Raw genomic sequence first — 106715 nt, forward strand, 5'->3', positions numbered from 1 at the left:
CGGCCAGATCCGGAAGAGACAACGCCACCGACACCACCCCCCGATGACGTCGTCTCACCAATCCAGCCCTACGTCAACGGCATTGCGCTTAGGGGGTGTCGTCGTAGACCCGGCGGTGCCACCAGGCGAGGGGGCGGCCTCTCCAGTCGGTCCACCGGTCGGCGGGCGGGTCCGGTTCGGGGAGGGTGCGCCGGCGGAACTCCGTGTCCAGGCCGTGCAGGACGCGGCCCAGCGCGGTGCGCGCGACGGGCGGCAGGGTGTGGTGGAGATCGGCGAGTTCGTCCCGGACGACGGCGACGTCGTCGCGCGCGCATCCGGGGCAGGCAGGGCACGCGGAGGGGGCCAGAAGCAGGGGGCTGCCGGGGCGGCCCAGGAAGGCCCGGTAGCGCGTCAGCAGGTCGGCGACCTCGTCGCCCCGGCCGGGCCCGGCCCAGTGGACCGCCGCTGCGGCGGCGGCCGGGAGCCGGTCCACGGAGGGCAGTTGCCATGCCCAGGCGGGCGGCCGCCGGTCCTCGTACGTTCCTCGTTCGGCGCGCAGCGCGCCGGGCCGTCTACGCGGCATCGCCCTTTCGGCGGGTGATCGTCATACCGGCCACCCTCGCACATCGGGGCGGCCGCGTCAGGCGGATTTACGACGGCGCCACCGGCGCGGCGGCTCCGCGTCCGGTGGTGCGCCGCGTCGGGCCGTACCGACCGGTGCTGTGGCCGGAAAGGTTTGCCGGGTCGCGCCGTCCGGTGCGGTGCATCGCAAGGCGGAGGGCCGCAGCCCGTACCGGACGTACTTGCGCGGTCCGACAACGCGGCGAGGTGCCGTGCCGGGGGGCGCGACCCGGTGAACCCTGCCGGCCACAGCACTAGCGCCGCGTCAGGCAACGTTCGCCCCGTCGCGACGCCCGGCACGCACCCGACGCCGCTCCTTGACGGGCAAACGTTGCCTGACGCGGCACTAGGTCAGGTCGAACTCCCCGCCCCGCGCGTTCATGACGAACTTGCGCCACTCGTCCGGCGCGAAGATCAGCGAGGGGCTCTCGGGGCGGTCGCTGTTGCGCATCGCGATGAACCCCTCGACGAAGGCGATCTGGACGTCGCCCGCTCCCCGGCTGCTCGACTGCCAGTCCGCCCCGCTGAGATCGAGGTCCGGCTTGCCCCAGCCGGCCAGAGGCTGCGAGATCATGCTTTCGGCCACGTGCGTGCTCCTCCCGGTACGTCGTCCGGGGGCCAGAGTAACCATCGCAGCGGGTGCCGCACAGGCCACGGTGAGTCACCCGTGGCCGGTCCGGCACCAGCCGCGCACCCGCCGGGAAGAGCAGTTCCGTTCAGGAAGCCGGGGCGTGCGCCCCCACCAGCCACATCGCGAAGAACTGCGCGCCGCCGCCGTACGCATGGCCCAGGGCCCGGCGGGCGCCCGGAACCTGGTGTTCACCGGCCTGTCCGCGGACCTGGAGGGCCGCTTCCGCGAAGCGGATCATGCCTGAGGCGCCGATCGGGTTGGTGGACAGCACCCCGCCCGAGGGGTTGACCGGGAGGTCGCCGTCGAGTTCGGTGACCCCGGCCTCGGTGAGCTTCCAGCCCTCGCCCTCGTCGGCGAAGCCCAAGTTCTCCAGCCACATCGGCTCGTACCAGGAGAACGGCACGTACATCTCGACGGCGTCGATCTCGCGGCGCGGATCGGTGATCCCGGCCTGCCGGTAGACATCGGCCGCGCAGTCCTTGCCCGCCTGCGGGGAGACGAAGTCCTTGCCCGCGAAGAGCGTCGGCTCGCTGCGCATCGCCCCGCCGTGCACCCAGGCCGGCGGCCGTGGCGAACGGGCCGCGCCCGCCCGGTCGGTGAGGATCATCGCGCAGGCCCCGTCCGAGGAGGGGCAGGTCTCGGAGTACCGGATCGGGTCCCACAGCATCGGCGAGGCCTGGACCTTCTCCAGGGTGATGTCGTGCTCGTGCAGGTGCGCGTACGGGTTCTTCAGCGCGTTGCGGCGGTCCTTGTACGCCACGAGCGAGCCGACCGCGTCGGGAGCGCCCGTACGCCGCATGTACGCGCGCACGTGCGGGGCGAAGAACCCGCCGGCGCCCGCCAGCAGCGGCTGCTGGAAGGGGACGGGCAGCGACAGCCCCCACATGGCGTTGGACTCGGACTGCTTCTCGAACGCGAGGGTCAGGACGGTCCGGTGGACCCGCGCCGCGACCAGGTTGGAGGCGACGAGGGCGGTGGATCCGCCGACCGAACCGGCGGTGTGGACGCGGAGCATGGGCTTGCCGACCGCGCCGAGGGCGTCCGCCAGGTACAGCTCCGGCATCATCACGCCCTCGAAGAAGTCGGGGGCCTTGCCGATGACGACCGCGTCGATGTCCGCCCAGGTCAGCTCGGCGTCGGCGAGGGCGCGCGCCGCGGCCTCGCGGACCAGTCCGGCGATGGAGACGTCGTGCCGGGCGGCGACGTGCTTGGTCTGGCCGATCCCGACGATCGCGACCGGCTCCTTGCCCGACGTGCTCATGCGGGGTCCCCTTCCAGGACGGCGACCAGGTTCTGCTGGAGGCAGGGGCCGGAGGTGGCGTGCGCGACGGCCCGGTCGGACTCGCCGCGGTGGATCCGGGCGGCCGCCTCGCCGATCCGGATCAGGCCGGCGGCCATGACCGGATTGGCGGCGAGGGCCCCGCCGGAGGGGTTGACGGCCACGTCCTCGCCGAGCCCGAGGGCCTTCTTGAGCACGACCTCCTGGGAGGAGAACGGCGCGTGCAGTTCCGCCGTGTCCACCGGGCGTTCGAAGACCCCGGCGTGCTCGGCGGCGATCCGGGTGGACGGGGAGTCGGTGAGGTCGCGCAGGCCCAGGCTGTGGGCCTCGATGCGGTGGTCGATGCCGGTGATCCAGGCGGGCCTCTCGCAGAGCCGCCGCGCGGTGTCGCCCGCAGCGAGGATGACGGCGGCAGCGCCGTCGCCGATGGGCGGGCAGTCGCCCGTACGCAGCGGCCGGACCTGGTAGTCGCCCTGCGGGACGCTGCCGCCGAGCTGGGCGTGCGGGTTGGCGGCCGCCGAAGCCCTGCTGCGGGCTCCGACGGCGGCGAGGGCGCCCTCGTCGGTCTCGCCCGCGTCGATCAGGGCCTGGGCCTGGAGGGCGGCCAGGGCCACCGAGTCGGGCCAGAGCGGAGCGAGGTAGTAGGGGTCGAGCTGCCGGCTCAGGACGTCCCGTACGGATCCCGGCGAGGACTTCCCGTACGCGTACACCAGCGCGGTGTCGGCCTCGCCGGTCTGGATCTTGACCCAGGCCTCGTAGAGGGCCCAGGCGCCGTCCATCTCGACGTGCGACTCGGAGATCGGCGGCCAGGCGCCGACCCCGTCGAGGGTCATGGTGAAGGAGAAGGCGCGGCCGGCGAGGTAGTCGCTGGATCCGGAGCAGGTGAAGCCGATCTCGCCGGCCTTCAGACCGGTCTGGGCCAGCACCTGGTGCAGGACGGGCATGACCATCTCGACTTCGCTGAGTTCGTCGGTGCTGCGCCGGTGGTCGCTCTGCGCGAAGGCGACGACGGCGACGTCGCGTGCGTACCTGCTCGTCGCGGGCATCAGATGAGCTCCTTGTACGCGTCGTAGTCCGCGTCCGGCTCGCCGGTGGGGCGGTAGTGGTCGGGGTGGCGGCCGCCTTCGGTCCAGACGGGTTCGACGCGCAGCCCCATGCGGACCTGGTCGTACGGGATGCCGCCGATCCGGCCGTGGAGGGCGAGGCCGGCGCCGTCGAGGGCGATGTGGGCGTAGACGTAGGGGACTTCGATGTCGAGGTTCTTGGCCTTGATGTTGACGATGCAGTACGTGGTGACCGTGCCGGCCGGGCCGACCTCGACTTGGTCGGTGGTGGCGACTCCGCAGGTGGGGCAGGCGCCGCGCGGCGGCACGTACACCTTGCGGCAGGACGGGCAGCGCTCGCCGACGGTCCGCCGGTCGGCGAGGGCGTTGATGTAGGCGGTCTGGGCGCGGCCGGGGCTGTACGTGTAGTCGAGGCGGGCCTTGGCGACGATGCCGGTGACGGCGTCGGCGAACTGTCCGTCGTGCGGGGCGGCTTGCGTGGAGGCGCTGCCGTCATGGGGCTCGAAGCAGGCGATGTCGGTGATGGCGCCGCTGCGTTCCTCGGCCCAGCGGATCCGGACCCGCATGCCGGTGCGGACGGCCTCGGGCCCGGGGGCGTCGAGGGCGTGCAGGATCGCGGTGTCCGCGCCGTCGAGGCGGACCAGGACCCAGGCGAAGGGCGTGCCGAGGGGCTGGTGGGGGCGCGGGGCGCCGTTCCAGGCCCAGGTGGTGACGGTGCCGGTGGCGCCGACCTCGACGAGCTCGCGGATCTCCTCGGCGGTGACGGGGTCGTACTCGACGGGCGGGACCATCACCGTGCCGCCGGTGGTCCTGACGCCGAGGACGACGCGCTCACGCAGCCCGGTGAGGAAGGCGCTCTGGACGGGCCCGAGGGACCGGGTGAAGGGGAACTCGACGACGAGGGGCGCGCGGAGCACCTCGGGTGGGGACGCGGCTGCTGTCATGAGAGGCCTCCGATGTTCGAAAACGGTCAACAACACGTGCAAGTCCGGACGCGGGACCGGGACGACGCCCGACCGGCGGAATCCGGCCCCGCCGGCGTTTGAGGCGCGGGGGTCCGGGGGCCGAGCCCCCCCGGCAGCGGCGCCGCACCGGCAACGACCCGCACGGCCAGGCACGGCCAAGCCCCCGGCTACTCCCGCCTGTACACCGCCGGCCTCTTCTCCGCGAAGGCCCGAGCACCCTCCTTGGCGTCGGCCGTGTCGAAGATCGGCCACCCCCGCACCAGTTCGGAGGCCAGCCCTTCCCGCTCGGTCATTTCGGCCGTCTCGTAGACGGAGGCCTTGACGGCCTCGACGGCGAGCGGCCCGCACGCGTTGACCTGCTCGGCGATCTCCAGGGCTCTGGCCAGCGCGGTCCCCTCGGGGACGACCGACCCGACCAGGCCGATCCGGGCGGCCTCCTCTGCGGAGTAGGGGCGGCCTGTCAGCAGCATCTCCAGGGCGTGCGTGCGCGGGATCTGCCGGGGCAGCCGTACCGTCGAGCCGCCGATCGGGAACAGGCCCCGCTTGACCTCGAAGAGCCCGAAAGTGGAGCCCGCGGCTGCGACCCGGATGTCAGTGCCCTGCAGGATCTCGGTCCCGCCTGCCACGCAGTAGCCCTCCACCGCCGCGATCACCGGCTTGCGCGGCCGGTGGTGGCGGAGCATCGCCTTCCAGTGCAGGTCGGGGTCGGCCTTCAGACGGTCCCGGTACCGGTCGCCCGCCATCCCTTTCCCGGCCAGCGCCTTGAGGTCCATCCCGGCACAGAAGTCCCCGCCCGCGCCGGTCAGGACCACCGAGCGGATCGTGTCGTCGGCGTCCGCCTCCAGCCAGCCGTCGTACAGCCCCACCAACAGCGGCAGCGAGAGCGCATTCTTCGCCTCGGGCCTGTTCATGGTGAGCACCAGCGTGGCGCCGTGGCGCTCCACGGTCAGGTGTTCCGTCCCACCCATTGCCGTCCTCCCGTCTCAAGACCTAGAACAGGTTGCAGGAGGGCCGGGTGCAGTTCAATAGTTTTCTGACACACAGTCAGATTTCTTGGGCGGCGCCCTTCCCACTGGGGCTGAGCGGCGCTCTAATGACCGCCGCGGGCAGCACAGCCATGGGCCCGGCAACGGGCAACCTCGGGGGTGAGGAGGAACGGTGGAGTACAACCTTGCCGACCTGTTCGAGTCGGTCGTCGACGTGGTCCCGGACCGCGAGGCCCTTGTGTACGTGGACCACCCCGGGACCGGCGCCGAGCGCCGCCTCACGTACGCGGAGCTGGACGCCGCGGCGAACCGCATCGCGCACCACCTGCTGGACAGCGGCTTGACGGCCGGCGAGCACCTGGGACTGCACCTCTACAACGGCATCGAGTACCTGCAGACCGTCCTGGCCTGCCTGAAGGCCCGCCTCGTACCGGTGAACGTCAACTACCGGTACGTGGAGGAGGAGCTGGTCTACCTCTACAACGACGCCGACCTCGCCGCGCTCGTCTTCGAGGGCGAGTTCACGGAGCGGGTGGCCGCCGCCCTCCCGCAGACGACGAAGCTGCGCCACCTGATCCGCGTCGGGCCAGTCCCCGAAGGCGCTCCGGAGCCCTCCATCGCCCCCGTCGCGTACGCGGACGCCGAGGCGGCCGGCTCGCCCGCGCGCGGCTTCGCGCCCCGCTCCCCCGACGACCTGTTCATCATCTACACGGGCGGCACCACCGGCATGCCCAAGGGCGTCATGTGGCGCGCGGAGGATCTGTTCTTCGCGGGGCTCTTCGGCGGCGAGCCCTCGGGCGAACCGGTGAAGCGGCCCGAGGAGCTCGCCGAACGGGTCGCGTCGAAGGGCGCCGGGCTCACCTTCTTCCCCGCTCCCCCGCTGATGCACGGCACCTCGACGCTGACCTCGTTCATCGCCTTCAACTACGGCCAGCGGGTGGTCATCCACCGCAAGTACGCGCCGGAGGAGGTGCTCCGTACGATCGAGAAGGAGAAGGTGTCGAGCGTCTCTCTGGTCGGCGACGCGATGCTCCGGCCGCTCATCGATGCACTGAAGGGCCCGCTCAAGGGGACCGACCTGTCCACGCTGTTCAGCGTCTCCTCGTCCGGGGCGATCATGTCGGAGACGGTACGGGCGGAGTTCCAGCGGCTGGTGCCGAACGTGATGCTGCTGAACAACTTCGGGTCCTCGGAGTCCGGGTCCAACGGCCGGGCGGCCGACGACTCGAGCCCCGAGAAGGGCTTCCGCCTCGTCGTCAACGACCGTACGCAGGTGGTGGACCCGGTGACGCACGAGCCGGTGCCGGTGGGCGAACCCGGGCGACTCGCCCAGCGCGGCCACGTCCCGCTCGGCTACTACAACGACACGGCGAAAACCGCCGAGACCTTCTTCCGGAAGGGCTCCGAGCGGTGGGTGCTGCTCGGGGACATGGCGACGGTGGACGAGGAGGGCATCGTCACGGTCCTCGGGCGCGGCTCGCAGTGCATCAACACGGGCGGCGAGAAGGTCTACCCGGAGGAGGTCGAGCAGGCGCTGAAGTCCCATCCGGACGTGTACGACGCCCTGGTCGCCGGGGTGCCGGACGCGAAGTGGGGCAATCACGTGGCGGCGGTGGTCCAGGTCCGGCCGGGCGCCCCGGAGCCGAGCCTGGAGGAGATCCAGAGCCACTGCCGGACCCGGCTCGCGGGGTACAAGATCCCGCGCCAGCTGGTCGTCACGCCCGCCGTACAGCGCTCGCCGAGCGGCAAGGCCGACTACCGCTGGGCGAAGTCGGTGGCGACGGAGGCGGACGCCGGCACGGGCACGGACGCGGCGCACTGATCCTGCCGGGCGCCGCAGCGGCAGGCGGGGCCGACAGGCCTCGCAGGCCGCGCGCGCAGGTCCCGGCTACAGCTGGGTGCGCAGTTCGGCCGCCAGGCTGCGGGTCCAGGACGCGAGCTCGTCGCGGTCCGTGCCCTGGCCCAGTACGTCGGCCTGCTCGTCGGAGAGCCGCACCGGGCCGGGGTGTTCCAGCAGGAGGGCCACCTCGGCCAGCAGTCCGACCAGGCGGCGGGCGCCGGCGGCGCCGAGCCGTACCGATACCGCGGGGTCGATGACAGACATCGCCGCCGCCTCCCTTCACGCCTCGGGCGGGGCATCTCCTTCGACCGTACGCCGGAGGCCGGGCGGCCGCCTGCCGCCCCAGGCCGTCCGGCCGCCCGTCCGTCCGGGCCCGGTGCTCAGGCCCCTTCGGCCAGGAAGCGCTCCACCCGGGCCGCGAACCACTGCGGGTCGTCCAGCCACGGGAAGTGCGCGCCGCCCGCCTGGACGTCGACGGCGCCGTGCGGGAAGAGCCCCGCGAGTTCGGCGGCAAGGGCGGGGGTGGGGTTGCTGTCCAGTTCCCCGGCCAGCACCAGCACCTCGCCGGCGACACGGCGGAGCCCGGCCCGGGTGGCGGGCGGGTCGAAGGCGCCGGGGCCCGCGAAGGCGGTGGCCGCCGCCGCGTTCTTCTCACGGTCGCTCGCGTCGAGGTGGGCGCGCACCTCGTCGTCCCAGCGCCCGTACGCGAGGGGCATCGCCCGGCGCCAGTCCTCGGGGGCGGGGGTCCCACCGGCCGCCATGATCCCCAGGATCCGCTCGTAGGCGGCGATGGCCGTGTCGTAGGGCTCGCTGCCCGACCGCACCCGGACCACCTCCAGGCACTGCTCCGGGGTCGAGCCGAGGTCGACGGCCCAGCAGGTCGGGGTGACCAGGACCAGGCGACGCACCCGCTCGGGGTGGGCGGCCGCATACAGCTGCGCGAGGTTGCCGGCGGCCGAGTGGGCCAGCACGTCCATGCGCTCCAGGCCGAGGTGGACCCGGAGCGCCTCGACGTCGGCGACCTGGTGGTCGACCCGGTACGTGGACTCGTCCGCCGGTATCGCCGAGTCGCCCGTGCCCCGCAGGTCGAGGAGGATCAGCCGACGGCCGGCGGTCAGCCCGCCGAGGTCGCCCAGGTAGGCGGAGGCCCGCATGGCGCCGCCAGGGAGACAGACGAGCGGCTCGCCCTCGCCCCGGACGTGGTAGGCGAGCTCGGTTCCGTCATAGCTGTTGAAGATCGACATGGGCCCATCCCATCATGCGATCACTCGTTCGAGTCATTGATTTAGTCGCCGGGCTGGGGCAATCTACCGAATGATCGGTCGGTTGGCTCGGCTCTCGATGGGGTGACGGCATGACGGCGTATGCGGATGTCCACGACGACAGTGAGCGACTGAGCAGCGACGAGCTCGCCGCGCTCCAGCTGAAGCGGCTGCGCACCACGCTGAGCCGTGCCTACGAGCGGGTGCCCCACTACCGGCAGGCCTTCGACAAGGCCGGCGTGCACCCCGACGACTGCCGCTCCCTCGCCGACCTCTCCCTCTTCCCCTTCACCACCAAGGCCGACCTGCGCGACCAGTACCCCTTCGGCATGTTCGCCGTGCCCCGCTCCGAGGTGCGCCGCGTCCACGCCTCCAGCGGCACCACCGGCCGCCCCACCGTCGTCGGGTACACCGACGGAGACCTCTCCACCTGGGCGGACGTCGTGGCCCGGTCCATCCGGGCGGCGGGCGGCAGACCGGGCCAGATCGTGCACATCGCGTACGGGTACGGCCTGTTCACCGGCGGCCTCGGCGCGCACTACGGCGCGGAGCGGCTCGGCTGTACGGTCGTCCCGGCGTCCGGCGGGATGACCGACCGCCAGGTCCGGCTGATCCAGGACTTCCGGCCGGAGGTGATCATGGTGACGCCCTCGTACATGCTCACACTGCTGGACGAGATGGAGCGCCAGGGGATCGACCCGCGCAGCACCTCGCTCCGTACGGGCATCTTCGGCGCGGAGCCGTGGACCGAGGAGATACGCCGGGAGATCGAGCAGCGGCTCGACATCGACGCGGTGGACATATACGGCCTGTCCGAGGTGATCGGCCCGGGTGTGGCGCAGGAGTGCGTGGAGACCAAGGACGGCCTGCACATCTGGGAGGACCACTTCTATCCGGAGGTCGTCGACCCGTTCACCGGCGAGGTGCTGCCGGAGGGCGAATCCGGGGAGCTGGTGTTCACCTCCCTCACCAAGGAAGCCATGCCGGTCATCCGCTACCGGACCCGCGACCTGACCCGGCTGCTGCCCGGCACGGCGCGGCCGGCCTTCCGGCGGATGGAGAAGATCACGGGCCGCAGCGACGACATGATCATCCTGCGCGGGGTGAACCTCTACCCGACGCAGATCGAGGAGATCCTGCTGCGCACGCCCGGCCTGGCCCCGCACTTCCAGCTGCGGCTGACCCGGGAGGGCCGGATGGACTCCCTGACCGTACGGGTGGAGGCGCGCCGGGAGGCGGATGCCGGTCAGCGGGAGTCCGCGGCCGCCGCCGTGGTCCGGGCGGTCAAGGAGGGCATCGGGGTCTCCGTGGGCGTCGAGGTGGTCGACCCCGAGACCCTGGAGCGCTCGGTGGGCAAGATCAAGCGGCTGGTGGACCTGCGAGAAGCTCGGTAACCGCCCGCAGACCCGCCTCGGGACGGCCGAGGCGGGCCACGAGCTCCTCGACGAAGGCCTCCACGTGTGGCGGCCTGAGGCCGGGGCGGGTGGCGCAGTACCAGGTGCGGGTCAGGGGCCGGGCTCCGATCCGGACCAGCGCCAGGCCGTGGGAGGCCACGTACGGGGCGGCCACCCAGTTCGGCAGGACCGCGATGCCCTGGCCACCGGCCGCCATCTCGATCACCAGGTCGGTGACCAGGGGCATGGTGGTGATCCGGGCGGGCCGGGCCCCGGGGGGAAGCGGCAGCGGGAACGACGGGATCCGGCTCTGGTCGTAGACGTCGTAGAGGACCAGGTCGACACCGGTGAAGTCGGCGGCAGTCACGTGCTTGCGGGGCGCCCAGGGGTGACCGGCCGGCACGACGGCCACCATCTCGTCCTCGAACAGCGGGATCAGCTCCACCCGGTCCATCTGCACGTCCGGCTTCGTGACCAGCGCGACGTCGACGAGATCGGCGAGCAGCGCAGGAATGGGAGCGTCGTCGGCAACCGCCTCGATCCGCACCTCGGCACGGGGCTCGCGTTCGCGGAACGCGCGCAGCACCGGAGGCAGCCACTGGAAGGTGGTGCTGCATTGCGCGGCGAAGCGGACCCGACGCTCCCGGCCGTCGCGCATCTCCTGCAGATCGCGGGTGGCCGACTCCAGTTCGCCGAGGATCCGGTGCGCTGCGACGAGCATCCTGCGGCCGGCCGCATTCGGCACGAGGCGGCGACCCTGCCGGTCGAACAGCTGCATGCCCAGCCGGTCCTCCAGGCGCGTCAGCCGCTGACTGAGGGCGGGCTGGCTCACGAAGAGCCGTTCGGCGGCCGCGGTCAGCGATCCGGCATCGGCGGTGGCGGCCAGAAGTTCCAGGTCACGCAGGTCCACATCCATAACGCTGGATTATCACATGCTTCAAATTCCGTCGTGGTGTTATGAGTTCGGGGCCCATACGTTTCTGGTGTCGCTCGACGAACGACACAACCGGCCGGACCGACCGCCGGCCGGCCGAACCGACTGAGCCCGAAAGGCACAACCATGTCCGACGCCAGCACCCGCACCCGCACCGCCCTGATCACCGGCTCTTCCAGCGGCATCGGCCTGGACATCGCCCGCGCCTTCCTGGCCGACGGCGCCAACGTCGTCCTCAACGGCCGGGACGCCGACCGGCTCGCCAAGGCAGCGGCCTCGCTCGGCCACCCGGAGCGCACCGCCTGGGTCGCGGGCACCATCGCCGACCGCGCCACCGGCGAGGCCCTCGTCCGTACCGCGCTCGACCGGTTCGGCAGTGTCGACGTCCTCGTGAACAACGCCGGCACCTTCGCGCCGAAGCCCTTCACCGAGGTCACCGAGGAGGAGCTGGACGGCTTCCTGACCCACAACCTCAAGGGCACGTACATCACCACCCAGTCCTTCGTCCGCGCCGCGCGCGAGCAGGGGCGCGGCGGCAGCGTCGTCAACATCGGCACCGTCCTCGTGGACCACGGACTGGCCGGCTTCCCGGCCTCCGCACCGGTCGTCAGCAAGGCCGGTGTGCACGGGCTGACCACGAGCCTCGCCGCCGAACTCGCGGCCGACGGCATCCGGGTCAACCTCGTGTCGCCCGGCATCATCCGCACGCCGCTGCATGCGGGCTCCGACGTGGACTCCTTCGGAGGCCTCGCGCTGCTGAACCGCGTCGGCGAGGTCTCCGAGATCTCGCAGGCGGTCCTCTACCTCGCGGACGCCGAGTTCGTGACGGGCCATGCCCTGCGCGTGGACGGCGGCCACGTCACCGGCCGCTCCTGACCCTGCCCGCCCCAGCCCCCGCTCCACCCCGGCCCCACGCACCGGTTTCCCCGAAGGACCCGTCATGCCGTACGTCAATGTGAAGATCACCCGTGAAGGCGCCACCGCCGCCCAGAAGGCCGAGATCATCGCCGGTGTCACCGACCTCCTGGTCCGGGTCCTCGACAAGGACCCCGCTACCACCTTCGTCCTCATCGACGAGGTCGCCCTGGAGGACTGGGGTGCAGGGGGCGTCCCGACCGAGGAGTACCGTCGCCGCACCAAGGGCTGAGCGCATCCCGCAAGCTGCCGCGCGGGCACGCGAAACCACCCCTTCGGGCCTACTTCGGGGGAGCCTCCGAGAGCCGGCGGGTCCGTCCGGGTAGTTGATGAGGCGTGACCTCGATCTTCCGACAGCTCCACGACCGGCTCCAGGCCTCCCCGGCCGGGCTGGCGTGGAGCCGGGGGCGGGAGATGGAGCTGATGCACCGGGCCATGGGCTTCGCCGCCCTCGGCTTCCTGACCCTGGTGCCGCTGCTGGTGGTCGTCGCGGCCGCCGCCCCCGGCAGCGGCTCCGGCTTCGGCCGCTGGCTCGGCCAGGCCCTCGGGGTCACCGAGTCCTCGCGGGCCCGGGTGGAGATGCTGTTCGGCGCGGCCGACCTGGCGCTCGAGCGGACCACGGCCTTCGGGCTCGCGGCCCTCGCCGTCTTCGGCCTGACCTTCGGCTCGGCCGTGCAGACCGGGTACGAGAAGGCCTGGGACCTGCCCACCGCCCGCTGGCACACCATGTGGCGGCACGTCGTATGGCTCGCCCTGCTGGTCTGCTACCTCGGGCTGCTCGTCGAGATCCCCGCGCCGTCGAACGACGCGCCCGGCACGATCCTCGGCACCACCGGCGACCTCATCGGCACCTGCGCGTTCTTCTGGGGCTCCCAGCGGCTGCTGCTCGGCGGCCGGGTCCGCTGGCGCGCCCTGCTGCCCGGCGCGGTGGCAACCAGCCTGGGCCTGCTCGGCCTGCGGGTCTTCTCCCAGCTGGTGTTCTCCCCGCTGATCGCGTCGAACGCCGTCACCTACGGCCCCTTCGGCACCCTGCTGGTCGTCCAGTCCTGGCTGGTCGGCGTCGGCTTCGTCGTCTACGGCGGCGCCCTGGTCGGCCGCATGGTCCACGAACACCTCACCCTCCGCCGCCTCCAGGACACCGGGCTGCTGCCCGAGTGACGCCCGCCCGGGTCTACCGACCCTGCCGGCCCTCCTGCCCGAACCGGTCCCGGAGTTCACGCTTGAGGATCTTGCCGCTGGCGTTGCGCGGGAGGGCGTCCACGAACAGCACCCGCTTCGGGGCCTTGAAGCCGGCCAGCTTCTCCCGGGCGTACGCCAGCAGCTCCGCCTCCGTCACCTCACCGCGCGGCACCACGACCGCCGTGACGGCCTCGATCCACCGCTCGTCGGGCAGGCCCACCACCGCCGCCTCGGCCACCCCCGGATGGGTGTACAGCGCGTCCTCGACCTGCCGGGAGGCCACCAGCACGCCGCCCGAGTTGATGACGTCCTTCACCCGGTCGACGACCGTGAAGTAGCCCTGCGCATCGCGCACTGCGAGGTCCCCGGAGCGGAACCAGCCGTCCCGGAAGGCCTTCTTCGTCGCCTCCGGGTCGTTCCAGTAGCCCAGGCAGAGCTGCGGCGACCGGTACACCACCTCGCCCGCCGTGCCGTCCGGGACGTCCGCGCCGTCCTCGTCGACGACCTTCGCCTCGACGTGGCGGACCGGCCGGCCGCAGGAGTCCATCCGTCCCTCGTGCTCGTCCGGTCCGAGGACGGTGGCCAGCGGCCCGATCTCGCTCTGCCCGAAGCAGTTGTAGAAGCCGAGCCCGGGCAGCCGAGCCCGCAGCCGCTCCAGGACGGGCACCGGCATGATCGAGGCCCCGTAGTACGCCTTGCGCAGCGCGCCCAGCTCCCGCCGCCCGAACTCGGGGTGGCCCGCGAGCCCGATCCACACCGTGGGCGGCGCGAAGAGGCTGTCGGCCCGCCCCGCCTCCACCAGGTCGAAGATCGCCTCCGCGACCGGCGCGTCCAGGATCGTGTTCTGCGCGCCCACCGCCAGGTACGGCAGCAGGAAGACGTGCATCTGCGCCGAGTGGTAGAGCGGCAGCGAGTGCACCGGCCGGTCCCCCTCGGCCAGGTCCAGCGCCTCGATCGCGCTCTCGTACTCGTGGACCAGCGCCTTGTGCGTCATCATCGCGCCCTTGGGCAGCGCCGTGGTCCCCGAGGTGTAGAGCAGCTGCACCACGGCGTCCGGGTCGCGGTCCGCCGCGAAGGGCTGCGGACCGGCGAGCTCCGCCAGAAAGGAGCCGGACGCGTCGCGCAGCGCCCGTACGGCATGGCCCCCGGGGATCCGCGCGGCGAGGTCCGGGTCGGCGAGGACCAGCGCGCTCGTGCAGTCGTCCAGGATGTGAGCGAGGTCCTCGCCGGTGAGGTTCTGGTTGACCGGGACGTGGGTGAGCCCGGCCCGGGCGCAGGCGAGGAAGGCGAGCAGGTAGGCGTCGGAGTTGTGGGCGAACGTCGCGACCCGGTCGCCGGCGGCCAGCCCGTACCGCTCCCGCAGGACGGCGGCGCCGGTGGAGACGGCGGCGTCGAGCTCCGCGTACGTCCAGGTCCGATCGCGGTAGCGGACGGCCACCCGGTCGGGGACCCGCAGCGCGCTGTCGCGCACCAGCCCGTCGACCGTGTTCTGCCGCACCGGCTCCCCGGCCTGCCCTGCCTGCACCGTCTGCGCTGCCGTCATGGCGCGATCCTCGTCTCCGCCGACGGTCAAGGTCAAGGACCGGCACAACCGGGATACCAAACGGGATGTTGACAGATCATCAGGCCGCCTGCATGAGTGTGGGGGCACGCAAGCACCGCCTGTTCCACGGGCAACCTCGCCCATCCGCAGGCTACTTGGGAGGCATGTTGCGCTTTCTTGATGGATACTGCCGCACCCGCCCGCTGCTCCGGCGCGCCGCGCTCACCGGCGCCGCCCTGCTCGCCGTCACGGCCGCGGTGCCGCAGGCCTCTGCCGCGACGGGCGCCACCGAGCGCGGGCCGTCCGGCAGCGGCCTGTCCGCCGTCATCCGGTACACCGAGAACGGCATCCCGCACATCCTGGCCCAGGACTACGCGCACCTCGGCTTCGGCACCGGCTGGGCCCAGGCCGCCGACCAGGTCTGCGTGCTCGCCGACGGGTTCGTGACCGTGGCCGGCGAACGCTCACGCTGGTTCGGCGCCGACGCGGCGCCCGACGGCTCGCTCTCCTCCGCGGCCAGGAACCTCTCCAGCGACCTGTACTTCAAGGGGGTGCGGGAGTCCGGCACCGTCGAGAAGCTCCTCGCCACGCCCGCCCCGGCCGGCCCCACCCGGGACCTCAAGGAGCTGATGCGCGGTTGGGCCGCCGGGTACAACGCCTGGCTCGCCCAGAACAAGATCACCGACCCGGCGTGCAAGGGCGCCGCATGGGTGCGCCCGGTCACCGTCCTCGACGTGGCCTCCCGGGGCTTCGCCGTCTCCGTGCTCGGCGGCCAGGGGCGCGCCGTCGACGACATCGCCGCGGCGCAGCCGCCGGGCCGGGCGGCGTCCGGCGCCGCTGCCGCCCGTACGGAGCCTGCGGCCGGGGCCGACCCGGCGGCAGCCGCCGAGGCCGCGCGGGCCTTCTTCGACACGGGCCGCTACGACATGGGCTCCAACGCGGTGGCCTTCAGCGGCTCCACCACCGCGAGCGGCCGCGGCCTGCTGCTCGGGAACCCGCACTACCCCTGGCAGGGCGGCCGCCGGTTCTGGCAGTCGCAGCAGACCATACCCGGCGAACTGAACGTCTTCGGCGGCTCCCTGCTGGGCACCGCCGTGGTCAACATCGGCTTCAACGAGAAGGTGGCCTGGAGCCACACCGTCGCGACCGGCACCCCCGTCAACCTGCACCAGTTCACCCTGGACCCGGCCGACCCGACCGCCTACCTGGTCGACGGCAAGCCGGAGAAGATGACGCAGCGGACGGTCAGCGTCCAGGTGGCGGGCGCCGATCCCGTCACCCGCACCCAGTGGTGGACCCGCTACGGACCCGTGGTCACCGGCCTCGGCCCGGGCCTGCCGCTGCCCTGGACGGCCGGCACGGCGTACGCGCTGAACGACCCGAACGCCGCGAACCTGCGCGGCTCCGACACCGCCCTCGCCATGGGCAAGGCCCGCACGGTCTCCGGCATCCAGGACGCGCTGAAGCGCACACAGGGCCTGCCCTGGGTCAACACGGTCGCCGCGGACTCGGCCGGCGGCACGCTGTTCACCCAGTCCCAGGTGCTCCCCCGGATCACCGACGAGCTCGCCGCCCGCTGCTCCACCCCGCTCGGCAGGGCCACGTACCCGGTGTCCGGGCTCGCGGTCCTCGACGGCGCGCGCGGCGACTGCGCGCTCGGCTCGGACCCGGACGCGGTGCAGCCGGGAGTGTTCGGCGCGGGGAAGGCGCCGACGCTGCGCGACGCCCCGTACGCCGAGAACTCCAACGACAGCGCCTGGCTGGCCAATGCCGACCGGCCGCTGACCGGGTACGAGCGGATCTGGGGCAGCCTCGGCACCCCGCGTTCGCTGCGGACCCGGGGCGCGGTGGAGGACGTCTCCGCGATGGCCGCCAAGGGCGGGCTGACCGTGGCGGACCTGCAGAAGCAGCAGTTCGCGAACCGGGTGCCGGCCGGCGACCTGGCGGCGGCCGACGCGGCGAAGGCCTGCGCCGCCCTGCCCGGCGGCGCGGCCACCGCGAGCGACGGCCGGCCGGTGGACGTCTCGGCGGCCTGCGCGGTGCTGGCGGGCTGGGACCGTACGGCCGACACCGGCAGCCGTGGCGCGCTGCTCTTCGACCGGTTCTGGCGCAAGCTGACGGCGGGCACGGCGGCCAAGGACCTGTGGCTGGTGCCGTTCTCCGCGGCCGACCCCGTACGCACCCCTCGTACGCTCGACCAGGCGGCGCCCGGGATCGGACGGGCGCTCGCGGACACGGTCGCGGAGCTGCGGGCATCCGGCATCGCGCTGGACGCGCCGCTCGGCGAGCACCAGTTCGTGGTGCGCGGCGGGCAGAAGCTGCCGGTGCCGGGCGGCACCGAGGCGCTGGGCGTGTGGAACAAGATCGAGGCGCCGTGGAACGCGGCCGCCGGGGGCTACCCGGAGGTCGTGCACGGCTCCAGCCACATCCAGGCGGTCGGCTGGGACGGCGGCCGTTGCCCGGTGGCGCGCACGCTGCTGACGTACGGCCAGTCGTCGAACCCGAACTCGCCGTACTACGCCGACCAGACCCGGCTGTTCTCCCAGGAGCGGTGGGTGACCTCGCGGTTCTGCGAACGGGACATCCTCACCTCCCCGCAGCTGAAGGTGGTCTGGCCGCGCGAGCGCCGCTGATCCCGGTCCAGCCTGGGCGGGGCCGGATCGTTCCGGCCCCGCCCAGGGCTCAGGGGCTGACGGCGAGGAACAGGTACGCGGCCAGCAGCACGAGATGCACGCCGCCCTGGAGCAGCGTGGCCCGGCCCGGCGCAATGGTGAGGGCGCTGACCACGACGGTCAGGGCGAGCAGCACCATGTGGATCGGCCCGAGGCCCAGCAGCAGCGGGCCGGACAGCCAGATGGTGGCCAGCGCGATGGCCGGGATGGTCAGGCCGATGCTGGCGATGGCGGAGCCGTAGCCCAGGTTGAGGCTGGTCTGGACGCGGTCGCGGCGGGCGGCGCGGACGGCGGCGAGGGTCTCGGGGGCCAGTACCAGCAGGGCGATGATCACACCGACGACGGCGTTGGGCAGGCCCGCTTTGGCGACGCCCGTCTCGATGGTGGGCGAGACGGCCTTGGCATCGCCGACCACGGCGACGAGCGCGACCAGCAGCAGGCCGAGGCTGACCAGCGCGGCGCGGGAGCCGGGCGGCTCCGCGTGCTCCCCGTCGCCGTCGCCGTCGCCGGAGCCGTCGGGCTTCTTCGCACCGGCCTCGGTGGCGACGGGCAGGAAGTAGTCCCGGTGACGGACCGTCTGGACGGCGATGAACAGCCCGTACAGGGCGAGCGAGGCGAAGGCGGCGAAGGCCAGTTGCGCGGTGGAGAACTCCGGCCCCGGCTTGCTGGTGGTGAACGTCGGCAGGACGAGGCTGAGGGTGGCCAGGGTCGCCACGGTGGCCAGCGCCGCGCCGGAACCCTCGGCGTTGAAGACGGCGACCCGGTTGTGCAGGGCGCCGACGAGCAGGGACAGGCCGACGATGCCGTTGCAGGTGATCATGACGGCGGCGAAGACGGTGTCCCGGGCGAGCGAGGCGGTCTTGTCGCCGCCGTCGGCCATCAGGGTGACGATGAGGGCCACTTCGATGACGGTGACGGCGACGGCCAGGACGAGCGAGCCGAAGGGTTCGCCCACCCGGAGGGCGACGACCTCGGCATGGTGGACGGCCGCCAGCACTGCGCCCCCGAGGCACAGGGCGATCAGGGCCACGGCGAATCCCGGCAGGTCCCGCCCCCAGCTGAATACCAGCGCGAGGAGTGAGACGAGCGGGACCACGACGGTCCAGTCGGTGAAAGGGGACTTGTGTGCTGCCGTACTCATGCCCCCAACCTGCCACGACCGGCATGTTCAGGGCGAATAGGACTGGCCGTGTCATTTCGGTTCCCGTAGGTGGGTGCGGCGGCCGCGGACCCCGTCCCCGGGACCCGCGGCCGCCGCAACCCCGGGCCGGCTACCAGAAGATGACGGCGTAGCCGTCGCCGCCGTCGGTCCCCGGGGAACCGTTCTGGCCCGTGACCGCACCGCCGGCTCCGCCGCGGCCGCCGTTGCCGCCGATGACGGTCCCGGCCGGCGTGGCGACGATGCCGTCGACGGCGCCGCCGCCGGTGTCGTCCTGGGCGTTCAGGCCGGGCCGGGTCAGACCGCCGGTGCGGCAGCTGCTGCCGGTGCCTCCGGCGCCGGGCGTGCCGGGCGCGCCGTCGGTGGCCCCACCGCCACCGCCGCCACCGCCGCCGCCACCGCCGGTGGCCGTGGCGATGATGTCGCCCTGGGACGAGGTCAGGGTGGTGGCCGTACCCGCGGCGCCCACCGTCCCGGCGCTGCCGGGTGCGCCGGCCGAGCCTGCCGCGCCCCCGCCGCCGTGGACGCCCCCGTCGCCGAGCACCACCGTGTAGCTCTTCGACGACTTCACCGGAATGGTGCACCAGACGAAGCCGCCACCACCGCCACCGCCACCGGGGCCGCCGGCACTGTCGTTCGGTGTGCTGCCGCCGCCACCGCCGCCACCGCCGCCACCGCCGGCCCCCCAGGCCTGGATGAACACGGAGGTGACGCCCTTCGGCGCCACGAAGCTGCCGTCCGCGGTGAACTCCTGCAGTCCGTGCACGGTCTTCGTCGCCGGCTTCGACTCGTCGTCCCCGGGCTCCGATCCGTTCTCGTGCCGGCCGTCCTCGTGCCGGCCGTCCTCGTGCCGGCCGTCCTCGTGCCGGCCGTCGTCGCCCCGGCCGTCCTCGTGCCGGCCGTCGTCTCCCCCGAACGGGTCGCCGGATTCCGGCGGCGGCTCCGGCTGGTTCATGGCCGAGGCGATCGCACGGGCGGTGTGGTCGCCGTCCGCTTGGGCCAGCGGGGACATGACGAGCAGCTGGCCGGTGACGGCCGCCGCCGTGAGGGCCGCGACGGCCAGGGCCCGGCGCCGGGAGCGGCGGAAGGTGGTACTCGCGTTCATGACGTCCTTACCTCCCCCGGGCCGCGCACGGCCGGGAGGAGTGGAGTGAGGTGGCTGTGGATGGACCTCGTTGGCCCGCCGCCGTCCATCTCACCGACGCTCTTGCCCGCCCCTTCACAGGCACGGCCGCCCGTTACTCCGGCCGGCCCGCAAGGTTGCTCTGGTCAGGCGACCGCGGTCACACTGCCCGGTCGCGGCCCTCCCAGTACGGATCGCGCAGCCTCCGCTTGTACAGCTTGCCGTTCGGGTCGCGCGGCATCGTCTCGATGAAGTCGACCGACTTGGGCCGCTTGAAGCCGGCCAGCTGCCGCTCGCAGTGGTGCAGGATCTCCGCGGCGAGGGCGTCCCCGGCCACGAAGCCCTCGGCCGGTTCGATGACCGCCTTCACCTCCTCGCCCCAGTCGGCGTGCGGGATCCCGAAGGCGGCGGCGTCGGCGACCGCCGGATGGGTGAGCAGGGCCGACTCGATCTCGGCCGGATAGATGTTCACACCGCCCGAGATGATCATGTCGATCTTGCGGTCGCGCAGGAAGAGGTATCCCTCCTCGTCCATCAGCCCGAGGTCGCCCACCGTGAAGAAGTCGCCGATGCGGTTCTTCTTCGTCTTGCCCTCGTCCTTGTGGTAGCTGAACCCGCCGGTGTTCATCTTGAGGTAGACGGTGCCGAGTTCGCCGGGCGGCAGCCGGTTGCCGTCGTCGTCGAAGATGGCGAGCTCGCTGATCGGCCAGGCCTTGCCGACCGTTCCGGGCTTCTTCAGCCAGTCCTCGGCGGTGGCGAACGCGCCGCCGCCCTCGCTGGCCGCGTAGTACTCCTCCACGCACGTGCCCCACCAGTCGATCATCGCCCGCTTGACGTGGTCCGGGCAGGGCGCGGCCCCGTGGATCGCGTGCCGCATCGAGGAGACGTCGTACGCGTCCTTCGTCTCCTGCGGGAGGGCGAGCAGCCGGTGGAACTGCGTCGGGACCATGTGGGTGTGCGTGCAGGCGTGGCCGTCGATGAGCCGCAGCATCTCCTGCGGGGTCCAGCGGTCCATCAGGACCAGCGGGTGCCCGATGTGCAGGGCGGCGCCCGCGAATTGGAGGACGGCGGTGTGGTAGAGCGGCGAGCACACCAGGTGCACGTTGCCGTCGAACGGGCGGATGCCGAAGATCCCGAGGAAGCCGCCGAGGTACGTCTCCTCCGGGAGCTTGCCGGGCAGCGGGCGGCGGATGCCGCGCGGGCGCCCGGTGGTGCCGGAGGTGTAGTTCATGACCCAGCCGAGGGTCCGCCCGTCGGGCGGTGTTGCGGGCTGTCCGCCGCGGAGCTGGGCGTAAGGGCGGAAGCCGGCGACCGCTCCGACCGCGTAGCGGTGGCTCGCGGGCAGGCCCGCCTCGTCGGCCGCGGCGGTGGCGGCGTCGGCGAAGCGCTCGTGGGCGATGAGGACCTTGGCGCCGGAGTCGGAGACGATCCAGGCGATCTCGGGGCCGACGAGGTGGTGGTTGACCGGGACGAGGTAGAACCCGGCCTGGGAGGCGGCGAGGTAGGCGGTGATGAACTCGACGCCGTTGGGGAGGACGACGGCGAACACGTCGCCCTTCTCCAGACCGGCGGCGCGCAGTCCGTGGACGAGACGGTTCACGTCGGCGTGCAGCCGGCCGGCGCTCCACTCCTCTCCCTCGGGGGTGACGAGTACGGTGCGCTCGGGGTCGGCGGCCGCCTGGGCCCAGAATCCTCCCCCGGACTTCGTCCCGGGGGACCCCCATGGGGGCTGCTGGTCACTCATGCTGATCACGCCTCTCAGGCCCGGCCGGCGATGCGGTTGATGCGGTCGATGGCGCACTCGAAGCCGCTGGTGAGCTCGTCGAAGACGGCCTGGACGCTGCGTTCGGAGTTCATCCGGCCGACGATCTGGCCGACGGGCGTACCGAGCAGCGGCTGGACCTCGTACTTCTGGATCCGGGAGACGGCCTCGGCGACCAGCAGCCCCTGCAGGGGCATCGGGAGCGCGCCGGGGCCGTCCGGGTCGTCCCAGGCGTCGGTCCACTCGGTGCGTAGCTGGCGGGCGGGCTTGCCGGTGAGGGCGCGGGAGCGGACGGTGTCGCCGGATCCGGCGGCCAGGAGCTTCTCGGTCAGCGCGCGGGAGTGCAGGTCCGCCTCGGTGGTGGTGAGCCAGAGGGAGCCGAGCCAGGCGCCCTGGGCGCCGAGGGCCAGGCCGGCGGCGATCTGCTCGCCGCTGCCGATGCCGCCGGCGGCGAGGACGGGGAGCGGGGCGACGGCCTCGGTGATCTCGGGGACCAGGACCATCGTGGCGATGTCGCCGGTGTGGCCGCCGGCCTCGTAGCCCTGGGCGACGACGATGTCGATGCCCGCTTCGGCGTGGCGGCGGGCGTGCTTGGCGCTGCCGGCGAGGGCGGCGACGAGGACGCCGTGGTCGTGGGCGCGCGCGATGACGTCGGCGGGCGGGGAACCGAGGGCGTTCGCCAGGAGTTTGATGGGGTAGTCGAAGGCGACATCGAGCTGGCCCCGCGCGACCTGCTCCATCCAGCCGGTGATCCGCCAGCCGGAGGCTTCGCCCTCGGCAAGCTCGGGGACGTGGTGCTTGGCGAGGGTGTCGCGCACGAACTCGCGGTGGCCGGCCGGGATCATCGCCTCGATATCGGCCTCGCTGATGCCGTCGACGGCCTTCTTGGCGGGCATGACGACGTCGAGGCCGTAGGGCTTGCCGTCGGTGTGCTCCTGCATCCAGTCGAGGTCGCGTTTGAGGTCGTCGGGGGCGGTGTAGCGGACGGCGCCGAGGACGCCGAATCCACCCGCGCGGGTGATGGCCGCGGCGACCGCCGGGAAGGGCGTGAAGCCGAAGATGGCGTGCTCGACTCCCAGTTTCTTGCTCAGCTCCGTCTCCATGGGCGGCAGCATGCCGCAGCTCGGCGGCCGAGGGAAGAGGTTTTCTGATGCATCGTCAGATTCTTTACGGGCCGGTCGGTGCGGGGCCCGCCGTGCCGGCGGGCAGATACTTCGAGAAGCCGATTCGGCGAACAGGAGGCCGCTGATGGAGGAGCACACGGGGGACGAGGAGGCGTGCCGCCGAGGCCCGGGCGGGCCGGAAGCGCCGGGCTCGGGCACGGTGGGGGGCGGGGTGAGCCGGCGGCGGCTCGGGGCTCGGCTGTTGGCGCTCGGCGGGGTGCTCGTCCTGCATGCCGCGCTGCCCGGGGCCGCGGGGGCCTCGGGCAACCCGGCCGAGCGGCGCGCACTCCAGGGGCTGCGCCTGCGGTACGGCTCCGCACGCCAGGCGGGACTCGTCGAGAAGCACCTGGAGGCGGCGGCCGACGAGGCCCGGCGGTTCCTCGGCCCCTCCCCCGAACACCCTTACTACGCCGGGGCCGTGGTGCTCGCCGGCCGGGGCCGCACGATCGCCCTGCACCGCGCGATGGGCGAGGCGGTCCGGTACGCGGACTACGACGGCCGCACCGACCGGGTCCGGGAGTTCCCGGCGGCGCAGCGCATCCCGATGGCCGAGGACACCGTCTTCGACCTGGCGTCGCTGACCAAGCTGTTCACCTCGCTCCTGGCCGTGCAGCAGATGGAGCGCGGGCACCTGGAGCTGGAGGCTCCGGTGGACCGGTACCTGCCCGAGTTCACCGGCGGCGGCAAAGAGCTGATCACGGTCCGCCAGTTGCTCACGCACACCTCGGGGCTGCGCTCCTGGGCGCCGTTCTACCAGCAGTCCACGCGCGAGGGGCAGCTGAGGATGCTGTGGGCCGTGCGCCCGCAGGAGGCCCCCGGGACGGTGTACCGGTACTCGGACCTGAACCTCATAGCGCTACAGCTGCTCCTGGAACGGATCACTGGTCACACTCTGGATCTCCTGCTCCAGGACGAGATCACCGCTCCGCTCGGGATGCACCGCACTCGTTACAACCCACCGCTCTCCTGGCGCCGGGTCACCGCCGCCACGGAGGTGCAACGGCCGCCCTGGTCGGGCCTGGACCGCGGGCTGGTCTGGGGCGAGGTCCACGACGAGAACGCCTACGCCCTCGGCGGCGTCGCCGGCCACGCCGGCGTCTTCGGCACCGCCTGGGACCTGGCCGTCCTCGCCCGCACCCTCCTCGACGGCGGCGTCTACGCCGGCAAGCGCATCCTGCGCCCCGCCTCCGTGGAACTGCTCTTCACCGACTTCAACACCACCTTCCCCGGCGACGACCACGGCCTCGGCTTCGAGCTCTACCAGCACTGGTACATGGGGGCCATGGCCACCCCGCACTCCGCCGGGCACACCGGCTTCACCGGCACCTCCCTGGTCCTGGACCCCTCCACCGACTCCTTCCTGATCCTGCTGGGCAACTCCGTCCACCCCGTACGCACCTGGCGGGCCGGCAGCGCGCCGCGGGTCGCGGTCGGCAACCGCTTCGCCCGCGCCGTCCCGGTCCGTACGAAGCACGGCGGCCCCGCCTGGTACTCCGGGATGGAGACCGGCGGGTCCGGCACGCTCACCCTGCCCCCGCTGACCCCGGCCACGGCCGCCGCCCGGCTGCGCTGCGCCGTGTGGTGGGACACCGTGCCCGGCGAGGGCGCCCTCCACCTGGAGGCCTCGGCCGACGGGGAGACCTGGGAGCCGCTGCCGTTCTGTACGCTGCGGTCCACGGGCGGCGCCCCCGAGCAGTGGCCGCAGGGCAGCGCCGGCGGCTGGTCCGGCCGCATCTGGCACCGCCTGGAGGCCCCGCTCTCCGCATGGGCGGGGCGCCCGGTGCACCTGCGCTTCCGCCACACCGCGACCGGCCGCTACGTCGGCCGCGGGGTGTACGTGGACGTCGTCCGCGTGGCGGAACCGGCCCGCCTCCTCTTCGCGGAGGACCGCCCCGCGGACGCCTCCCGCATCGAGGCCGCCGGCTGGACCCGCTCGACGGACTAAGCGTGGACTAAGCGGCCTCGGGGCAGTGGGGTGCGTTTTCGCGTCGTCCGGTGCGGTGCATCGCAAGGCGGAGCGGCACGCCTGTACTGGACGTACCAGGGTGCTGCGACAACGCGGCGAGGCGCCGTGCCGGGCGGCGCGGGGACGTGCCCCACTTCCCCGAGACCGCTCAGTGCCGCGTCAGGCCTGGCGGACCAGGCAGAAGGGGTGGCCCGCCGGGTCCGCGTAGACGCGCCAGCCGTCGGGGCCGGCATCGGCGCGGGCGTCCAGCAGAGTCGCACCGCAGGCCAGCACCTGCTCCTGCGCCCGGTCCAGGTCCGGCACGCCGAAGTCAAGGTGGAACTGCTGGGGGTGGGCGGGGTCCGGCCAGCGCGGCGGACGGTGGTCCGCCACCCGCTGGAAGGCGAGCACGAGACCCGACGGGGCGTGCAGGGTCGCCCATTCCTCGTCGACCGACCACCGCGGGTCCGGCTGGTTGACGGCTCCACCCAGTACCGCCCGGTAGAACTCGGCAAGCCGCAGCGGATCGGGGCAGTCCAACACCACACACTGGAGTTCGGCGATCACGGCTCGATCCTAGAACCGCGCACCTCCCTGCGACCGTCGACGAAGGGGACCGGCGGCATAAAAGCCGTACCCCGTGCCGTTGACGTTCGTTGAGTTTCGTTGACTGTTCAACCCCGCACGCACCTCGACAGCGAAAGCAGGTACAGGCAATGGCGACCACCGACATCGACTGGGACCACCCGAAGGACCCCAAGCCGGGCACCTGGCAGCTCGACCACGTCAAGCAGTACGTCGCATCGAACGGGGCCGAGGGCCACGACTGGAACGGCACCCAGACCCTGCTGCTCACCACCGTGGGGCGGGTCTCAGGCAACGCCGTGCGCACCCCGCTCATCTACGGCGAGGCCGACGGCCGCTACCTCATCGTCGCCTCCAAGGGCGGCGACGATGAGCACCCGCTCTGGTACAAGAACCTGACGGCTCACCCCGAGGTCCGCATCCAGGTCGGCCCGAAGATCCTCCAGGGCACGGCCCGCACCGCGACGCCCGGGGAGCACACCGCGTACTGGCCCGTGATGGTGAAGCACTGGCCCGCGTACGACGAGTACCAGACCAAGACCGACCGCGAGATCCCGATCGTCGTCATCGAGCCGGTCGGCCCCACCGCGTAACGGCGGTCAGTGCCCCAGCACCGCCATCGCCGCATTGTGGCCGGGGACCCCGCTGACGCCGCCTCCGCGCACGGCGCCCGCGCCGCACAGCAGGACGTTGGCGTACGGGGTCCCCACCCCCCAGCGGCCTGCCGCGCCCTGATCTTCCGCGTACGGCCAGGACAGGTCCCGGTGGAAGATGTGCCCGCCGGGCAGCCGCAGTTCGCGCTCCAGGTCGAGCGGGGTCTTGGCCTCGATGCACGGCCGCCCGTCCGCGTCGAACGCCAGGCAGTCGGTGATCGGCTCGGCCAGGTGCGCGTCCAGCTGCGCGAGCGTGCCGGTCAGCAGCACCTCCCGCGCCCCCTGATTGTCCTTCTCGAACAGCCGGGCCGGGGTGTGCAGGCCGAACAGGGTCAGCGTCTGGTACCCCTGCTCCACGAGCTCCGGCCCGAGGATCGAGGGGTCGGTCAGCGAGTGGCAGTAGATCTCCGAGGGCGGTACGGACGGCAGTTCCCCGGTGGCCGCCTCGGCGTAGGCCCGGGCCAGCTCCGCGTACCCCTCGGCGATGTGGAAGGTGCCGCCGAAGGCCTCCCGCGGGTCCACCGAGGTGTCCCGCAGCTGCGGCAGCCGCCGCAGCAGCATGTTGACCTTGAGCTGCGCGCCCTCGACCGGGGGCGCCGGATCCGCCTCCCCCAGAAGCTCGCCCAAGGCCCGCGGAGAGGCGTTGACCAGCACCGTTCGTGCGACGACCCGTCCCTCGCCGGTCGCCGTACGGAACGTCACCTCGGCCGGCGCCCGCCCGTCCGTCTCGATCCGGAGCACCTCGTGCCCGGTGGCGATCTCGGCCCCGGCCGCCCGGGCCGCCGCCGCCAGGGCGTCGGTGAGCGCGCCCATCCCGCCGACCGGAACGTCCCAGTCCCCCGTCCCGCCGCCGATGACGTGGTACAGGAAGCAGCGGTTCTGCGCGAGCGAGGCGTCGTGCGCGTCCGCGAAGGTGCCGATCAGGGCGTCCGTGAGTACCACTCCCCGGACCAGGTCGTCGGCGAAGTGCTCCTCGACGGCCCGCCCGAGCGGCTCCTCGAACAGCATCCGCCAGGCCGCCTCGTCGTCGATCCGGGCCCGCAGCTCCGCGCGTGTGGGCAGCGGCTCGGTCAGCGTCGGGAACACCCTCTCGGCGAGCCGCCCGGTCCTCCCGTAGAAGGCGCGCCAGCTCTCGTACTCGCGCTCCGAGCCGGTCAGCCGCGCGAACGACTCCCGGGTGCGGGACTCTCCGCCGCCGACGAGCAGCCCGCCGGGCCGGCCGTCGCGCTCGACGGGGGTGTACGAGGAGACCGTGCGCTTGCGGACGGCGAAGTTCAGCCCCAGGTCGCGCACGATCTTCGCCGGGAGCAGGGACACGAGGTACGAGTACCGCGAGAGCCGGGCGTCGACACCGACGAAGGGGCGGGTGGAGATCGCGGCGCCGCCGGTGTTCCCGAGCCGCTCCAGGACCAGCACCGAACGGCCCGCCCGGGCCAGGTACGCGGCGGCGACCAGTCCGTTGTGCCCGCCGCCCACGATCACGTCGTCGTATACATCGTGCCCGAAGCTCGTCATGGCTCTTGGTAACACACCTGGCCGAGCCGCTCCAGACAGTGCGCCTCGTCGGCGTGGGCCGCCACCGTGTCCGGATGGTCGTCGCCGAGGGAGCGCTCGCGGATGCCGGAGAGCTCCCGGTACACCGGCAGGGCCTCGTCCCAGCGGCCCAGCCGGCCGAGCCCGACGGCGAGTTCGCGGCGGCTGACGAGGGTGTCCGGGTGCTCGGAGCCGAGCGCCTTGGCCCGGGCCGCGGCGACCTGCCGGGCCTGGGCCACCGCCTCCTCCCAGCGATCCAGCCGGCCCAGGTTGACGCCGAGGACGTGCCGGGCGCGGAGCGTCTCGGGGTCCGCGGCCCCGTACGCCCGGGTGCGGTCGCGGACCAGGCCCCGGAACAGGTCCAGGGCCTGGTCGGCGTGCCCGGTCCGGCCGAGCGCGATGCCGACCTCGTAGCGGGCGGCGAGGGTGTCGGGATGGTCCCGGCCCAGCACCCGTTCCCGTACGGCGGCGACGTGGCGGAACCCGTCCAGGGCCTCCTGCCAGCGCTCGAGGCGGCCCAGCGCGTACGCGACCTCGTACCGGGTCAGCAGCGTGTCCGCGTGCTCGGCGCCCAGCACGGCCGCCCGGTCGGCGGCGACCTCGGCGGAGGTGCGGTGGGCGTCCGCGAACCGGCCCAGCGCCCCGAGGGTGCAGGCGAGGTTGTGGCGGCAGCGCAGCGTGTCGGGATGGAGCGGGCCGGTGCTGCGTTCCCGGGCGACGAGCACCGCACGGTAGACGTCGTGGGCCTCGCGGTGGCGTCCGAGCCGGCCCAGTTCGTACGCCGCCTCCTGGCGCGCCGCGAGGGTGTCGGTGTGGTCGGCGCCGAGCACCCGGGTGCGCCCCTCGGCGACGGCTTCGTACGCGGCCAGGGCCTCCTCGGGCCGGCCCGCGCGGCTGAGGGCGAAGGCGCGGGTGTGGCCGGCGGCGAGCGCGTCGGGGCCGGCCCCGTCCAGGCCGGTCCCGTCGGAGCCGAAGGCGTACGGGACCCCGTACGGCGCGGTGAGCCGCGGGTCCTCGGCGGCGGCGGGGCGCAGGATCCGGTGCTCGCCGCTGGGGCGGCCGGCGGTCCAGGAGCCGGTGAGCACGGCCCAGGCGCCGCTCGCGGGGCGGGCGTCGATTCCCGCCTTGCGGCCGGCGGTCATGCCGTCGGCCCAGGCGGGCAGGGGCGCTTGGGCGCCGGGCAGACCGCCGGGGCCGACGCGGTCCTCGACGAGCCGCCGGTGCAGGTGGCGGGCGTCGCCGGGGCGGTCCTCGGGGCGCTTGGCCAGCAGGTCCAGGACCACCTGCTCGAAGTACTCGGGCAGCTCGGGGCGGTGCTCGCGCAGCGGTACGGGCGCGCTGTCGCGGTGGCCGACCAGCACCGACCAGGAGTCGCCGAGGTCGAAGGGCGGGGCGCCGGTGGCGATCTCGTACAGGACGCAGCCGAGGGAGTACAGGTCGCTGCGGTGGTCGACCTCGCCGCCCGCGATCTGCTCGGGCGACATGTAGTGCGGGGTGCCCATGGCCATGGCGCCGCCGGTGAGTTTGGCGGTGAAGCCGATGTCGTGGGCCAGGCGGGCGATGCCGAAGTCGCAGATCTTCACCGTGCCGTCGGTGAGCCGCATGATGTTGGCCGGTTTCAGATCGCGGTGGACGACGCCCTGGTCGTGGGTGTAGCCGAGGGCGGCGGCCAGCTGCTCCGCGATGTCGACGACCACGTCCACGGGGAGCGGGCGCGTCTCGTTGTCCTCCAGGAGCTGGCTCAGGTTGCGGCCGTCGAGGAGTTCCATGACGAGGTAGAGCGGGCCGCCCGCGGCGCTGTCGTCGCCGAAGTCGTGGACGACGGTGACGCCGCGGTGCTGGAGGGAGGCGGCGACGCGCGCCTCGCGGCGGAAGCGTTCGCGCAGGACCTGGGTGAAGTGGTTGTCCTGCTCGGGCCCGAGCGGCTTGAGGCATTTCACTGCGACCTGCCGGCCGAGCGACTCGTCCCGGGCGCGCCACACCTCGCCCATGCCGCCGCGCCCGATCAGATCGAGCGACCGGTAACGGCCCTGGATCAGTCTGGACTCCGCCATGTCTTAAAGCCGCCCCCGTTGTCGTGCTCCGTCTACGCCCTCCCCGGCCGGTCCAGTATGGCCGCTGATGTACGCAGTGTGTACGCCGAGGGGCGGCTGCCGGGGCCCATGCGGCGCATCGCTTTCAAGATGTGACCTGGCGGCAGCTGCCACCGCAGACCTGCGGGAATGCTGCGCAGCAGGGTACCGGTGAGGCGCAGGCGACGGGTGATGACGGGCGCCGGTGGCGCCGCCCGCCCGTACAGCCGGTGCGCGTAGCCGGGAAGGGAACCGTAGGCCAGTTCCGCGACCGGGCGCCACAGCAGGTTTCGGCCAGGGACGAGGGGGGAAGGGACGGGCGGGCTGCGCAGGAAGGCGTCCACGGCTCGGGCGTCGGGGCCGGCGGCGAGCTCGGGGCGGACCTTCTCGAAGTACGCGGCGAGGGCTGCCGTGTCGGCCGGGACGTGGGCCGGGTCGAGGCCGACGAGGCGGGCGTTGACGCGGTTCTCGTCGACGTAGCGGTCGGCCTGGGCGGGGGTGAGGGGGACGCCGGAGCGGCGCAGGATGTGCAGGAAACTGTCGATCTGCCCGCAGTGCACCCAGAGCAGCAGCTCGGGGTCGTCGACGGGGAACCGCTCGCCGGTGGCGGGGTCGGTGGCGGACAGGCTCCGGTGGATCCGGCGGACGCGGGCGCCGGCGCGTTCGGCGGCCTCGGTGGTGCCGTAGGTGACGGTGCCGACGAAGTCGGCGGTGCGGATCAGCCGGCCCCAGGCGTCGGAGCGGAAGTCGCTGTTCTCCACGACCCCGCGGACGGCGCGCGGGTGCAGGGCCTGGAGGTAGAGCGCGCGGATTCCGGCGATCCACATGACCGGATCGCCGTGGCACTGCCAGGTGACGGACGCGGGCCCGTAGAGCCCCGGGTCGGCCTCGGGCGGGGTCGGTGCGCTCCCTCGCTCGGGCGGGGTCGGTACGCTCCCCCGGGTCGCGGCCATTCCCGTACCTCCCGTACGTCCTGTGTCGCCCGTAACTCCCGTACGCCTCCCGTGCCCCGCGTGCCGGGGCGGCGCTCGGCCACCCCTCCGCTCCAGCCTAGCCGCGGCGGACCGGAGCAGGGGCACAACAGGTCAGGCGGCCGGATTGCCGGGCTGGTCGTGCGTCGAGCAGTGGATGCCGCCACCGCCGGACGCGATGGTGTCGATCTTCACGGGCACGATCTCCCGCCCGGGGAAGTGCTCCTGGAGGATCCCCCTCGCCCGGTCGTCGGCCTTGGCATCCCCGAACCGGGGCATGAAGACGGCCCCGTTGGCCACGTAGAAGTTCGCGTAGGTGGACACGAACGCGTCGCCGCGGCCGGTGATCCTGTCGAGGTCCGGCTGGGGCAGGTCGACGACCTCGAGGCGCTTGCCGCGCGCGTCGGTCGCGTCCTTGAACACCGTCCTCGCCTGGTCGGCCGCGCGCGACCACACGTCGGGCGAGGTACCGGGGAACGCCTGGTCCAGGAGGACGACGCCCGGGGCGGTGAACCGGACGAGGCTGTCGACGTGTGCGTCCGTGATGTCCTGGCCGCGCACGCCGGCGAGCCAGATCACCTTCTTGATGCCGAGGGTGCTCTTGAGCTCGGCCTCGACCTGGTCGCGGCTCTTGCCGGGATTGCGGTTCTCGTTGACCACCGAGCTCTCGGTGACCAGCAGGGTTCCCTGGCCGTCGGTCTCGAAGGAGCCGCCCTCGGCGACCAGCGGAGCCTGTACGCGCCCGATTCCGTCCTCGGCGAGCAGGGCGCGGCCGACCTGGGCGTCGTTGCGGTGCTCCTGCTTGTTGCCCCAGCCGCTGAAGTTGAAGTCGACGCCGAGCAGCCTGCCGGGCTCCTCGACGAACACCGGCACGGTGTCCCGCGCCCAGAGGTCGTCCACCGGGACCGGGATCACCTCGACCTGCGAGCCGCACGCCTTCTGCGCCGCCGCCTGCTGGTCGGGCCGGGCGAGCAGCACGACGGGTTCGTACGCGGCGACCGCGCGGGCCACGCGCGCGATGTCCTCCCGCACCGCGGGCAGCTGCTCGTACCAGACCCGCTCCAGTGCGGGCCAGGACATGAACGTCCGGGTGTGGCTCTCCCACTCGGCGCCGAACCTGCGCTTCTCCGCCGCGCCGGGGGCGGGCGGGGTGCCGGCTCCGGGATCGGCCGGCTCGGCAGGAGCGCAGGCGGCGGCTCCGGCTCCGAGGGCGAGTGCTCCGCCGATACCGGCGAAGGCGCGCAGGGCGGCACGGCGGGACAGGGAGGAAGGGGGCACAGAAGGCTCCTGCGGTGACATGGCCCCAACTGTCACACTGACTGGATATTCAGTCAATTCGTCGGACCGGGGCGTACGGGGGGCAATGGGTACCCAGGTAGGGTGTCGGCTTGTGGCGGATCGTCGAACAGCAATCTTGGAAGGAGCCGCGCGGGTGATCGCCCGTCGCGGCGTGCGCGGCCTGCGCGTGGAGGAACTCGCCGCGGAGGCGGGCGTGTCCACGGCGTTGATCTACTACCACTTCAAGGACCGCGCCGGGATCCTGCGCGCGACCCTGGAGTTCATCAACGACCGCGCGGGACGGTACACCACGGAGCGGGAGCCCGACGCGCCCCCGCTCGACGCCCAGGGCGAGCTGGAGGAGACCCTCCTCCTCGAGTTCCAGGACAGCCCCGAGGTACGGGAGAACAGCACGGCCTGGGGAGAGCTCCGGGCGAGTGCGGTCTTCGACCCCGACCTGCGCGAGGACCTGGCCCGTGCCACGCTCGTATGGGTGCAGGAAGTGGGCGAGCTGCTGGGCCGCGTCCGGCCCATGGCGGGCGCCGCGGCGCTCGCCGGAGCCGCCGAGCGGCTGACGGCCCTCGTGGAGGGCCTGAGTTCGCGCTGGCTCAGCGGCAGCCTGCCACTGGCACACGCGCGCGAGCTGATGACCACGGCCATCGCGGCCGAGCTCCGGCACCTGGCACAGCCGGACCGGTAGCGGCACCAGGGCCCCCTCCAGCTCACCCACCCCGCCGCAGAGGCCGGCCGCTCGTCCGGCCTCTGCGACGGGCGGGTTTCTCGCACTCTGCATCTTGACTGAATTTTCAGTCAGTGTCAGTGGTAGTAGATCAGCGAGGTGGACACCCCCGCCTCGGCGGCGAGCTCTCCGACGCGAAGTCCGCGCACGCCGCGACGCGCGATCACTCGCGTGGCGGCCCTGAGTATTTCCGTTCGACGGTCTGACACGAGGGGTCACTCTAGCCGCGGAGCCGGTCACCTGGGGCTATTTCCTGACCAGATCACCAGGCGCGCTTTCCGTGCGTCGGCGCCGCGATTCTGCCTGGTCAGAGGCAGATCACAGCAGTACCGGTGATCAGTACGACAGCGTGTCCACGCCTCACCGGACGCGCCGTCGGCCGATTCGGCAACTCATCGACCAGAACCATTGACTGAATTTTCAGTACGGAGGAGGATGCGGGGCACGCAGCCCCACCTCCCCTTCCTCCATGCTGACTGAATATTCACACAGGAGTGATCATGACGGATTTCCGGATGCCGGCCGAGTGGACCGAGCTCGAGGGCTGCCTGATGGCCTGGCCAACGCGGCAGGAGCTGTGGGGTGACGTCTTCGACGAGGTGAAGTGGGAGTACGCACAGGTCGCGAGCGCGATCGCGCAGTTCGAGCCGGTGACCATGGTGGCGCTGCCCGGAAACGGAGCCGAGACCCGCGAGCGGTGCGGGGAGGGCGTCACGGTGGTGGAACTGCCGCTGGACGACTCCTGGTTCCGGGACTCCGGCCCGATCTTCGTGCTCGGCCCCGACGGACAGCGCGCGGGGGTGGACTTCCGCTTCAACGCCTGGGGCGGCAAGCACCACCCGTACGACACCGACGACAAGATCTCGGCCGCCCTGCTGGAGCACCTCGGCGTGCAGCGCATCGCATCCCGGATGATTCTCGAAGGCGGCGCGATCACCGTCGACGGCGAGGGCACGCTGATCACCACGGAGCAGTGCCTCCTGCACCCCAACCGCAACCCGGGGATGAGCAAGGAGGAGATCGAGGCGGAGCTGATCGCCCGCCTCGGCGTCACCAAGGTGATCTGGCTGCCGTACGGCGGTCTGCTGGACACCGAGACGGACGGGCACGTGGACGGGGACTGCGCGTTCGTCGCCCCCGGCAAGGTGGTCGTCCAGCTGCCGAGCGACCCGGAGCACCCCGACCACGAGCGGATGCGGGTGAACCGCGCCGTCCTGGAGGACGCCACCGACGCCGCCGGGCGCCGCCTGGAGATCATCGACCTCCCGCAGAGCGCCTTCGTCGAGGTGGCCGGCCGGGAGACCGAGGTCGGCTACCTGAACTTCTACGTCGCCAACGGCGGGGTCGTCGTCCCGGTGGCGGACGTCCCCGAGGACGAGGGGGCGCTCGCCGTCATCGCCTCCGCGCTGCCCGGCCGCAAGGTCGTCGGCGTCCGCTCCCGCGTGATCGCGTACGGCGGTGGCGGCGTCCACTGCATCACCCAGCAGGTCCCGTCCCCGGTGTCCGTCGCCACCTCCCGCTGAGCATGGAAGAGAGAGCCCCGATGCCGAGATCCCTTCCCTGGTCCGGAACCCGCAGGTCCGCGCTCCGGCGGGCCCCGCACCGGCCGTCCGCGCTCCGGCGGTACGCACTGCCGGCCGCCGCCCTGGCCGCGGTGTCCCTGGTCGCCGCCTGTTCCGGCCCGCCCAAGGACCGGCCCGGACCGCCCGCTCCACCCGGCCCGCCTCGGGCGCCGCCGATCCGGCCCTCGTACGGGAAGCCCTCGCCGCGGAGGTGCCCGTGGACCACTTCCCGACCCGCGCCGTCCCCCGCGGCTGACCGTCAGTCCTGGACGATGGTCCAGGGGCGCATCAGGTCGTCGTCTTCGTGCTCGAGAAGGTGGCAGTGGTGGACGTAGGTCGCCGGGAACTCGGTTCCGCTGTCCGGAATCGACGCGATCGTTTCCGTCGGCGGGCTGAATTCCCGGCAGATGATTCTGGTCACCGTCTCCGGATAGGACTTGACCGTGTCCTTTTCGGAGAGCGCTTCGTCAGGGTCCGGCGGAATCGCCGGGCCGGTGAAGTACTTCTCCAGCACCGGAATGTCCTCCGGTTTGCGGCCACCGTCGATCCACTTCTCGTAATCCGCCTGGTAGGCGGCTGCGTCGATCGGCTGCCTGTTCAACACCTGGAAGTTGACGAGGTGGACATGCATCGGGTGGGCGTCGTGGTTGGGATTGATGTACTCCCAGATCTCGGTCGAGCCCGCCTTGATGAAGTCCTGCGACGGCTCCATGAACGGCACCGCGTTGAACGTCATGGTGCTGAAGAGCTTGTGCTGGTACACGACCCATTGCCGCCGACGGGTGTCCGGCTTCGGCACGATGGGTTCGGCCGTGGGCAGCTTGAGGTCCTTGGGCGGAGTACTCCTGTCCGGGCCTCCGGACAGTCGCTTGGTGACCCGGAACTGCATGATTTCCGAGATCTGCGGCCCTTGGCCCGGCATGCCGGGGTAGTGGACCGGCGCGTGGTAGTTCGTCATCGTAATGTTCGCGCCCATGGGCATCTGGCTGAAATCGACGATCAGGTCGTATCGCTCGGCCGGCCCGATCAGGAAGTTCAGCATCTGCAACGGAGCACGGAAGCCGCCGTCGGTGCCGATCAGCCAGAACGGCAGGTTGGGCTGAAGCAGTGCGTCCGTGGGAGTGTCGAACCTCAGCCGCCAGAAACGCTCGTTCGAAGCGTTGAGAATGCGCAGCCGGTAGCGTCGCGGCTCGACGGCCAGGAAGGGGTACGCCTTTCCGTTGACGACCGGGGTGTCCTCGCCCTCCTGCAGGGTCATGGTGTAGGCGAGCGAGCCGTCCGGGTTGAAGGTCCGGTCCTGCAGGATGAGGGGGACCTCGAATTCGCCGTGCGGCAGCCCGAGCTGCTCATCCTCCGGGTCACGGATGACGTAGAGACCGGCCAGGCCCGCATACACGTTGAGGCTGGTCATCCCCATGCCGTGATCGTGATACCAGAGCAGGGACGAACGCTCGTGGTTGGTGTAGGCGCAGATCGCCTCGTTGGGTTTGGCCCGGCTCGGGTCCAGGGTGGTGTAGGACTCGGCGTGGATGCCGTCCGGGCTGAACGAATGCAGCGGCATGCCGTCGGACTGCGGCGCTGTGAAACCGCCGTGCTGGTGTACGACGTTCCAGACGTTGACGTTCGAGGGGAAAGGCAGCATGGGCTCGTAGGGCGGCGGAGGGATCGGGGTGAGCTCGGGGTCCCCGGTGCGAATGCTGTCGATCACGGATTGGAACAGGTGGGTGGTCGGCAGGTGGTTGCGGTACTTGACGACGGTCGGGTGGTCCTTGTTGACGCTGATGGTCGGCCCGAGATAGCCCATGCCGATCGCCTTGCGGGGACTGTGCGGGTTCTTGGCCCAGTAACCCCACACCGTTGCCGGCCCGAGATCCCGGTGGAATTGCCAGGAGCCCTGCCGCATCGTGTACTCGTAGTAGTCGGCGCCCGGATAGACGGAAGGATCCGGGATGGCTGTCACCGGCGTGGGCAGCGCGTCGACGTACTTCGTCAGCGGAGGGGTCTTCGGCACCGCGGTGTCCGCAGACCCTGATCCGTGACCGTGACCGTGACCGTCCGATGCATGCGCCGGCGTTCCCAGAACACCCTGCGGAAGCATGGCCGCACCCCCCATGGCGCCGGCCATGAGGAAGTTCCTTCGCCCAACCATCGTCTCCACCTTTTCCCTCGCCTCGCGTAACGCTCAAGGGATACAAGGCCGGTTCGGAACATAGCCGCAGCACGCCGGTCCGGTCCGGGAATGCCACTCATTGAGCGGCAATTCGACAGACATCAGAATTGGAATCCAATTATTCGGAATTGGAACCTGATGATTATCGCCGGTTGCGCCGCGTCTCAGCGGCGGACGCGGGGCATGCCCAGGCCGATCCAGGAGATGATCTCGCGCTGGATCTCGTTGTTGCCGCCGCCGAAGGTGAAGATCACGGCGCTGCGGTAGCCGCGTTCGAGCTCGCCGTGCAGGACCGCGCCCGCGGAGCCGTCCTTGAGGGAGCCGGCCGCGCCGACGACCTCCATCAGCCAGGCGTACGCGTCCCTGCGGGCCTCGGAGCCGTACACCTTGACGGCGGAGGCGTCCTGCGGGGTCAGGGTGCCGTCCTGGACGGCGTTGACCATCTGCCAGTTGAGCAGTTTCATCGCGTCGAGCCGGGCGTGGGTGCGAGCCAGGCGGCCCCGGACCCAGGAGAGGTCGATGACGCGGCGGCCGTCGGCGAGCTTGGTCCCGGCGGCCCAGCGCTGTACGTCGTGCAGGGCACGGATGGCCATGGTGCCGTGGGCGGCCAGCGTGACGCGCTCGTGGTTGAGCTGGTTGGTGATCAGGCGCCAGCCCTTGTTCTCCTGCCCGACGCGGCGGTTCGCGGGGACCTGGATGTTCTCGTAGTAGCTGGCGGTGGTGTCGTGCGAGGCAAGGGTGTTGATCAGGGTGCAGGAGTAGCCGGGGTCGGAGGTCGGCACGAGGAGCATGGTGATGCCCTTGTGCGCGGGGGCGTCCGGGTCGGTGCGGACGGCGAGCCAGACCCAGTCGGCGGTGTCGCCGTTGGTGGTCCAGATCTTCTGGCCGTTGACCACGTACGTGCCGGTCTCCTCGTCGCCCTCACGGACGGCCTTGCACTTGAGCGCGGCGAGGTCGGTGCCGGCATCCGGCTCGCTGTAGCCGATGGCGAAGTCGATCTCCCCGGCCAGGATCTTCGGCAGGAAGGACGCCTTCTGCTCGTCGGTGCCGAACTGCATGATGGTCGGCCCGACGGTGTTGAGCGCCATCAGCGGCAGCGGTACGACGGCCTGCGCGGCCTCGTCGAAGAAGATGAACTGGTCCATCGGGGACATCCCGCGGCCGCCGTACTCCTTGGGCCAGCCGACCCCGAGCCAGCCGTCGGCGCCGAGCCGGCGGATGGTCTCCCGATAGAAGCGCTTCTGCGCGGCGGGGTCCTCGTAGCGGGCGTAGACGTCCTCCGGCACCAGCTCGGCGAAGTAGGCGCGCAGTTCGGTGCGCAACTGCTGCTGCTCAGGCGTGTATTCGAGGTGCACGGCCCCTCCGGGTGTCTCGCGGTCCAGCCGGTCGCTGTGGTGGCGGCGCACAGAGTAGAACGTGTTCCAAGAAGGGGGAAGGACTCGCGGGCCGCCGATTCCGCCGACCGCCGACAGGGCGCCGGGCTGTGGCCGACAATGGGCGTGCGTGGTACGGGAGTTCACAGAACCGGGGGGACACATGGACAAGGCCTGGGAGCAGGAGTTCGCCGGCCGGGACCGGATGCCGGAGCGCCGGGACCGGATGCCCGCGGACCAGCCTCCCACCGACCGCGTGCGCGCGGACCGGCTCCCCGCCGCCCGGTCGGAGCACTCCGGGGGCGTGACCCAGATCCACGAGCCGGGAGCGCTGCCCGTCGACCCCGGGGTCCCCGCCCGCGAGGGGTGCTGGGAGCTGCTGCCGAGCGATGTACGCACCAAGACGCTCGAGAAGGCGGGCCGGTCCCTGGTGTGGTGGGCCAGGCTCTACGACGACGGCGCCCCGTTCGCGGTGGTGTTCGGAGACCGGGGGCTGTGCCGCGTCCAGCCGGTGTACCGCAACGGCCGCGCGGAGGAGCACCGGGGCGAGCGGGTCCGGGTGGAGCCCGGGTCACTGCTGAGCCGCTCCTTCGACGCGCGGCCGGCGCAGGCGGGCGGCGGCTCGGCCGCGCCCGGCCGGCCCGGCGCACCGGTGGAGCGGCTGGTCCTGGACCCGCCGGAGGCCCAGGGGGTGCTCGGGCACTTCCCCCTCGACGTGCAGGACTTCCTGCAGCGCCCCTTCCTGGCCGGCCGGCGGACCGTCACTGCCGAGTGGTACTACGAGGAGACCGTCGAGCCCACGCACACCGGCCTGTTCGTCCTCCTGTGCCTCTCCACCGACCGCCACGTCACCGCGATCGAGGCCCGCCGCACCCTGGACCGGGGCGCGACACCGGACCGGGCCCGGTGGCACTCCCTCACGTGCCACCAGGCCCGGCTCACCCCCCGCTGACCCTCGCGGGCCCGATCAGGGAAGGAAGACCACCGAGCGCAGCTTGAGGCGCGCCGAGCCGTAGCCGGTGAACGGGCGCAGGTCGAAGTGGGCGCCCGTGCAGTCGGCCTCGGTGAAAACCCGCGCGTAGGCGTCGGTCCGGTTGCGCGGGGAGAAGGCCGGCTCGGAGGAGTCCGGGTCGGCGACCTCGGGGATGACGACGCACGTGCGGTCCTCCGGGTCGGAGAACCGCTCCTGCCGCGGCTGCCCGTCCAGGCCGACGTACGAGTACTCGAACTCGCCCGTGGCGGCACTGGCCGAGCCGGGGACGGCGAGGAGGAGGGTGAGGGCGCTGGCGGCGGCGACCACGGCAGTACGGAGGCGCATGGGGGCTTCCCTTTCGGATGGCGGTGCGGAGGACGTCACTGAAGGCGACGGTGATCACGCTAGGGGGCTCCGAGCATGATCAAACGGTTCTTCCGCTTCACCGAAAAGGGTGGTTTCCCGCCCTATTGTCCAGGGCATTTACCCCCTTTGCGCGCCCACGTTCGGCTCACCACACCGTCAGTTCAGCGCCGTGATCATCGCCGCGGCCGTCGCCGCCATCGCCGTACGGGCCGCCGTCAGGTACGGGCGCGGGTCCGCCGGGGTCAGGTGCGTGCGGATGGCCTCGGTCATGGCCAGGTTCAGCGCGGTGCCGATGTTGACCTTGCGGATGCCGCCCGCCACCGCCGCCGCGAGCTCCCCGTCCGGCAGGCCCGAGGAGCCGTGCAGCACCAGCGGCACGTCCACGGTCTTCGCCAGCCGGGCGAGCAGCGCGTGGTCCAGCGCGGCGGTGCGGCTGGTCATCGCGTGGCTGCTGCCGACCGCCACGGCCAGCGCATCGACACCGGAGTCGGCGACGAACCGCCGGGCCTCGTCCGGGTCGGTACGGGCACCGGGCGCGTGCGGGTCGAGCGGGGCGGCGCCGTTCTTCCCGCCGACCTCCCCCAGCTCGGCCTCGACCCACAGCCCGTTGGCGTGCGCCCAGTCGGCCGCGGAGCGGGTGGCCTCCAGGTTCTCCGCATACGGGAGCTGCGCGGCGTCGTACATCACCGAGCTGAACCCGGCGTCCACGGCCTGCCGGAGCAGGTCGGCGCTCTTGACGTGGTCCAGGTGCAGGCCGACCGGGATCCCGGCGGCCTCCGCGCAGGCGGTGGCGGCGCGCGAGATGGGCAGCAGCCGGCCGGCGCGGAACTTCACGGCGTTCTCGCTCAGTTGCAGGATGACCGGCAGGCCCGCCTGCTCCGCCCCGGCGACGACGGCCTCGGCGTGCTCCAGGGTGATGATGTTGAACGCGGCGACGGCGCGGCCGGCGGCGGCCGCCTCGAGGACGAGCGTCCCGGCGGAGACGAGGCTCATCGGACCGCCTCCTCACCGGCGGTGAGGATCACCGAGCGGGTCAGGTTCCGCGGCTGGTCCGGATCCAGGTCCTGGTGGGCCGCGACGGCGATCGCCAGCCGGTGGACCCGTACCAGCTCGGCGAGCGGATCGAGCCGCCCGGCCACCCACTGGCCGCCGGTCGCCCGCACCTGCTCGGCGAGCCCGTCGGGTGCCTCGCCGAGCGACCAGGTGAGGGTGCCGGGCCCGGTGACGCTGATCGGCCCGTGCCGGTACTCCATCGCCGGATACGACTCGGACCAGGACAGGGAGGCCTCGCGCATCTTCAGCGCGGCCTCGTGGGCGAGGCCCACGCTCCAGCCGCGGCCGAGGAAGGTGAACTGCCCGCGAGTGGCCGCCTGTTCGGGCAGCGGCTCGGCGAGCGCCGTACGCGCGTCGGCGACGGCTGCGGCGGTGTGCCGGCCGGCGTGGGCGCGCAGCAGGGTCAGGGCGGTGGTCGCGAAGCGGGTCTGCACGACGGACTGCTCGTCGGCGAAGTCGAGGACGACGAGCTCGTCGGCGAGGGTCATCACCGGCGTCGCCGGGTCCCCGATGACGGCGGTCGTACGCACACCGGCGTCCCGCAGCCCGGCCAGCAGATCGAGCACCTCGGTGGTGGTGCCGGACCGGGTCAGCGCCACGACCCGGTCGTAGCGCCGGTGCAGGGGGAACTCCGAGGCGGGGAAGGCGTCGGTCTCCCCCTGGCCGACCTCCTCGCGCAGGGCGGCGGCCGCCTGGGCCATGTAGTACGAGGTCCCGCACCCGACGATCGCGGTACGCTCCCCCGGCTGCGGCAGCAACGCCCGCTGGGACGGGGCCAGTTCGGCGGCCCGCTCCCAGCACTCGGGCTGGGTGCCCAACTCGTACGCGACGTGGCTCATGGCGGCTCCCTGGCGTGGTGGGTGCAGTTTCCTGCAAGGTAGCGGCCCATTTCACGCAACTTCAAGCACCTTAGGGGTTGATCTCCTGAGTTAATGTCGACACGTAGGCCGATGGAGCACACTCGAGGGGGTCGAACGCCGTGGGGTCCATGACCCGCAAGGAGCGCTGGCAGACGCTGCTGGATCTGCTGGTGGAGCGGGGCGAGCTGGAGGTCGAGCCGGCGGCGGAGGCCCTCGGCGTGTCCGCCGCGACCATCCGCCGCGACCTCGACCAGCTGGCCGAGCAGCAGCTGCTGGTCCGCACGCGCGGCGGAGCGGTGGTCCACGGCGTCTCGTACGAACTCCCCCTGCGCTACCGGACGTCCCGCCGCGCCGCGGAGAAGCAGCGCATCAGCCAGGCGGTGGCGGAGCTGATCACGCCGGGCGAGGTGATCGGCCTGACCGGCGGCACGACGACCACGGAGGTGGCCCGCGCCCTGGCCGGCCGCCCGGACCTGGCGTCGGGCTCGCCGGCGCTGACGGTGGTGACCAACGCGCTGAACATCGCGGGCGAGCTCGTCATCAGGCCGCAGTTCAAGATCGTGCTGACGGGCGGGGTCGCCCGCCCCCAGTCGTACGAGCTGACCGGCCCGCTGGCGCAGCAGGTCCTGGGCCAGCTCACGATGGACACGGCGGTCGTCGGTGTGGACGCCTTCGACCCGGCCGACGGCGCGGCGACCCGCCACGAGGACGAGGCCGCGATGAACCGCCTGCTGTGCGAACGGGCCCGCCGGGTGGTCATCGCGGCGGACTCCAGCAAACTCGCGGTCCGCGCCTTCGCCCGCATCTGCCCGACCCGCTCGGTGGACATCCTCGTAACGGACGTGTCCCTCCCGGACGCGGTGGCGGCGGAGTTCGAAGAGGCGGGTGTGGAGGTACGGCGGGTGTAAGGCCCCCTGTGAGGGGCGGCCGACCGGCCTGCGAAGATCGTGGACGCCGTGTTGCAGCGGCGCGCGCGAGCGGGGGTACGCCGGCAGGCGCGCCGCCCCCTTGGCATCCGCCACGTCGACGGAGAGCGTAGCGATCACTCCGTGTCGGGTGCACAGAGGGGGAGGTGAGTGGCCTGTCCGTGGTGGACGTGAGGGGCGGGAAGGCCGTTGGCGAGGGCGCGGCCGGACCGGTGATACGCCCGCGCGGGTTGGTGGACCTACGGGGGCAAGGCGGAGGACCGGTCCTGATGTCGTACCCGGCCGGCGCTGTGGTGGTGGTGTCCGGACTCCCCGGCAGCGGCAAGAGCACCCTGCTCCGCCGCTGGTCGTGCGTGGCGCCCGTTGTCGACCCCCGAGCCTCCCACGTCGCCTGCGAGGCAGTGATGCCCGCGTGGCTGCCGTACGCGGTGTACCGCCCGTGGGCTCGGCTCAGGCACTTCTGGCGGCTGCGCAGCGAAGTCCTCTCGGAGGGACCGCTCCTGGCCCACGACTGCGGCAGCCGGACCTGGATGCGGCGGTGGCTCTCCTGGACGGCGCGGCGCCGCGGCGGTGAGCTGCACGTCGTCCTGCTGGACGTCGGAGCGGCCGAGGCCCTGGCCGGGCAGGAGGCGCGGGCCCGGCGGGCCCCTCGCCGCGTGTTCGCGCGACATCGGCAGCGATTGGACCGACTGTTCGAAGCGCTCTGCCTGCACGGCTCGGCAGCGGTGCCCGAGGCGGTCTCGGTGGTACTGCTCGACCGGATTTCACGGGAACGCATGGCAGCGGTGCAGTTCAGCGCCGCCGATGGGCCTCGTGCCCCTCGCCACCGCCGCGCCACTCGACCGGATCGGAATCCGTGAGGGCTACCGCGCGAACCGTTCCCGCAGGGCCGCCAGGCCCCGTCGCGTACGTGCCGTCGCCGAAGACCTGCTCGACCTGGGCGACGGCGTCGGCGGACTCCGCCTCGTACGTGCCCTGCCCCCGTACCCACTCCCGACGCCGATCGGCTCGGACCCCGCCACCTGCTCCGCTCAGTGCGGCGGCAGGCGGCCCGCCTCGTGGCCCAGGGCTGCCAGGACCGGGGCGATCAGGGGGTGGGATTCCGCGCCGCGGCGGGTTGCCGCGAAGACCCTGCGGGTGGGCGCCGGGCCCGCCACCGGGCGGACCTGGACCTCCTTGAGGTCCATGCCGCGCAGCGCCGAGCGCGGGACGAGGGCCACTCCCGCCCCGGCTCCCACCAGTGCCGTCACGGCGCGGAAGTCGTCCGACGAGTGCACGAACCGGGGCTGGAAGCCCGCCAGTTCGCAGGCCAGCAGGGTCACGTCGTGGCACGGGTTCCCCGGATACTGCCCCACCCAGTCCGCGTCGGACAGGTCCGCCAGCGACACCTCGGGGAAGTCGGCCAGGGGGTGCCCCGAGGGGAGCACCGCGTCGAAGGGCTCCGCGTACAGCGGGAGTACCGAGAGGCGGCCGTCATCGGCGCCCGGGGCGCCGCGGTACTCGACCGCCAGCGCGAGGTCGGCTTCGCCGTCCAGCAGCAGCGGCAGGCTCTGGTCGCCTTCCGCATCCCGGACGCGGAGGCGGATGCCCGGGTGCTCGCGGGCCAGGCGGGCGATGGCCGGGGCGAGCACCTCGGCGATGCCGGTGGCGAAGGCCGCCACCGTGACCTCACCCGCGGCGCCTCCCGCGTAGGCGGCGAGCTCGGCTTCGGCACGCTCCAGCTGGGCGAGGACCTCGTGGGCGTGCCCGAGCAGGATGTCGCCGGCCGCCGTCAGCCGTACCCCCCGGCCGCTGCGGGTCAGCAGCACGTGCCCGGTCTCCTGCTCCAGCGCCGCGAGCTGCTGGGAGACGGCGGACGGGGTGAGGTACAGGGCTGCGGCCGCGGCGGTCACCGTACGGTGGTCCGCCACGGCCCGCAGAATTCGCAGCCGGCGGGGGTCGATCACCCCACCATTCTCGCAGGTGACGCAGGCCGCCAAGGCCGCCGATCGCGCCGCCCGGGCCACCCGGCCGGTCCGGCCGGTCTGACCCGTCAGGCCACCCGACGGGTCAGACCCGTCAGGCCCCCGCCGCCAGCGCCGAGCGGGCGTCGATGAAGGCCGCGATCGCGCGTTCCACGTCGGCCGTGGAGTGGGCCGCCGAGAGCTGGACGCGGATTCGGGCCGCGCCCATCGGGACCACCGGGTAGGAGAACCCGATCACGTACACGCCGCGCTCCAGCAGCAGCTCCGCCATCCTGGCGGCCTCCGCCGCGTCGCCGATCATCACCGGGGCGATGGCGTGGTCGCCGGGGAGGATCTCGAAGCCGGCCTCGGTCATCTTCGTACGGAAGAGCGAGGTGTTGGCCGCGAGGCGCTCGCGCAGGTCGCCGGCCGACTCCAGCAGGTCCAGGACCTTCAGGGAGGCGGCCGCGATGACCGGGGCGAGGGAGTTGGAGAACAGGTACGGGCGCGAGCGCTGGCGCAGCAGCTCGACGATCTCGGCGCGGGCCGCGACGTAGCCGCCGGACGCGCCGCCCAGGGCCTTGCCGAGGGTGCCGGTGATGATGTCGATGCGGTCCATGACCCCGTGCAGCTCCGGCGTGCCGCGGCCGCCGGGGCCGACGAAGCCGACGGCGTGCGAGTCGTCGACCATGACCATGGCGTCGTAGCGCTCGGCCAGGTCGCAGATCTCGGCGAGCGGCGCGACGTAGCCGTCCATGGAGAAGACGCCGTCCGTGACGATCAGCTTGCGGCGGGCGCCGCCCTCGGTGGCCTCCTTCAGGCGGGCCTCGAGCTCGGTCATGTCGCGGTTGGCGTACCGGAAGCGGCGGGCCTTGGACAGGCGGATGCCGTCGATGATCGAGGCGTGGTTGAGGGCGTCGGAGATCACCGCGTCCTCGGCGCCGAGCAGGGTCTCGAAGACGCCGCCGTTGGCGTCGAAGCACGAGGAGTAGAGGATCGTGTCCTCCTGGCCGAGGAACGAGGACAGCCGCGCCTCGAGCTCCTTGTGCACCTCCTGCGTACCGCAGATGAAGCGGACCGAGGCCATGCCGTAGCCCCAGCGGTCCAGCGCGTCCTTGGCGGCGGCGACGACCTCGGGGTGGTCGGCCAGGCCCAGGTAGTTGTTGGCGCAGAAGTTGAGGACCTCACCGGGCGCGCCGCCCGCGGTGACCGCCACGGCCGCGTTCTGCGGGGTGCCGATGACGCGCTCGGGCTTGTGCAGGCCCGCGGCGCGGATCTCGTCGAGGGTGGTGCGGAGGTCTTCGCGTACGGACTCGAACATGGGCTTCGGCTTCTCCTTGAGCGGCGGACGAAGGGGGCCGGGCCCCGCGGAGGGGGGAGGGTGGGCGGGGCCCGGCCGGAGGGAGATGGTTCGGTGGGACGGAGGCGGGGAGGAACGGAGGGCCGTTGCGCCCTCCGGTCCGGGGGCCGGAAGGGCCCTTACGCCGTCCAGTCCAGGATGATCTTGCCACTGCGGGCGGTGGCCGCCTCGTCGAACGCGGCCTCGAAGTCACGGTGCGAGTAGCGGCCGGTGATGACCGGGCTGAGGTCCAGGCCGCCCTCCAGCAGCACCGTCATCGCGTACCAGGTCTCGAACATCTCGCGGCCGTAGATGCCCTTGATCGTGATCATCGAGGTGACGACCTTCGCCCAGTCCACCGGGAACTCCTGCGCGGGCAGGCCCAGCATGGCGATCCGGCCGCCGTGCGTCATGTTGTCGATCATGTCGCGCATGGCCTCGGCGCGGCCGGACATCTCCAGGCCGATGTCGAAGCCCTCGCGCAGGCCCAGTCGCGCCTGCGCGTCGGCGATCGTCGCCTTCGAGACGTCGAGCGCGAGCGTGGCGCCGGCCTTGCGGGCGATCTCGAGGCGCTCGGGGCTGACGTCGGTGATGACGACGTTGCGCGCACCGGCGTGCTTGGCCACGGCCGCCGCCATGATCCCGATCGGGCCCGCGCCGGTGATCAGCACGTCCTCGCCGACCAGCGGGAACGACAGCGCCGTGTGAACGGCGTTGCCGAACGGGTCGAAGATCGCCGCCACGTCCAGGTCCACGGGGGTCCGGTGCACCCACACGTTCTGTGCGGGCAGGACGACGTACTCGGCGAAGGCGCCGTCCCGCCCGACGCCGAGGCCGACCGTGCTGCGGCACAGGTGGCGGCGCCCGGCCAGGCAGTTGCGGCACTTGCCGCACACCAGGTGGCCCTCGCCGCTGACGAGTGCGCCGGTCTCGATGTCCTGGACGTCAGTGCCGACGGCGGCGACCTCGCCCACGAACTCGTGGCCGAGCACGAGCGGCGTCTTGACCGCGCCCTGCGCCCAGCCGTCCCAGGAGCGGATGTGCAGGTCCGTACCGCAGATGCCGGTGCGCAGCACCTTGATCAGCACGTCGCCGGGGCCGTACTCGGGCTCGGGTACGTCCATGAGCCACAGTCCGGGCTCGGCCTTGTGCTTGACGAGTGCCTTCATCGGGGTGGCTCCAGGCATGCGGAGGGAACGTTGCAACCACAGGGTCGGGTGCGACGTATCGACAGGGACCAATCTGCCGAGCGCGGAGGTGATCAGTCCATCGAGGATTTCTTAAGCGGGTCGACAGCCCAGCTTCACGCCTATGCTCCTCACGTGATGGGCTGTGGCCTGGGCAGGGGCCTGCGGCCGGGGCAGGGAATGGGGAGGTGAGGGGCGTGCCGAGTCTGCGCAGCAGAGCGCTGTCGGTCGCGCTGATCGCGGCGGGTCGGCGAAGACGGTTTGCGAGTGCCGAGGCGGTACGCGCGCGGGTGGCCGAGTCGGCCCGCCGGCCGGCGTCGCACCTGCCGCCGCGCTCGCTGGGCCGGGTCGCCGAGGTCTCCCGTACCTTCGTCGGCGCCTGGCCGGTGTACGACGCCTCGCCGCGCGGGGTCGAGCCCGCGGCCCAGGTGCTGTACGTGCACGGCGGCGGGTACATCAACGAACTCGTCCGGCCGCACTGGTCGATGATCCGGAGCCTGGTCACCGAGGCGCAGGCGCGCGTCGTCGTACCCGCGTACATACTGGCCCCGCGCGGGACCGCGGACCGGACGGTTCCGGTGGCCGCGGACCTGCTCAGCGGTTTGATCGCGAGCGGCGGAGCGGGCGGCACCGTGCTCATCGGGGACGCGGCGGGAGCCGGGATGGCGCTGGCCGCCGCCCAGCGGCTGCGCGACCGTACGGGGGCGCAGCCGTCGCGGATCGTACTGATCTCGCCATGGCTGGACCTGACCATGAGCCACCCGGACCAGGCGGCCATCGAGCCCGCCGACCCGGTGCAGGCGCGGCCGGGGCTGCTGGAGGCCGGCCGGCTGTACGCGGGCACCCTGGCCACCGACGATCCGCGGGTGAGCCCCCTGCACGGCTCGTTCGCGGGGCTGGCGCCGCTGACGGTGTTCACCGGCACCCGGGACGTGCTGACCACCGACAGCCGGGAGCTGCTGCGCCGGGCGCGTGCGGACGGCGTGGAGGTTGAGTTCCACGAGGAGCCGGGGCTGCCGCACGGGTACCCGCTGCTGCCGGTGCCGGAGGGGCGGGCGGCCCGTGACCGGATCGTCGAGCTGATCAGGTCGGCCGCCGACGAGTGACGGCCGGCCGGGCCGGCGGGCGGGCCGGCGTGGGGACCGCCCTGTGGGCTGCCGGGTGGGCCGTCACGCCGTGCAGGTCATCAGCGAGCTGATCGGCCAGGCACGGTAGGCGGTCCAGTACGCCTCGTCGCGGGCGCCGTCGGCGGGCGGGGTCCGGTTGGGCTGCCAGCCGACCGTGGAGAAGCCCGCCTCGACGGCGGCCTCGGCGAAGTCGGCGTGCGCCCATTCGCGGAACTCGAAGTCGGCCGGGGGCTGGGTCAGGAACTGCGCCTTCAGCAGCGGCGCGTCGCCTTCGTGGACGCGGTCGACGATCCGCACCCCGTACGGCGACCAGTCGACGTTCGGGTACGCGCCGGCGTTGGGCACGATGGCCAGCAGGCGGCCGCCGTCGCGCAGGTTGGCCCGGATGGACCGGAACATGGCGTGCAGGGCGGACCGGTCGGCGGCGTAGTTGAACAGGTACACGGCGGTGGCCAGGTCGAAGGGGCCCATCTGCGGCAGCTTGGCGGCGTCGGCCACCAGGTACTCGATCGACGCGGCTTCGACGGGCGCTGCTTCCGTGGACGCGGCTTGCGTCGATGCCGTGTCGGCGGCGGCCGGCTCGGTGTCGGCGGCCGCCGCCGTGGCTGCCACCGCACCCGCCCCACGAACCGGAAGTACTGCGCCCACCGCACCTTCCAACGCGCCCACGCCGTCCGCGCCGATCACCCCGTGCGCGCGGGCCAGCCGGATCATCTCCTCCGAGATGTCCACGCCGACGGCCCGGCGGGCCCCGCCGCGGGCCAGCAGCCGCGTGTTGTAGCCGTATCCGCAGGCCAGGTCGAGGGTGTCGAGCCCGCGCACCCCGCCGAGCGCGTCGAGCGCCCCGAGCAGGGTGTGGGTGTCGGCCGCCGAGAAGGCCGCCGTGGTCTTCGACTCCACGAACCGCTCGCCGATGCTGTCGTACTGGAACCGCATGCTCTGCCTTCCGTGGAGGGGTGGGACGCGTGCGTATCGTGCCCCGGAGCGCGGCCGGCGAGGGCGTGTGCGGCGGCCCGTCCCCCGGACGGGGGAGGCGTTCGGGTCAGTGCGTACGGCGTACGGGGTGTCCGGCGACCGCCGGGAGCAGTTCCCGGGCGCAGTCGCGCAGCCAGGCGTGGGCCGGGTCGGCGTCGTGGCGCGGGTGCCAGGCGATGCCGAACGGCAGGGTCGGCAGGTCGAGCGGGATGTCGAAGGCCTCCAGCCCCAGCTCGGCGGCGAGCGGCACGGCCTGTGAGGCGATCAGGCCGACGAGGTCGCTCTCGCGCAGGATGAACAGGGAGGCGGGGTAGGAGCCGACGCTGCCCACCACCCGCCGGGACAGGCCCTGTTCGGCGAGGGCCGCGTCCACCGGGCCCTCCAGCCGGCCGCGCCGGGACACGATGAGGTGCTGGACGGCGGCGAACCGGCGCGGGGTGATCCGGCCCCGCAGCAGCGGGTGGCCGGCCCGGGCGACGCCCATCATGTGCTCGTCGAAGAGGTGCTCGACGCGCACTTCGGGGGACCGGCTGTCCACGACGCCGAGTTCGAGGTCGGCGATGCCCTCGCGCAGGGCCGGGACGTCCACGTGGCTCTCGGACAGGAAGCGCAGCCGGACGCCGGGCGCCTCCTCGGCCACCCGGGAGAAGAGCGTGGCCCCGAAGGTGGCGGCGAAGGCGTCGTGGGCCAGCACGGTGAAGGTGCGGGTGAGGGTGGGGAGGTCGACCTGCCCACCCGCCAGGAAGAGGGCCCGGGCCCGTTCCACGACGGCCCGGACCTCGCCGTGGACGGCGAGGGCGTGCGGGGTCGGGACCATGGTCCGCCCGGCGCGTACCAGTACGGGGTCGCCGAGGGCCTTGCGGATCCGGCCGAGGGTGCGGCTCATGGCGGGCTCGGAGAGGTGCAGGCGGGCGGCCGCGCGGGACACGCTCGACTCCTCCAGGAGGACGTCCAGGGCGACGAGGAGATTGAGGTCCAGGCCGGATTGCGTCACACGCATTCATCCCTTGCAGAACTTGCACTGGAAAGCAGGTCACGCCAACTCTACGGTGAGGCACAGGGGATGACGCCGACCGCGCTCCCCCTCCCCCACACCACTTCACCGTCACCGACTCCGAGGAGGAGCCGTGCTCCGCCATGCCCGCGAACGGGATGCCACACATCCCGCCGCCGATCCGTCCGCCCCGGCGCCCGCCGCCCTCACCCGGCCCGCGCTGCTCGTCCTGTGTGCGTGCGTACTGGTCGCGCAAGCCATGGTCGCCGCCGTCAACCTGCTGATCCCGCAGCTCGCCGCGTCCGTCCTGCACCCGACACCCGGCCAGCTGGTCTGGGCGGTCGACGCCTACGTCATCGTCTTCGCCGCGCTGCTGATCCCGGCGGGCGCCCTCGGCGACCGGTACGGCCGCAAGGGCACGCTGCTCGCCGGACTCGCGCTGTTCGCCGCGGGCGGGGCGGTCAGCGCGCTCGCCGCGGCCCCGGCGGTGCTCATCGCCGGGCGCGGGCTGTGCGGGGCCGGCGCGGCCCTGATCATGCCCGCCACCATGTCCGTCCTGATCCACCTGAGCCCGCCCGAGCGCCGCGGCCAGGCGCTGGCCACCTGGACGCTGGCCGCCGGACTCGGGGGCCTGGCGGGCAACGTCGGGGGCGGCCTGGCCGGGGAGTACCTGACCTGGCGGGCGCTGTTCTGGGCGGTCGTCCCGCTGGGCGCGCTGCTCGCGCTCGCCGTCGCCCGTACGGTCCCGCGCACCCCGGCCCGCTCCGATGCCTCCGTCGACCCGTTCGGCGCGCTGCTGCTGGCCGGGGCGCTCCTCGCGGTCGTCTACGGGATCATCGAGGGGCCCTCGTACGGCTGGACCTCGGCGGCGGTGCTGATCGCCTTCGGCACCGGCGCCGCACTGCTCGCCGCCTTCACCGGCCACGCGCTGCGCGCCGCGCAGCCGCTGCTGGACCCGCGGATCTTCGCCTCGCGCAAGCTGCGCGCCGGAGCGCTCGGCATCGGCGCCGCGTTCTTCGGGCTGTTCTCCCTCTTCTTCGTCAACGCCCAGTACCTCCAGTACGCGAAGGGCTTCTCGCCCGCCCGGACGGGCCTGGCGATCATCCCGCTCACCGTCGGCATGGCGGTCGTGCCGAAGCTGGGCGCGCGGCTCGCGGAGCGGACCGGGCCGCGGCTGCCGGTCGGTATCGGGCTGGGCCTGATCGGGGCCGGGCTGCTGCTGGTCTCCACCGCCGACGCGGACACCCCGTACGCCCTGTACGCCTGCCACCTGCTGGTGCTGTCGGTCGGGACGGGCCTGTGCGCGCCGTCGCTGACCCTGACGGTGGTCGCGGAGCTGCCCGCGCACCAGGCCGGGCTGGGCTCCGGGCTGAACACCGCGGCCCGGGAGATCGGCGCGGCGCTGGGGGTGGCGGTGGTCGGCACGGTGCTGGCCTCCCGGTTCCACGGCGATCCGCAGGATCCGGCGCAGATCGGCGCCTTCACGGACGCGATGGGGGTCGCGCTGCGCACGGTGGCCGCCGTGCTGCTGCTGGCGGCGCTCGCGGTGGTGGCCGGCTACCGGGACGGCAGGGGCACCCGCCGGGGCGCGGGGCGCGGGCGCCGGGATGCAGCGTCCGGCGTCGGGGGCGCATGCTGACTGTGTGACGGCGAGAGCGGACAGCGGCCCCGCCACCGACGCCACGGCCCGCGTGCTCGCACGGGCCTGCGTCGATGCGGTGCAGGCCGTCGGCGGGTTTGCGGGCGGTGTCTACCTGCGCTCCGGCGCCGAGGGAACGCTGCTGCTCGCCGTGCTCACGGGCCTGCCCGGAAAGCTGTTCCGCCCGTGGTGGCGGCTGCACGTGAACCGCCCGTACCCGGTCGCCGAGGCCTACCGCTCCGGCCAGTCGGTGCACCTGCCCGACGCGGATACGGCCATGCAGCGCTTCCCGCAGATGATGGCCGGGCTGCCGTTCCCCTTCGGCTCGTTCTACGAGCCGATCATGGCCGGGGCCGAGCGGTTCGGGGTGCTGTTCGTCCTGCGCCCCGCGACCCCCGGCTCCTCGGTCGACGCCGCCGACCGGGAGCGGTTGCGCTCCGCCGCGGACGGGCTGGCCGACGGGCTGGCCGCGCTCACCGGGACCGGGGAACCGGTGCTCTGGAAGGGCGATCCGGTGTGCGTACCGCCCTCGGACACGGCGCAGGGCGCGCGCGAGGCGGTGGAGCGGCTCACGCTGTCGGTGCTCTCCGTGGACCGCGCGGGCAGGATCCGCTACGTCAACCACGCCGCCGCACGCCTGCTGGCCCTGGGTGCGCCGGAGCTGCGCGGGCGGGTGGTGTGGGAGGCGGTGCCCTGGCTCGGGCAGCCCGCGTACGAGGACCATTTCCGCGGGGTGTTCATGTCCGGCGAGCCGGTGCGCTTCCCGGCCCGGCGCGGCCGGCAGTCGGACGGGGACTGGGTGACGGTGGACCTGTACCCGGGCCCGGACGGGGTGACCGTGACGATCGGCGCGGCCGATCCGCCCGTCTACGCCCCCGGGTCGGTGGTCCGGCCGGGCGCGGGGCTGGGTTCACCGGCCGACCGGGCCTCGGCGCTGTACCGGCCGGTGGCCCTGGCGATCGCGCTGACGGAGGCGGTCACGGCCCGCCAGGTGTCGGCGGTGGTCACCCAGGAGCTGCTGCCCGCCTTCGGCGGCCGCCAGCTGGCGATCTACCTGCTCAACGAGCGGCATCTGCACCTGGCGTGGGAGACGGGCTTCCCGCAGGGCTTCCTCGACCGGTTCGACGGGGTGGCGCTCGACGTCCGGCTGCCGGGCGTGGAGACGCTGACCACGGGCCGGCCGATGTTCTTCGAGTCGATGGAGCACCTGGCCGCCGCCTATCCGGGAATCCCGCTGGACGCCCACACAGGGGCCCGCGCGTTCCTGCCGCTGATCGCCTCGGGCCGGCCGGTGGGCTCGTGCATCCTCGGTTTCGACACGCCGCGCGGGTTCAGCCCGGAGGAGCGCACGGTGCTGACCGCGCTGGCCGGGCTGATCGCTCAGGCGCTGGAGCGGGCGCAGCGCTACGACTCCGAGGCGGCGCTGGCCCGCGGACTGCAGGCGGCGCTGCTGCCGCACCGGCTGCCGGTGGGTGGGCACGTGGAGACGGTGGCCCGGTATCTGCCCGGCACCCAGGGCATGGACGTCGGCGGCGACTGGTACGACGTGATCGAGACGAACGAGGGCGTGCTGGCCCTGGTCATCGGGGACGTCCAGGGCCACGGGGTGGCGGCCGCCGCGACCATGGGCCAGCTGCGCAGCGCCGTACGGGCCTTCACGCTCGGCGGCAGTCCGCCGGAGCAGGTGATGGCGGGCACCAACCGGCTGCTGATCGACCTGGACCCCGGCCAGTTCGCCAGCTGCTGCTACGTCCTGCTCGATCCGGCGTCGGGCCGGGCGCAGGCCGTCCGGGCCGGGCACCCGCAGCCGCTGCTGCGCCACGCGGACGGGCGGGCGGAGGTGCTGGACCTGCCGGGCGGGGTGGTGCTCGGCATCGACATGGACGCCGCGTACCCGGTGACGGAGCTGCGGCTGGCGCGGGGCTCAGTGCTCGCCCTGTACACGGACGGGCTGGTCGAGGTGGTGGGGGAGGACATCGACCTCGGCGTGGAGCGGCTGCGGGCGGCGCTGGCGGCGGCCCGGCCGTCGCCGCTGACGGAGACGGCCGACCGGCTGGTGGGCGAGGCGGGGAACTCCGCGGACCGGCCGGACGACATCGCCCTGCTGCTGGCCTTGCGCAAGGACGCCGGGCCTGCCGCGAGCGACTGACCCGAAAGGCGTTGCGGGAGCTCTGCCGGCAGCGTTGCGGGGTGCCCACTCCTTGGGCAGATGGTGTCGCCGCGGGCACATGTCGGCAAAGCGGAAGAAAATTTGCCCGCACTCCGCTGCGGTTCCCGCACCCGGACTCTGTGCAGCGTTTACGCGGTCTTAACACTGCCGTAGGGCCGCCGCAGCTCGGCGGGACGATGGAATCCGCAGGGGAACTGCTATTGACCTGCGGATCTCGCAGGGATTCGATGTCGGCCCGGGAGCCACTGAACCACTCTGCTCACCACCGCCTCGGAGGCGATACCGCTCCCGCACCTCAGCTCACCGCACCTGCCGATCGGAACCCCGCACTGATGTCTGAAACGATCAGCGCCCCTCAGGCCCTCGCGCCCGCCACCGGGCCCGTCCCCCAGAAGCTCAAGCGTTCCATCGGCGTCGTCGGGGGCACACTGCTGACGCTCTCGTGCGTGACGCCCGCTTCGACCCTGTTCGTCGTCGTGCCCGACCTGTTCGCCAGCCTCGGCACGTGGACGGCCCTCACGATCGCCATCGGCTCGCTGCTCTGCATCGGCGTCGCGTTCTGCTATTCCGAGCTCGGCACCCTGATCCCCAGCGCCGGCGGCGAGTACGCGATGGTGTCGACCCTCGCGGGCCGGCTGGCCGGGTGGCTGGTGTTCGTACTCTCCCTGCTGGTCGTGATGATCGTGCCGCCCGTGATCGCCATGGGTACGGCCGACTACCTCGCGCCGATCGTGCACATACCGGCTCCGGTCGCGGGCGGCGGCGTGATGCTGCTCGCCACCCTCGCCGGCCTTCTCGACCTGCGGGCCAACGCCTGGATCACCGGCATCTTCCTGGTGCTCGAGGTCATAGCCGCCGCGCTGGTCGCCGTACTGGGCTTCGCGCACAGCGAGCGGGGCACCGGTGCACTGGTGCACGGCACGGTCGCGGCCGAGGGCGGCGGTACGTCCACGGTGACCGCGATGATGGTCGTCTCCGGGCTCGCCATCGCCCTGTTCATCACCCAGGGCTTCTCGACCGCCGTCTACCTCTCCGAGGAGCTCGAGAACCCGCGGCGCAACGTCGCCCGGACCGTGCTCGCCACCCTCGCCATCTCGACGGCCGTCATCCTGATCCCGGTCATCGCCATCACCGTGGGCGCGCCCGACCTCTCCGCGCTGGCCGAGGGCGACCTCGGCGGCATGGTGACCGCCTGGTCCAACTCGGCCGTCGGCACCTTCGTCAGCCTCTGCGTCGCCCTCGCCATCATCAACGCGGGCATCGTCATGGTGATCCAGAACTCCCGCGTGCTGTTCGCCTCCGCCCGCGACAAGGCCTGGCCCGAGCCGGTCAACCACGCACTGTCCAAGCTCGGCCGCTTCGGCTCCCCGTGGGTGGCCACGCTCCTCGTCGGCGTCCCGGGCGCGGCGCTGTGCTTCGTCAACCTCGACACCCTGTACGGGGTCACCGGCGTCTCGGTGACCGGCATGTACCTGCTGGTCGCGGTGGCCGCGTTGTTCTCCCGGCGCGGAGCGCACCGCGAGGTGGCCGCCTGGCGGATGCCGCTGTGGCCGGCGGTGCCGATCGTGCTGATCGCCGTACTCGCGTACATCCTGACCCAGCAGGAGACCCAGTACCTGCTGTGGACCGGCGGGATCACCGCCGTGGCCACGCTGTACTGGGCGCTGTACCTGCGGCCGCGGCAGGACAGCCGCTGGCTGGTCAGCATCCCGGAGGACGGCGAGCCCGCCGCGGTCTGACCCACCTCGGCGGGGCCGGCGGGATCAGTTCCCGTCGGCCCCGCCGATGCTGTCGACGGCGGGCCGGCCCAGGGTGATGGCCGTGTTCACCAGGCCGACGTGGCTGAACGCCTGCGGGAAGTTGCCGAGTTGGCAGCCGGACACCGGGTCGTACTCCTCCGCGAGCAGCCCCACGTCGTTGCGTACGGCCAGCAGCCGCTCGAACAGCTCCCGCGCCTCCTTCTCCCGCCCGGTCATGTGCAGCGCGTCGGCCAGCCAGAACGAGCAGGCCAGGAAGGCCCCTTCGTCGCCGGGCAGCCCGTCCACCGACGGGCCCTCGGTGCTGTAGCGGCGGACCAGGCCGCTGCTGCCGAGCTCCGCCCGGACCGCGTCGACCGTGCCGATCACGCGCGGGTCGTCGGGCGGCAGGAACCCGACCCGCGGGATGAGCAGGGTGGCCGCGTCCAGCTCGCGGGAGCCGTAGTACTGCGTGAAGGTGCCCCGTACGGGGTCGAAGCCGTTCTCGATCACATCCTGGTGCACCTGGTCCCGCATGGTCCGCCACCGCTGCACGTCGCCGAGCAGCGAGGAGTCGCTCTCCATGGTGCGCACGGCCCGGTCCGCGGCGACCCACGCCATCACCTTGGAGTGCACGAAGTGCCGGCGCGGCCCCCGCACCTCCCACAGGCCCTCGTCCGGCCGGCGCCAGTTGCGCTCCAGGAAGTCGAGCAGCGCGAGCTGGATCCGCCAGGCGTGCCGCTCCGCGGGCAGTCCGCTCGACCTGGCCAGGTACAGGGAGTCGAGGACCTCCCCGTACACGTCGAGCTGGAGCTGGTCCACGGCCGCGTTGCCGACGCGGACCGGGGAGGAGGCGGCGTAGCCGCGCAGCCACGGCAGGTCGAATTCGGGGATCCGCCGCTCGCCGCCGATCCCGTACATGATCTGGAGGTCGGCGGGGTCGCCGGCGACCGCGCGCAGCAGCCATTCGCGCCAGGCGTGGGCCTCGTCCAGGAAGCCGGTCTCCAGGAGGGAGCCGAGGGTCAGTGTGGCGTCGCGCAGCCAGCAGTAGCGGTAGTCCCAGTTGCGGACACCGCCGAGCTCCTCGGGGAGGGAGGTCGTGGCGGCGGCCGCGATGCCGCCGGTCGGCGCATAGGTGAGGGCCTTGAGGGTGATCAGGGAGCGGGTCACGGCCTCCCGGTAGGGGCCCTCGTAAGTGCACTGCTCGCTCCACTCGTGCCAGTCGGCGAGGCCCTGCTCCAGCGCCTCGTACGGATCGCAGGGCTCGGGGCGCGGCTCGTGCGAGGGGTGCCAGGTGAGGACGAAGGCGACCCGCTCGCCGGCGGTGAGGGTGAACTCGGAGCGGGTGCTGTTGGCCTCGCCCCAGGTGTGCACGGACGGCTCGCTGCGGAACCACGCGGAGTCGGGCCCGGCGACGGCGACCCGGTCGCCGTCGGCGCGCCGGACCCAGGGGACGACGTGCCCGTAGTCGAAGCGCAGGCGCAGCACGCTGAGTACGGCGACCTCGCCGGAGAGACCCTCGACGACCCGGATCACGTCGGGTGCGCTGTCGCGCTGTGGCATGAAGTCGATGACCTTGAACGAGCCGCCGTCCGGGGTGTCCCAGTAGGACTCCAGGACCAGCGAGCCGTCGACGTAGGCGCGGCGGGTGCACTGCGCGCCGTCGGCCGCCCCGGCCGGGGCGATGCGCCAGTGGCCGTTCTCCTTGTCGCCGAGGAGCGCCGCGAAGCAGGCGGGCGAGTCGAAGCGCGGCAGGCACAGCCAGTCGATGGACCCGTCGCGGCCGACGAGCCCGCTGGTCATGAGGTCGCCGATGAGTGCGTAGTCTTCGATGGGTTGTGTCATTTGTGCGCTGTTCCCCCGAATGCCCGGGTCCAATCAGCGTAGGGCCCGGGCACCCTCGGGCGCGCGAGTACTAGCGCCGCGTCTGGCAGCGTTTGCCGGTCAAGGAGCGGCGTCCGGTGCGTGCTCTCGGCGTGCCGGCCGCAAGCGCTCGTACTGGACGTACGTGAGCTTTCGGCCGGTGCGGCGAGAGTGCGTGCCGGGCGTCGCGACGGGGCGAACGCTGCCTGACGCGGCACTAGTTGCGTACGAGGAGCAGTGCGCCCGCGATGATCACGCCGAGGGCGACGGCGAGGGCGCCGTGGGCCAGGCGGTGGCTGCGCAGGACGGGCAGGAAGCGGTCGGCGGCGTACCGGCCGGGGCCGGTGAGGGCGAGGGCGGCGGCGCCCACGGTCAGGAGGAGCTCGTACTCGATGCCCTTCGGGGCGAAGAACGACCCGGCGCCGTGGACGGCGATCGCGTTGATCATGGTGCCGACGACGGCGGCTCCGGCGAGCGGGGTGAGCAGCCCGAGGACGAGGCCGAGGCCGCCCAGGGTCTCGGTCAGGCCGGCGAGCACGGCCATGGCGTCGCCCGACGGGTATCCGCTGGCGGTGAAGAACTGGCCGGTGCCGCTGATGCCGCCGCCGTCGAACCAGCCGAAGAGCTTCTGGGTGCCGTGGCCGGCCATGGTGAGGCCGAGGACCACGCGCAGGAGGAGCAGGCCGGCGTCGTGGGCAGGGGTGGAGAGGGCGAGCGGGACGGCCGGGACGGCAGCGGCCTGCGGCTTCGTCGCGGTGACGGAGGGGCTGGTCATGGGGGGGGATCCTTCCGGTCGGGCGGTCCGGGGCGGGGACGGAGTAGTTCAAATTCGAACCGCCAGCCCCTGACCCTAACCATTGATTCAAATTGGAACAACCCGTGTACCCTGGGCCCATGGCTGAAACGAGATGGCTGGACGAGCGCGAGATGCGCGCCTGGAGCGGCTTCCTGGCCGCATCCGCCCTGGTGAACCGCCGTCTCGACCAGCAGCTCAAGGACGATTCCGGGCTCTCGCACCCGCAGTACGAGATACTCGTGCGGCTCGCCGCGGCTCCGGACCGCGAGCTGCGGATGACGGAACTGGCCAATGGCCTGATCAATTCGAAGAGCGGGCTGACCTACCAGGTCACCCAGCTGGAGAAGGCGGGCCTGGTCCGCCGCCGCAGCTGCCCTTCCGACGTGCGCGGGGTCTTCGCCGTCCTCACGGACGCCGGCAGCGCCCGCCTGGAGGCCGCCGCGCCCGGTCATGTGGCCACCGTCCGGGAGGCACTGATCGACGTCCTCACCCCCGAGCAGCTCGAGGTGCTCGCGGACGGGCTGGGCGAGGTCAGCCGCCGACTGCGCGAGCACGGCGGATAACACGGCGGATCACACGGCAGACATCACGGCGGACGAGCGATATCGGTCCCCGACGGGGTATAGGGGTGACATGGACGGAACGGTCTGGCTGACGGTCGCCGCGGTCGTCGCCCTCGGGCTGGCGATCGCGGCCGGTGTGCTGCTCGTACGCGTCTTCGCGGCGCGGCGCCTGCTGCTCGACGCCGGGATCCCGCTGCGCGACAAGGCGCTCTTCTGGGTCGCGGTGATCTACACCGTCTCGCCCGTGGACCTGATCCCGGACCCGGTGTACCTCGACGACATCGGCGTGCTGCTGCTGGCGCTGCGCACCCTGCACGCGGCGGCGGGCGCGGTGCGGCCCGGCGCGGTGGAGGCCTCGAGGCCCGCTGCGGCGAAGGAGCCGGACCCCGCGTAGCGGCAGGGTGCCTCGGCCCCAACACCCCCTGGACCGGGGACTGTCAGTGGCCTCCGGCACCATGGTCGGTATGCCTCGTGAAGACCTTGACGCCCTGTTCTCCTCGCCCGCCGCCCTGTTGGAGGCCGGAGCCGCCCGCATACGGGAGTGGCCCGGCCCCGAGGCCGGCGGCGGGGCCGGCCGTGAGGTCTTCACCCAGGCCGAGGCCGTGTTCGGGTACGCGGAGGTGTCGCGGGCGGAGTTCGGCTCCTGGCTGCACTTCGCAGCGAAGGTGCTGGGGCACGACGCGTACGCGGAGCAGGTCGCCGCGGCCGAGCCCGGCATGCCGTGGCGGACCGTATGGGCCTGGTGGCGGCCCGTCGGGGCCTTCCGGGCCGAGCCGAACCTCAGCGGGGACGCCTCGGCCGGTGTCTTCGACGGGCCGGACGGCCGGAGCCTGCTGAAGGTCTGGTCGCTGTGGACCGAGGAGCGCTGGTTCGATCTGGGCACGGGCGAGCCGTGCCCGGCGCCCGACGCCGAGGAGTTCACCCGGCGCTCGGCGGAGCCCGAGGAGGAGCCGTTCCTCTTCGCCCCGGACGAGGAGGCCTGGGCCCTGCACTGCCCCGGCACCTGGGAGGACCCCACGCCCCTCGGCGGGGGCCGATTCCTGCTCACCGAGGCCCGCGGGATCGTGGTGGTGGAGCGCAACGAGGTGGTGGCGGCGACCGGTTGGCCCACCGGCGGCGCCGACACCTCCTCGTGGGACGAAGGTGCGGGCAATCCGTGGTTCGCAGGCCCGGAGCCGGGCGAGACTCCGCTGGACGCGGCCCGCGTGGAGGCGGTGTTCGGCGCCGATTGGACGGTCCGCGTACCGGAGGCGCGGCTGCCCGCGGAGCTGACCCACCTCCCGACCCGGAAGCTGATCAGCACAGTGGGCCTGCCGCGCCACTGGGCGGCGGGCGTGACCTCGTTCGAGCTCGCCTGGACCGAGGAGGGACCCGGGGAGCCTGAGTCCGAAGTCGACTTCGGAGGGCTCATGCACCTGGGGACGTTCGAGCTGGGCTACGCCGACGAGGGCTACGTGCTCCTCCACCCGGAGACGGGCGCGGTGTCGCTGGTCCGCGAGGACCAGGGGCCGTTCCCCTTCGCCCGGGACACGGAGACGTTCGTACGCCTCCTGGAGGCGGTGCGCCGGTTCATGGGGGCGTGCTGGGACCCGTATCCGGAGGAAAACGGCTACGGCTCCTTCCTCTGCGAGGTGGGGAAGCTCGAGCCGGACGTCCTGGAGTCCGACGACCCCGAAGAGCCCGGCGCCGCGGTCTGGGAGCACGTCTTCGCGGCCATCACGGAACTGAGCGTCTACGGCTACTGACCGCGGCGCGGCCGGCGGCCCGGACCCGGCTCAGCGGACGCCGCGCGGGCGGTACTGGATGCTGATGCGCGGGCCGACGGCGCGGCTGGACTTCGGCACCGCGTGTTCCATGGTCCGCTGGCAGGAGCCGCCCATCACGACGAGGTCGCCGTGCCCCAGGGGCAGGCGCAGTTGGGTGGGGCCGCCGTCGCGGGGGCGGAGGACGAGATCGCGGGGGTCGCCGACCGAGACGATCGCGACCATGGTGTCCTCGGTGGCGGACCGGCCGATGCGGTCCCCGTGCCAGGCGACGCTGTCCCGGCCGTCGCGGTAGAGGCAGAGCCCGGCGGTGGCGAAGGGTTCCCCGAGCTCGGCGGCATAGTGCCGGGTCAGCGTGGAGCGGGCCTCGGTGAGCGCCGGGTGCGGCAGGGGCTCCCCCTCGTCGTAGAAGGCGAGCAGGCGGGGTACGTCGACCTCGCGCTCGTACATCTGGCGGCGCTCGGCCCGCCACGGCACGTCCTCGGCCAGCCGCTCGAACAGCGTGTCGGCGCCGGAGAGCCAGCCGGGCAGATGGTCCACCCAGGCGCCGGAGCCGAGCGGGGTGCGGCGCAGGTCCGAGAGCGGGCCGAGATGGATCTCGTCGCCCTGGTCGAAGAGGGAGCCCTGGAGGCCGGGGATCGTACGCACGGATCTATCGTAACGCTTCACTCGAACATACGCTCGATTCAATGGTCGCACGACCCACCGTCCGCGCCCGCTCCCCCCGCGAGCGGCCCGTCAAGATATCGCTAGAGAGCCGTTAAGGAGCCGTCAAGACCGGTCGCGGCCGCGAGCCCGGGCGCCCGTCGGCAGCGGTGATCACGACCTCGCGTCTGCGCAGGTGGGAGCCGGGTTCGGGCCGGATCACGCCTCTCCAGCCAACCGGAGCAGCCTGCCGCGCGACAGCGTCGAGGGCCCGTCAGCATCGGAACGCGCGCGTGTACGAATGACCGGGTTCCGTACGCTTGCCCAGCCGTCGCACCGATGGCCGGTCCAAGCTGTACGAAGGAGCACCCGCGATGGCCACCCCCGCCCGGCCGAGCCGCCTTCGGGCATGGCTCCTGGAAGGCCTGACCGACCAGACGAAGCACAGGTCGGGCCATCGGCCGGAGGAGGAGCCGGGCGAGGGCGGAACCTCGACCGGGCAGCGGCCGCACATCTACTTCGAGTGGACCGAGGGCAACCCGATGGCCAACTTCCTCCGTTTCTTCCTCTTCGGCCAGGGCGAGGTCGCCCCCGTCACCCGCGAGGTCATCCGCGCGGCCGAACCCGACCGCAACCGCCGCCCCCACGTCCACGCCGGCTGACGTCGGCCCTCGAAGCCGAGCAGCAGCATCAGGAACCCGTCATGGTTCGCGGCTTCCGCATCAGGAACCCGTCAGCGGACCTACCCGGCCCCGCCCGACCGGCGCTTGTATGGGCGGCGGCAGCAGACCGGATGAGGGGTGGGGCGCAGTGCGGCACAGAGTCGTGGTCGGTGTGAGCGGGAGCTCCGGCAGCCTGACGGCCCTGCACCGGGCCGCCGGCGAGGCCCGGGGACGGGGTGCGGAGCTGTGGGTGGTCCTGGCCTGGCAGGGTCCGGGCGGCGACGTCGGCAGCCGCGGCCCGGCCGGCGCCGCGCTGACGGCCGCCGCCCGGTCCGCGGCCGTGGAGCGGTTGCGGCTGGCCCTCGACACCGCGTTCGGCGCGGGCGGCCCGGGGGTGACCCTCGAGGGCCACGCCGTACGGGCCACGGCCGGGGCGGCCCTCGTGGACGCGGTGGACGGCCCCGGGGACCTGCTCGTGGTGGGTACGGGAGCGCGCGGCCCGATACGCCGCCTGCTGCGGCCCTCGGTGGCCCGCTACTGCCTGGCGCACGCGCCCTGCCCCGTACTGACCGTGCCGCCGTCCCCGCTCCAGGCAGAACTCGACGCCGTCCACCGGCGCAACGTGTGGCGGCTGCCGCTGGACGCGCGCGAGCTCGCCGAATGAGCGATCCGGCCGGTCGGGTCGGTCGCTACCCCGGCCAGGGTGCGAGCCCCCACTGCAGCGTGTGCCGAGCCCCCGGTTCGAGACGCACGCGCGCGGTGTCGCAGCGGAAGGCGTCGGGGCCGCAGCTCATCGGCTCCACGGCGACGCTCCGGCGCCGGTGCGGCTCGGACAGGGTGTCCCCGGTGAACACCTGCACGAAGTCCGCCCCCTCACCGAGCCACAGATCGGTACCGTACGCGCCGGACGGCTCGGCAAGACGTACGACGGCACGCCCGTCCGCCTCCCGCCGCAGGTCCGTGAAGGCCGTGTCCAGCCGCTGCGGGCCGATCGGCCGCAGCGCGCCGAAGTCATTGGGCGTCCCCGAGACCGGCTCGGACGCGACGGGCAGCCCGCGGTCGTCGGTGCGGAGCCAGGTCCGGGCGGGAACGGTCAGCAGCATGGCGTCGACCGTCCCGGGTCCCACCGCGAGATACGGGTGCTGACCGACTCCGTACGGCGCGGGGGTGTCGCCGACGTTCCGCGCGGTGATCGTGACCGTCATGCCATGGCTGTCGAGTGCGTACTCCGCCCGCGCCACCAGGTGGAACGGGTAGCCGGGTTGCGGCCAGAGCGTGGTCGCCAGCACCACGCGGCCGTCCGCCTGCTCCACCGCCTGCCATGACGTCCAGCGCAGCAGACCGTGGATGGCATTGGCGTGTTCGATCTCGTTGACGGGCAGCTGCAGTTCCTGCCCCTGCCACCGGTACCGGCCGTCTCCGATCCGGTTGGGCCACGGCAGGAGGAGCTGTCCGCGTCCGCCCTCGATCGGGTCGTCGGCGTCGAAACCGTCGACGACCAGGCGCTCGGCGACGGAGTAGTGGCGCAGGGCGCCGCCCAACTCCACGACGACGGCGGTCTGCGGACCACAGGTCAGCCGGAACTGGGCACCCGTCCGAAGCATGTTCGCCATCCTCGCCGGTGGCGGTCAGGGTTCGGGATCCCGCACACCGGGTGGTTCCATTCCATCACCGTGGGGATTGCATCGCACCTCGGCGGGGCGTCCCTCGCCGTGGGCGCGCATGCGTCAGCCTGTCCCGCGAGCCTCCGTTGAGCCGTTCGGCTCGGGCAAGCACTCCAATGGGTCAGCGGCAGTCGTGCCACCGGGCCGTGTCCATGCCGCAGTGCTCTCGTTGTGGCGCGGATTTCGTGTCCCCGTCAGCACCCAGGGAGCGTTTCAGTGGAAGCCAGCAGCAGTGACGGCAGTCGAACGCCTCTTGTTCCGCAGGTCCTCAAGGGGCAGAAGGCCCTGGTGACGGGGGCGAACTCCGGCATCGGCAAGGCCACCGCGATCGGACTCGGACGGGCGGGCGCCGACGTGGTCGTGAACTACGTCTCCGGGCAGGACGCCGCGGAAGAGGTGGTGCGGGAGATCGAGGGCTTCGGGGTCCGCGCCTACGCGCACGAGGGCGACGTGTCGCAGGAGGACCAGGTCGTCGACATGGTGGCCCGGATGGTCCAGGAGTTCGGGACCATCGACGTCATGGTCGCGAACGCCGGTCTGCAGCGGGACGCCGCAGTCACCGACATGACCATGGCCCAGTGGAGCAAGGTACTGGACGTCAACCTCACCGGTCAGTTCCTGTGCGCCCGCGAGGCGACCAAGGAATTCCTGCGCCGCGGCGTCGTACCGGAGGTGTCCCGCTCCGCGGGGAAGATCATTTGCATGAGCTCGGTGCACCAGATCATCCCCTGGGCCGGGCACGTGAACTACGCCTCCTCCAAGGGCGGCGTACAGATGCTCATGACCACGCTCGCACAGGAGCTCGCCCCGCACCGGATCCGGGTGAACGCCGTCGCTCCGGGTGCGATCCGCACGCCCATCAACCGCAGCGCCTGGGACACCCCCGAGGCCGAGGCCGACCTGCTGCGGCTCATCCCGTACCGCCGCGTCGGCGACCCCGAGGACATCGCGAACGCGGTGACCGTCCTCGCCTCCGACCTGCTCGACTACGTCGTGGGGACGACGATCTACGTGGACGGAGGCATGACCCTGTTCCCCGGGTTCGCCACCGGCGGCTGAGGCCCGCAGTCCTTCAGCCGTCCGGCCCGAACTGCTAAGGCTCACATGAACAGCGCGATCGCAATCATGGCGGACACCCCTCCGCAGCTGCTCCCCGCCCGCGAGCTCATGGCCTTCACCCTGGCCTCGCACATCCTGCTCGTGCCCTTCGGCGTGGCTCTGCCCGCCATCACCCTGCTGATGCACTACCGCGGGCTGCGCAAGGGCGACGCGGTCGCCCTGCTGCTCGCGCGGCGCTGGTCGGCGGTCATGGCCGTGCAGTTCGCCATCGGCATCGTCACCGGGACCGTGCTCTCCTTCGAGTTCGGCCTGCTCTGGCCGGGCCTGATGGGCAGGTGGGGCGATGTCTTCGGCCTCGGATTCGGGGTCGAGGCGTGGGCGTTCTTCCTCGAAGCGATCCTCATCGCCATCTACCTCTACGGCTGGCGAAGGCTGAAGCCGTGGACGCACTTCTGGCTGGGTGTGCCCCTGCCGCTGACGGCGCTGCTGGGGGCGTTCGGCATCATCGCCGCGAACTCCTGGATGAACACGCCGCGCGGTTTCTCGCTCGACGCGGGCGGCAACCCCGTGGACGTCAACATCCGCAAGGCGATCTTCACGCCGATGTTCGGCCCCGAGTACTGGCACTTCGTGGCAGGGGTCGTCCTCACGGCGGGCTATGTCGTGGCCGGGGTGTACGCGGTCGGCTGGCTGCGCGGCCGGCGTGACCACTACCACCGGCTCGGCTTCACCGTGCCGTTCACCGTCGCCGCGATCCTCACCCCCGTGCAGTTCATGCTCGGGGACTCCATCGCCCGCTCGGTCTTCCACAAGCAGCCGGTGAAGTTCGCCGCCACCGAGATCGTCTGGAAGACCGACACACACGTACCCGAGTACATGTTCGGACGCCTGCATCCCGACGGCTCGATCTCCGGCGGGATCAAGATCCCCCAACTGGACTCGATCCTGGCCGGTTTCAGCCCGGACACCCAGGTGACGGGTCTGTCGTCGGTCCCCGCGAGCGACCGCCCGACGGCGACCCAGGCCACGATCGCCCACTGGGCGTTCGACATCATGGTGACGATCGGTAGCCTGCTCGTCCTGCTCGCGCTCTGGTACGGCTGGTGCTGGCTGCGGCGCCGCGACCTGCCGCGCTCACCGTGGTTCTTCCGGTGCGCCGCCGTGGCCGGGGCGGCCTGCCTGGTGACGGTGGAATGCGGCTGGATCACCACCGAAGTGGGTCGCCAGCCCTGGATCGTCTACGAGAACATGCGGGTGTCCGAAGCCGTCACGGACACCCGGGCGTCGTCGTTGTGGGCGATGCTCGGCATCGTCATCGTGGTCTACACACTCATCTTCGGCACCTTCCTGGGCGTCCTGCTCAAGATGCGCACCCGCTGGCGGGCCGCCGATGAACAACAGGGCGACGCTCACGCTGCCGGCACTCCGGAAGGCGACACCCCCTACGGGCCCCGCCGGACGACGACCGCGGCCGCACCGGATCACGGCACTGCACGCGGTGACGGAGGAGAGCAATGATCCAGGACGTCGTGGCCTGGGTGCTGCTGGCCGCGGTGGCCGCCTACGCGTGTGCGGGCGGGACCGACTACGGAGCCGGGTTCTGGGATCTGTTCGCGGGCGGCGCCGAACGGGGCAAGCGGCCCCGGTGGCTGATCGACCACGCCATGGAGCCCGTCTGGGAGACGAACAACGTCTGGCTCATCTTCGTCCTGGTGATCATGTGGACGGGCTTTCCGGTCCTGTTCCAGACGGTCTTCACCGCCATGTGGCTCCCCTTGGCGCTCGCGGCCGTCGGGCTCGTCCTGCGCGGTGCGGGCTTCGCCCTCCGCAAGCCCATGACACGCCTCGCGCGCCGCAGGATCTACGGCGCCGCCTTCGCCGTGTCCTCCCTCCTGGTGCCCTTCTTCCTCGGAGCGGTGGTCGGAGGCCTGGCCACGGGCCGGGTCGCGCCGGGGACGGAGGCGTCCGCCGACGCGTGGTCCAACGGCACCTCCGTACTCGCCGGGCTGCTCACCGTCGCCGCGACCGCCTTCCTGGGCGCGGTGTTCCTCACCGCCGACGCCCGCCGCTTCGACGCCCCCGACCTCGTCCACTACTTCCGGCTGCGCGCCTGGTGCAGCCTCGGGGTCATCGCCGTCCTGGCCGTCGTCGGCCTCGCCGTCACCCACCACGACGCGCGCTACGTCTACGACGGCCTCACCAGCGGCATCGGCCTGGCCGTCGTCCTGGTGGCCGTCGTCAGCGCCGTGGCCACCGCGGGGCTGCTGTACCGCACGGCCACGGGCTGGGCGAGGATCACGGCGGTCGGCAGCGTCGCCCTCGTCGTGGTCGCCTGGGGGCTGGCCCAGCGGCCGTATCTCATCCCCACCTCGCTGACCGTGGACCAGGCGGCCGGCGCGTCGACGACACTGCGCTGGCTGCTCCTGGTCACGGTCATCGCGATGGTGCTCGTCGGACCGCCGCTGGTCCTGCTCTACCGGCTGGACACCAGCGGCACCCTGCAGCCTCTCGCCGAGAACGACCTGCGGCGGACAGCCACGAACCGGGATCCGGGCACGGACCGGTGATCGTGGTGGTGCTGGGCGTGGCGGGTGCCGGGAAGAGCACCGTCGGCAGGGCCTTGGCCGAGGGACTCGGTGGGGCGTTCCTGGACGGTGACGACCTCCATCCCGCCGCGAACATCGCCAAGATGGCCGCCGGCCGCTCCCTGGACGACGCGGACCGCGCCCCGTGGCTGCGTACGCTCTCGGACCGGATACGGCAGTCCTCCCGGTCGGGCCGGCGGCTGGTCGTCGCCTGCTCGGCCCTCAAGCGCGCGTACCGCGACGAACTCCGCGGGGCCGCCCCGGGCGTCTGGTGCCTGTACCTGGCGCTGGACCGCGACACCGCCCGGGCCCGGGTCTCCCGGCGGACGGGCCACTTCATGCCGCCGCGCCTGGTCGACTCGCAGTTCGAGATCCTGGAACCGCTTGAACCCGACGAGCCCGGCGCGACCGTCGACGCCACCGCCGGCCCCGAGGTCACCATGGCTCGGGCGCGTCGCGCCGTCGCGGGCTTCGGCAGGGGGCCGGCCCGCTGAGGATTCAACCGCCCAGGAGTACGGCGATGTCCCCGGATCGCGGCACGGGACCGCCGGTCCGGGTGACGGGCAGCAGTGTGCCGTCCGCACGCACCAGGAACAGCAGATGGTGTCCGGCCGGGACGGGTCCCTCGAGGCGACGCGTGACGAGGCGGGCGCCCCGGTCGTAGCGGCGGGACAGCTCGGCTCCGGTCAGCACGGGATCGAAGAGCACCTGGCTGCCGGTGTACGGGGCGACGACGCCCTGGGTGTCGGTCGCCGGCCCCAGGCGGTACACCGAGCCCTCCACGCTGCCCTGGAGGTTCATGGAGGCCAGGGCGTTGAAGTCGCCCTCGTCGGTGAGGAGCAGGACGCCGGTGAGGCCCTCCAGCTCGGCGCCCGAGCCGGTGGCCGCGGCGAACAGCTCCCCCGGCGCCAGTTCGAGCCCGGCGGCCCTGATCCGGTCCCGCTGCGCGTCGTGCCCCGCCCACATGACGACCTCCAGCCCGGCCGACCGCAGGGCCAGTCCGAGATCGACCACCCAGGGATCACCGCCCACGAGCAGCGGCCGGGAGCGCGACGGGCGCACGACACCCAACCGCTTCGCGACCGGCACGGCGGTGAGCCCGTAGAGCGTGACGGTCACCACGATCACCACGAACGTGGCGGGAAGGATCTTCGAGGCGCCACCCACGCCCTTGTCGGCCAGCGTGGCCGAGAACGTCGAGGCGGTGGCCGCGGCCACGATGCCGCGCGGCGCCATCCATCCCAGGAATCCGCGCTCCCCGCGGGTCAGATCCGTACCGAGCGATGCGACGGCCGCCACGAGCGGCCGGACGGCCAGGACCAGGACCGCGACGAGGCCGAGGGCCGGCAGCACCACGTGCCGCAGCGAGGCTGGGCTGACCGTGGCCGAGATGGAGATGAACAGGAGTCCGATGACCAGATGCACCAGGGTCTCGAAGAACGGATTGCGGGCGCCCGTCTCGGCGCCGGGCAGGTTCGCCACGGCCAGCCCCATCAGAACGGCGGCGATCAGGCCCGTGTCGTCCCGGATCACATTGCAGGCCGCCGCCACACCGATCACCGCGGCCAGCTGGACCGTGGTTCCCAGCACCGCCCCCGGCCGCAGCCTGCGCAGCAGCATGAGCACCACGGTCCCCACGATGCCGCCGGCCAGGCCCACAGCGGCACTGGTGGTGAACTCCACCACCTTGCTGCCGAAACCGCTGCTGTTCCCGGCCACCACGCCGTGAAAGACGAGTGCCCCAAGGATGCCTCCCACCGGGTCGATGAGCGTGCCCTCCCAGATGAGGATGTGCTGCAGCCGTTCCGTTGGACGTACGAAGTTGAGCAGCGGTCCGACGACCGTGGGGCCGGACACGATCAGGATGGCCCCGAGCATCACGGCCGCACCGCCCGACATCCCCAGCAGAACGCCGGCGAGCAGCGCCGCCGACCCTGCGGTGAGCAGCCCGCCGAACCAGATCAGCCGCACCACGACCCGGCGGGTGTGCGCCCTGAACCGCTTCAGGTCCAGGCCGAGCCCGGCGTCGTAGAGGATCACCGCGACGGCCAGCGAGACCAGCGGGGAGAAGGCGGCTCCGAGCAGTTCCTCGGGGTTCACGTCACCGGTCAGCGCGCCGGCGGTGAATCCGACCGGCAGCAGGACGATCAGCGCGGGGATGCGCAGCCGGCTCGCCAGCAGCTGGGATCCCACGGCCAGGACGACGATCAGTCCGAGGCCCGTGAACACCTGGTCTTCCGACAAGGCAGCGGCTGCGTTCACGGCCCGGTTCGCCGGTTCCGGTGCGCACTGACACGCCGCCACATCGCCCGCTGCACCTTGAGCGTCCCGGTTCCGACCAGGATCAGTACGACGATGTTGAGCAGCAGTTGGAACAAGGATCCCAAGGCCTCGTCCCAGCTGGCGAACGCGCACGAGACCCCGATGTCGGCTGCCGCCGGAATGGTGGTCACCGAGATGAAGACGCCGAGCAGTGCGCTGGTGCGGGCTTCGGTCAGCGAGACGATGCCCACGATCCCGGCGAGCACGGCCACCACCGCAGAGAAGAAATTGGGTGTATTGATCAGGTTCGACACCGGCCTGATCCCGAGCTCGAAGGCCTGCGACTGGAGGCCGAAGATGCGGACGAACAGGCCGAACAGGAAGGTGGCGGCCACGGCCAGCAGAAAGCCCGCGAGCAGCGCCGCAAGGCCCTGCCGGATGGGTGACCGGGAACGGTGGTCGATGCCCAGGGCGACGCTGGTGACGGCTCCGTACTCCGGACCGACCACCATGGCCGCGACGATGAGGATCTGCGAGTTGGTGATGATGCCGACCGCACCGATGACACCGGCGATGACCATGAAGAGGTAGAAGCTCGGGGGGTACCGCCCCTCGGCCCGGATCCGGGCCTCCACCTGCTCCCATACCGGCACGCGCAGCCTGGACCCGAGCACCTCGGCCCCGGCTCTGGCCGCGTGATCGGAGAAGGCCGTGTCGACCGGGTCGAGAACGATGGACCCCCGCCGTTCGAGTCCGAGGTCGCGCAGCCCGCGCAGTACCTCGTTGGCGACTCCGGTGAGGACATCGCACACGATGGCGTCGCCGTCGGGGTTTCGTACGCTGTCGGGCTGCAGGGAGAGGTTGAGGACACACGGCTGGGCGCTCAACAGGGCCATGACACGTCCCGTGAGGTCCGGCGGGCTCACGGCCCGGACGTGCAGCATGTCCAAGCGAATCTCCGCGTGTGAGAGGGAGGCGCACGGGTGCGTCGGGCCCGGACAGGCCGCTCGTCCATTAACGCGGCGGCCCGGAAGCTCGGCAAATCGGATGCGGCCAGGCGCACCGTTCGGCGCGCGCGAGCAGCGGGTGTGCCGGATGGTGAGGACATGGGTACGCCCGACGGGATGAGCGAGGCCGGCTTCCGGTCGCTCTATCGTGAACTACGCCGTACGGCACCCGGCGGTGCCGCACCCCTGGGAGCTCTGGGCACCCTGACCCCCGCACAGACGCTGGCCGCCGTCAGCGAGGTCCGCTCCGGCCGCACGGTCTCGCTCGCCGCGCCCGTGAACACCCGCGAGGGACCGGACAACGCCGAACCGGCGGAACACCGGCTCACCGCACCCATCGCCGGCGCCCCGGTCCCGGGCGGCCTGCAGTTCGCCCGGGACCGCATCGCCATGAACATCCACGGCGACGTCGACAGCCACATCGACGCCCTCTGCCACGTCATCTACGAGGGCACCCTGCACGGCGGCGTTCCTGCCGCGGACGTACTCTCCCCGGACGGAGCCGGGGCTCTGTCCATCGACCTCGCCCGCAACGGCATCGTGGGCCGGGGAGTGCTCCTGGACATCCCGCGCCTGCACGGCACCCCCTGGCTCGAACCGGGATCGCACGTGACCGCCGAGGACCTTGCTGCCGCCGAAGCGCGGCAGGGGCTGCGGGTCGGCAGGGGCGACATCCTCCTCGTACGCGTCGGGCACCGGCGGCGGCGTGAGGAGCTCGGCGCCTGGGACTCGGCCGGCGCGCGGGCCGGACTCCACCCGGCCGCCCTGCGCTTCCTGGCCGACCGCCAGGTGGCCGTGCTCGGCAGTGACGGCAACAACGACACGGCTCCCAGTGCCGCGCCGAGCGTCGCGTTCCCGGTGCACGTACTCGCCATCCATGCGATGGGACTGCACCTGCTCGACTACCTGCAGTTCGAGGAGCTGGCCCCCCTCTGCGAACGGGAGGGCCGCTGGTCGTTCCTCTGCGTGATCGCGCCACTACGGCTGCCCACGGCGACCGGTTCTCCCGTCAATCCCCTCGCGATCCTGTGACCGGCCGGGCATCCCGGCGTTCCGGCCCGCCCGATTCGCTGGGCATCCCCTCCGGAGCTACGTTGTAGATGCGATACGGACCCCAACTCACCCGACAGGAGCAGATCGTGCTCCGGGGAGGTGGCCTGCATGCCCGAGGCTCGGGAGTACGACGTCATCATCATCGGCACAGGCGCCGGCGGCGGCACGCTCGCCCACCGCCTGGCGCCCACCGGCAAACGGATCCTGCTTCTCGAGCGCGGCGACTACCTGCCGCGCGAACGGGACAACTGGGACTCGACCGCGGTCTTCGTCAAAGGGAAGTACCGCGCACCGGAGTTCTGGTACGACAAGCACGGAGACCGGTTCCCGCCCGAGGTGAACTACTACGTCGGCGGGAACACCAAGTTCTACGGCGCCGCGCTCTTCCGCATGCGCCCCGAGGACTTCGGCGAACTGCGCCACCATGACGGCGTCTCTCCCGCCTGGCCGCTGGACTACGGCGACCTGGAGCCGTACTACACGCAGGCCGAGCACCTCTACCTCGTCCACGGGCGGCACGGCGAGGACCCCACCGAGGGGCCGGCCAGCGCCCAGTACGCCTATGCGCCCGTGCAACACGAGCCGCGCATCCAGCAGTTGAGCGACGATCTGGAGAAGCAGGGCCTGCGCCCCTTCCATCTTCCGATCGGGGTGAACCTCGTCCAGGACGACCAGGGGCGGGCAACGCACGGGAGCGCCTGCATCCGCTGCGACCGCGTCGACGGCTTCCCCTGCCTGGTCGGCGCGAAGTCGGACGCCCAGGTCATCTGCGTGGACCCGGCCCTGGAACACGCCAACGTCGAGCTGATCACGCATGCCGACGTGCGCCGGCTCGAGACGGACGCCACCGGGCGGAGTGTCACTTCGGTCGTCGCGGAACTGGGCGACGGCTCGACCGTCCGGTTCGCCGCCGACATCGTGGTGGTGGCCTGCGGGGCCGTCAACTCCGCCGTTCTGTTGCTGCGTTCGGCCGACGAGAGGCACCCTCAGGGCCTGGCCAACAGCTCGGACGTGGTCGGCCGGCACTACATGCGGCACAACAACCTGGCCCTGATGGCGGTGTCCAAGGAGCCGAACGACACCAGGTTCCAGAAGACGCTGGCGCTGCACGACTGGTACCTGGGCAGCGACGACTGGGACTACCCTCTCGGCGGCATCCAGATGCTCGGCAAGTCCGACTCCGAGCAGATCCACGGCGAGGCACCCCGCTGGGCCGGTGCCGTCACCCCGGACATGCCCTTCGAGGTGCTCGCCCATCACGCGGTCGACTTCTGGCTGTGCGGTGAGGACCTGCCGGACCCGGACAACCGCGTCACCCTCGACGGGGACGGCGGGATCCACCTCGCCCTCGACGAGAAGAACAACATCGCCGGGCTGGAGCGGCTGCGGCACAAACTGCAGGGCATGCTCGGCCACCTGGGCATGCACGAGCACCATCTGCTGTCGCACAGCATCTACCTGCACAAGGGCATGCCCATCGGCGCCACGGCGCATCAGGCCGGCACCGTCCGCTTCGGCCGCGACCCGCAGAGCTCCGCTCTCGACGTCAACTGCAAGGCCCACGACCTCGACAACCTCTACGTGGTCGACACGAGCTTCTTCCCGAGCATCGGCGCGGTCAATCCCTCGCTGACGGCCATCGCCAACGCCTTGCGCGTCGGAGACCACCTCGCGGGGCGACTGCACTGACCGGGACCCGGGCGGTTCACCGCCGAGGCGTCCTGAGGAGAAGAATGATGGACCGCTACCCGCCCATCGCCGACCACGGACTCGTGGGGGACCTGCAGACCGCAGCTCTGGTGTCGTCCAAGGGAGTGGTCGACTGGTTCGCGGCGCCACGATTCGACTCCCCCAGCGTCTTCGCCGCGCTGCTCGACCACGACAAGGGCGGGCACTTCCTCCTCGCGCCCGAGAGCCCCGAGGGCACCTGGAGGCAGCTCTACTACCCGGACACCGCGGTCGTGGTGACCCGCTTCATGTCTCCCGACGGCGTCGGCGAGACCATCGACTACATGCCGGTCCACCAGCGCCTGTTCCCGTCGGACCGGCACACCCTGGTGCGGGTGATCCGCACGGTGCGCGGCACCGTGCGCTTCGCCCTCGAATGCCGCCCCCGGTTCGACTACGCACGGGCGGCCCACCGGCTCGACCTGGACGAGGACAAGGGCGAGGCGACCTTCCGGGCGCCCGGGGTGACGGGGTTCCTGCAGGCCACGTTCCCCCTCGAACGCGACGGGCAGGACGTCCGGGCCTCGATCACGCTGAAGGCGGGCGAGGAGGCGGCAGCGGTGTTCACCACCGACGGGGAGGGCAGCGCGGCGCCCGAGCCGCCGAACGCCGACCGGATCACCGAGGAGCTCTGGGAGCAGGTCGACTACTGGCAGAAGTGGGTGCGGACGTCGCGCTACCACGGCCGCTGGGCGGAGATGGTGTACCGCTCGGCCATCACGCTCAAGCTCCTCACCTATGCCCCTTCCGGCGCACCGGTGGCCGCCGCCACCATGGGCCTTCCCGAACAGGTCGGCGGCGAGCGCAACTGGGACTACCGCTACACCTGGGTGCGGGACGGATCCCTGTCGGTGCGGGCCCTGCTCGACCTCGGCTTCGTGGAGGAGGCCACCCGCTTCACCCACTGGCTCGGTGACCGGCTGCGCGCCCATGAGGGTCCGGACGGCGAGCCCCTCCAGATCATGTACCGGGTCGACGGTGACCCCCACCTGACCGAGGAGATCCTGGAGCACTTCGAGGGCTACCGGGGTTCGTACCCCGTGCGGGCCGGGAACGCGGCGATGGACCAGTTGCAGCTCGACATCTACGGCGAGGCGCTGTACGCCCTGTCCGAGGGCCGCGCGGTCGCCGTACAGGCCGACTACAAGGGCTGGAAGGCCCTCGCGCGGAGCCTGGACTGGCTCGCCGACTCCTGGGACCGGCCCGACGAGGGCATCTGGGAGACCCGGGGCGGCCGCCAGGACTTCACCTACAGCCGCGTGATGTGCTGGGCCGCCTTCGACCGCGGCCTCAAGCTCGCCGCCGAGTTCAGCCGGCCGGCCAACGCCGCCATGTGGACCAAGGCCCGCGACGACATCCTCGAACAGGTGATGGAACGCGGCTGGAGCGACAAGGAGCACTCCTTGGTCCAGCACTACGGCAGCCACGTCCTGGACGCCTCGCTGCTCCTGATTCCCCGGGTCGGATTCCTCGCGCCGAAGAGCACGAGCTGGCTGTCCACTCTCGACGCCATGGACCGTGTCCTGGTCTCCGACAGCCTCGTCTACCGCTACGACCCCGCGGCCTCCCCCGATGGCCTCCGCGGCTCGGAAGGAACGTTCAGCCTCTGTACGTTCCTCTACGTCGACGCCCTCGCCCGTGCCGGTCGGCTGCCGCAGGCCCGCTACACCTTCGAGAAGATGCACACGTACGCCAACCATGTCGGTCTGTTCGCCGAGGAGATCGGCCCCAGTGGCGAGCAACTCGGCAACTTCCCCCAGGCCTTCACCCACCTGTCGCTCATCATGGCCGCGACCACTCTGAACGAGGCGCTCGACGCCGTCCGGCGCTGACCCGCAGCCGTCCCCGCCGGACACCGCGGCCTGGTCCCGGGCAACGGGCTGCTCTACCGTCGCCCTCGGGCCCACCACCCGGAGGCTCACCGGTCGACCCGATCAGGAGACAGACATGCGGATGCTGATCAACAGTCCCGAGACCGTCGTCGCCGATGCGCTGCGGGGCATGGCGGCCGCGCATCCCGAGCTGGACGTCGACGTCGAGCGGCGGGTCGTCGTACGGCGGGACGTGCGGGACGGGGGCAGGGTCGGGGTCGTGTCCGGGGGCGGGTCCGGCCACGAGCCGCTGCATGCCGGGTTCGTGGGGTACGGGATGCTGTCGGCCGCGGGCCCGGGAGAGGTGTTCACCTCGCCGGTGCCCGACCAGATGCTGCGGGCGGCCGCGGCCGTGGACTCCGGGCAGGGGGTGCTGTTCGTCGTCAAGAACTACACCGGGGACGTGCTGAACTTCGAGATGGCCGCCGAACTCGCCGAGGAGGACGGCCTGCGGGTGGAGCGCGTCCTGGTGAACGACGACGTGGCCGTCACCGACAGCCTCTACACGGCGGGGCGGCGCGGCACCGGGGCGACGCTGTTCGTCGAGAAGATCGCCGGTGCGGCCGCCGAGGAGGGCGCCCCGCTGGAGCGGGTCGCGGCGCTCGCCCGGCAGGTGAACGCGTCCTCCCGCAGTTTCGGGGTGGCGCTCAGCGCGTGCACGACCCCGGCGAAGGGCAGCCCGACGTTCGACCTGCCCGACGGGGAGCTGGAGTTGGGGATCGGCATCCACGGCGAGCCGGGCCGCGAGCGGCGGGCCATGATGCCGGCGCGGGAGATCGCGGAGATCGCGGTGGGCGCCGTACTGGAGGAGCTGGTGGAGCTGGGGCCGGCGGACGGGCCGGTGCTGGCGCTGGTCAACGGCATGGGGGCGACGCCGCTGCTGGAGCTGTACGGATTCCACGCGGAGGTCGCCCGGGTGCTGGCGGAGCGCGGGGTACCGGTGGCGCGGACGCTGGTCGGGAACTACGTCACCTCCCTGGACATGGCGGGGTGTTCGGTGACGTTGTGCCGCGTCGACGAGGAACTGCTGCGGCTGTGGGACGCGCCGGTCCGGACGGCGGCGCTGCGGTGGGGCTGCTGAGAAGGTGAGCGGACAAGGTGCGGACAAGGTGAGGAGACGGAATTGCGTGACGCAGACTTCTTCCGGCGCTGGATGACGGCCGCCGGGGCCGCGGTGGAGCGCGAGGCGGACCGGCTGACCGAGCTCGACTCCCCCATCGGGGACGCCGACCACGGGAGCAATCTGCTGCGTGGCTTCACCGCGGTACGGGCGGCCCTGGAGACGGACCCCGCCGCGACGCCCGGGGCGGTGCTGCAACTGGCGGGGCGGACGCTGATCTCGACGGTCGGCGGCGCGTCGGGCCCGCTGTACGGGACGCTGCTGCGGCGCACGGGCAAGGACCTCGGGGAGGCCGCCGAGGTCTCCGACGAGGAGGTGCGCAAGGCCCTGTACGCGGGGGTGGGCGCGGTGGCGCAGCTGGGCGGGGCGGCGCCGGGCGACAAGACGATGCTGGACGCGCTGGTGCCGGGGGTGGCGGCGCTGAGCACCTCGTACCGGGCGGCGGCGGACGCGGCGGGGGGCGGCGCCCGGGCGACGGTGCCGATGCTGGCCCGCAAGGGGCGGGCCAGCTACCTGGGCGAGCGGAGCATCGGGCACCAGGACCCGGGGGCGACCTCGTCGGCCCTGCTGGTGGCGGCTCTCGCGGACACGGCCGATGCGGCGGATGCGGCGGACGCCGCATGAGCGCGCCGGCGGTGGTCGGGATCGTGCTGGTGTCGCACAGCGCGGTGGTCGCGCAGTCCGTGGCGGACCTGGCGCGGGGCCTGGCGGCGGGCGGGCCGGTCGTCCCGGTGGCGGCGGCGGGCGGCACGGCGGACGGCGGCCTGGGCACGAGCGCGGAGCGCGTCGTGGCGGCCGCGCACGAGGTGGACCGGGGGGCGGGGGTCGCACTGCTGGCGGACCTGGGCAGCTCGGTGCTGACGGTGAAGGCGCTGCTGGTGGAGGACGAACTGCCGCCGGGGGCCCGGCTGCTGGACGCGCCGTTCCTGGAGGGCGCGGTGGCGGCGGTGGTCGCCGCCTCCGCGGGCGCCCCCCTGGACGCCGTGGCCGCGGCCGCAGAGGAGGCCTACACCTACCGCAAGGCCTGACCTGCGGGCGGGCCCGTCAGCGCCGGCGGAGGGATTCGATCTCGCGGCGGTCGCGCTTCGTGGGGCGGCCCGTGCCGCGGTCGCGGACGCCGACCACCTCGGCCTCGATGCGCGTCGGCGCCGGCGGGCTGTTGTCGACGAAGCATTCCGCGGCCACCGGGGCACCGACCCGCTTCGTCACCGGCCGCTTGACGACGACGATGCGCTCACGCCCTGCGTGGAACAGTCGTACCTCGTCCCCCGCCCGCACCGCCTGCGCCGGCTTCGCGCGCTCACCGTTGACCTTCACATGGCCCGCCCTGCAGGCGGTCGCCGCGACCGAGCGGGTCTTCGTCAGGCGGACCGACCAGATCCAGGCGTCCACCCGCGCCGTTCCCGTTTCCGCGCCCGTTCCCGTTCCCGTTACTTCATCAGCCATACCAAGACTTTAGCGAGCGGGTCCGGCCGGAACGGAATGGATTTTGGCAGATTCGCCAAGAAGCATGGCATCTGCCATGTACATCATTCCAATGGAATTGCAAATGCGGGACAGGTGCCCCTACCTTGTCGCACATGCAGTCCTACACCATCGGACAGGCGGCGCGCCTGCTGGGCGTCAGCCCGGACACCGCCCGCCGCTGGGCCGACGCCGGCCGGGTCGCGACCCATCGCGACGACGCCGGCCGGCGACTGATCGACGGCCGCGACCTGGCCGCCTTCTCCGTAGAGGTGGGACAGGGCGCCCACACCGAGGACGACGAGCCGTACACCTCGGCCCGCAACGCCTTCCCCGGCATCGTCACCGCCGTGAAGCTCGGAGACGTGGCCGCCCAGGTCGAGATCCAGGCAGGTCCCCACCGCCTGGTCTCCCTCCTCACCCGTGAGGCCGTCGAGGAGCTCGGACTGGAGGTCGGCATGCAGGCCACCGCCCGCGTGAAGTCCACCAGTGTGCACATCGACCGCACCTGACCGTCCGGCACCAGTACGCGTCCCCACCCGCTCCGCCCGTCACCGGCGCGGGTCACCACCCCGCGGTCCCGGCACCCGGCCGGCCGCCGACCCGACCGAGGAGCACCAGCTCATGTCCCCGATCCTGAACCGCCGCAGTGCCGTTGCCGCCGCGCTGACCGCCGCCCTCCTCGTACCCGCGCTGTCCGCCTGCGGCAGCAGCGACAAGAAGGCCGCCGCCGACACCGGGGCATCGGCTTCCGCCTCGGCGTCCGCCGAGCCCAAGGCCGCGAACCTCACCGTCCTCGCCGCCTCCTCCCTCACCGACGTCTTCAAGACCGCGGGTGCCGCGTACGAGAAGGCGCACCCGGGCACGAAGGTCACCTTCTCCTTCGCCGGCTCCCAGGAGCTCGCCGCCCAGGTGAAGCAGAGAGCCCCGGCCGACGCGCTGGTCACCGCCGACACCAAGACGATGGACGGCCTCAAGGCCGAGACCGGCGACGCGTCGATCATCGCCAAGAACCGCCTGGTCATCGCGGCCGGCAAGGGCAACCCGTTCAAGGTCGACGAACTGAAGGACCTGGCCGACAGCAAGATCAAGGTCGTGCTCGCCGCGCCCGAGGTGCCGGTCGGCCGCTACAGCAAGCAGATCCTCGACGCCCAGAAGATCGAGGTGAAGCCGGTCTCCCAGGAGCCCAACGTGCGCGCCGTGCTGAGCAAGGTCGAGCTCGGTGAGGCCGACGCCGGCCTCGTCTACAAGACCGACACCATCAAGTCCGGTGACAAGGTCTCCGTCGTGGACATCCCGGACGCCGAGAACGCCGTGGCCTCCTACCCGGCCGCCACCCTCAAGGCGTCCAAGAACGCCGACGCCGCGGCCGCGTTCGTGGCCTGGCTGAGCACCCCCGAGGCGCAGAAGATCCTCCAGGACGCGGGCTTCCAGAAGGCGTAACCGGCACCGCAGCGACAGAAGCAGCCGCAGCCGCAATGATCGAAAGGGACTGCCTGGTCCGGGGGGACAGGCGGTCCCTTTCGGCGTGTCGCCCGCCAGGCCCCCGGGCCCCCGTACCCGTCCCCCCGTACGCTCCAGCCAGGAATCCACATGAGCAGACACCGCACCCGCACCCGGCCCCCCGTGACCCTGGCGCTCCCCGCGCTGCTCGCCGTCGCGTTCCTGCTGCTGCCCCTCATCGGCATCCTCACCCGCACCGAGTGGGGCGAACTCGGCGCCCACCTCACCAGCCCCGGTGTGGTCGAGGCCCTGCGCCTCTCGCTGTTCGTGTCCCTGTGGGCCCTCGGTCTCTCGCTGCTCCTCGGTGTGCCGCTCGCCTGGCTGCTGGCCCGTGTCCCGTTCAAGGGAAAGGCCTTCGTCCGCTCGCTGGTGCTGCTCCCGATGGTGCTGCCGCCGACCGTCGGCGGTGTGGCGCTGCTGCTGGGCTTCGGGCGGCGCGGACTGCTCGGGCCCTGGCTCGAGGGCACGTTCGGCATCACGCTGCCCTTCCACACGTCAGGCGCCGTCGTCGCGGCCACCTTTGTCGCCATGCCGTTCCTCGTGATCAGCCTGGAGGGTGCGCTCGGCGGGCTCAAGCAGAGCTACGAGGAGACCGCCGCCTCCCTCGGCGCCTCGCCGGTGCGGGTGTTCTTCACCGTGACGCTGCCGATGGTGGCGCCCGGCCTGATCGCGGGCGCCGCGCTCACCTGGGCCCGTGCGCTGGGTGAGTTCGGCGCGACGATCACCTTCGCCGGCAACCTGCCCGGCACCACCCAGACGCTGCCGCTCCAGGTCTACCTGCTGCTCCAGGACCAGCCCGAAGCCGCCACCTCCGTGTCCCTGCTGCTGCTCGTGATCGCCATGGCGGTACTGATCGCCCTGCGCGGCCGCTGGACCGGCACCCCGGTCGCCCGTACACCCGCCGAGGCTCCGCAACTGCCGGAGGAGGCGGCGGCCGCGGCCCTCGAAGCCGAGCGGACACCGACAGCCCCGGTACCGGCCGGCCCGGCCTCCGCGACGCCCGCCGCCGGCGACCTGGCCTCCGACCTGCCCGGCGCCCCCCACGACGACGGCCGCTGGCCGCTGCACGCCGTCGTCACCGGCTTCAACGAGCTCACCCTCGACGCCGAACCCGGTACCACCATCGCCGTCGTCGGCGAGAACGGCGCCGGCAAGACCACCCTGCTGCGCGCCCTTCTCGGCCTCACTCCGCGCGCCCACGCCGAACTCCGGCTCGGCGACACCGACGTCACTGCGCTGCCCTCGCACAAGCGCCAGGTGGCCTGGGTCCCGCAGGACGGCGCGCTGTTCCCGCACCTGAGCGCGCTGGCCAACACCGCGTACGGGCTGCGCGCCCGCCGGGTGCCGCGCGCCGAGGCCCGCCGCGAGGCGCAGCAGTGGCTCGGCCGGCTCGGCGTCGGCCACCTCGCCCACCGCAAGCCCGCCCAGCTGTCCGGTGGCCAGGCCCAGCGCGTCGCCCTGGCCCGCGCCCTGGCCACCCGGCCCCGCCTGCTGCTCCTCGACGAGCCGCTCGCCGCCCTCGACCAGACCACCCGGGCCCGCGTTCGGCACACCCTGCGCACACACCTGGCCGGCTTCGGCGGGGTCTGCCTCATCGTCACGCACGACCCCGTCGAGGCGGTGTCGCTGGCCGACCGGGTCCTCGTACTCGCCGACGGGCGCACCCTCCAGGACGCCCCGCCCTCCGAGGTCACGCGCCACCCGCGCTCCCCGTGGGTCGCCCGGATGCTCGGCCGCAACGCCTGGTCCGGCACGGCGTCGACCGACGGGCTCGTACTCGCCGCCGGGGGACGGCTGGTGGTGGCGGAGGCGCTGCCCGAGGGGTCCCGGGCACTGGCGATCATCGGCCCCGAGGCGGTGTCCGTGCACCGCGACCGCCCGACGGGCAGTCCCCGCAACGTCTGGCAGGGCTCCGTACGGGAGATCACCGCGGTCGGCAGCCGGCTGCGCGTGCTGGTCGGCTCGGCGGAGGCCCCCGACCTGGTCGCGGAGATCACCCCGGAGGCCGCGGCCGAACTGGGCCTGGTCGACGGCTCGAAGGTGTGGACGAGCGTGAAGGCGACCGAGGTCACGCTGGTGGAGCTCTAAGCGGCCTCGGGGAAGTGGGGTGCGTTTCCGCGTCGTGCGGTGCGGTGCATCGCAAGGGGGAGCGGCGCCCCCGTACCGGGCGTACTCGGGTGCCACGACGACAACGCCGCGAGGTGCCGTGCCGGGCGGCGCGGGGGCGTGCCCCACTTCCCCGAGACCGCTCAGGGGGCCTGCCGGACGGCGAGCCAGTCCCGCCGGGCGAAGGCGTCCACGCCCACCAGGGTCCGTCCGGTGCGCGGGGCCGCGACGGACAGCACGCCCTCGGAGCGGCCGGCCACGAAGGCCGGGGCGCCGAGGGTGAGCACGGCGGCACGCTTCCCGGTGGTGCGCCGGAACTCGGCGAGCAGGTGCGCCGTCAAGGCCGTTTCCTTGCGGTCGACGGTGTCCGGCGCATCCGCCCGTACGACGGCCAGCGCGCCCGTGGCCGGATCCCGGGCGGCGGCCGCCAGAGCCTTGTGCAGGGCCCGCATCCGGTCCAGACCGCCGCCGCCCAAGGTGGGCCGGGTGGTGTCGAGCGGCAGAAACCGTACGCCGCGGTGCACGAACTCCGGGCGGTCGGCGCCGGTCAGCACGAAGTCGGCCCCGCCGTCCCCGGTCCCCGCCCGGCTCCCCCCGGCCGGCTCGACGGCGAACCGCCAGGGCCGCGCCCGGACCCCGGCCTCGGTGGCCACGATCGGATCCCGGACCACGGGCGCTGCGGCGGGCCCCGTGGGCGGGGTCCGGGCGCCGAGCGTGTCGAGGGCCAGCCGTCCGGGGCCCGTCCCCCCGACCGCCGAAAGCCGGGTCACGCTGAGCGGCGGCTCGGCGGTGGCCGGGAGCGGCAGGGTGAGCTCCCGCCAGCCGGTCCAGTCCACGGCGGGCCCGCGCACCGTGACGGCCGCCCCGTCGGCGTCGGCCAGCTCCACCGCGGGCCGGGCCCCGGAGCCGTCGCCGCCGACCCAGAGCGTGAGCGAACGGGCCAGCTCCGGGACGGGGAGGGGCCGGGGCGGGGCGGCGCTCCCCTGGGCCGCGGCCCCGGTCAGCTCCAGGGCGAGCCCCGCACCGGGATGCCCCTCGGCCGCGGAGGCGCCCGGCCCGGTCCAGTCGGCGACGTCGGCCAGATCGGTGACGGGGAACGTCACCAGCCCGACCCCCAGGGCAAGTTCGGTGGTAAGGCCGGAGCCGGAGCCGGGCGCTCCGGCAGCCCCGGCAGCACCACCCGCCCGGACCGTGGCGCGCAGGCGGCCCGTGGCCTTGGGGACGAGGGCGGTGACGGTGAAGCCCCCGTGCCCGTCGTCGGTGACGCGCCACCGCGACCGGTCGAACTCCAGGGCCACGTCCTGGGGTTCCACGACGGCGGCCGCGCCCTGCGCGTCGTACCCGGTCAGCCGGAATCCCGCGCTCTCCCCCTGCTCCGCGAGCCCGATCCGGGCCTGCGTGGGCCGGATCCGGGTCAGCGGGCCGAGGACCTCGAGCGGGAGCTCGCCTTGCGGGAGTTCGCCTTGCGGGACCGCGCCGTGCGCCGTCGTGCGCCGGGCGTGCGCCGTCGCACGGCCGGGGCGCACAGCGTGGAACACCCCGGCGGAGTCGACCGTGCCGGCCCCGTCGGCCGACCACACCGGCGCGCCCGGCGCCGGGCCCAGCAGCGCGTCGTACCCGGTGGCCGTGAGGGTCCGGGTGAGCCGGGGGAAGACCCGGGTGAGGTCCTCCGTGGTGCCGCCGACGGGTTCGACCCGGTAGCCGGCGGTCCGGCCGGAGCCCGCCGGGGCCGTGAGGACGAGCCCGTTGGACACCCGCCGCAGCCGCCCGTCCGACGGGGAGTTCTCCAGCGCGAGCGCCGTCGCCCCGCTCAGCCCGGCGAGCAGGGTCGAGGAGCCGCCGCCGTCGAGGTTCAGGGCCTCGACGGCGCCGAGCCGGTGCATCAGGCGGCCCAGCGCGGTCAGGGTGAGGCCGCCGCTGTCCCGCTGGCGGCCGTCCACGGTGAGGATCCGCAGCCGCCGCCCGTCGCGCGAGAACCCGACGGCCGTGCGCGGGGCGGCGGTGTTGTTCGGCTCGCCGTCGTGGTTCTGCGGGACGCCGGCCACGACGAGGGCCTCGCGCCCGCCGACGGCCGCCACCGGGACCGGTCCGGCGTCCGCGAGGGCCCGGGCGGCGACGGCCACGGCGTCCCCGGGGCGCAGGGCGGCGAGTTCGGCAGCGGCCGCACCGCCGGCGGCGGTCAGCACGGTGGTGCCGGGTGCGGGGCGCTCCCGCCGGGCCGGGCTGCGTACCGGCGGGGCGGCTGTCGTGACCCGGCCGTCCCGGACCGCCACGGCGGTGCCCACGGCGGGCAGTTCCGCCCCCGGCCAGTCGGCGGTGTACGCGGCGAGGCCCACGGCGGGCGGCCGGGCCGCGTTGTACCCGGCGAGCGGGCGCACCGCCCCGCCGGGCAGGGTGACGCTCCCGTCGAGTGCGATGCGCAGGACCCGCCCGATGCCGTCGGCGCCGAATCCGACGGCCGGGGCCGCGCCGGGCCCGGGGGTCGCGGAGTGCAGCAGCCGGCCGCCGCCCAGGCCGGGGCCGAGCGGTGCGCCCGTACCGCGGATGTCGAAGAAGTCTCCGTTCACGGCGGCGACCACGCGCCGCCCGGGCCCTGCGGGGTGGCGGGCGGCGGCCTCGGCGACGGTGGCCGGTCCGTGGCCGCCCAGGTACTCGGCGCGGACGCCGCCGCGTCCGCCGAGGTCGACGAGGACCTCGTCGATCCGCAGCCAGCGGTCGGCTTCCAGCCGGTCGTACGACTCCAGGCGGATCCCGGGGGCGATCTGCCGGCCGCTACGGGCGGTCTCGATGCCGTCGGCCTGCGCGGCGGCGGATGCCTCGGCGGGGCCGGCCAGGGCCACGGCGAGCAGGACGGGCAGCAGCGGACGGAGGCTCAGCACCCTGGCAGGATCGGCCACTCGGCCCGCCCCGGGCGGGCACGACCGTTCGCGCCCCGCGGTTTCAGCCATTCGCCCGGCCACACGGGGCACGGGCTCCCACTCCGGGCCCGGATAAGGATTTGGCGGCCGGATGCCGGGCTGGCATGGTTCGGACGTGTCCCGCCGCAGGTCAGCGGGGCATCCGCTGCTTCGTCACATGTTCCCGTGGGGGGTACACACCGCATGTCCTTCAACGAGCCGCCGGGCCCGCCGACTCCGCCCCCGTCGCAGGAGCAGCAGCAGCCCGTCGCGCAGCCGTACCCGCAGCAGGCACCGCCGCAGCCGTACCCGGCTCAGGCCTACCCGGCCCAGCCGTACCCCGGCCCGCAGCCCTACCCCGGCCGGCCCTTCCCCGGGCAGCCCCGGCCCGGGTACCCCGCCGGGCCGTACCCGGGCCTGCCGTACCCGGGGCCTCACCCCACCACCGACGTGCTGCGCTCGCCGCGCGGCCTGGCGGTCGCGCTCACCGCGCTGCTGTCGGTCGCGGCCGTGGTCAACCTGTTCTCGGCGGGCATCAGCGGGTACGTCTTCTCGCTCATGCAGAGCCTGATCGCGGACCCGGCGAAGGTCGGTGACAGCACGCTCGAGCAGGGGGACCTCCTGACCGGCGTCGCCGGCGTACTCCAGTTCGTGATGCTGCTGGCGACGGCGGTCGTCTTCGTCATCTGGTTCCACCGCGTGCGCGTGAACGGCGAGATCTTCGCCCCCGACGGCTTCTCGCAGACCCGCGGCTGGGCCATCGGCAGCTGGTTCATCCCGATCGGCAATCTCTTCCTGCCGTTCCGCATCGCGAAGCAGATCTGGGCCGCCAGCACCCAGCGCGGGCCCGACGGCTCCTACCGCGAGGTCTCCGCCGTGCCCCTCAACGCCTGGTGGGGGCTGTGGGTCGGCTCGCTGGTGCTCGACCGCGTCTTCGGCACGATGTACGAGCGGGCCGAGACCCCGGAGGCGCTGCGCGCGGCGTCCGCCGTGGGGATCGTCACCGACCTGTTCACGGTCGGCGCCGCCGTACTCGCCATCGTCTTCGTCCGCAGGCTGACGGCCCTGCAGACCACCAAGGCGCAGCAGGGCCCGCACGCGGCCGTCTGAGCCCGCCGGGCTGAAACCCGCCGGTCTGAAACCCGCCGGGCGTTTCTCAAGGCACCGCGTGCCCCGGGACGGCGAACTCGCACCACACGCTCTTCCCGCCACCCCGGGGCTCCACGCCCCATTCCTCCGCGAGCTGGTCCACGAGCAGCAGGCCGCGCCCGGACACCGCCCAGTCGCCCGCCTCGCGCCGGTGCGGCAGGGCGCTGCTGGAGTCCTCGACCTCGATCCGGATCCGGCCGTCCGCAGCCAGCCGTACGTTGACGTGGCCGCCGCCGTCGGTGTGTACCAGGGCGTTGGTCATCAGCTCGTCCGCCGCCAGTTCGATCTCGTCGGCCCGCTCCGCGGCGCCCCAGGCGGCCACCGCCGCCCGGATCAGGTGGCGGGCCATCGCCGGGCCCTCGGGGTCGCCCGGGGTGAGCCGCAGGCGCAGCGGGCCGCCGCCGCGCGGGGTGGGGGTGCCGCGGCGGCGCAGCAGGAGCAGGGCCATGTCGTCCCCGACGCCCGCGTCGCCGACGAGGTCGCACAGCACGTCGGCGAGCTCCTCGACGTCGACCGGGCCGCTGTGGACCGCTTCCATGAGCTCGCGAATGCCGGCCTCGGGGTCGCCGTCCTGCCGTTCGAGCAGGCCGTCGGTGCACAGCACCAGGGTGTCGCCGGGGTGCAGTTCGAGGCTGGTGACGGGATAGCCGGAGCCGGTTCCGGACTGCTCGCGCGGCGGCAGCCCGAGCGGGAGTCCGCCGGCCACCTGGATCCGGTGGCAGCTGCCGTTGCCGCGCCGCACCACCGGGTCGAGGTGGCCGGCGCGGACCATCTGGAGCATGCCGGTGTTCAGGTCCACCTCGGCGTAGGTACAGGTGGCGAATCGTTCCGTCTCGAGCTCCCGCAGGAAGGTCGAGGCCCGGGCCATGGCCGTGCCGGGCGTGTGCCCCTCGGCGACGTAGGCCCGCAGGACGATCCGCAGCTGGCCCATGACGGCCGCCGCGTCCGTGTCGTGCCCTTCCACGTCGCCGATCATCACCCCGACCCGGCCCTCGCCGAGCGGGATCACGTCGTACCAGTCGCCGCCGATTTCCCGCCCCATCCGGGCGGCCCGGTACCGTACGGCGATCCGCGCTCCCGGCACCTCCGGGATCCGGCGCGGCAGCATGGCCCGCTGCAGGCCCTCCGCGAGGTCGTGCTCCTGTTCGAAGAGGATGGCGCGCTGGAGGCTCTGCGCGATGCCGCTGCCGAGCGCGACGAGCAGGTTCCGCTCCTCGGCGGTGAAATCGCCGTCCCGCTTGTACAGCAGCCCGAGCGCGCCGATGGCCCGGCCCTGGGCGATCAGCGGCAGGTAGACGCCGCTGTGTACGGCCAGCGGCTCGATGTACGGCCAGAGGTCCGGGTAGCGCTGCTGGAACTCCTCGCGCGAGGCGAGGAACACCGGCTGCAGGTTCCGTACGGCCTCGCTCATCGGGAACTGCGCGTCGATGCGGGTGTACTCGATCTCCGGGACGTACGAGGCGAGCTGCCCCTCCGCGACAAGATGGATGCGGCCGCCGTCCACGACGCCGAGCATCACGCTGACCGCGCCGAGGTGGCCGAGGGCCTCGGGGTCCTTCAGGACGTCGGTCACGTCGTTGACGGTGCGGGCATGGGCCAGGATGGCGCTGGTCCGCTCGACGACGCCGGTCATCCGGCGCCGCCCCTCCGCCTGCTCCCCGCCGGCGCCTGGCTCGCCGGGGTCGTGGGCGGCGTCGCGCAGGATCCCGATGATCCGGTACGGGCGGCCGTTCGCCTCGCGCAGGATGTGGCCCTGGATGTGGGTCCAGGCCGGGGTGCCGTCGCGGCGCCGGGTGCGGACGTACGCCCCGTAGTGGCTCCGGCCGTCCTTGAGCGCCTGCGCCACCCGGGCGTCGAGCCGGACCTCCTCGCCGGGTGACACCCGCGACCGCAGCCCCTCGGGGGTGCCTTTGAACTCCTCCGGGCGCAGGTCGAGGACCTCGAGGGCGGTGGGATCCAGATGCATCTGCCCACTGTCGAGGTCCCAGTCGAAAGTGCCCATGCGGTTGAGCGCGAGGCTCATGTCCGGCTGCGCGGGCCAGTCGACCTCGGGGCTCGCTCCCCTTTCGGCCATGCAGCCAGGGTCTCACCGTTCCCGCACGTATGCCCGCCCGCGTCAGGTCCCGGCGTCGCCGTCGGCTCCGCGCCGCTCCGTCGCGGGAGGCTGGGTCGGGGTGCCGGCCCGGGTCGTCGCGTCCGTGTCAGCCCCGGGCTCGTTCGTCCTCGGCCTCAGCTCCGGCGCCACCGAGGACGGCGGCGCCGGAGACGGTGGTTCCGCCAAGCTCGGCGGGGGCGCCGGCGCGGAGGAGACGGACGCGGACGCGGTCACCGGCGGCTTCGAGGACGCGGGCGCCGACGCGGGCTGCGAGACGGACGGCGTGACGGACCCGGGCGGCGCCTTGGACTCCGGCGGCGTCGGGGTCGGCATCGGCGATTCGGGCTTGAGCGGTGCCTTGGACGCGGGCTTGGAGGGCGCCGTGGACTCGGGCTTGGACGGGAACCCGGAAGGGCGCCCGGAAGGCAGCGCGGTCTTCGTCGGCGATTGCGCCGCGGACGGCGGGGCCTTCGTGACCGACGGGCTCGGCGGCACCGGCGTGATCGGCGGCTTCGGAATCACGGGCGGCGGCACCGGCTTGTCGTGCTTGGCCTGGTGGTCGCCGCGGCCACGCTCGAACCAGTGCCGGTCGTGGCGGTCGTAGATGACGAACTTCTGGACGACGGCCACCGACGGCGCGACGGCGACCACGTTCTTGGGCTGGTACGAGCTCCACGGCTCACCGGACCGCTTCGGGTTGCCCTTCAGCGCCACCGGGGACCCGAGCGGGTTGCCGCACGCGCACCGCACCCGCGGCACCCCGCGGGCATCGACCAGCACTGCCGTCCCGGCCTGCAGCACCGCCTGGTAGCCGGTGGCCTTGCCGTCGCGGTAACCGTGGTTGGTGACGCGGGTGTCCATGCCCAGCTGAACCGGGGTGAGCGAGCGCAGGTAGCCGGGTACGGTCGCCGGCTGGATGCCGAGCGCCGAGGCGAAGGCGCTGTTCTTGGCGGGCTGGGCGGTCAGCACCTGGATCTGCTTCTCGACGTCGCAGCTGGCCGTTGCCTTCGTACCGCCGTACAGGCCCGGCGCCGCGCCGCTGACGCTGCGCGTGACGATGGCGCCGGTGGTGGGTGCCGCGCTCTGTGGCACGGGCGGTGTAGCGGTCTGCGGCGGTGGAGTGGCCTCCTTCGCGGCGGTGGACTCCGTGAACGGGTCCGGGCCGGCCACGGCGGCGGGCTGCAGGAACACCTCGCCGCCGGCGGTGGAGGTGCCGCTGGGCCGGGTCAGGACCACGGCGAGGGCCACCGCAGCGACCACCGCGACGAGCGCGGTGGCCAGCCGGGGCCCGGACCGCCACCAGGGACCGCCGGGCGGTGGCCCCGGTGGCGTGCCTCCGGGCGGTGCCGGCGGCGGGGGTGGCGGCGGCCCCTCCCGCCCGCCCGAGAGGGGGCCGGAAGGGGGACCTGCGGGGCGCTCGGCCGGCGGGTGTATGGACTGCGTCGGCTGCTGCGGCTCCCGGCCGGAGGGTTGCGTCGTCACGTGCCCTTCTTCCCGGGCGGAGGAGTTCCGGCCCCTGTGGCCCCTCCGTGACTCGGACTCGGACACGGAGGCGCCACGCGGACACGGAGATGACTCGGACACGGAGATGCCGGGACTTCCTGCACTCCTGCGGACCATTGTCTGCGCCGCTCGGGTGGTGGCCGCAAGCCGAGCGTGCCTACGGTGGCAGCGTGAGCAGTCCGTCAGCACCCACTTCGCCACCCGGGGGCTCCGCGAGGGCATGGCGGGACGCCCTCGTCGCCGTCGTGGCGGGCTTCGCGGTGATGGCCGCCGTCGCCGCGGCGGGACTGGCCTGCGCGGGGGCGACCGACCTGCCCGGCGGGGCGTTCCCTCGGGTGGTCGCGGCGGTCGTCGTACTGGCGGCCGGCGGATCGGTCGAGGTGACCGGCGCGGCCGGCTTCCTGGCCGACGCCCATGCGAGCCTGTCCGTACTGCCACTCTCGGTGAGTCTCGCCGGGGCCCTCACGGCCGGCGCGCTCTTCCTGCGCCCCCTGCACAACCGTGCGGTGACCCGGCCGGGCGAACTCGCGGCCCGCGCCGTCCCGTTGGTCTTGCTGTGGCTGCTCGCCCTCACCGGCACCGCGTTCCTCGCCCGCCAGACCTTCGGCATCTCCACGGGCGACTCCCTCGTCGCCGACCTCGGCGAACTCCTCGACTCCGCCCCGACGGTCGGCTTCAGGGCCGCCCTGCCCGCGACCCTCTTCTTCGGACTGCTGTGGATCCTCGGCCTGTTGCTCATCGCCCTGCTGATCTCGCGCCGGGCGCCGCTCCCGGCCCGGCTGGTCCGCTTCCACGCGGCGGTGCGGCCCGCCGCCTTCGCCACCGTGGCGCTGCTCCTCGCGTACGTCGTCATCGGCCTCGGCGTCGGCGTGGTCGTGGCCGTCACGCAGGGCCACGCGGGCCGGACGTTCGCCGTGATCCTGCTCGGCTTGCCGAACCTCGCCTGGCTCGCGCTCACCCTGGGCCTCGGCGGGGCCTGGGAGGGCCGTGTCGAGGGGCTGTTCGGGCTGCCGATGCCGCAGTTGCTGGACCAGGTGATGCGCGGGCCGGACCTGTCCACGGTCGACGTGGGCTCACTCGCGCAGCAGGACTCCCGGGCCTGGTGGCTGGTGGCCGTGGCCGCCGTGCTGCTGCTCGGCACGGGCTTCCTGGCGGCCGTACGCTCCCCCGCGCACGTCCGCGCCTGGCAGCACGCGCTCCACCTGGGCGTGGCTCTCGCCCTCACCACCCTGACGGTGTGCCTGCTGACCGCCTTCGAGGCCCGGTTCGGGCTGTCCCTGCTCGGCATCGGCAACGTCGGCATGCTCGACGCGAAGACGGAGCTGCGCCCCGAGCTGTGGCGCAACGTGGGCCTCGCCCTGGTCTGGGGCGCGCTCGCGGGCTTCCTCGGGGCCCTGCTGGCCCGTCCGGTGCACCGCCGCGGTCTCGTCGAGAAGCCGCCCGAGACCATCGCCCGCTGAGCCGGTGCCGCGTCAGGCAACGTTCGCCCCGTCCCGCCGCCTGCCGATCGCTCGTACGGCCCCGGCTCACGCGCCCTCCGGCGGTGACACGACCTGCGTCGGTTCGCGCCCTTCGCCTGCGGGCCCCCGTCCTGGTTCCCGGCCGGGTTCGCGCCCCGCTGCACCGCGGGCCCGCCCGCCTGCCGTTGCCGTGTCCACCCTTGGGCCGGGCGATTCCTTGCGTTCCGTCTCCGCGGCCGGCGGCTCCGGCTCGGCCGAGTCCCCCGGCCCCGTGCCGACCGCGTACGTCGTGAGGCGGGTGCCGTCGCCGTACATCCAGCGCCCGCTGGCCTCTTCGTACAGCCAGACGGCCTCGTCGTCGACCACGATCCCGATCCGCAGCCCCTGGGTCGCCCGCCGGAAGCCCTCGGTGTCCGTGCGCCCGGCGGCGAGTTCCTCGGCGGCCTGCCGGTAGCGCTGCAGGGTCTCGGCGCCGTGTGCGAGCAGCGGCAGCGGGTCCTCCTCGGCGTGCGCGATCGGCCGGCCACCGGTCGGCGGCGGCTCGGGCACGGCGACCAGGAGCCGTCCGTCCACCCAGGCGGACCACCCGTTGGCGCACAGGATCTCCCCCCATTCCCCGCGCCGGGACAGGAGTTGCACGGGCAGGAAGGGGTCCAGGGGCACGGTGGGCCGGGAGACGTCGGGCTCTTCCCAGGCGGGCAGCCCCTCGCGGGGGACCACGTGCGTGGGCTGGAAGTCGAAGGGCCCGGTCAGGTTGGCCATCGACGCCTACTTTCGCATGATCGCGGGCTCGTGGCGGCGCAGCAGCCGCAGGACCAGCACTCCGAACAGTACGGACAGGCCCACGAGCATCCCGAGATCGAGCAGCCACACCCCGGCGCTGTGCGCGAAGAGCGGGTCGTCGGTCAGTTTCCCGGGGACGATCGCGCCGAGGTCGATGGTGCCGGCCATGGCGCCGAGCGCCCACCGGGACGGCACCAGCCAGGCCAGCTGCGCGATCACCGGCACGCCGTTCAGCTGCAACAGGGCTCCGCAGAAGACCACCTGGACGATGGCGAGGAGGACCAGCAGCGGCATGGTGACCTCCTCCTTCCGGACCAGGGCGGAGACCAGCAGGCCGAGCATCATCGCGGTGAAGGACAGCAGGGCGACGGCGAGGGTGATTTCGGCGAGGGGCGTGAAGAAGACCCCTTTGCCGCCGGGGGCGTTGGTCTTCACTCCGTAGAGGCCGACGAGCGTCATCACCACGGCCTGGGCCACGGTGATGGCGCCGAGCACCACCACCTTGGACATCAGGTACGCGGATCTGGACAGGCCGACGGCGCGTTCGCGCTGGTAGATGACTCGCTCCTTGACCAGTTCCCGTACGCCGTTGGCGGCGCCCGTCAGCACGCCGCCGACGCACAGGATGAGCAGGGCGTTGATCGCCGTCTCCTTGGTGAGGGAGCTGCCGGCCAGGGCCCGGGTCATGGCGCCCATGACGAACGGCAGGGCGATCATGATGACGAGGAAGGTGCGGTCGGCGCCGAGCGCGGCGGCGTAGCGGCGGACCAGTGTGGAGAGCTGGGAGCCCCAGCTCTGGGCCTTGGGCGGCGGGGCGACGAAGCCGGCCGCCCCGGACCGGTCCTCGTCGAGCCGGGGCTGCCGCGCGGCGTTCTGTACGTAGGTGCGGTGCTGCGGGGAGGTGCGGTACTCCCCCTCCCAGTCCCGGCCCTGCTGGTTCTCGAAGGCTTCGAAGGCCTCTGGCCATTCGGCGAACCCGAAGAAGCCGAGGGTCTCCTCGGGCGGCCCGAACCAGGCGATGCGCCCGCCCGGGGCGAGGACCAGCAGCCGGTCGCAGACGTCGAGGCTGAGCACGCTGTGGGTGACGACGATGACGGTGCGCCCGTCGTCGGCGAGGCTGCGCAGCATGTGCATCACGGAGCGGTCCATGCCGGGGTCGAGGCCGGAGGTGGGCTCGTCCAGGAAGAGCAGGGAGGGCTTGGTCAGCAGTTCCAGGGCGACGGAGACGCGTTTGCGCTGACCGCCGGAGAGGCTGTGGATGGGCTGGTCGGCGCGCTGCCCGAGGCCGAGTTCGCCGATCACCTCGTCGACCCGGGCCTGGCGTTCGGCCCGGGCGGTGTCCTGCGGGAAGCGCAGTTCGGCGGCGTAGGCGAGGGCGCGGCGGACGGTGAGCTGCGCGTGCAGGATGTCGTCCTGGGGGACGAGGCCGATGCGGCTGCGCAGTTCGGCGTAGTCGCGGTAGAGGTCGCGTCCGTCGTACAGGACGCTGCCGTGGTCGGCTGGGCGCAGTCCGGTGAGGGCGCCGAGGAGGGTGGACTTGCCGGCGCCGCTGGGGCCGACGACGGCGAGCAGGCATTTGGCGCCGACGGGGAAGGAGACGTGGTCGAGGAGGGTCTTGCGGCCGCGGTCGACGGTGACGGCGAGGTCCTGGACGTCGAGGGAGACCTCTCCGGTGTCGAGGTACTCCTGGAGCTGGTCGCCGACGAGGCAGAGCGCGGTGTGGCCGATGCCGACGATGTCGCCCTCGGCGACGGGGGCGCGTTCGATGCGGGCCCCGTTGAGGAAGGTGCCGTTGTGGCTGCCGAGGTCGGTGATCTCGTACGTGCCGTCGGCGAGGGCGTGCAGTTCGGCGTGCCGGCGGGAGACGACGAGGTCGTCGATGACGAGGTCGCTGTCGGGGGCGCGGCCGATGCGCACGGCGGTCCGGGTGGGGAGCGGGCGCACGGTGGTGGGGCGGCGGAAGGTGCCGGTCAGGGACGGAGTGGACACCGAGGACGGCCTGGAGACGGCGGGCCCGCCGTTCGGGACCGTGCCGAGGCACCGGGCGCGCGGGCCGTCGGAGGCGTTGCCGAAGCGCAGCTCGCTGCCGACGCCGATGCTCCACTCGTGGACACGGTGGCCGTCGACCCAGGTTCCGTTGGTGCTGTGCTCGTCCTCCACGGTCCAGTGGTCGCCGTCGGGGCGCAGGATCGCGTGGTGCCAGGAGACGCGGGCGTCGTCGAGGCAGATTTCGCACAGGGGGTCCCGGCCGACGTGGTACGTCCGGCCCGGGCTCATCGCGGTGGAGCCCGTGTCGGTTTCCAGGACGAGCTCGGGCGCGGTCGGCACACCGGGGCGCTGGACCATGAGCAGATTTTCCCACGATCCGACCGGTCCAGCATAACCGCAGGTCAGCGGCCTCTTATGGGTAATGACAACGGTCCCCGTTGCAGCCTTTGCCCATTGCGTCACGGTGCGCTTCACTTCACCCGTCGGAACCGAACACACGGGGGACGCCATGAGTGGGCACGACCACGCACACGACGACCACGGCCACGCCGCCGGCCACGACCAGGGCGGTCACGGTCACGGCGGCCACAGCCACGGGGTCTCCGCTGACGCCGACCGGCGCTGGCTGGCCATCGCGCTCGGCCTGATCGGCGCGTTCATGGCGGTCGAGGTGGTCATCGGCATCGTGGCCCAGTCCCTGGCCCTGATCTCCGACGCCGCCCATATGCTCACCGACGCCGTCTCCATCGTCCTCGCGCTGATCGCGATGCGGCTCGCGGCCCGCCCTGCGCGCGGCGGATTCACGTACGGCCTCAAACGCGCGGAGATACTCTCCGCCCAGGCCAACGGGCTCACCCTGCTCCTGCTCGCGGCCTGGCTGGCGTACGAGGCGGTCCGGCGGCTGATGGACCCGCCGGAGGTGGCGGGCGGGCTGGTCCTCGTGACGGCGCTCGCGGGCATCGTCGTGAACGTGGCGGCCGCATGGTGCATCTCCAGGGCGAACCGCTCCTCGCTCGCCGTCGAGGGCGCCTACCAGCACATCCTGAACGACCTGTTCGCCTTCATCGGCACCGCCGTCGCCGGTCTGATCGTGCTCACCACGGGATTCGTCCAGGCCGACGCGATCGCCACGCTCGTGGTCGTGGTGCTGATGGTCAAGGCGGGCTACGGGCTGGTCCGCGAGTCCGGCCGGATCTTCCTGGAGGCCGCGCCGGCGCACATGGACCCGGACGCGGTGGGCGACCAGCTGGCCGGGCACCCGCCCGTCACCGAGGTGCACGACCTGCACATCTGGACGATCACCTCCGGGCAGGCGGCCCTCTCGGCGCACGTGCTCGTCGAACCGGCCGGCGACTGCCACGCCGTACGCCGCGACCTGGAGCGGCTGCTGGAGAAGGAGTACGGGATCACGCACACCACCCTCCAGGTGGACCACGTACAGGAAGCGCTGCTCAGCGTCGGCCGCCCGGGCGAGGACCCGGCCGACCCGCACTGCGCGGACGCCCACGGCCCGGTGCACCGGCAGGGCCCGCACGACCACTGACGGCTGACGGCTGACGGCTGGTCCACGGCCGCGCCGGCGGCCGATCGCCGGTGGCCGCGCTGACCCTCCCGCCCACGGGGCATACATGCACGCATGACGCAGAAGCGCAGCGCCGGACTGCTCCTGTTCCGTACGGCCGCCGAGCCCGCCACCTCGGCTCAGGGCGCCGTCGAAGTACTCCTCGGCCATATGGGCGGCCCCTTCTGGGAGCACAAGGACGACGGGTCGTGGGCCATCCCCAAGGGCGAGTACGAGGCGGACGAGACCCCGCTCGACGCGGCCCGCCGGGAGTTCACCGAGGAGATCGGCCTGCCGCCGCCGGAGGGCCCGTACCTTCCGCTGGGCGAGGTGCGGATCCCGGGCGGCAAGCTGGTGACGATCTGGGCCGTCAGGGCCGACCTCGATCCGGCGCTGATGGTGCCGGGGACATTCACGATGGAGTGGCCCCCGCACTCGGGCCGGACGCAGGAGTTCCCCGAGTTGGACCGGGTGGCCTGGTTCACTCCACCCGTGGCCGAAAGTAAGCTGACCCCCTCTCAAATTCCCTTCTTGGGGAGGCTGTTGGTGCTCCTGAAGGGTTGACCTGACCTTGACTTGCCAACAAACCCCACGTGCATGGACATTGCACATATGACGAACGTCGTGCTGGTGGGAACCCTGGACACCAAGGGTGTCGAGTACGGCTGGCTGCGCGAGAGGCTGCTGCGCACCGGCGTCGAAGTGATCATGGTCGACACAGGCATCATGGGCGAGCCCCGGGTGCCCGCGGACGTACCGCGCGAAGCGGTGGCCCGGGCAGCGGGAACGGAACTGCCGGAACTACGCGCGGCCGCCGACCGGGGTGCGGCCGTGAGCACGATGGCCAGAGGCGCCGAGGCGACGCTGTTACGCCTGCACGCCGAGGGCCGGCTGCACGCGGTGCTCGCCATCGGCGGCAGCGGCGGCACCTCCATCGCCACCCGGGCGATGCGCGCGCTGCCGCTGGGCGTGCCGAAGCTGATGGTCTCGTCCATGGCGTCCGGGGACGTGGCCCCGTACGTCGGATCCTCGGACATCGCGATGATGTACAGCGTGGTGGACATCGCGGGGATCAACAGCATCTCCGCGCCGGTCCTGGCGAACGCGGTCGAGGCGGCCGCGGGGATGGCCAAGGCCTTCGAACGGGCCTCGCGTGAGCTGCACCGCCCGGTCCGGCTGGGCGCCGGCTCCCGGCCGCTGATCGCGGCGAGCATGGCGGGCGTCACCACCATCGGGGTGGACGCCGCCCGCGAGCACCTGACCGAACTCGGCTACGAGGTGCTGGTCTTCCACGTCAGCGGCACCGGCGGCCGCACCCTGGAGACCCTGGCCGGGCAGGGCATCTTCGCGGGCGTGCTCGACCTGACGCTCAGCGAGCTGGCCGACGACCTGTGCGGCGGCATCCTCACCGCCGGCCCCGACCGGCTCAGCGCGGCCGGGCGGGCCGGGATTCCGCAGGTGGTGAGCCTGGGGGCGCTGGACATGGTGAAGTTCGGGCCGCTGGAGACCCTGCCCGAACGGGCCCGCTACCGGCGGGTCCACGTACACAACCCGTCCATCACGGTAATACGTACGACCCCCGCCGAGTGCGCGGAGCTCGGCCGCCGGGTCGCCGCCAAACTCCGCGCGGCGACCGGCCCCACGGCCGTCTGCGTCCCACTCCGCGGACTGTCCACGCTCGGCGCGCCGGGGGGCACCTACCATGACCCCGACGCGGACCGGGCCCTGTTCTCGGCGCTGCGCGAGGGGCTGCGCGGCAGCTCCGCCCGACTCTACGACTACGACACCCACATCAACGACCCGGACTTCGGGAGGGCGGCGGCCGACCGGCTGCACGCCATGATCGGCGCGGCACGGGCCGCGGCGTGACCGTCGTCTGACCGCCGACCGACCGCCGTGCGAGATGCCCGGCAGGGTTGGGAACCGGCCGTGGCGGAAACCGTGTCCCTGGGTGTGGCCGGTCGGCGTGCGACCGGGCCTGGGGCTCGGTGACGCCACGGACGGGGGCAGACGATGAAGAACGTGTGGACGGTGCCCGGCTATGCGCAGGTCCGGGAGCTCGGCTCGGGTGGCAGCGGCCGCGTGGTCCTCGCCGTCCACGAGGCCACGGGCACGCCGGTCGCGGTGAAGTACCTCAGCGACCGGCTGCGCGAGGACCCGGCGTTCGTCGGGGAGTTCCGGGCCGAGGCCCGGCTGCTCGGCGGACTGGACACGCCGTACGTGGTGCGGTTGTACGAGTACGTGGAGGCGCCCGACGGCGCCGCCATCGTGATGGAGCTGGTCGACGGGATCTCCCTGCGCGCGCTGCTGAAGCAGGCCGGGCAGGCCGATCCCGAGGCCGCTCTGGTGGTGCTGAAGGGCTCTCTGCTGGGCCTGGCCGCGGCGCACCGGGCGGGTGTCGTCCACCGCGACTACAAGCCCGAGAACGTACTGGTCGCCCCCGACGGCTCCTCGAAGCTGGTGGACTTCGGCATCGCCGCACGCCGCGGTACGACGCCCGGGGTGGCCGGTACCCCGGCGTACATGGCCCCCGAGCAGTGGCAGGGCCGGCCGGCCTCGCCCGCGGCCGACGTGTACGCGGCGACGGCGACGTTCTTCGAGTGCCTGACCGGCCGCAAGCCGTTCGCCGGGGAGAACTTCGCGGAGCTCGCCGTCCAGCACATAGAGGCGCCGGTCCCGGAGACCGAGGCCCCCGAGCCGGTACGCCCGCTGATCCGGCGGGGTCTGGCCAAGGCCCCGGAGCAGCGGCCGGAGAACGCCGAGGCGTTCGTGGCGGAGCTGGAGGGCGTGGCGCTCGCCGCGTACGGGCCGGACTGGGAGGAGCGCGGGCAGCGCAAGCTCGCGGCGCTGGCCGCGCTGCTGCCGCTGCTGTTCCCTTCGGCGGGCGCCCCCGCCGCGGGGACCACGGCGGTGGCGACGACCACGATCGCGAGCCCCTCGCGTTGGGCCCCGGGCCGGCGTGGCCTGATCGCGGGCGGCGCGGCGCTGGTCCTGGGCGTACTGACGGCGCTCACCTACAGCGCGGTCGGCGGGGAGACCGGCGGGGCCTCGGCGCTGAACGCGTTCGCGACGTCCAGCGCGAGCCCCGGCGGTACGGGCCCTGCACCGGCTCCCGGCCCGAGCGTGTCCGCCTCTCCCTCGCCGTCCCCGTCCCCGTCCCCCTCGCCGTCCCCGTCCGCGTCGCCGTCGCCCACCCCGAGCCCGAGCTACTCGCCGACGGTGACGCCCACGATCACGGCGCCGACGACGGAACCGCCCACCACCCCGCCGCCCTCACCGAAGCCGACGGTGGTCGTCGGCGCGGTGTCCGTCACCGTTCGCCAGACGGGGCTCTCCCTCGGCCAGGCGACCGTGGCCGTCAAGGCGTCGGGCAGCGCGCCGGTGACGGTGGTGCTCGAATGGTTCACCGGTGATGCCGAGGGAAAGCTGGGCAGGCCCGACGGCGCACCGGACACCCTCACGTACCAGCCGGGTGCCGCGCCGCTCGTCCAGGCTCACACGTTCTCCGGCACGGGCTGCTACTGGGGCGTGCGGGCCACCACCAAGCCCGCCGCCGGCAACGGCTCCTCGACCTCCCAGGTCTTCATCAGGCGGTGCACGATCTCATGAGCGACAGCGACGACGACTACAGCGCCACCGTGCTCGGCAGCCACTGGTTCAGCGGGCCGCCGCAGCCGCAGGAGGCCGTGCCCGACCGGGTCGAGGGGTCGGTCCTGCGGTTCGGGCCTGGGGTGACGGCCGCCATGCCGGCGCCGTTCCCCGTGGTCGCGGAGCCGGTGCCGGCGCGCCGGCGCGGGGAGTGGCGCCGGTACACCCTGGCGGCCGTCGTCCTGCTCGCGGTGCTCGCGTACCTGGCCTGGCAGCGGTACGGCCCGGCCATCGAGGTGCGGGACGTGACGGTCGCCGCCGCCGACCCGCAGGGTCCCGGCTGCGATTCCGCCGCCGACGTGGTGGCCGTCGTACGGACCAACGGGCGGCCCGGGACCCTGACGTACCGGTGGATCCGCTCCGACGGCACGCAGTCGGAGCAGCTCACCGAGCGGGTGCCGCGCGGGAAGAAGGAGGCCCGGCTGCACCTGCTGTGGACCTTCCAGGGCCGGGGCACGTACGCGGCCGAGGCGAAGCTCCAGCTGGTCTCGCCCGGGCAGCGCACCGCGGCAACGCAGTTCACGTACCGCTGCAACGGCTAGACGGCACCGTCCTTCCGGCCGAGGCGGCCGTCGCGGCCGTGGCCGTCGGGCCGAAGCGCGCGCACCCCGCCCGCTGGTTGACTCGTAGGCGTTGACGAGGGGCTCAGGGACGCCCTCCGGCACCCCTGCGTGTGTCACGTTCCAGCCGGCGAACACCCCTACCGGAGCGTGGCCGTCCCGCACGGATGCCAGTCCGCGCGGGAGGCCCGCAGCCGCTTTGGGGAGTGGCTGCGGGCCATCCTGCCGACCTGTCCGTGGCAGGCCGGGTCCGAACCCCCTTGTTTCAACGTTTCAGAACCTGGCGTGGGCGGTGATGTCCGCCTCGAACTCGCCCGTCATCGCAGGGGTCACCGTCGGCCTGCACTGCGCGACCGCCGCCAGGTAGTCCTGCGTGGAGGCGCCTGGCTGGGCCGCCGCCGCGCCGCGCGCGCCCACCGCCTCCAGGTCCCGCTCGAAGGACACCTGCGCCGCGATCCGCGCCGCGTGCTCGATGTCGGCCGGGGTGAACAGCTCGCTGGTGGCCACCAAGGCCGCCACGTCCACATCCGTCCGGCCCGCCGTGTAGCGGGACCAGATCGCGGCACGCGCCCCGGCGTCCGGGGTGCCGATCGGGATCAGGTAGTCGAAGCGCCCCGGCCGCAGGAACGCCGGGTCCAGGGAGCGGATGGAGTTGGTGGCGCACACCAGCAGCCGCTCGTCACCCTCCCGGAATCCGGGGATCAGCTTGAGCAGTTCGTTGGTCACCCCGTGGATCCCGCCGGGCTGCGCGGGCTCGGTGCGTACGGGCGCGATCTCCTCGACCTCGTCGATGAAGACGAGGACCCGCTCCAGCTCGGCGATCCGGGCGAACGCGTCGCGCAGCGCGGCGGCCAGATTGCCCTCGTCGGCGAGGCGGGACGGCAGCAGTTCCACGAACGGCCAGCCGAGCCGGGAGGCGATGGCGCGGGCGAAGGTGGTCTTGCCGGTGCCCGGCGGGCCGAAGAGGGTGATGGCGCGCGGCGGCCGCACGCCGTGCGCGGCGGCCCGCTCGGGCTCGGCGAGCGGCAGCACCACGCGCCGCTCTATGAGGTCCTTCTCCTGCTCCATGCCGGCGACCTTGGTCCACAGGTCGTTCGGCAGGAAGCGGCCGCCGAGGTCGTCGAGGAGGCCGGCCGCCGGTCCGTGCAGCGGCTCGGTCTTCTCGAAGTAGGCCACGGCGGGCTGGCGCGTGTAGCCGGCGTTGAGCAGGCCCTCGCCGAGCAGGTCCTCCTCGGGCAGGACGTACGCGATCCGGCCGACGCGGGCGGCGATCAGCCGCCGCTCCAGCTCGACGAGCAGGGCGCTGGCCAGGCCCCGGCCGCGCCATCCCGCGGCGATCGCGACCCGCATCACCCAGGCCCGCTCGCCGGTGACGCAGGCGAGGGCCGCGCCGATCGGGACGCCCTGGTGGACGGCGACCACGCACGGCTGCCGGCCGGTGAGGGCGCTGATGCACTCGGCGAGCGAGAAGACGGATTCCTGGCCGAGTTCGGCCGTGGTGTCGATCAGATGGACCACAGCGGCGAGATCGCTCTCGCGGTAGTCGTGGATGAGCCAGTTCACCGGGTACCGCCCCTCGTTCGTGCTCCTGCGGCGAGGCTAGGGGCGGCCGGGCCCGGCGATCACGCTCCGCGGTGCACAACAGCCGGTCCGGAAACCGTCCGTGTCGTCCATAGACTGGTGGTTTCCGCCCGAGCCGCGCATCGAGGACCCGATCAGTTTCATGACTTCCGACATACCCGCCGCCGACAGGTCCGCCGATGGCTCTGCCGACGGGTCCGCTGCCGGACGGCGGACGATCGTGTGGCTGGTCCCGGTCCTGTGGACGGTGGGGCTCGGGCTGTGGGGGCTCTCCCGGCAGGACAGTGTGTGGCGGGACGAAGCGGCGACCTGGCAGGTGGCCGGCCGGTCGGCGGGCGAGATCCTGGACCTGCTCGGCAACGTCGATGCCGTGCACGGCCTGTACTACCTCCTCATGCACGGGCTCTTCGAGCTCTTCGGGGCGAGTACGGCCACCCTTCGGCTGCCGTCGGTGCTGGCGGTGGCGGCCGCCGCGGCGTGCGTGGCCCTGATCGGGCAGCGGCTGGCCGGTTTCTGGGCGGGACTGGGCGGCGGGCTGGCGCTGGGGCTGCTGCCCGCCGTGCAGTTCTACCTCCAGGAGGGCAGGCCGTACGCGCTGGTCGCGGCCGGTGCCGGGCTGTCGACCCTGCTGCTGGTGTCGCTGCTGTCCGCGCCGCCGGGGCCCGGCCGCGGGCGGCGGGCCTGGCCGCGCTGGGCGGCGTACGGGGTCACGGTGCTGGTGTGCGCGCTGCTGAACTGGCTGTCGCTGCTGATCCTGCCCGCGCATGCGGCGACGCTGTGGTGGGTGCGGGCCGGGCGCGCTGTGTGGCTGCGCTGGGCGGCGTACGGGGCGTGTGCCGTAGCGGGGGCGCTGCCGCTGGTGCTGTTCAGCCGGAGCCAGTCAGACCAGGTGTCGTGGATACCGCCCCTGACCTGGCACATGATGATCGGCCCGGCGATCCTGCTGGCCGTCGGCGGCCTCGGGGCCTGGCTGGACCGCCCGCGCGCGGGCCGGCTGTCGGCGGCCGCGGTGGGGCTGCCGCTGCTGGCGGTGCCGCAGCTGGGGCTGATCGGGATCTCCCTCGCCCAGCCGCTCTTCCTGGACCGGTACGTGCTGTTCAGCATGCTGGGTCTGGCCCTGCTGATCGGTGCGGCGCTGGGGGCTTGCGTACGGGCCGCCCGGCCCCGGTTCCCGAGGGCGGCGGGCCTGCTCGTACCGGGCGTGGTCGGGATCGCGGTGCTGGCGCTGCTGCCGGTGGAGCTGGGCAAGCGGGCTCCGGCCAGCCGGGTCGACGACGTGCTGGCGGTGGCCGGCGAGGTGGCCCGGCTGGGGCGGCCCGGGGACGCGGTGCTGTTCGTGCCGGCCGCCCGGCGGGACACGGCGCTGGTCTCCCCTGGGGCCTTCGCGCGGCTGGTGGACGTCGCCCTGGAGCGGAGTCCGGTGGCCTCGGCCACCCTCAAGGGCGAGGAAGCGGACCCGGCGCGGATCCGGGCGGCGCTGCTCGGGCAGCGGCGGGTGCTGCTGGTGACGGACGCGGCGAAGGTGGCGAAGCCGTCGGGGGCCGCACGGGACGCGGCGAAGGCGGCGGTGCTGAAGGAACGGTTCACCGTGGTGGAGGACCTCCAGGTCCGGGGCCGCCGCGTGACGGTGTACGAGAGCCGCTGACGGCGTACGGGGGCCGGTGGACGCCGATGGCGGTCAGGCGGCGTGGGGGTGGGCCGCCGCGGTGTGGGAATCCAGCCACGAGAGCGAGGCCTGGGCCAGGTCCGGCCAGCCGTGGTCGACGGTCAGGGAGTGGCCGCGGTCCTCGAAGCACTGGTACTCGGTGGTCGCGTGGGAGTGCCGGTACTGCTTGTAGGTGGAGCGGGTCAGCAGGTCCGGGACGGTGTGGTCGAGCCTGCCGGACAGCAGGAGCAGCGGACCGCGGCTCTCGTTCTCCGTGTCGACCTTGGTCGGTGAGTGCGGCGTGAAATTGCCGAGGGCCAGCTGGAACAGCGGGCGGGCGGAGCTCGGGATGGTCCAGTGCTCGAAGAGCTCCTCGGCCTCCTCCTCGGAGACGGCGTTGGCGAAGCCGTAGCGGAACTGCTCGCGGTTCAGCGAGACGGCCCGCCGGGTGTTGCCGGGGTTGTGCAGTACGGAGAACGTCGACTTGGCCTGGGCCGGGGCGATGACCTTGACGCCCTTGATCTGCCCGGGGCAGATGGCCACGGCGGCCTCGGCGAGGCCCTGGCCGAGCAGGTACTGGGCGATGAACCCGCCTACCGAGTGCCCCACGAGGACGGGGCGGACGGGCAGGGAGCGGATCACCTTCGCGTGCGCCTCGGAGATCTCGACGAGTCCGACCCCGGCCTGGTCGTCCGGCCGGCGGCGGGCCTCGGCGACGGTGTCGGGGACCCCGGGCCACTCCGGCAGGACGGGCTCGTACCCGGCTTCGCTGAAGGTGTCGGCCCAGCCCTCCCAGCTCGTGGAATGCAGCCAGAGGCCGTGGATGAACACCACGGGCGTTCGGCGCTGTGCGGTCATTCGGGACACCTCCTGGACCCCCCTGGCGCCTCTGCCAGTCTCGCCTGTGCGACGCGCCCCCGCCTGCGGAGCCCGGATTCACAGCGCATTCATATGGAATACCGGGCTCCGGGCATAGCTTCTGCGGGGAGGCTCGGTGCATGATCCCGCGCATGCTTCCCCGACCGGCCCACCGCGCCCGCACCCGGCGGGCGTCCCGGATCCTGCTGGCGCTGGCCGCGATGGCCGCCCTGGTGAGCGTGGACCTGCCCGACGCCGCGGCGGTGCCGCCGCTCGGGGTCACCGCCGAGGCCGGGTCCGACCAGGCGGCGGACCGGGTGGGCGCCCTTTTCGCGGGCACCCTCGACGGCGGACACTTCTGCACCGCCGCCGTGGTGCACAGCGACGACCGCAACGTGATCACCACCGCCGCGCACTGCCTGGACAACCCGGACACCACGGTGTTCGCGCCGGGCTACCGCGACGGCAAGGCCCCGTACGGGGTGTGGAAGCTGACCGGCGTGCACGTCGCCCCGGACTGGACGGACGGGCGGGACCCGGACGAGGACATCGCCTTCGCGACGGTCGCCGCGGCGGACGGCGGCGCCGGGCGCATCGAGGACGCGGTGGGCGGCTTCCCGGTGGCCACCGGGCAGCCGGACGACGTGACGGTGACCATCCTCGGCTACCCCGCCACCGAGGAGGCCCCGCTGCGCTGCGCCAACACCACGAGCCTGTTCTCGCAGACCCAGCGCCGCATCGACTGCCCCGACCTCAGCGGCGGCACGAGCGGCAGCCCCTGGCTGGCGAACGGCGCCCTGGCCGGTGTCCTCGGCGGCTACGAGGGCGGCGGCACGGTCCCGGAGGTCTCGTACAGCGCGGTGATGGACGACCAGGCCCTGGAGCTCTACCGCGAAGCAGCCGTCTCCGCCGGCTGACCGCCCACCGGGCCGTCAGGCAGGCGGTGTTCCTCCTGGATCCCGACCGGGGGCGCGAACCAGGTCGGCTCGTGGCGTATGGCGCGGTGGATGCGGTCCAGTGCGAAGTGTTCCAGCGGGGGCAGGGCGTCCGGTTCGAACCAGGCCACCTCCAGCGACTCGTTGTCGTTGGCCCGGGCCTCGCCGCCGGTGGCCCGGCAGCGGAAGGTGATGTCCTGGAACTGGCAGACGTCGCCGTTCGGGTAGGTGATCGGCTCGAGCATCTGGACCAGCACCACCCGCTCCGGGACGCAGTGCACCGCCGTCTCCTCGTACACCTCGCGCACCGCCGTCTCCGCGGGCTGCTCCCCCGGCTCCGCGATCCCGCCGACCACGGCCCACCGGCCGGTGTCGGAGCGCCGGCCGAGCAGCACGCGCCCCCGGTCGTCGAAGACGATGGCCGTGACCCCGGGCAGCAGGAGCAGCTGGTTCCCGGCGGAGGCGCGGATCTCGCGGATGAACTCAGGTGTGGTCATCCCCCGACCCTACGAGGCCGCGCCCGATGACCCGCGTCAGGCTGCCCGGCGGGCCCTGATCCGGCGCACGAGAGTCCAGCCGAGGCCGCCGGCGGCGACCAGGAGCAGCACGTACTCGGGCAGCGGGCCGAAGCGGGTGGCCGGGGTCTGCGTGGAGCGCAGCGGGATCTCGGCGACCAGCGCGTCCGCGGTGAACATCTCGGTCTGCCGGACGATCTCCCCGTCGGGGCGGATGACGGCGCTGACACCGCTGGTGACGGGGACGAGCACGGTCCGGCTGTGCTCGACCGCGCGGACCCGGTCCATCGCGAGCTGCTGGTAGGTCATCTGCGACCGGCCGAACGTGGCGTTGTTGCTCGGTACGGCGATCACCTGTGCACCGTCCTGGACGGTGGAGCGCACGGCGTCGTCGAAGGCGGCCTCGAAGCAGGTGACCATGCCGACCCCGCTGCCCGCCATGTCGAAGACGCCCGGTTCCTTGCCGGGGCCGAAGTCGCGGCGCACCCGGTCCACGTCCGAGCTGAAGAGCCGGACGAAGGACCGCATCGGGATGCGCTCGCCGAAGGGCTGGATCTTGCGCTTGTCGTAGGTGTCGACGGGCCCCTTGACCGGGTCCCAGAGGATCATCGTGTTGCGCAGCGGGCCGGTCTCCGGGGCCAGTACGGAGCCGATCGCGACCGGCACGCCGATGGCCTTGACCGCCTTGTCGATGACGCCGTACGCATCGGGCTGCGTGTACGGGTCGATGTCGGAGGAGTTCTCCGGCCAGACCACGAAGTCGGGCTTCGGGACCCGGTCGGCCTTGACGTCCGCGGCGAGCTGCAGCGTCCGGTTGGCGTGGTTGTCGAGGACCTGGCGGCGCTGGGCGTTGAAGTCGAACCCGGCGCGCGGCACGTTGCCCTGGACGACGGCGGCCACGGCGGTGCCGTCCTCGGCGGCGTCGGACACCAGCGGGCGGGCGGCGAGGGCCGCGCCGATCGGGGCGGCGACGGTGAGGACCGCGAGGGCCGCAGTGGCGCGGTGGGGGTGGCTGCGGGCGATGCGCAGGGCCTCGTACAGCCCGAATCCGCAGAGCACGACGGCGAAGGAGAGCAGCGGGGTCCCGCCGAGGGCGGCGAGCGGCAGGAAGAAGCCGTCGGCCTGGCCGAAGGCGAGCTTGCCCCAGGGGAAGCCGCCGAACGGGGCCCGGGCGCGCAGCGCCTCGCCCGCGATCCAGACGGCCGCGCCCCACAGAGGCCAGGCGGGGAGCCGGCTGACGAGGGCGATCCCGAGGCCGGTGAGGCCGATCAGGAGGGCTTCGAGGGTGACGAGGGCGAGCCACGGGACCGGGCCGACGCCCTCGCTGGTCCAGACGAGCAGCGGCAGCAGGAAGCCCAGGCCGTGCAGGAGGCCGAGGCCGAAGCCGGCGCGGGCGCGGCGGCCGTGGAGGCAGCCGCCGAGCACGGCGAGGGCGACGGGGGCCAGCCACCACAGCGGGCGGGGCGGGAAGCTCAGGTAGAGCAGCACACCGGAGGCGGCGGCGAGCACGGCGCGCACCGGCCAGGAGGCCGCCCATCCCTTCCAGGGGGATGCGGCGGCTTCGGTTCCGGCGGTTCCGGCTTCCGCTCGGGCTTCCGCTTCGGCGGTGGAGCCGGGGTCTCGGGTGATGCTGCTGCTCATTTGGCGGAGTGTACGTCCCCACGCGCCGGGGGCGGGAGAGCGACTCAGCGGGCGAGGGCGCGCAGGTGGGCGCGGATGACCCGGACCGCGTTCTCGGCGTCGTCGACGGTGACGGTGAACACCTTCCCGTCGCCGAGCCGCAGCTCCACCCCCTCGCCGCGCCGGACGATGACCGCGGTGCCCTTCTCGGGGCGCCAGCGGTAGCCCCAGCCGCCCCACTGCTGGGGGGTGATCCGGGGGAGGAATTCGGCCGAGGCCACCTCGGCGAGCTTGATCTTCCGGCGCGGCACCCCGATGTGGCCGCAGCGGACCTCCAGCGCCTCGGCGTCGACGGTGACGGCGACGTGCACGAAGGCGAGGGTGCCGTAGAGGATCAGCAGCCCGACGGCGAGGCAGCCGATGACGGACATCAGCAGCGGGACGATGCCGGCGGTCCAGGACGAGTCGACGGCGAGCTGGATGCCGAGTGCGAGACAGGCCGCGCCGGCGGCGGCGAGCAGCCACTGCACGCGGTTGGAGGCTCGGCCCGTCCACAGCGGACCTGGGGGGTGACCCGTCATGTGTAGCAGCGTACTCACGTTCCGCATGTACGCCACCGCCCCTCGCCCACACGGCGCGGGCGCGTCGGACCTCGTGCGATCTCGTGTGGTCACGTCGGACCACGTCGGACCACGTCGGACCACGTCGGACCACGTCGGACCACGTCGGATCACGTCTGCCCGGCATTGACCTCAAGCAAACTTGAGGTCCTACGGTCGTCCGCATGACCACTCACGAGGCAGCACAGCACGCCGTACAGATCGTTCCGGAGCGCTACCGCACGGCGGTCGTCGCCCACGTCATGGTGTCCGACGCGGCCGCCGCACTCTCCTTCTACGGGCGGGCCTTCGGCGCCGTCGAGGACTTCCGGCTCGACCACCCCGAGGGCGGGGTGATGCACGCCGAGATACGGATCGGCGGGGCCGTTCTGATGCTCGGCGACACCTCCGAGGGCCCGTTCACTGCGCCCTCGGAGCTGGGCGGCACCTCGGTCGCCCTGCACGTGTACGTACCGGACGTGGACGCGCTCGTACGGACGGCGGTGGCCGAGGGCGCGGAGCTGGTCCAGCCGCCGGCGGACCAGTTCCACGGCGACCGGACCGCCATCCTCCGCGACCCCTTCGGGCATCTGTGGGTGTTCCTCACCCACCTGGAGGACGTGTCCTGGGAGGAGCTGGAACGGCGGCTCGCGGGCGCGTAGCCCGAGGACCCCCGAGCCCCCGGGGCTTGCGCCGGGCAGCAGGCCGAGGAGCGCGTCGCGCAGGGCGGGGCGCCGGGCCGTCATGGAGCGGTGCAGGTTCCGCGAGCCGAAGGCGACGCGCTGGGCGCTGCGGCGCCGCTCGCCGTCGTACGCGCGCAGGGCGGCGGGCAGGGCCACCCGCCCGTGGGCGGCGACCGCGCGGGCTAACGACCCGGGGATGAATTGTTCCGGTGCTGGTGAGGCCGTGACATGAGAAGGGCCGCACGGGTTGGGTGAGTTGTGACGCTTACCTGGGCCCGTG

At 72.9% G+C, this 106715-nt stretch carries 91 protein-coding genes and 2 pseudogenes; 45 read left to right on the plus strand and 48 right to left on the minus strand.

The window, feature by feature from the left end; all coding sequences use genetic code 11:
• Positions 1–88: 88 nt before the first annotated feature.
• The 6 genes from AB0M76_RS32745 to AB0M76_RS32770 all read right to left on the minus strand — a co-directional run bounded on the left by AB0M76_RS32745 (position 89) and on the right by AB0M76_RS32770 (position 5507).
• Positions 89–562 (minus strand): hypothetical protein, encoded by a 474-nt coding sequence (locus AB0M76_RS32745; RefSeq protein WP_365956382.1) that lies wholly within the window; start codon positions 560–562, stop codon positions 89–91.
• 384 nt (positions 563–946) lie between these two features.
• Positions 947–1186, minus strand: coding sequence for a DUF397 domain-containing protein (locus AB0M76_RS32750; RefSeq protein WP_365956383.1), 240 nt, complete (start codon positions 1184–1186; stop codon positions 947–949).
• A gap of 130 nt (positions 1187–1316) precedes the next feature.
• The gene (locus tag AB0M76_RS32755) at positions 1317–2492 is read right to left on the minus strand and encodes a thiolase domain-containing protein (RefSeq protein ID WP_365956385.1); all 1176 of its coding nucleotides are present in this window, start codon (positions 2490–2492) and stop codon (positions 1317–1319) included.
• Entirely contained in the window at positions 2489–3556 is a 1068-nt protein-coding gene (locus AB0M76_RS32760; protein WP_365956386.1) for a thiolase domain-containing protein, read from the minus strand. Before AB0M76_RS32760 ends, AB0M76_RS32755 begins: the two co-directional genes overlap by 4 nt.
• Positions 3556–4518, minus strand: a complete 963-nt coding sequence (locus AB0M76_RS32765; protein ID WP_365956387.1) for an OB-fold domain-containing protein — start codon at positions 4516–4518, stop codon at positions 3556–3558. The genes AB0M76_RS32760 and AB0M76_RS32765 overlap by 1 nt, the downstream gene beginning before the upstream one ends.
• A gap of 188 nt (positions 4519–4706) precedes the next feature.
• Positions 4707–5507 (minus strand): crotonase/enoyl-CoA hydratase family protein, encoded by an 801-nt coding sequence (locus tag AB0M76_RS32770; RefSeq protein ID WP_365956388.1) that lies wholly within the window; start codon positions 5505–5507, stop codon positions 4707–4709.
• 190 nt (positions 5508–5697) lie between these two features.
• On the opposite strand from AB0M76_RS32770, the gene AB0M76_RS32775 reads away from it, so the two are divergent.
• Positions 5698–7347, plus strand: coding sequence for an acyl-CoA synthetase (locus AB0M76_RS32775; RefSeq protein ID WP_365956389.1), 1650 nt, complete (start codon positions 5698–5700; stop codon positions 7345–7347).
• 66 nt (positions 7348–7413) lie between these two features.
• On the opposite strand, the gene AB0M76_RS32780 is transcribed toward AB0M76_RS32775, so the two are convergent.
• A complete protein-coding gene (locus tag AB0M76_RS32780) occupies positions 7414–7629 on the minus strand; it encodes a hypothetical protein (RefSeq protein WP_266669892.1) in 216 nt (71 codons plus the stop codon).
• Positions 7630–7745: 116 nt separating this feature from the next.
• Positions 7746–8609: an alpha/beta hydrolase gene (locus AB0M76_RS32785; protein WP_365956391.1), complete on the minus strand. Its 864-nt coding sequence runs from the start codon at positions 8607–8609 to the stop codon at positions 7746–7748.
• A gap of 110 nt (positions 8610–8719) precedes the next feature.
• Here AB0M76_RS32785 and paaK point away from each other — a divergent pair, with 110 nt between their 5' ends.
• On the plus strand, positions 8720–10021 hold the full coding sequence (gene paaK, locus AB0M76_RS32790) for a phenylacetate--CoA ligase PaaK (protein WP_365956392.1): 1302 nt from the start codon (positions 8720–8722) through the stop codon (positions 10019–10021).
• On the opposite strand, the gene AB0M76_RS32795 is transcribed toward paaK, so the two are convergent.
• The gene (locus tag AB0M76_RS32795; RefSeq protein WP_365956393.1) at positions 9987–10937 is read right to left on the minus strand and encodes a LysR family transcriptional regulator; all 951 of its coding nucleotides are present in this window, start codon (positions 10935–10937) and stop codon (positions 9987–9989) included. The genes paaK and AB0M76_RS32795 overlap by 35 nt on opposite strands.
• Positions 10938–11081: 144 nt before the next feature.
• Between AB0M76_RS32795 and AB0M76_RS32800 the strand changes: the two genes are divergently transcribed.
• The 3 genes from AB0M76_RS32800 to AB0M76_RS32810 all read left to right on the plus strand — a co-directional run bounded on the left by AB0M76_RS32800 (position 11082) and on the right by AB0M76_RS32810 (position 13028).
• A complete protein-coding gene (locus AB0M76_RS32800; RefSeq protein WP_365956394.1) occupies positions 11082–11831 on the plus strand; it encodes an SDR family oxidoreductase in 750 nt (249 codons plus the stop codon).
• 64 nt (positions 11832–11895) lie between these two features.
• A complete protein-coding gene (locus tag AB0M76_RS32805) occupies positions 11896–12102 on the plus strand; it encodes a 4-oxalocrotonate tautomerase family protein (RefSeq protein WP_365956395.1) in 207 nt (68 codons plus the stop codon).
• A gap of 104 nt (positions 12103–12206) precedes the next feature.
• Entirely contained in the window at positions 12207–13028 is an 822-nt protein-coding gene (locus AB0M76_RS32810) for a YhjD/YihY/BrkB family envelope integrity protein (RefSeq protein ID WP_365956396.1), read from the plus strand.
• A 13-nt stretch (positions 13029–13041) separates the two neighbouring features.
• Here AB0M76_RS32810 and AB0M76_RS32815 read toward each other — a convergent pair whose 3' ends face one another.
• On the minus strand, positions 13042–14592 hold the full coding sequence (locus AB0M76_RS32815) for a fatty acyl-CoA synthetase (protein WP_365956398.1): 1551 nt from the start codon (positions 14590–14592) through the stop codon (positions 13042–13044).
• A gap of 164 nt (positions 14593–14756) precedes the next feature.
• Here AB0M76_RS32815 and AB0M76_RS32820 point away from each other — a divergent pair, with 164 nt between their 5' ends.
• On the plus strand, positions 14757–17225 hold the full coding sequence (locus AB0M76_RS32820) for a penicillin acylase family protein (protein ID WP_365956399.1): 2469 nt from the start codon (positions 14757–14759) through the stop codon (positions 17223–17225).
• Positions 17226–17274: 49 nt separating this feature from the next.
• On the opposite strand, the gene AB0M76_RS32825 is transcribed toward AB0M76_RS32820, so the two are convergent.
• The 4 genes from AB0M76_RS32825 to AB0M76_RS32840 form a co-directional block, all read right to left on the minus strand.
• The gene (locus AB0M76_RS32825) at positions 17275–18405 is read right to left on the minus strand and encodes an ionic transporter y4hA (protein WP_365956400.1); all 1131 of its coding nucleotides are present in this window, start codon (positions 18403–18405) and stop codon (positions 17275–17277) included.
• A 130-nt stretch (positions 18406–18535) separates the two neighbouring features.
• A complete protein-coding gene (locus tag AB0M76_RS32830) occupies positions 18536–19528 on the minus strand; it encodes a hypothetical protein (protein WP_365956401.1) in 993 nt (330 codons plus the stop codon).
• A 178-nt stretch (positions 19529–19706) separates the two neighbouring features.
• Positions 19707–21290: an acyl-CoA synthetase gene (locus tag AB0M76_RS32835; RefSeq protein WP_365956402.1), complete on the minus strand. Its 1584-nt coding sequence runs from the start codon at positions 21288–21290 to the stop codon at positions 19707–19709.
• Positions 21291–21304: 14 nt separating this feature from the next.
• Positions 21305–22411 carry a nitronate monooxygenase family protein gene (locus tag AB0M76_RS32840; RefSeq protein WP_365956403.1) on the minus strand — a complete coding sequence of 369 codons (1107 nt, stop codon included), beginning with the start codon at positions 22409–22411 and terminating at the stop codon, positions 21305–21307.
• Positions 22412–22556: 145 nt separating this feature from the next.
• On the opposite strand from AB0M76_RS32840, the gene AB0M76_RS32845 reads away from it, so the two are divergent.
• Positions 22557–24416 (plus strand): serine hydrolase, encoded by a 1860-nt coding sequence (locus AB0M76_RS32845; protein ID WP_365956404.1) that lies wholly within the window; start codon positions 22557–22559, stop codon positions 24414–24416.
• A 180-nt stretch (positions 24417–24596) separates the two neighbouring features.
• On the opposite strand, the gene AB0M76_RS32850 is transcribed toward AB0M76_RS32845, so the two are convergent.
• Positions 24597–24983, minus strand: coding sequence for a VOC family protein (locus tag AB0M76_RS32850; RefSeq protein ID WP_365956405.1), 387 nt, complete (start codon positions 24981–24983; stop codon positions 24597–24599).
• Positions 24984–25132: 149 nt separating this feature from the next.
• Between AB0M76_RS32850 and AB0M76_RS32855 the strand changes: the two genes are divergently transcribed.
• Positions 25133–25594 carry a nitroreductase family deazaflavin-dependent oxidoreductase gene (locus AB0M76_RS32855; protein ID WP_365956406.1) on the plus strand — a complete coding sequence of 154 codons (462 nt, stop codon included), beginning with the start codon at positions 25133–25135 and terminating at the stop codon, positions 25592–25594.
• A 6-nt stretch (positions 25595–25600) separates the two neighbouring features.
• Here the strand turns inward: AB0M76_RS32855 and AB0M76_RS32860 are convergent, their stop codons facing one another.
• From AB0M76_RS32860 to AB0M76_RS32875, 4 genes are all read right to left on the minus strand, one after another.
• The gene (locus tag AB0M76_RS32860) at positions 25601–27169 is read right to left on the minus strand and encodes an NAD(P)/FAD-dependent oxidoreductase (protein WP_365956407.1); all 1569 of its coding nucleotides are present in this window, start codon (positions 27167–27169) and stop codon (positions 25601–25603) included.
• Positions 27166–29241, minus strand: coding sequence for a serine/threonine-protein kinase (locus tag AB0M76_RS32865; RefSeq protein WP_365956408.1), 2076 nt, complete (start codon positions 29239–29241; stop codon positions 27166–27168). The genes AB0M76_RS32860 and AB0M76_RS32865 overlap by 4 nt, the downstream gene beginning before the upstream one ends.
• 32 nt (positions 29242–29273) lie before the next feature.
• Positions 29274–30212, minus strand: coding sequence for an oxygenase MpaB family protein (locus tag AB0M76_RS32870; protein WP_365956409.1), 939 nt, complete (start codon positions 30210–30212; stop codon positions 29274–29276).
• A gap of 132 nt (positions 30213–30344) precedes the next feature.
• A complete protein-coding gene (locus AB0M76_RS32875) occupies positions 30345–31508 on the minus strand; it encodes an agmatine deiminase family protein (protein ID WP_365956410.1) in 1164 nt (387 codons plus the stop codon).
• Between the two features lie 112 nt (positions 31509–31620).
• Between AB0M76_RS32875 and AB0M76_RS32880 the strand changes: the two genes are divergently transcribed.
• Complete coding sequence (locus AB0M76_RS32880; protein ID WP_365956411.1) at positions 31621–32208, plus strand: helix-turn-helix domain-containing protein; 588 nt, start codon at positions 31621–31623, stop codon at positions 32206–32208.
• Between the two features lie 119 nt (positions 32209–32327).
• Here the strand turns inward: AB0M76_RS32880 and AB0M76_RS32885 are convergent.
• Positions 32328–32456, minus strand: a pseudogene (locus AB0M76_RS32885) (helix-turn-helix domain-containing protein); the annotation flags it as partial.
• A 291-nt stretch (positions 32457–32747) separates the two neighbouring features.
• On the opposite strand from AB0M76_RS32885, the gene AB0M76_RS32890 reads away from it, so the two are divergent.
• Positions 32748–33770 carry an agmatine deiminase family protein gene (locus AB0M76_RS32890; RefSeq protein WP_365956412.1) on the plus strand — a complete coding sequence of 341 codons (1023 nt, stop codon included), beginning with the start codon at positions 32748–32750 and terminating at the stop codon, positions 33768–33770.
• A gap of 298 nt (positions 33771–34068) precedes the next feature.
• On the opposite strand, the gene AB0M76_RS32895 is transcribed toward AB0M76_RS32890, so the two are convergent.
• Together AB0M76_RS32895 and AB0M76_RS32900 are read right to left on the minus strand one after the other, a co-directional pair.
• Entirely contained in the window at positions 34069–35934 is a 1866-nt protein-coding gene (locus tag AB0M76_RS32895; RefSeq protein ID WP_365956413.1) for a multicopper oxidase domain-containing protein, read from the minus strand.
• Positions 35935–36143: 209 nt separating this feature from the next.
• Positions 36144–37334, minus strand: coding sequence for an acyl-CoA dehydrogenase family protein (locus tag AB0M76_RS32900; RefSeq protein ID WP_365956467.1), 1191 nt, complete (start codon positions 37332–37334; stop codon positions 36144–36146).
• A gap of 181 nt (positions 37335–37515) precedes the next feature.
• On the opposite strand from AB0M76_RS32900, the gene AB0M76_RS32905 reads away from it, so the two are divergent.
• Positions 37516–38304 carry a hypothetical protein gene (locus tag AB0M76_RS32905; protein WP_365956414.1) on the plus strand — a complete coding sequence of 263 codons (789 nt, stop codon included), beginning with the start codon at positions 37516–37518 and terminating at the stop codon, positions 38302–38304.
• A gap of 15 nt (positions 38305–38319) precedes the next feature.
• On the opposite strand, the gene AB0M76_RS32910 is transcribed toward AB0M76_RS32905, so the two are convergent.
• The 3 genes from AB0M76_RS32910 to AB0M76_RS32920 all read right to left on the minus strand — a co-directional run bounded on the left by AB0M76_RS32910 (position 38320) and on the right by AB0M76_RS32920 (position 40583).
• A complete protein-coding gene (locus AB0M76_RS32910; protein WP_365956415.1) occupies positions 38320–38670 on the minus strand; it encodes a hypothetical protein in 351 nt (116 codons plus the stop codon).
• Between the two features lie 177 nt (positions 38671–38847).
• A complete protein-coding gene (locus tag AB0M76_RS32915; RefSeq protein ID WP_365956416.1) occupies positions 38848–39684 on the minus strand; it encodes a class II fructose-bisphosphate aldolase in 837 nt (278 codons plus the stop codon).
• Positions 39681–40583 (minus strand): SIS domain-containing protein, encoded by a 903-nt coding sequence (locus AB0M76_RS32920; RefSeq protein ID WP_365956417.1) that lies wholly within the window; start codon positions 40581–40583, stop codon positions 39681–39683. Before AB0M76_RS32920 ends, AB0M76_RS32915 begins: the two co-directional genes overlap by 4 nt.
• 149 nt (positions 40584–40732) lie before the next feature.
• On the opposite strand from AB0M76_RS32920, the gene AB0M76_RS32925 reads away from it, so the two are divergent.
• Together AB0M76_RS32925 and AB0M76_RS32930 are read left to right on the plus strand one after the other, a co-directional pair.
• A complete protein-coding gene (locus tag AB0M76_RS32925; RefSeq protein ID WP_365956418.1) occupies positions 40733–41512 on the plus strand; it encodes a DeoR/GlpR family DNA-binding transcription regulator in 780 nt (259 codons plus the stop codon).
• Between the two features lie 287 nt (positions 41513–41799).
• Positions 41800–42390, plus strand: a complete 591-nt coding sequence (locus tag AB0M76_RS32930) for an ATP/GTP-binding protein (RefSeq protein ID WP_365956419.1) — start codon at positions 41800–41802, stop codon at positions 42388–42390.
• A 171-nt stretch (positions 42391–42561) separates the two neighbouring features.
• Here the strand turns inward: AB0M76_RS32930 and AB0M76_RS32935 are convergent, their stop codons facing one another.
• The 3 genes from AB0M76_RS32935 to tdh all read right to left on the minus strand — a co-directional run bounded on the left by AB0M76_RS32935 (position 42562) and on the right by tdh (position 45981).
• On the minus strand, positions 42562–43476 hold the full coding sequence (locus tag AB0M76_RS32935) for a LysR substrate-binding domain-containing protein (RefSeq protein ID WP_365956420.1): 915 nt from the start codon (positions 43474–43476) through the stop codon (positions 42562–42564).
• A gap of 112 nt (positions 43477–43588) precedes the next feature.
• Entirely contained in the window at positions 43589–44794 is a 1206-nt protein-coding gene (locus tag AB0M76_RS32940) for a glycine C-acetyltransferase (RefSeq protein ID WP_266669810.1), read from the minus strand.
• Between the two features lie 158 nt (positions 44795–44952).
• Complete coding sequence (gene tdh, locus AB0M76_RS32945; protein WP_365956468.1) at positions 44953–45981, minus strand: L-threonine 3-dehydrogenase; 1029 nt, start codon at positions 45979–45981, stop codon at positions 44953–44955.
• Positions 45982–46196: 215 nt separating this feature from the next.
• Here tdh and AB0M76_RS32950 point away from each other — a divergent pair, with 215 nt between their 5' ends.
• Positions 46197–47105 (plus strand): alpha/beta hydrolase, encoded by a 909-nt coding sequence (locus AB0M76_RS32950; protein ID WP_365956421.1) that lies wholly within the window; start codon positions 46197–46199, stop codon positions 47103–47105.
• A gap of 63 nt (positions 47106–47168) precedes the next feature.
• Here AB0M76_RS32950 and AB0M76_RS32955 read toward each other — a convergent pair whose 3' ends face one another.
• Together AB0M76_RS32955 and AB0M76_RS32960 are read right to left on the minus strand one after the other, a co-directional pair.
• A complete protein-coding gene (locus tag AB0M76_RS32955; protein ID WP_365956422.1) occupies positions 47169–48062 on the minus strand; it encodes a class I SAM-dependent methyltransferase in 894 nt (297 codons plus the stop codon).
• Between the two features lie 106 nt (positions 48063–48168).
• Positions 48169–49101 carry a LysR family transcriptional regulator gene (locus AB0M76_RS32960; protein WP_365956423.1) on the minus strand — a complete coding sequence of 311 codons (933 nt, stop codon included), beginning with the start codon at positions 49099–49101 and terminating at the stop codon, positions 48169–48171.
• A 214-nt stretch (positions 49102–49315) separates the two neighbouring features.
• Here AB0M76_RS32960 and AB0M76_RS32965 point away from each other — a divergent pair, with 214 nt between their 5' ends.
• From AB0M76_RS32965 to AB0M76_RS32975, 3 genes are all read left to right on the plus strand, one after another.
• A complete protein-coding gene (locus AB0M76_RS32965; RefSeq protein ID WP_365956469.1) occupies positions 49316–50734 on the plus strand; it encodes an MFS transporter in 1419 nt (472 codons plus the stop codon).
• Positions 50703–52883 carry a SpoIIE family protein phosphatase gene (locus tag AB0M76_RS32970; RefSeq protein WP_365956424.1) on the plus strand — a complete coding sequence of 727 codons (2181 nt, stop codon included), beginning with the start codon at positions 50703–50705 and terminating at the stop codon, positions 52881–52883. Before AB0M76_RS32965 ends, AB0M76_RS32970 begins: the two co-directional genes overlap by 32 nt.
• 353 nt (positions 52884–53236) lie before the next feature.
• Positions 53237–54643, plus strand: a complete 1407-nt coding sequence (locus AB0M76_RS32975; RefSeq protein ID WP_365956425.1) for an APC family permease — start codon at positions 53237–53239, stop codon at positions 54641–54643.
• Positions 54644–54667: 24 nt separating this feature from the next.
• Here AB0M76_RS32975 and AB0M76_RS32980 read toward each other — a convergent pair whose 3' ends face one another.
• Positions 54668–56485 carry a glycoside hydrolase family 15 protein gene (locus AB0M76_RS32980; RefSeq protein ID WP_365956426.1) on the minus strand — a complete coding sequence of 606 codons (1818 nt, stop codon included), beginning with the start codon at positions 56483–56485 and terminating at the stop codon, positions 54668–54670.
• A gap of 235 nt (positions 56486–56720) precedes the next feature.
• A complete protein-coding gene (locus tag AB0M76_RS32985) occupies positions 56721–57278 on the minus strand; it encodes a DoxX family protein (RefSeq protein ID WP_365956427.1) in 558 nt (185 codons plus the stop codon).
• 119 nt (positions 57279–57397) lie between these two features.
• Here AB0M76_RS32985 and AB0M76_RS32990 point away from each other — a divergent pair, with 119 nt between their 5' ends.
• The 3 genes from AB0M76_RS32990 to AB0M76_RS33000 all read left to right on the plus strand — a co-directional run bounded on the left by AB0M76_RS32990 (position 57398) and on the right by AB0M76_RS33000 (position 59607).
• Positions 57398–57862: a MarR family transcriptional regulator gene (locus tag AB0M76_RS32990; RefSeq protein ID WP_327363546.1), complete on the plus strand. Its 465-nt coding sequence runs from the start codon at positions 57398–57400 to the stop codon at positions 57860–57862.
• A gap of 70 nt (positions 57863–57932) precedes the next feature.
• The gene (locus AB0M76_RS32995; protein WP_365956428.1) at positions 57933–58256 is read left to right on the plus strand and encodes a YkvA family protein; all 324 of its coding nucleotides are present in this window, start codon (positions 57933–57935) and stop codon (positions 58254–58256) included.
• A 70-nt stretch (positions 58257–58326) separates the two neighbouring features.
• Positions 58327–59607, plus strand: coding sequence for an SUKH-4 family immunity protein (locus AB0M76_RS33000; RefSeq protein ID WP_365956429.1), 1281 nt, complete (start codon positions 58327–58329; stop codon positions 59605–59607).
• 30 nt (positions 59608–59637) lie between these two features.
• Here AB0M76_RS33000 and AB0M76_RS33005 read toward each other — a convergent pair whose 3' ends face one another.
• A complete protein-coding gene (locus AB0M76_RS33005) occupies positions 59638–60273 on the minus strand; it encodes an alpha-ketoglutarate-dependent dioxygenase AlkB (protein ID WP_365956430.1) in 636 nt (211 codons plus the stop codon).
• Positions 60274–60644: 371 nt separating this feature from the next.
• Here AB0M76_RS33005 and AB0M76_RS33010 point away from each other — a divergent pair, with 371 nt between their 5' ends.
• Together AB0M76_RS33010 and AB0M76_RS33015 are read left to right on the plus strand one after the other, a co-directional pair.
• Complete coding sequence (locus AB0M76_RS33010; protein WP_365956471.1) at positions 60645–60932, plus strand: hypothetical protein; 288 nt, start codon at positions 60645–60647, stop codon at positions 60930–60932.
• Positions 60933–61080: 148 nt separating this feature from the next.
• Positions 61081–61596, plus strand: a complete 516-nt coding sequence (locus AB0M76_RS33015) for a universal stress protein (protein WP_365956431.1) — start codon at positions 61081–61083, stop codon at positions 61594–61596.
• 25 nt (positions 61597–61621) lie between these two features.
• Here the strand turns inward: AB0M76_RS33015 and AB0M76_RS33020 are convergent, their stop codons facing one another.
• Complete coding sequence (locus AB0M76_RS33020; protein ID WP_365956432.1) at positions 61622–62536, minus strand: aldose 1-epimerase family protein; 915 nt, start codon at positions 62534–62536, stop codon at positions 61622–61624.
• A 276-nt stretch (positions 62537–62812) separates the two neighbouring features.
• On the opposite strand from AB0M76_RS33020, the gene AB0M76_RS33025 reads away from it, so the two are divergent.
• From AB0M76_RS33025 to AB0M76_RS33040, 4 genes are read left to right on the plus strand one after another with little or no spacing between them, the layout of a single operon-like run.
• On the plus strand, positions 62813–63655 hold the full coding sequence (locus AB0M76_RS33025; protein WP_365956433.1) for an SDR family oxidoreductase: 843 nt from the start codon (positions 62813–62815) through the stop codon (positions 63653–63655).
• Positions 63656–63700: 45 nt separating this feature from the next.
• Positions 63701–65173 carry a cytochrome ubiquinol oxidase subunit I gene (locus tag AB0M76_RS33030; RefSeq protein ID WP_365956434.1) on the plus strand — a complete coding sequence of 491 codons (1473 nt, stop codon included), beginning with the start codon at positions 63701–63703 and terminating at the stop codon, positions 65171–65173.
• Positions 65170–66222, plus strand: coding sequence for a cytochrome d ubiquinol oxidase subunit II (locus AB0M76_RS33035; protein WP_365956435.1), 1053 nt, complete (start codon positions 65170–65172; stop codon positions 66220–66222). The genes AB0M76_RS33030 and AB0M76_RS33035 overlap by 4 nt, the downstream gene beginning before the upstream one ends.
• On the plus strand, positions 66219–66734 hold the full coding sequence (locus tag AB0M76_RS33040; protein ID WP_365956436.1) for a gluconokinase: 516 nt from the start codon (positions 66219–66221) through the stop codon (positions 66732–66734). The genes AB0M76_RS33035 and AB0M76_RS33040 overlap by 4 nt, the downstream gene beginning before the upstream one ends.
• A 4-nt stretch (positions 66735–66738) precedes the next feature.
• Here the strand turns inward: AB0M76_RS33040 and AB0M76_RS33045 are convergent, their stop codons facing one another.
• The gene (locus tag AB0M76_RS33045; protein ID WP_365956437.1) at positions 66739–68484 is read right to left on the minus strand and encodes a cation:proton antiporter; all 1746 of its coding nucleotides are present in this window, start codon (positions 68482–68484) and stop codon (positions 66739–66741) included.
• A 14-nt stretch (positions 68485–68498) separates the two neighbouring features.
• On the minus strand, positions 68499–69452 hold the full coding sequence (locus AB0M76_RS33050) for a DUF389 domain-containing protein (RefSeq protein WP_365956438.1): 954 nt from the start codon (positions 69450–69452) through the stop codon (positions 68499–68501).
• Between the two features lie 156 nt (positions 69453–69608).
• Here AB0M76_RS33050 and AB0M76_RS33055 point away from each other — a divergent pair, with 156 nt between their 5' ends.
• The 6 genes from AB0M76_RS33055 to AB0M76_RS33080 all read left to right on the plus strand — a co-directional run bounded on the left by AB0M76_RS33055 (position 69609) and on the right by AB0M76_RS33080 (position 76309).
• Positions 69609–70541: a cyclase family protein gene (locus tag AB0M76_RS33055; protein WP_365956439.1), complete on the plus strand. Its 933-nt coding sequence runs from the start codon at positions 69609–69611 to the stop codon at positions 70539–70541.
• 129 nt (positions 70542–70670) lie between these two features.
• Positions 70671–72251, plus strand: coding sequence for a GMC family oxidoreductase (locus AB0M76_RS33060; RefSeq protein WP_365956440.1), 1581 nt, complete (start codon positions 70671–70673; stop codon positions 72249–72251).
• 47 nt (positions 72252–72298) lie between these two features.
• Positions 72299–74122: a glycoside hydrolase family 15 protein gene (locus AB0M76_RS33065; protein ID WP_365956470.1), complete on the plus strand. Its 1824-nt coding sequence runs from the start codon at positions 72299–72301 to the stop codon at positions 74120–74122.
• Positions 74123–74237: 115 nt separating this feature from the next.
• Positions 74238–75242 (plus strand): dihydroxyacetone kinase subunit DhaK, encoded by a 1005-nt coding sequence (gene dhaK / locus AB0M76_RS33070; RefSeq protein WP_365956441.1) that lies wholly within the window; start codon positions 74238–74240, stop codon positions 75240–75242.
• 42 nt (positions 75243–75284) lie between these two features.
• Positions 75285–75905 (plus strand): dihydroxyacetone kinase subunit DhaL, encoded by a 621-nt coding sequence (gene dhaL, locus AB0M76_RS33075; RefSeq protein WP_365956442.1) that lies wholly within the window; start codon positions 75285–75287, stop codon positions 75903–75905.
• On the plus strand, positions 75902–76309 hold the full coding sequence (locus AB0M76_RS33080) for a PTS fructose transporter subunit IIA (RefSeq protein WP_365956443.1): 408 nt from the start codon (positions 75902–75904) through the stop codon (positions 76307–76309). The genes dhaL and AB0M76_RS33080 overlap by 4 nt, the downstream gene beginning before the upstream one ends.
• Positions 76310–76325: 16 nt before the next feature.
• Here AB0M76_RS33080 and AB0M76_RS33085 read toward each other — a convergent pair whose 3' ends face one another.
• Positions 76326–76727, minus strand: a complete 402-nt coding sequence (locus tag AB0M76_RS33085) for an RNA-binding S4 domain-containing protein (protein ID WP_365956444.1) — start codon at positions 76725–76727, stop codon at positions 76326–76328.
• A gap of 134 nt (positions 76728–76861) precedes the next feature.
• On the opposite strand from AB0M76_RS33085, the gene AB0M76_RS33090 reads away from it, so the two are divergent.
• From AB0M76_RS33090 to AB0M76_RS33100, 3 genes are all read left to right on the plus strand, one after another.
• Positions 76862–77257 (plus strand): molybdopterin-binding protein, encoded by a 396-nt coding sequence (locus AB0M76_RS33090; RefSeq protein WP_266631845.1) that lies wholly within the window; start codon positions 76862–76864, stop codon positions 77255–77257.
• A gap of 112 nt (positions 77258–77369) precedes the next feature.
• A complete protein-coding gene (gene modA / locus AB0M76_RS33095) occupies positions 77370–78188 on the plus strand; it encodes a molybdate ABC transporter substrate-binding protein (RefSeq protein ID WP_365956445.1) in 819 nt (272 codons plus the stop codon).
• 150 nt (positions 78189–78338) lie between these two features.
• Positions 78339–80336, plus strand: a complete 1998-nt coding sequence (locus AB0M76_RS33100; protein ID WP_365956446.1) for an ABC transporter permease — start codon at positions 78339–78341, stop codon at positions 80334–80336.
• Positions 80337–80497: 161 nt separating this feature from the next.
• Here the strand turns inward: AB0M76_RS33100 and AB0M76_RS33105 are convergent, their stop codons facing one another.
• Positions 80498–83233, minus strand: coding sequence for a phosphodiester glycosidase family protein (locus tag AB0M76_RS33105; RefSeq protein ID WP_365956447.1), 2736 nt, complete (start codon positions 83231–83233; stop codon positions 80498–80500).
• Positions 83234–83455: 222 nt separating this feature from the next.
• On the opposite strand from AB0M76_RS33105, the gene AB0M76_RS33110 reads away from it, so the two are divergent.
• Positions 83456–84361, plus strand: a complete 906-nt coding sequence (locus AB0M76_RS33110) for a DUF4328 domain-containing protein (RefSeq protein WP_365956448.1) — start codon at positions 83456–83458, stop codon at positions 84359–84361.
• A gap of 46 nt (positions 84362–84407) precedes the next feature.
• On the opposite strand, the gene AB0M76_RS33115 is transcribed toward AB0M76_RS33110, so the two are convergent.
• Both AB0M76_RS33115 and AB0M76_RS33120 read right to left on the minus strand, forming a co-directional pair.
• Positions 84408–86474, minus strand: a complete 2067-nt coding sequence (locus tag AB0M76_RS33115) for a SpoIIE family protein phosphatase (protein WP_365956449.1) — start codon at positions 86472–86474, stop codon at positions 84408–84410.
• 42 nt (positions 86475–86516) lie between these two features.
• Positions 86517–87977 carry a DUF6777 domain-containing protein gene (locus AB0M76_RS33120; RefSeq protein WP_365956450.1) on the minus strand — a complete coding sequence of 487 codons (1461 nt, stop codon included), beginning with the start codon at positions 87975–87977 and terminating at the stop codon, positions 86517–86519.
• Positions 87978–88168: 191 nt separating this feature from the next.
• Here AB0M76_RS33120 and AB0M76_RS33125 point away from each other — a divergent pair, with 191 nt between their 5' ends.
• Entirely contained in the window at positions 88169–89458 is a 1290-nt protein-coding gene (locus AB0M76_RS33125; protein ID WP_365956451.1) for a streptophobe family protein, read from the plus strand.
• A gap of 66 nt (positions 89459–89524) precedes the next feature.
• Here AB0M76_RS33125 and AB0M76_RS33130 read toward each other — a convergent pair whose 3' ends face one another.
• Together AB0M76_RS33130 and AB0M76_RS33135 are read right to left on the minus strand one after the other, a co-directional pair.
• The gene (locus AB0M76_RS33130) at positions 89525–90220 is read right to left on the minus strand and encodes a hypothetical protein (RefSeq protein ID WP_365956452.1); all 696 of its coding nucleotides are present in this window, start codon (positions 90218–90220) and stop codon (positions 89525–89527) included.
• A 6-nt stretch (positions 90221–90226) separates the two neighbouring features.
• On the minus strand, positions 90227–92587 hold the full coding sequence (locus tag AB0M76_RS33135; protein ID WP_365956453.1) for an FHA domain-containing protein: 2361 nt from the start codon (positions 92585–92587) through the stop codon (positions 90227–90229).
• Positions 92588–92738: 151 nt separating this feature from the next.
• Between AB0M76_RS33135 and AB0M76_RS33140 the strand changes: the two genes are divergently transcribed.
• The 5 genes from AB0M76_RS33140 (at position 92739) to AB0M76_RS33160 (ending at position 97981) form a co-directional block, all read left to right on the plus strand.
• Positions 92739–93773 carry a cation diffusion facilitator family transporter gene (locus tag AB0M76_RS33140; RefSeq protein ID WP_365956454.1) on the plus strand — a complete coding sequence of 345 codons (1035 nt, stop codon included), beginning with the start codon at positions 92739–92741 and terminating at the stop codon, positions 93771–93773.
• A gap of 93 nt (positions 93774–93866) precedes the next feature.
• Entirely contained in the window at positions 93867–94355 is a 489-nt protein-coding gene (locus AB0M76_RS33145) for an NUDIX domain-containing protein (protein WP_365956455.1), read from the plus strand.
• Positions 94356–94403: 48 nt separating this feature from the next.
• A complete protein-coding gene (locus AB0M76_RS33150; protein ID WP_365956456.1) occupies positions 94404–95660 on the plus strand; it encodes a Tm-1-like ATP-binding domain-containing protein in 1257 nt (418 codons plus the stop codon).
• Between the two features lie 144 nt (positions 95661–95804).
• Positions 95805–97400 (plus strand): serine/threonine-protein kinase, encoded by a 1596-nt coding sequence (locus tag AB0M76_RS33155; RefSeq protein WP_365956457.1) that lies wholly within the window; start codon positions 95805–95807, stop codon positions 97398–97400.
• Positions 97397–97981, plus strand: a complete 585-nt coding sequence (locus AB0M76_RS33160) for a hypothetical protein (RefSeq protein WP_365956458.1) — start codon at positions 97397–97399, stop codon at positions 97979–97981. Before AB0M76_RS33155 ends, AB0M76_RS33160 begins: the two co-directional genes overlap by 4 nt.
• 291 nt (positions 97982–98272) lie before the next feature.
• On the opposite strand, the gene AB0M76_RS33165 is transcribed toward AB0M76_RS33160, so the two are convergent.
• On the minus strand, positions 98273–99562 hold the full coding sequence (locus tag AB0M76_RS33165) for a bifunctional GNAT family N-acetyltransferase/ATP-binding protein (protein WP_365956459.1): 1290 nt from the start codon (positions 99560–99562) through the stop codon (positions 98273–98275).
• 160 nt (positions 99563–99722) lie between these two features.
• Between AB0M76_RS33165 and AB0M76_RS33170 the strand changes: the two genes are divergently transcribed.
• Positions 99723–101225: a hypothetical protein gene (locus tag AB0M76_RS33170; protein WP_365956460.1), complete on the plus strand. Its 1503-nt coding sequence runs from the start codon at positions 99723–99725 to the stop codon at positions 101223–101225.
• Positions 101226–101258: 33 nt separating this feature from the next.
• Here AB0M76_RS33170 and AB0M76_RS33175 read toward each other — a convergent pair whose 3' ends face one another.
• Positions 101259–102083: an alpha/beta hydrolase gene (locus tag AB0M76_RS33175; protein ID WP_365956461.1), complete on the minus strand. Its 825-nt coding sequence runs from the start codon at positions 102081–102083 to the stop codon at positions 101259–101261.
• 152 nt (positions 102084–102235) lie between these two features.
• On the opposite strand from AB0M76_RS33175, the gene AB0M76_RS33180 reads away from it, so the two are divergent.
• Entirely contained in the window at positions 102236–103000 is a 765-nt protein-coding gene (locus tag AB0M76_RS33180; protein ID WP_365956462.1) for a trypsin-like serine protease, read from the plus strand.
• Here the strand turns inward: AB0M76_RS33180 and AB0M76_RS33185 are convergent.
• The 3 genes from AB0M76_RS33185 to AB0M76_RS33195 are packed head-to-tail and all read right to left on the minus strand — an operon-like array spanning position 102970 to position 105761.
• Positions 102970–103515 (minus strand): NUDIX domain-containing protein, encoded by a 546-nt coding sequence (locus AB0M76_RS33185; protein ID WP_365956463.1) that lies wholly within the window; start codon positions 103513–103515, stop codon positions 102970–102972. The genes AB0M76_RS33180 and AB0M76_RS33185 overlap by 31 nt on opposite strands.
• A gap of 36 nt (positions 103516–103551) precedes the next feature.
• The gene (lnt, locus tag AB0M76_RS33190; protein ID WP_365956464.1) at positions 103552–105174 is read right to left on the minus strand and encodes an apolipoprotein N-acyltransferase; all 1623 of its coding nucleotides are present in this window, start codon (positions 105172–105174) and stop codon (positions 103552–103554) included.
• A gap of 44 nt (positions 105175–105218) precedes the next feature.
• Entirely contained in the window at positions 105219–105761 is a 543-nt protein-coding gene (locus AB0M76_RS33195; protein WP_365956465.1) for a hypothetical protein, read from the minus strand.
• 176 nt (positions 105762–105937) lie between these two features.
• On the opposite strand from AB0M76_RS33195, the gene AB0M76_RS33200 reads away from it, so the two are divergent.
• Positions 105938–106414 (plus strand): VOC family protein, encoded by a 477-nt coding sequence (locus AB0M76_RS33200; protein WP_365956466.1) that lies wholly within the window; start codon positions 105938–105940, stop codon positions 106412–106414.
• A gap of 30 nt (positions 106415–106444) precedes the next feature.
• On the opposite strand, the pseudogene AB0M76_RS33205 reads toward AB0M76_RS33200, so the two are convergent.
• Positions 106445–106585 (minus strand): annotated as a pseudogene (locus tag AB0M76_RS33205) (FAD-dependent monooxygenase); the annotation flags it as partial.
• Positions 106586–106715 lie beyond the last annotated feature (130 nt).

It is taken from the genome of Streptomyces sp. NPDC051364, assembly GCF_040682115.1.
In the GTDB taxonomy this organism is placed as follows: domain Bacteria; phylum Actinomycetota; class Actinomycetes; order Streptomycetales; family Streptomycetaceae; genus Streptomyces.

Coding starts and splice junctions, on each gene's coding strand:
- AB0M76_RS32745 (WP_365956382.1), bottom strand. CDS start 562: ATGCCGCGTAGACGGCCCGGCGCGCTGCGCGCCGAACGAGGAACGTAC.
- AB0M76_RS32755 (WP_365956385.1), bottom strand. CDS start 2,492: ATGAGCACGTCGGGCAAGGAGCCGGTCGCGATCGTCGGGATCGGCCAG.
- AB0M76_RS32760 (WP_365956386.1), bottom strand. CDS start 3,556: ATGCCCGCGACGAGCAGGTACGCACGCGACGTCGCCGTCGTCGCCTTC.
- AB0M76_RS32765 (WP_365956387.1), bottom strand. CDS start 4,518: ATGACAGCAGCCGCGTCCCCACCCGAGGTGCTCCGCGCGCCCCTCGTC.
- AB0M76_RS32770 (WP_365956388.1), bottom strand. CDS start 5,507: ATGGGTGGGACGGAACACCTGACCGTGGAGCGCCACGGCGCCACGCTG.
- AB0M76_RS32780 (WP_266669892.1), bottom strand. CDS start 7,629: ATGTCTGTCATCGACCCCGCGGTATCGGTACGGCTCGGCGCCGCCGGC.
- AB0M76_RS32785 (WP_365956391.1), bottom strand. CDS start 8,609: ATGTCGATCTTCAACAGCTATGACGGAACCGAGCTCGCCTACCACGTC.
- paaK (WP_365956392.1), top strand. CDS start 8,720: ATGACGGCGTATGCGGATGTCCACGACGACAGTGAGCGACTGAGCAGC.
- AB0M76_RS32795 (WP_365956393.1), bottom strand. CDS start 10,937: ATGGATGTGGACCTGCGTGACCTGGAACTTCTGGCCGCCACCGCCGAT.
- AB0M76_RS32800 (WP_365956394.1), top strand. CDS start 11,082: ATGTCCGACGCCAGCACCCGCACCCGCACCGCCCTGATCACCGGCTCT.
- AB0M76_RS32805 (WP_365956395.1), top strand. CDS start 11,896: ATGCCGTACGTCAATGTGAAGATCACCCGTGAAGGCGCCACCGCCGCC.
- AB0M76_RS32815 (WP_365956398.1), bottom strand. CDS start 14,592: ATGACGGCAGCGCAGACGGTGCAGGCAGGGCAGGCCGGGGAGCCGGTG.
- AB0M76_RS32820 (WP_365956399.1), top strand. CDS start 14,757: ATGTTGCGCTTTCTTGATGGATACTGCCGCACCCGCCCGCTGCTCCGG.
- AB0M76_RS32825 (WP_365956400.1), bottom strand. CDS start 18,405: ATGAGTACGGCAGCACACAAGTCCCCTTTCACCGACTGGACCGTCGTG.
- AB0M76_RS32830 (WP_365956401.1), bottom strand. CDS start 19,528: ATGAACGCGAGTACCACCTTCCGCCGCTCCCGGCGCCGGGCCCTGGCC.
- AB0M76_RS32835 (WP_365956402.1), bottom strand. CDS start 21,290: ATGAGTGACCAGCAGCCCCCATGGGGGTCCCCCGGGACGAAGTCCGGG.
- AB0M76_RS32840 (WP_365956403.1), bottom strand. CDS start 22,411: ATGGAGACGGAGCTGAGCAAGAAACTGGGAGTCGAGCACGCCATCTTC.
- AB0M76_RS32845 (WP_365956404.1), top strand. CDS start 22,557: ATGGAGGAGCACACGGGGGACGAGGAGGCGTGCCGCCGAGGCCCGGGC.
- AB0M76_RS32855 (WP_365956406.1), top strand. CDS start 25,133: ATGGCGACCACCGACATCGACTGGGACCACCCGAAGGACCCCAAGCCG.
- AB0M76_RS32860 (WP_365956407.1), bottom strand. CDS start 27,169: ATGACGAGCTTCGGGCACGATGTATACGACGACGTGATCGTGGGCGGC.
- AB0M76_RS32865 (WP_365956408.1), bottom strand. CDS start 29,241: ATGGCGGAGTCCAGACTGATCCAGGGCCGTTACCGGTCGCTCGATCTG.
- AB0M76_RS32870 (WP_365956409.1), bottom strand. CDS start 30,212: ATGGCCGCGACCCGGGGGAGCGTACCGACCCCGCCCGAGCGAGGGAGC.
- AB0M76_RS32890 (WP_365956412.1), top strand. CDS start 32,748: ATGACGGATTTCCGGATGCCGGCCGAGTGGACCGAGCTCGAGGGCTGC.
- AB0M76_RS32895 (WP_365956413.1), bottom strand. CDS start 35,934: ATGGCCGGCGCCATGGGGGGTGCGGCCATGCTTCCGCAGGGTGTTCTG.
- AB0M76_RS32905 (WP_365956414.1), top strand. CDS start 37,516: ATGGACAAGGCCTGGGAGCAGGAGTTCGCCGGCCGGGACCGGATGCCG.
- AB0M76_RS32910 (WP_365956415.1), bottom strand. CDS start 38,670: ATGCGCCTCCGTACTGCCGTGGTCGCCGCCGCCAGCGCCCTCACCCTC.
- AB0M76_RS32915 (WP_365956416.1), bottom strand. CDS start 39,684: ATGAGCCTCGTCTCCGCCGGGACGCTCGTCCTCGAGGCGGCCGCCGCC.
- AB0M76_RS32920 (WP_365956417.1), bottom strand. CDS start 40,583: ATGAGCCACGTCGCGTACGAGTTGGGCACCCAGCCCGAGTGCTGGGAG.
- AB0M76_RS32925 (WP_365956418.1), top strand. CDS start 40,733: ATGACCCGCAAGGAGCGCTGGCAGACGCTGCTGGATCTGCTGGTGGAG.
- AB0M76_RS32930 (WP_365956419.1), top strand. CDS start 41,800: ATGTCGTACCCGGCCGGCGCTGTGGTGGTGGTGTCCGGACTCCCCGGC.
- AB0M76_RS32940 (WP_266669810.1), bottom strand. CDS start 44,794: ATGTTCGAGTCCGTACGCGAAGACCTCCGCACCACCCTCGACGAGATC.
- tdh (WP_365956468.1), bottom strand. CDS start 45,981: ATGAAGGCACTCGTCAAGCACAAGGCCGAGCCCGGACTGTGGCTCATG.
- AB0M76_RS32955 (WP_365956422.1), bottom strand. CDS start 48,062: ATGCGGTTCCAGTACGACAGCATCGGCGAGCGGTTCGTGGAGTCGAAG.
- AB0M76_RS32960 (WP_365956423.1), bottom strand. CDS start 49,101: ATGCGTGTGACGCAATCCGGCCTGGACCTCAATCTCCTCGTCGCCCTG.
- AB0M76_RS32970 (WP_365956424.1), top strand. CDS start 50,703: ATGCAGCGTCCGGCGTCGGGGGCGCATGCTGACTGTGTGACGGCGAGA.
- AB0M76_RS32975 (WP_365956425.1), top strand. CDS start 53,237: ATGTCTGAAACGATCAGCGCCCCTCAGGCCCTCGCGCCCGCCACCGGG.
- AB0M76_RS32980 (WP_365956426.1), bottom strand. CDS start 56,485: ATGACACAACCCATCGAAGACTACGCACTCATCGGCGACCTCATGACC.
- AB0M76_RS32985 (WP_365956427.1), bottom strand. CDS start 57,278: ATGACCAGCCCCTCCGTCACCGCGACGAAGCCGCAGGCCGCTGCCGTC.
- AB0M76_RS32990 (WP_327363546.1), top strand. CDS start 57,398: ATGGCTGAAACGAGATGGCTGGACGAGCGCGAGATGCGCGCCTGGAGC.
- AB0M76_RS32995 (WP_365956428.1), top strand. CDS start 57,933: ATGGACGGAACGGTCTGGCTGACGGTCGCCGCGGTCGTCGCCCTCGGG.
- AB0M76_RS33000 (WP_365956429.1), top strand. CDS start 58,327: ATGCCTCGTGAAGACCTTGACGCCCTGTTCTCCTCGCCCGCCGCCCTG.
- AB0M76_RS33010 (WP_365956471.1), top strand. CDS start 60,645: ATGGCCACCCCCGCCCGGCCGAGCCGCCTTCGGGCATGGCTCCTGGAA.
- AB0M76_RS33020 (WP_365956432.1), bottom strand. CDS start 62,536: ATGCTTCGGACGGGTGCCCAGTTCCGGCTGACCTGTGGTCCGCAGACC.
- AB0M76_RS33030 (WP_365956434.1), top strand. CDS start 63,701: ATGAACAGCGCGATCGCAATCATGGCGGACACCCCTCCGCAGCTGCTC.
- AB0M76_RS33035 (WP_365956435.1), top strand. CDS start 65,170: ATGATCCAGGACGTCGTGGCCTGGGTGCTGCTGGCCGCGGTGGCCGCC.
- AB0M76_RS33055 (WP_365956439.1), top strand. CDS start 69,609: ATGGGTACGCCCGACGGGATGAGCGAGGCCGGCTTCCGGTCGCTCTAT.
- AB0M76_RS33060 (WP_365956440.1), top strand. CDS start 70,671: ATGCCCGAGGCTCGGGAGTACGACGTCATCATCATCGGCACAGGCGCC.
- AB0M76_RS33065 (WP_365956470.1), top strand. CDS start 72,299: ATGGACCGCTACCCGCCCATCGCCGACCACGGACTCGTGGGGGACCTG.
- dhaK (WP_365956441.1), top strand. CDS start 74,238: ATGCGGATGCTGATCAACAGTCCCGAGACCGTCGTCGCCGATGCGCTG.
- AB0M76_RS33080 (WP_365956443.1), top strand. CDS start 75,902: ATGAGCGCGCCGGCGGTGGTCGGGATCGTGCTGGTGTCGCACAGCGCG.
- AB0M76_RS33085 (WP_365956444.1), bottom strand. CDS start 76,727: ATGGCTGATGAAGTAACGGGAACGGGAACGGGCGCGGAAACGGGAACG.
- AB0M76_RS33090 (WP_266631845.1), top strand. CDS start 76,862: ATGCAGTCCTACACCATCGGACAGGCGGCGCGCCTGCTGGGCGTCAGC.
- modA (WP_365956445.1), top strand. CDS start 77,370: ATGTCCCCGATCCTGAACCGCCGCAGTGCCGTTGCCGCCGCGCTGACC.
- AB0M76_RS33100 (WP_365956446.1), top strand. CDS start 78,339: ATGAGCAGACACCGCACCCGCACCCGGCCCCCCGTGACCCTGGCGCTC.
- AB0M76_RS33110 (WP_365956448.1), top strand. CDS start 83,456: ATGTCCTTCAACGAGCCGCCGGGCCCGCCGACTCCGCCCCCGTCGCAG.
- AB0M76_RS33115 (WP_365956449.1), bottom strand. CDS start 86,474: ATGGCCGAAAGGGGAGCGAGCCCCGAGGTCGACTGGCCCGCGCAGCCG.
- AB0M76_RS33130 (WP_365956452.1), bottom strand. CDS start 90,220: ATGGCCAACCTGACCGGGCCCTTCGACTTCCAGCCCACGCACGTGGTC.
- AB0M76_RS33135 (WP_365956453.1), bottom strand. CDS start 92,587: ATGGTCCAGCGCCCCGGTGTGCCGACCGCGCCCGAGCTCGTCCTGGAA.
- AB0M76_RS33140 (WP_365956454.1), top strand. CDS start 92,739: ATGAGTGGGCACGACCACGCACACGACGACCACGGCCACGCCGCCGGC.
- AB0M76_RS33145 (WP_365956455.1), top strand. CDS start 93,867: ATGACGCAGAAGCGCAGCGCCGGACTGCTCCTGTTCCGTACGGCCGCC.
- AB0M76_RS33150 (WP_365956456.1), top strand. CDS start 94,404: ATGACGAACGTCGTGCTGGTGGGAACCCTGGACACCAAGGGTGTCGAG.
- AB0M76_RS33155 (WP_365956457.1), top strand. CDS start 95,805: ATGAAGAACGTGTGGACGGTGCCCGGCTATGCGCAGGTCCGGGAGCTC.
- AB0M76_RS33160 (WP_365956458.1), top strand. CDS start 97,397: ATGAGCGACAGCGACGACGACTACAGCGCCACCGTGCTCGGCAGCCAC.
- AB0M76_RS33170 (WP_365956460.1), top strand. CDS start 99,723: ATGACTTCCGACATACCCGCCGCCGACAGGTCCGCCGATGGCTCTGCC.
- AB0M76_RS33175 (WP_365956461.1), bottom strand. CDS start 102,083: ATGACCGCACAGCGCCGAACGCCCGTGGTGTTCATCCACGGCCTCTGG.
- AB0M76_RS33180 (WP_365956462.1), top strand. CDS start 102,236: ATGCTTCCCCGACCGGCCCACCGCGCCCGCACCCGGCGGGCGTCCCGG.
- AB0M76_RS33185 (WP_365956463.1), bottom strand. CDS start 103,515: ATGACCACACCTGAGTTCATCCGCGAGATCCGCGCCTCCGCCGGGAAC.
- lnt (WP_365956464.1), bottom strand. CDS start 105,174: ATGAGCAGCAGCATCACCCGAGACCCCGGCTCCACCGCCGAAGCGGAA.
- AB0M76_RS33195 (WP_365956465.1), bottom strand. CDS start 105,761: ATGCGGAACGTGAGTACGCTGCTACACATGACGGGTCACCCCCCAGGT.
- AB0M76_RS33200 (WP_365956466.1), top strand. CDS start 105,938: ATGACCACTCACGAGGCAGCACAGCACGCCGTACAGATCGTTCCGGAG.